Here is an 81,494-nt window from a genome sequence, read left to right on the forward strand (position 1 = left end):
TACCAGTTGAAAATAAAACGCCGCTGCCAACGTCAAGCTAACAGCAGAAAGCGCTATTTCGTCTACGTAAGGACCCAATCCTGATTGGAGAAATTGCTTCATGACGTTTATTTTCAGAAAGAAAGTGCCAGCGCGTTCGTGACATGATGGTCGAAGAAAACAAGAAACATCACAAGAAAGCAGAACCATGTTGCGTAGGCCATTTTTTTGTTTCCGAATACAGTGCAGGCCACCATGATGGCTCCGGTCAAAAATAGGAAAAACATCGGTATAAGGTAGATGAAGAAAATATCAAATCAGGTGAATAAAACAGACCAATCGCTTCGAAGCATGTCAGTCGTCAAAATGGCGACATGAAATAATAAATATCGCGATAGAACCTACCCCGACAATTACTAGAAGCGATGTTAAAAGCCACATCATGCGACACCTCTAAAAATGCGTTTCAGACAGTCTCCTTAGATCAATGCAGTATTCTTTGCTGCTAGATACCCTTTTGCATCTAACGTCTGTGGCGCGCTGCCCGCGCATGATTGCCAATTGCGTTTCCAGATGTCGCTACGCTATCCGTGATATACAAGGTGACACTCCCAAATCGGTAACAGGTCGTTTCGGCACGCTCATGCCCCTGGGTGTCTGCTACGGAAGGCATCCCTCTCTGTCGCGCCCTTGGGGCGTTGCCTGTACACGGTGATGAAGACTGAGTATCGTTAGGAACGGTCGATGCTTTTCCCGGCAATACGCGTAATGGATACGTCTGCGCGGGTCGACTTTGCGTTGCCAAGCCTTCGCAATTCGAGAGATGAACACGAGCGACGGGTTCGATATGCGTGCCAGCTTGCCGGAAAGCATGCGTACCAGCTTGTCTGGAGGGACCGCGGCTCAGCAGTCTGCGCGTTGCACAAGGCTCATCATCAGCGACCAAATCGGCATTCGGCATTCGCATTTCCTGATGCATTGACCTCCTTAACGGAACAGACCCAGTTACGGCAGCAGGTTTGTCGGGCGTGCGGACGGGCGACGCCATGGCGGCTTCACAGGAACTGGCACGCTGACGTGCCCCTCCTCCGCGGACCCGGTGCGCTTCTCGACGCTGATCCCGCTCGTCGTGCCATGGGTTCGCGCGGGCACCGTAACCGTCGTATGTATCGTACGGTCGTGGCCCACTGTTATCAACGCTGGCCAATTCGCCAGCGAGCGTACGAGTGAAGCCGTCAACGCCGGTTACGTGATATCGACGTTCCGGAAATCGGGTAGCGTTATAAACGTCGTTGGCACGACTGCCGTGAAAACCGTACAGCTTCGTCATGATCGCATCGTCCATCCTTTCCCTCGCCTTCTTGTATCGCTATATCCTTGACTCAGGAATTCGTGTAATACAAACCCGTCATTACCGTCTTAACGGCGGCAAACTTCTCATCAATCATTCGCGCTTCACGCGAACCGATGGCCGTGGGATAGACACTGTTATCCGCATCAAAACCCCTGTCATTAGAGTGGGCGGACAGCTGTAGAGAGATGGTATCGGACCCTGTAGTGCCGCCCGGCAACGGCACGGTGGCAAGATCCCGCCCTGCGATCGTGCGGAACACGAGCCTGATGAAATCCGAACTCCCATCTGGAATTGGAGAAAAACGGATGAGCGCGTCCCGTTCGCATGCCATCAAGCCCTCTTCGTGCCGGGTTACGCCGATGCACTGGTAATCATCAGGTTCGACGCGACGTTGCGGCCCATTGACTTCGCATAAATGACCGAACGCCTCGGCAGGAAAACTGGTGATCGATTCAAGCTGCAACCATTTCGCCACCGTGCCAATTTTTACATCCACACGACAGTTTCCGAGTGGAAATACAGCTGTGAAGTAACCATCGTAAGTCGCATGAGCGATTGCGTCCCTGTGCACAGTTGTTTTTGCGAATCGAAATGTGATAGGTAATACCTGACGGCGAAATGAGAATGCAGGTTCCGTGATACGCAGCCCATTCCGAAGGCAAATCATATAAAGCGCCAACTGATCCATGCCGGCGTAGCGCAACTCGAAGGCACGATTGCTACGAAACTCTCCACCACCACTGAAATAAAGAAGCCCTCTCCGTCGCAAGCCAGCCAAGCCCTTGGCGTGGTCGCACATCTCGTATGCTGCACTCCCTCCCAGATTGACCTCGCACTGCATATTGGCCGCTTCGGAAAGCTCTTTTTCGCTAGGAAAAAAGAGCATTGCCCCCAGATTTGTCAAGGCACATTCGCGCAAGCGGGACGGAGAAAGCTTCGGAAGTTGAGTAGGGCGCGCCACGCTGGCTTGATCAACAAACAGCAACGCAGCACGTTGGCACTCGGCCATCCAACGTGGCAACGGTGCCGATGAAGCCTTAAAAAATGCCTCTCCACCATCCCCGTAGTCGACGACGGACGCCCCCTCGCCAGCACAAAGATTTTCGAGATAAGAAATGCTCGGTTGCGTTAACGCACGGATCAACCCCTGATCAACCCAACTAGCATCGATTAGCCCCGACGCCTCGCCCATCAGGCGTATATTGTCGCGATAAATGAGGTACCGACCAATCACCTTGACATCAAGTTCTTTAAAAAGAATATCTCTCAAAAGCCATTGAATCGTACCGTGATATCCGATATCGACAAGGCACAGCGTATCTCCTGGGCGCACGCCGGTTTGCTTCACGATATGCCGGATCAGCCGGCCGCGATAGGCAGCACTGCGAGCCTTGATTGCCTCACGCAACGCCGGCGTAAAAAACGTCTTTATGGCTTGTGTAATGGACAGCGATGTTTCAAATGCGCAGATAAGCGCCGCCTGCTCTTCTTCGTTCAAGAGCAAACAGGCGGCGCATTGCGGCAGGCTCATGCGGAATTCGCGCGACGTTAGCATCATGAAATGCACTATTGCTTCGTCACTATCAAACGATGCCGAAAAGGCTGACTGTCGGCTAACATGCAGCGTTGGATGTAAAACAGACGGGGCGACAATATCTGCGGCTTCTCGCAGCAAATGCGCGTCACGCATCAAAAATCCAAAACAGATACGGTGATGGTATGTTTGATTTGATGCGTAGCTTCTCGAAAATTCAGGCAGTATTTCCTTTTCGCACAATGTTTTCGCAAATGCATAGAGCACTGGACCGAGCAACGATCGTCCCAGCGATTCATACCAGCCATGCTTGCCACAAGGTTCACGAAAAGACAAACTATCAAACAACGTCCATACAGCGCGTGTTTCTCCGACGCCGGTAAACATCAAACGCGTTGCGGCGTCGCGGCGATCAGCCAGTACTGTCTCCTCATCCGGATATCGCCGTAGATGAATGCATTCCACGCCCAATTTCTCCGGAATCTTTACATCGGCAACCGCGTTGTCACCAACATGTAAGATTGCATTCGGCGCCACGCCTAGTCGCTTTATCACACGATCCCATAGTCCATGTGATTTCGCGATCCTGTAATCGGATGAACAAAATATAAAGTCGATCATCGAAGCAAGGTCGGCATCAACCAACGCAAGCAACCGCCTGAGCTGCGTCTCGCTCATATACGTGTCACTTACGACCGCGACGGGCATGCCGCGCCTACGTGCTTCGTGCATGCAGGCAGCGGTGTGTGGCGAAACGAAGCAAATCGACGATTCGATGGCGCATTCGAGCTCCACGCACTGCGAAGCTTGGTCAGACCAACGCGCCGACGGAAAGAGTTCCTCGTATATTTCCGCTAGCGTGACTTCAGGCACCAGACCATGTTCGAAGCGCCGCCGCCGCGCCTGCGCTTCCGCAGCGATGCGATGTTGCGCCGACATTCTCCTTTCGAGGAAAGGTGAGCGCGTGACAAGCTCACAAAATACATCCGTCGGCCTGCTAACACCCCGCCACAACACTGTATCGAAACAGTCAAAAGAGGCTAGTGCCCTACCCTGTGCCGCCTCGCACCATGTTTCGAATAACTGCGAGGGCAAAACGCCATTACGACTGTCATTCATAAATCAAGCATTCAAAATAAACATGGAGAAAATCAGCTTTCCGTGTCGCAACGCCAATCCGCGCCGCCCATCGGTACTTAACGCTCATTCAATGGACATTTTCCAATTGGGGAGGATGTCGATCTGGCAAGCTGCCTGGGTTCGTCTAATCCATAGAAATCCAATTTCAAGCTCAATCGCCGACTGGCCTCAGGCGTGGATTTCTGTTCTGCTGCCGAATAGCCACCCAGCTTGAATAAAGTGCGAATCATCTGCGTTCGTTTTTCATCAAACGAATTAATTCGCTGTGCATAAACATCCCGTTCACGCGTACTTGGATCAAGCAATGCGCACATCAGACGTTCACTTCTGCGAGCGCTGAGGTCCAGATTGAATAAGTAAGATCCAGCCGGATCGGTGTAACCTACAACGGTGATCGACTTCAACAAAACCAAGGCAGGATCGTTCTGCGCGAGATCAACTAGCGAGTCGACATAGCTACTCAGCAGTGACTCCTGCTCCGTGCTGAGCCGATCGCTTGCAAGCGGAAATCTCGCAGCGCTACCCAAGTCGATTGTGCGTGCTACTGGATTCACCTGGAAGCCGTATTGGCGAGAGAGCAAGGAAATAGCGCGTAATGCCGCTGAAACGCTGCTGCCATATGCAACCAACCGACTAGAAGTCCCTTTATCGTTTTCGCCTGAGGGGGGCAGCGCCTCGTTTGTGACATTCGTTTTGAATGAATCGGCTTGCTCGGGATCCAGCGAACCAACGGCAACGCTACGATCAGAAGAAGTCCCACTCGAACCCGCAATCCACATCAACATGACCGAGCATCCAATCACGATAAACAGGCAAGCCAAGCCAGTCATCATGTCAGCAAGCGATATCCAAAACGGGTTCTCTTCACCATCATGGTGCATATCACGTCGAGGGCGCTGCCGAGATGACTCAATCATTTCTTCTTCCCACCGTATATGCTTGAGAATACCTTATTAGCTAAATGTCGCTAAATGCGATCGCGGGACATAAAGGCATCTTGCACGACCAACGTAATCTGACGCGTTTGCGTGGCCGTTATCTCCATTGCCCTAATCAAGCGCGCCATACCCTCGTCATGCGGGCTAAATGCCATTAACATATCAATCGATAACGAGACCTCGTGCAGACGACGATAGCAATGCGCAACGAGCAATTTCTCTATCAGAGTGGTAAATAGCGCAACCAGGATCGCAAGGGCCGATACAATGAAAGCATCCGAGACGCTATGCAGAAGTCGTGCTAATGCAGTTATCACGGTATGTGCATCCATAACGGACGGTAATGTCGTCATCCCGTGCGCGATAGTGCTTCCCGATACATGATGCGCCGCTAATCCGCTGCCAGTGGTATCGTCCAGCACTTTCAGAGTAGGCTGTACCGCAGCGGACGTTGAAGCACCAGAATCAAAAGCAACAAACGCGTTATCGCGCACTTGCGATGCAACTGCTGGGTTTCCCGCCACTGAATGAACCTCTGCCAATGCGTTTTGCTTCCCGGCAACCGTATCCGCAAACCGATGCAGACCCAGCAGCAAACCCGAAAACGTTCCAAAAATCCCGATTCCCGTCATGATGCCCGGGCAGTGGCGGAAAAAATCAAGCGCCAATGGCACGTTGACGTTATCGTGGCGATCAAAATACAAAGAAGCCGGAACAGTTGCCGTATTTGATAAGTCCCTCTTTTCTACCGTGGCGCCGCTCAAGGTCTTCTTGTAACGATCCCAGGAAAGTGCAAGGTAGCGATCCTTTGAAAAAAGTGCATCCAAATGGGCATTGCCATCTGCGGACCTGCATATCTTATTCAAGCCCCGCACCGCGGCGTTCAATCGAATAAGCAACGCAACCGCAGGCACAACAAACCGCGCCAAGAAATACAACTCCAGCGCCGCCAACACTATAAGCAAGACGATGACCGAGAGCGGCGTATCCAGTACCTTTTCAAACATCACAACAACACGGCTCCAAAACAGTCGACGAAGCGTCGAAGAAAAACAAGATAAAGAGCCAATGTCGCTCGTTACAAAATGTCGTGGCAGCGAGGCGTTACCTCATCGCGTAGCCGGCTGCATTGCTGGCAGCCGTGTTTGATGAGCGCCGCGCATAGGTATCCACTATGCATCGTAATCGCCGAGCTGCACCATCATCCGAGGCCAGTTTGAACGTAGGCGAATGCCCAATGCTGCAACGACAATCAAGTAAAACGCGAAAGATGCAAACGACCGTTACCCATCGCGACCAAAACGTGCCACCATTTCTCGCCATGCTTTTTGAGTTTCCGCGGGAGAACGATGCCCAACGCCCCCCGAAAGAATTGGCGGCGTGGATATTGAAATATCAAATCTTGATGAACGCTGCCTCTGAATGCCATCATCGTGCGCTGTCACTGGCGACGATACAGTTGTTGTAAGAGGTGCTTGGAAGCCGCTGCTTACGCTGGAGGACATCGACGAAGAGGATCGCGATGCGACAGGCGAGTTAGGCGTACCGGCGCCGATTTGCGATTCGTTCAGTGGTCGCGTTTGAAACGGCCCATCAATATCCCTATTTTCTATTGAATCAGACCTTTCCAAACCTAAAAACGTTGGCCCCGGCACCCTGCCCAATGCTCCTGGAGTCTCCTGGATACCATTCGTTGAACACGCTATACCCTCTGGCATAGATGCCGTTTGCGTATCACCATTGCGATCCGACTCCATCACGCTGTCTCGCCGATTCGGTCGATCATCCGCCGGCTCACTGCCATCCTCCGATGGTGGAGTGGATTGCGTACGATGACCGTGTAGTGTATTTCGGGGCGATTGCGTGTTCTCCATGTTTGGCAGGTAGCCTGTACCACGCGTCAAACCTTCGTCATCGTCAAATGTAGAGAAATGGCCGTCATACGTGTCGGTCGGAGGCGTATTTTGGGTATGACGGGCGCGCAGTGTATTTCTATTCGACTGCATGTCCTCCACGTCTTGCCTGTCCTGACGATTTGCTGCGCTAGGTGCTACATTGTCGCCAGCGTCGGATCTTTCAGGGAAAGATCTACCGTATTTTTGGCCCGGCGTCACATTTTGGTTCCAATGGATTGTCGGCCCAGTCATGTGCAGATTTACATGCCATTGTTCGGGGTGAACGCGGCTCCCGGCACCCACGCCATTAAGGTTTCCATCGCTACTCGACGCCTGCGGACTTGCATCACCCGCATTATCCCTGCTATTCGTAGCGTCTCCCGGCAACGACCTATCTTTGTTTTCAGTGGACGAATCAGGTTTGTTTTCCGGGCGACGAAGGTATTCTGGCATCGAATGCAAAAGGTTGCATGCGTGTCCGAGACTAAGCCCTTTTTCTTCGGGATTGGAAATATTAAGGCAAACCAGCCAGCGCGCGGCATTCCACACAGTCTGTTTCGATCCAGTATGGAGCCTTGCCTCGGCATTGTCGGTGGTTTCGCCATACACGAATTGAGCGCGAAGTTGCGTGCGTGGCACGACATGTCGATCATAGTAAGCTTGCATATGCTCCATATCGGTCGCGTCATTCGAACGATATTTAAGTGCATCCCCCAATGCACGCCACATCTTCGTGACACACTTGTAACTACGCGCCCCCGTCGACGTGTTCAAGTCGAGCCTTGCCCCCCACACTTCGTCGGCGCCACCCGGCTTTGTTTTATGTAGCTTTGCTGCTTCTTCTACAGCATCAATAAAGGCATTCGCTAAAGCATGTCGCTTCTCCATGTGCGTCGGATCAGACTTATCGTACATACCGGGCACGTTCAGAAGATGCAACGCCGACATGAACTGTCTCAGATACCGTTGCGTCCCACTATTCGGCTCCGTTGTAGAAAGCAACGTATTCAGTTGTTCCGCACCCTGCGATGCACGCTGACCGCCGAGTTCAAGGATCAATTCGCGCGCAAATGCGCGCATCGTCAACTCGACCTCTTCGGTCGACGCATTTGGCGCGGTGACTGATTTTGCAGCGCCCAGTTGATTTTTTCCGACTACGTCCAGCCCTGGAGTTGTAGCATTCGAAGAACGGGCCGCATTAGATTCTCTTTGAAAGGAAGACCCGCTTAAGGAATCGTTCGTAACCGTACTGATGTCTTCTGAGATAGACGAATTTCGGCACGGCCCTTGTACCGATCGAAGATTACCAACAGACAGATCTCTCCTTATCGGAAGATTTGGCCTGTAATTTCCTACTTGAGAACTAGATAGTGGCATACGACACCCTTTCAAATATAGTTTCGCAAAGCGGTATGAACGACGTAATTTTCATTCACACGTTGATTGCGTACCAGTACACATGGCAAGTACGTCTTGGTGCTCCAAGACGCCTCATCATGCCGGTCAGGCGACATGATGAAGACGGTACCGATCAGACCCGTATATTTCCAGCAACCTGGGCCGCAACCGATCCAATGTTGCTGATCAATTGGTTGGTGATGTTGTGCATCTCCTGAGCAATAGCCCGATTTTGACGAGCACTTTCTTCGTGTAGCGAGGCGTCGCTACGCGATACTTCCTGTTGATTCTGCTCGATCGTCTGGTGTCCGTGCTCGTTGCTCTGCTCCATTTGCCCAACGCCATCTACCATTTTTGCGCTCACATCACCGCCCATGCGCCACAAATCCGCCTTCGCGTACTCGCGGCCCCAGGTACGTTGATTCAAGGCGTGCCGTGTCGACAAATCCGTGGAACGACTTGCCGATAGCATCGCTCCCTCACTCATCGTGGCCGCATGCGCGGCAGGCGTGCGCAACATGTCTTCCTCAAGTCGCAGCGTTCGCGTCTGCGCGCCGCTTCCCACTGTGACCGTGTTGATCTCGGATGCCCGCACTGCTTCGGTCGAACGCACGGCCCTATTGATCATATTTTCACGAGCATGAGAATCTTGAGCATTTTGTGTGTTGATCTTTAGCGAAGCATGCTCTTTGTTCAAGGCACGCACTCGTGTCACCGCACCCGTTACCTGCATGCCTACGTTCAATGCAGAGGCTCCCACCGCCGACGCAAATGCATCTTCACCCGCCGCAATCTGCGATTGCGCTTGGTTATTCGCGGCGTCAGTCGCCAATGTTGTCATTTCGCTCTCGAGCTTACGGTCGGCGATCTGCGCTTTTTGCCACGCCGCGCTCATCAACAATAAAACATCGATTTGCGCATCGTCCATCATGAAGCCGGCGGCTTTATCATGGTCGTGACCGCTCGCGCTGGCAAGGGAATTGGCGAAAGCGTTGCCGACCACGTCTCGGCCAGATGCAATGGGAAGCGCAATGGCGGCGAGGTCCGTTAGCCTGATGTTCTGATTTGACGCCAGTGTCGGCATGGTGAGTTGCGGCGCTTGTTGCGTCGACGTCGCACGCGACGGAACGATCAAGGTAGACGCATTTGATGCAAACGCCGTTGAGGTTTGACCACCCACTTTCGCCGCTGGCGTAGATTCCATTTTCACCGTATCAGACATGATGACTTCAAGGTTCTTGAGAAGCTCCAAGTCGTTCGATCGAGAAAATCCGTTGATGTTCATAAAATAGTAATCCTTATTAATAGGTTGTTTCTATTTATTTGTGAAATGCCGATATCAGATTGAGCGTGCGTTGTTCAGCAGGAACGTTTCAGACGACACTTCGTTTTTCAATGTATTAGACATCGCTGAATTTAATTCACGCATTGCAGATGCACTGCTGGACAACGCATTCACTAATTCCTGAAGCATCTCGGAAATCACTTTTTTATCGGCAAGAATACGCGTCATCGATGCCTTCACCATGGATGCATCGCGCGTATCGGCAGCGGCGACGGTATCGATCACTGCTTGGGCACCAGACAACCCGGTTTCTCCAACTGTCAGACCCACCCTGGTACGGGTTGCAATCGCATTGATCTGACCCTCTTCGAGGTTATCAAGGCCGACCTGCTCTTTTAGCGCGGCAAACGCCTCTTTTGCGCGCGATGCCATCGATGTGACGCCGGTATCGTCGGCCAGCTTCACCATCACGTCCTTAACGCTGCGCATTACCGCGGATTCCATCACCTCGCCAAGTTCCTTTGCCGTCGATTCCGCGACAACTGATGCAATCTTACCGCCTACGCTGCCTACTGCAACCACCCCGGTAACCATGACAGCCGCAACCGCGATGCCTGCCACTACAGCGCCAGCGATTTCCGCTTTCTCTTTGGGTACGCCGCATGATTCGAGCGCCTCTGAGACTTGTTTGCTTAACCAAGTCATCATGGGTTTCACCGCATGATCCATGACGGGCTTCATCGCCTCGTCGATAAATGAGGTCCCGGTGACCGCCTTGAAGATCGCATCGGCAGCCATTAGTGCGAGGCCGGCCGCCGCGATCAGTAAACTAGCACCACCCGTGAATATCGCCAAACCCACACCAATCGCAGTCAATGCCCATCCACCGATCTTCGCAATTTCGCCAACCGTGTCTTGCAATCGCTGCGCTTCCGCCAATTTCGCTGCGTAGTCGTCAGATTTTTGTTGCAGTGTTGCTTGACGTTTTTCCGCCAACCCGTTCAGCATTGTGCGTTGCTCGTCGAGTGTGTCGATATTGCATTTCGACATCATTTCCTCAAGTCGCGCCAAAGCAATCGTAAGCACCGCGGTACTGCTCAACAAGCGCGTGTCATCTACACCTAACAATTGCGTGCTAGTCGGCAACGCTTGCATCGTGGTAGTGCATTCCGCTTCTAATTGCACGGCGTTTCTTGTTGCGGAAACGGCCGCTTTCAGTAATTCTGGCGAAGCTGTGTTTGCCAAGCAGGCCGATACGGCATGTTCCGCTTCTTTCACCGAATCGCTAAACGCATTCACGGTGCTCGCATGCACATCGAGTTTATGATTCAGTGATGCCTCCCACCGCGCAACGTTCTCGCCTATCTGTTTCAGTGCTTCACCTGATGGCCCGGCATCCGATACGACACCGCCTATCAACGCCAGTTGCTGTGTGACGCAAACCGCTGAGGCTTGATCCCGGCTTCGCACACTCTTCGGCATTGCGAGAGATGGCGTACGCCAAAATCCGATTGCCGCGCTGTCTTTCTGTCCCGAAGCATCTTCGACTTTGATAAACGTCGAAGATGCGCGCTCTTTACGTGCCTGATTTACGCTGGAGAATTTGTTTGCTGCGGGCTGCTCTTCCAGGTTCAATAGCCTGGCACTCGTAGTTGTGACGTTTATCAATTTCCCTCCTCAACAACGTAATTTAAGGCGACGACATATCGCCCGTGGGCTCTGCCTCTGTCAACGACGAGTCTTTCGCCATCACTTCGAGGCAAGACTTTGCGGTTTCCCGCAAAATAGGCAGCTCGGCCTGCGCCAAAACCTGTTCGAAATTGCGCCGAGCGGCGGCGCGATTACCTAAGCAAAGGTGACATTGCGCAGCATGAAAGATAGGCCTTAGATCATCCTTTGCTAAAGACCCGGCGATGGCATAATATTCGATCGCCTTCACGTACTCTCCCCGCAACTGATATACCGCCGCGAGCCCCATCGGGTACTCCGCACAGCGAAAGTCGTACATGAATAAAAATCGGAAAAACGATTCTGCCTCTTTTAATTTTCCCTGCTGGTAAAACCGATAGGCATAAGCATAAAGTCCCTCCATCGCGGCATCGGTCACGCCATGCAAATCCTTCATGGTCGCGCCTTTCTGAATGGCCGTGAACACAGCGCGATTCAGTCGCTCCAACTCGGCGACATCATCAGAGTGCGTTTCATGCTGAATGTTGCTCATATCAACTCTCCAATACCCTGTGCCATGACGTGCACTCAGGCATGTCTTCATTAGAAATATTAAAAAACATATGAATTAATCACTATCACAAATCGCTCACAATGCATTTATGTTAGTGATTATTCGCTGGGCACCGAATAGTCCTGCTCGGGCGGTTTGTCCAATTCGGGTTCGGCGTTGGAAGCGGCTGGCTCTGGCATACCCGCCTTTTCGATCTCCCGTAACCAAAACAGTACGCGGAGAATTGGTTCAAGATCGTCCACTGCAATGAATTCATATCGCCGACTGCGTGCATATATCCTGCGGGCGAGCGGGACGTCGCGTAACACCGGAACGTTGCATTGCATCGCGTATTCGATTACCGATCTAGCGCGCTCACCTTGTTCGCGCACCGAGACCATGGGAAAGGGTGCGACCTTGAAATCAACATAAACGCCGATTGCTATGTGCGTCGGATTCGCAAGGACAAAGGTCGATCCTTTTACGTTTTCTTTTAATTTCTCACTCATGCCCTCTCGCGAAAGTTTCCGTTGTTGTGATTTCACTTCCGGATTTCCCTGGCTTTCCTTAAATTCTTCTTTTATTTCATGCTTATCCATTTTCAGGCTACGAATATAGAGAAAATACTCCACCATATAATCAAGCAAAAGCACAGGTAATGCTGTCGCAAGCAACAATGCACCGAGAGATTTTCCGAGACGATTCAATTCGACACGCAACAACACCTCAGGCATGGCAGCAAGTCCCAAGATATCCCGATAATTTAGAGTAAGAAAAATGGCGATGCTGGCAGATGCCGCAGTAAGGTACAACAGCGCCTTGACTGCGTCCTTCAAAACACGTAGGTTGAACAGCTTCTTAAAGCCATTCACCGGGTTCAGTGCGTCAAAATTAATCTTTAAGGCATTGAATGCAAAAGTGAACCGACTCTGTAGCAACATCGGTATGGCCGTTGCCAACGTACAGATACCGACAAATGCAACGATACGTTCGGCAGCAATCGATATCAGCGCGTCGACATACGACCACGGATCAGGGTACGCTCTGGCGTCGGCAATCCAGGAGAACAACTTGCCAAAATTGTTCCAATGAAAAAGGTACGGCGCTGACAACCCGCCGGCGGCAAGCAGCAGAATCGTATTCAGATCAGCGGCCTTGAACGATTGCCCTTTTTTTTCTGATTCGCTGCGCTTTTTCTCAGTGGGTTTTTCGGTCTTTTCGCTCACCAAATTCCCCTGTGACGGTACCCATCGTTCGCGTTACATGATGTTTCAGTGAAGCACGCCATGTAACGACCAGAGGCTCACCCATCGAAAAATGCGTAAGGGCACTGTGGAAGCAAAGTAGAAGTACATAATCCCGTAAGCAGCAAAGCTTTTGATCGTCAACGACAGCGAAAACGCATTTAATTGCTTGCACAGACGCGACATAAACGCGAGCACGCCATCAAGCAGCATCAGTCCAACAACTACTGGCGCCGACAAGCTGACGGAAAACTGCATGACATGATTCAGCATGATAACGAGCGATGTATAGCGGAATTCAGGAATCGTCCCGAGTGGAACGTCGCGAAGACTTTCAGAAAAAAAAGTCATCAAGGTGATCAAACCGCCGTGTTGCAAGAAAACATTTGCAAACATCAGATTGAAAAAAGGCGCAAGAATCGCTGCCTCCACGCCGCTTGCAGGGTCGATTGAATCCGCGATAGTGGCACCACGTTGGTTGTCGATCAATTCGCCGACCAACGAAGCGACCCAGAACGGCGCAGCAACGATGGTTCCCATCATAATGCCGGTAATGGCTTCTGCCACACACGCCTTCGCTAGTGCAATACCATCCGGCCCCTGCACATGAAAGACAGCAACCGGGGATAGACCAATGACAATGAATAGGATGACAATCTGTCTTACGACAGGATGCGCCACGATGCGAGCACTGACAATCGGCACCAGGAGGAACGTTGGTGCAACACGCGCGTAAAGCATCGCCCACAATGCCAAATGATGGAATATATAACTTGACCACCAACGAAGCAGCCACATCACGGCACGCTTCGTGAAAATGCGAGTCTCACGGCCTCACGTGCAAACCCCATTACGATCGTGGCCATCCAGTGCTCAAGCAGTAGCAGACAGGCAAGCACGGCGATCAGCTTTACTCCGAAAGACAGGGTTTGCTCCTGTAACTGCGTCACGGTTTGGAAAAGACCGATGCCTAAACCGACAATTGTTGCGACGAGAATTGCCGGGGACGACACCAGGAGTACTAGAATCAGCGCCTTGTTGGATAGATAAATGATATTACCCATGTCTATCCCGGCAGGTGCAACGGCAGATACGGCTGCACGAGGTCTTTGGCCACGAGTGTCCAGCCGTCGAGTGCTACAAACAGAATCAGTTTGATCGGCACGGAGATCGTCACCGGGCTCATCATCATCATTCCGAGCGCCAGTAAGACGTTAGAGACAATCAGATCTACCACAATGAAAGGGATATATAGATAAAATCCAATTCTAAAAGCGTCTCGTAATTCCGTTAAAGAATATGCCGGCAACAACACGAATAGTGATGGCACAGCGGCTCTACGAATAGTGTTCGGCTCGCTTGGTTCATTGATGGCGTTGTTCGAAGAGGCGTCAACCGCCGTCGATCTTTGTTTTGCGGCCGCCGACACTTGCTGAAAAAATGTGACCAGTTCCTTGTCAGCATGTTGTGTCAGATATTGACGATAGGGCGTGAACACCGTTGTCAGGTACGGCCCGGCATCTTCGATTGATGCCACCTGATTTGTTTCCTCAAACGCTTGAAACGTTTTTGTCATCACAGGTTGCATGACAAAAGCAGCCAACATGAGCGCAATACTGTTCACAACGAGGTTGCTTGGCACCTGCTGCACACCAATCGCATTTCGCAACAACACGAGAACAATCGAAAATTTTAGAAAACAGGTGCCTGACGCGAAAACGAATGGGACCAGTGAGACGATCGCAACCAGCGTGATCAGTGAAAGCTCGGGGTTATGCATCTTCGCGTGTCGACTCCAATTGCAAAGTCAGCACTTCCGCCGCCAACTCCCCTGCCACTTCCACCAACTCGCCAGTACCAATCTGACGTCCGTTGACGTGTATCAACAGGCGCGCCCCGGACGCAACCGGCACGACATCCCCAGGTTGCAGCGCTGAAAGTTCAGCAACGGTGAGAGTAAGTGGTGCGAAAGAGAATGTCAGGCCAACAGGAAGCGTGGCTAGCCCGAACTGGCCTGATGGTTGCCGACCCTGTTCTCCGTTCATGGCAAATTCGGGTTCGGGGGACGAGTCCAGGATGCTTTTAGCAGCCGGTAGCGCTTGTTCATGATGGACATCAAGAAAAGATTCTTCGGACACGATCAATACTCCATGTGCGATAGACAGTGGAATGGCGGCGTACTCCGACATCCGTAAAACGGGTGCTGGAAACGCGATTTTGATAACATCACCACGGCACAGGGTGTCGACGAGACCGATCGACATCCTGGTTCGGCCAATCTCAATCGATATCGCCACTGGACAGGTCCGGGCCAAGGCCACGTAGTGATCTGACTGCGCCGCCGAACCTATCGCAAGCGGACAAGGTGTGCGCTCGTAGAAATAACGTATCCCTTGATGAGTTATTTCTATCATCATGCCTGCTGAAGCGAGGCCGACACCCTCGATTTGCACACGCTCCCATGGTTCCTGAGGGCCAGGTATAAAGTCTCGCCATTGCTCCCGCTGCAAGATAGAAAAAAGCAACTGGTCAGACAGTGCTTCCCATGCGTAGTGCGTTGCCTGCGGATATCGCCACGCGATGCAGTGTCCGATTTCAGCGAGCACCATTGTTGCGTAGCCTCTCTGAAATGCCGAAAATGTGACATATCGAATCACCGAGGATGGACGGCGTATTACGGCATGCACACCCTCAAAACGCGTTGCCAAAACGGCGCGCAGTATCGACACGTTCCGCACACCATCAGTGCAACGGAGGCTCAACCACTTTTGGGTATGCGCGCTACCTCCGCCTGCCTTGTCTTTCATTGCTGCCGCAACACCCGGCGCCTCGCTGGCGACAGCATGCGCCAGAGGTGGCATGGGGGACAGACCTGAGCTCATGACGTGAACACGATCTTCGCGGCCGATGTGGTAGATACACATTGCGCCGAGCTACGCATTACCTGTCTGATGATTTCTCTAGCAGTACGATCGACTGCTGTCATTTTTACCGCGAGATAACCAGAGGAAGCCAACGGCAGGCTAGCTGCGCCGTCGACAGTCAGTTCGACAATCGGCGCACCTCGCCAACTCTGAAAGGTATACACGAGGCGCCAGGCAGAAGAAGAGGCACCGCTACCGGCTCCATCCCTTCCCCCGCCTGTTTTCTTTATACGGTCGCCATCGAACGTATCACCCCGCGCTGAGTCAGCGATCATTTCGCCAGTTTTGGCATTGACAACGTCTGGTTGTCTCGCAAACCGCTGGGCTGGTGGTTCCAGTAACTCGGGCGAGGCTGAGACCTCGATTGCGTGCTGACGACGTTCCTTCCATACCGATAGCTTAGGCACAGACCGGATGACATCCCTCTCGCTGCAGACGCCTTCGTTCGATAGCTGTGCGGATGTAAATGTCCCATTGTGATCACTTGGCGAATCCGACAGATCGTACCAGCGCAGTGTCCACAACCGTGATGCAAGCGCCGCCGCCGCTGAAAACTGCTCCAATGGTGATGACCATGCCTTCGCAGTGTCACGACTGCCTAAAAAGAAGTTACATTGCCGCGCCGGCCTGGCCCGCCACGTATCCACATAAGGTATGTGATATGAAGCGTTGCCCGGCGAAACCGTATTACGAGGGTCACTGGCTCGAAGCACGGTTACCATGTCGCCCTGACTATGTACGTCGCTACCATCGTACTTTTTACGCGTAATAAGATTGCCATCACCGCTCTTTCCAGTCTGCTGAAGGTCTACATCAGAGTAAGCCACGGCCGGAGTGACTTGCCAATCTGCCGATCCGAAATGCGGGGCCTGTGAATTCGATGCCCCATCCGTTACGATAGCCACGTGGCTATCGATGATGTTCTTGTGCATGTGTGAATTCAAAAGCAGCGTATGATCTCGTTCCCGATTCATGCAAACGAAGGTTTCCTCATCATCTTCTTCCTCCTCATTCGCTACCGACATATCGGCGGCGAGCCGCCGCAAAAGGTCCTGCAAATCACCTTCGGATGCCTGCGCGCTGCTGCTGATTCCGTCGTCGGCAACATTAGGGTTGAACACATGCAACCTGCCTTTAAACTCACTAATCTTGGAGGACATGGCACTTCACCTCGACAATGTCTTCAATCTCGATTCGCTCCACGGCATTACGTTGCGATTGCGTCGCAGCGCGCCGCTCCCGATCGATACGCTCATCCTTGGCCATCGCGTTTCGCATGGCCCACTCTGCCTCGCAAAACCTTTCCTCCGCATAAGCACGCTCGTCCAACAAATTCTCCAGTGCAAGCCGCAATGCGGCCAATGCATGCAACGCCTGCGCCTGTCGTCCAAGTCCATCCGCATAATCCTCCTTCGAGTAATAACCGGTCGGCAGACAAGTCTCCATATATGACACTTCACGTCGAATCGAGGCCTCGATCTTTTCAATTGATTTTTGCAGCGTTTGACGCTTTTGCGCAGCATCACGATACTGACTCTCGGCCCGTAATCGTCCCATGTTCGCAGCACGCGACACCTTATCAAGCAGTTGCTGTCGCTTCATGCATTAGCCTTTGAGTTTCTTCGGCACTCGACCATACCCCACCGCTCTGTACGAGAAACTGACGCATTCGTTCGTACCTGTCCAGAACCTGATCGTTTTCCGCGTTCTGTCCACGACGGTACTCCCCCATGTCGATATAGACCTGTAGCTCTTGATATTTAGACAATCGCTGACGGAATACCGCTGCCATCCGTTGCTGCTCCGCGGTGGTGACCCCGTTAAATAAGCGGCTTGCGCTTTTAAGAATATCGATCGCCGGATAATGGTGAATTTCGGTAAGTTTCCGGGACAGATATATGTGTCCGTCCAGCAATGAGCGAAACTCGTCCGCAACCAGATCCGCTTCTTCCTCTGATTCAAGCAAAACGGTATAAAATGTTGTAATGCTTCCGGAATACGTACACCCGGCACGCTCAATCAGCTTAGGCAAACGGTCGAACACCGACAGCGGATAGCCCCGTTTGACTGGTAGTTCACCCGAGGCAAGCGCAATATCGCGTTCCGCTCGAGCGTATCGGGTCAGAGAATCGATATACACCACGACGCGTGCGCCTTTGTCCCGAAAGAACTCAGCTGCTGCCATTGCTACCTTGGCAGCGTTCGCACGTTCCACGGCTGATTGATCCGATGTTGCATATACCACGATGGTCCGTCCTGCCCGGCCACTGGAACGCACACCGGCAACGAACTCGCTGACTTCCCGTCCGCGTTCCCCTATCAGGGCTACGATCGTGACATCGGCATCCACTCCCCCTACCAACATTGACAGCAATGAACTCTTACCTGAACCGGCTGCCGCGAAGATACCAATCCGTTGACCTATAGCACAGGTCAATAACCCGTCGATTGCACGTATGCCAGTCCACAACGGTCTCGTCAGCGGGTCACGTTCCGCGTAAAGCGGGCCCATGGAATCCAGTGGCATGCTATGAGTATGCTGATCGTCATGAGAAACCATCGCATCACTCAATCGCTCGACAACCAACCCGCCGGCGTCCAGAACCGTGCCTAGCTTCGACACCGACATCTCCACCTGAACACGATCACCGGTCGCGCGCACCACGCATTCGCGCCGAAATCCGTCCACCGGATGCAGGACCGTCATGATCGCCGTGTCCCCGGACAAGGCGACAACCTGCGCTTTTCCAATCACGTCATCTGAGAAAAGACTCGCATGTATTGCGCATATCTCCCCTACCGCCACTCGAGGTATACGCGCACGAAGAATCTGTCCAGTGATGGAATCCACTGATGCATACCACTGAGAATAGTCTAGCAGTGCCATTTGTTAGCGACCTATGATTTGCATAAGTGCGCGTGTTTCTTCAAAAAACTGTTCCAGCGCGTACCGAAAAGCGGGCATGGCCCTGGCATTCGTGGCCAACGTCGCTTCCAGGGAGAGGTGCGATTCGTACCAAAGTAACACGGGGCGATTCGGCGTAAAAAGTGCGCTCGGCTCCCGCATGACGAACGTCAATAACTGTGTCGCCACATTTTGCAAAATTGGCTCGCTTACCGGTGGCATCGGTGCTATCAGCGTAACGATGTCGTCGGATGCATCGATCCGAATTTCTGATCCATCGCGAAAATTGATGTGTATGGGGGAATGTGGGTTCAGACCATCATCCACTTTGTCAGCACACCCGAGTTCAAAGAGTGCGTCCCGTACCAAGCTCACGATATCCAAATTCACGCCCATGCTCCTTATCTAGATATTTCCGAGTACATCGATTGCAACGTTATCCGACACCTCTCCAAAAGAAATTACTTGTAATCCCGGAAAGCGATTTTCTATCAACGCTCGTGCGTAACGACGCACATCCATGGAAGCTAGCAAAACGAAATCCCTGCGAATGGCAGTCAGTGCTGACATCGCTCCCGCGATTCTGTCGATCAGGTCATTGGCGATATCAGGGCTTAGATTCAAGAAGGTACCTGCCGCGTTGTTCTTGATACCACCACGAATCTTGTCTTCGAATTCCGGTGTCAGCACGAGTACCTTCACCCTCCCGTCGGACGCGAGGCGATGGGATATGTACCTGCTCAATGCAATCCTCACATGCTCCACAAGAACGAGACTATCCTTTTCACGCATCCCCCAATTCGCAAGCGTTTCCAAAATCAGTTTCATGTTCTTGATCGCAACGCGTTCCACTAGCAGGCGACGCAATATTTCGCACAGCTTCTGGATCGGGAGTTGGCGATAGACCTCTTTCAACAACTCTGGATAACGCGGGTCAAGTGTATCGAGCAAATTCTTTGTTTCTTGAATACCGAAAAATTCATTACTGTTCCGTAGTGCAACCGTGATGAATTGATCATGTAGCTCGTCAATTGCTTCACGGAATGTCACGCCCAGTTGCCTTAATCTGCCGACATCGATCTGTGCCCACTCGGCCAAATCGCCATCGCAATCAGCCATACGTGACACGCCGACGCCAAGACCGCGGACCATATCGGCACCGCCTATCAAACGTACACCGTCAAATGCGATGTGCAGGACCGCGGCGTCCACGTCATTTATACGAATAACGACACGATGTTTTTCCTCCGGGTCAACATGCGAAGACGTACGGCGTTCGCCTCGCATTTCTGTCCCGCCTTCATCCGCGACAGCGCTGAAACCGACAAAGATCTCCGGCAATAATAGCCCCGCATCACCTAACATTCTGCCGCGTAAGGATGCAGACAATGCGGCAACAGATATGTATTGACGACTGTACTGGGGTAGAAGAACGACAACTGGATGACCAACTGGCACGCTATCGGTTCCGGATAATGCAGAATGTGATCCAATGTCTCCGGCCGATTGGTTTATAAGTGTGGGTATGCCGTTCGCCGCCTCCTCATCAGATATTTTTTCCATCCCGGGTCCACGCCGCCGACGACGCTTCCAGCATAGAAGTCCTAGACCAGTTGATACGACCAGAAATACCGGAAGAGGAAATCCTGGTAACAACCCAATCACGGCCGATAACGCCGCCGAGATGCCTAACACCGGATCGCTCGACAGAATCTCTGAAACGATGTCATGACCCAGATTGCGATCGCTACCGGCCACTCGAGTCACAAGGAAGCCAGCGCCCATTGAAATTAACAGCGCCGGAATTTGCCCCACCAATGCATCCCCTACACTTAGGATCGTATAGGTCGACATTGATTCGGAGATTGTCAAATGTTGCTTTAAAGTACCGACCGTCACGCCGCCGATAAGGTTGACAAATATAATCAGAATTCCTGCAATGGCATCACCCTTGATAAACTTCATTGCACCATCGAACGATCCGTACAATTGACTTTCACGCTCAAGTGCGCTGCGGCGCACGCGGACCCCATTACCATCGATAATGCCCGCCCTGAAGTCGGCATCGATGCTCATTTGCTTGCCAGGCATGGCATCCAGTGAAAAACGGGCGGCTACCTCTGCTACCCGTTCAGACCCCTTGGTAATGACGATGAACTGCACCACGGTCACGATTGCAAAGATCACCAGGCCCACCACGATGTTTTGGCCGATGACGAACTCCCCAAATGTCTGAATGATTTGTCCGGCGTGCCCGGTCATCAGAATCAATCGACTGCTGCTGATTGAAAGCGCGAGCCTGAACAAAGTCGTCAGCAATACAATTGCGGGGAATGTGGACAGACTCAGCATGTTGACAACGTGCAGCGCGCTCATCAGCACAAGCACCGCGGTGATCATATTGACTGCGATCAGAAAGTCGAGCAAATCAGGGGGCAACGGCACTACCAGCATGCCAATGATCATGATGATCAAGCACAGCACCGCGAGCTCGGGCTTGCGTTGAAGTGCTAAGAGAAAGTTACGTGCATTCGCAATAAAATTCATGAGAAAAACAGACAAAAAGTGTCGTTGACTTCAATCGCCAAACACAGGCCCGGTGCTTGCGCTAACGACACTAAAAACCAGGTGTGGCAAGATTTAACACGGCTTGCAGAACGGTTTGACGGGAAATCGCGTCAGGAAAAAGTGCGAGCGGTAAAGCAGCAAGCGCGCAATAGGCACGCTGAATGAACCGCTCCCGCGCTTCGAGCGTTTCCACCTGTGTACATAGTGCAGTCAATGCCAACGGGACCTGTTTGGCATCACGCATCAGCGTGGTCACCAACCCGGATAACATGTCCGAGCCCGCCTGGTAGCGCCGATCAACCTCATCCATCCCTTCCAAGTTGAGGACCGGGGTCGTTACCACGTTCATCGGAAGTTGCATCACGAACGTCCTATCCGCCGCCACCATCATTCGCAACACATTGCACTGCGCAAACAGCCACGAAAATGCTTCCTGAGAGCAACTTGGGTCCATCGCTCTGCGGTCCGCCTTCAGCGTATCACCGACAAAACAAGTTAGCCCGGTACGCCTCGTGTAGTCGAATCGTTCAATCCAGTCATCGTAAAGATCAGGTAGTGCATCGGCAAAGTCCAGAAAATCACGGTACAACTTCCGCAAGGCACGTGCATCCAGCGCCATCCGTTCCGCGAAGCGACGAGCCGCGGACGCCGCATTGATACCGGCTTTTATGTGTTGCGCGTTTCCCTCCCGAAACACCATGTCGATCGCCGCATTGAGTAAAACCGAATCGTTGACGTCGCTCGTGACGGCCGCGCCCGACTCTCGATCAATGTTGCTAGAAGCCGAAGCTACGCGCTTCCGCGCACGCAGGGCGAGTACGAGATCGCTATCATCGGGGAAAAGAAGGCGTGCCTGGCGCAGGAGATCTCGCAGATTTCGCTCCCCGGATTTAAGTACACGCGTGAGTGTCGCCAGGCGGAACTCACGATCTTCCTCTAGGATCGATTCGGCTTCATCGGACACGCGATTGCGGCTACGCTCAACGTCCTTTCGACGAGCATTCTGCGCCAACATCATTCCGAGGTCTTCCTGCAAAGCGAAGACGCGTTCTTCCGGCGTATCGATATGCACAGCCGCATTCGCGGCACCTGCCACCGCAACCGCCGGGCTCGTTGAGATGTTGTTGCCACCGAATCCGGCTAGGCTCGGCCGCGTGTCCTGAGATGGATTACTGATGCGTTGCACTTTCTGTCCCCGACGCCTGACCGCCCCGCTTGCTGACGTTTTTTCCCGACTGCGGAGTTACATCATGCACGTTAGTGCCCGGATGCTTATTGGTGTCGTCGCTAGTCTCGTCCAAAGGTTCGCCTTGCCCGTCATCCAGGTCAGTGAGGTATTGCGTCAACATACGACTTGTCTCGGCCATTTGCGAACGCGTGCCGACCAGGTCGCCCGCTTCCAGCGTCTGCCCGCCAAGCCAACTATCATCCCGATTCAAGATGCGTGGCTGAATCAGAAAAAGGCGCACCATATGTTCCGTGCGGGTGCGATCCATCCGGAAAAGCCTTCCAAGATAAGGAATCTTCCATAGACCGGGAATGTAGTACGTGGTGGTCTCGTGCTGATCGATTGTGCTGCCGCCCAACAGCAGACTCTTGAACCGAGGAACGCGCGCGACCGTACTGATCTGCGTGTCGCTTACCACAGGAATCACCGGCGTATTTTTAGATCGGCTGCCGCTATTCTGCGAACTGCCGTCTTGCACCGTCACGATCATCTCGACCTCTCTTCCATCACGCGTGAGCCGCGGCAACACACGAACGATCGTGCCATACGAGAAATGTTCCAGTGCGGCTGTACGCTCACCTACCAACGGGTAATACTCGGTATGACTATTGTCAAAAACAGCCGGCACGTTTTCTTCGGTCAAAACGATTGGCCTGGATACGATGGTTGCCTGGCCTTTTTCCGTCAATGCATTGATGGTTGCCAAGAAAGTAATGCCGTTCAACGCAGCCATCTGGCTACCGTTCGCCGTTGCGGTAATAGGCCCGGCAGCCACGGATGACTGCCAGTTTATGCCTAGTTCATCCAGTTTCTGGCGATCAACGTCGATAATCCAGAGGGACAATTCGATCTGACGCTTCGGGACGTCTACCGCACGGATAGCGCGCTCAACCATGTCGACGTGCTCTCTCGGTCCATATAAAAGAATACTGTTCCCATCTGGGTTCGATACCATCCGAACGTCCCAAACGGTGTTGGACTGCATAGGAATCGAGCTGACGACGCCCGGCTCTGCATCGGTATTCTTAACACCACTGCCATCAACGTCTCGCGTTGTCGGCAGTGGTAATTTCAGAATATCTTGACCGGAAACGTCCGGCGCGTGCATGCCGGCCGCGACAGACGCGTCCGATGTGGTCTGACCATTGGCGTGGGACGAAAATAATCTCCGAATGACATCGGCCACACCGGGCATGTCGACTATCTCATCGCGAACCTTATAACGGCGATCAACCACGAATGAGTTGTGCAATGGCACAATGCGAAAAACCATTGCGGTATTGTTTTGAAATCCCGGAAGCTGGTCCAGATACTTCGCTGCCGCCACCACCAGGCGAACGTATATAGGCGGCCCGGAAACATAGAAGACACCAGCGCTGTCGGCCCCGATGATGGGGTACTGCTCATCGTAAAGGTTTGAGGATCTTAAAAAGGTGCGCACATCTCCTAAACGTTGATGGCCCATTTGTATCACCGAGCCGCCGATTTCGCTGTCACGATAGACATACAGAGATCGACCATCGTCGTACGTCATCAAACCCATGGTTTTAACAAGTTGCCTCAACGTTGCCATTGGGGTGTTGAGGTCGAAAGTTCCGGTAACGAAAAGGGCTTGCGTTTTGGGACTTACGACAATCGGCCGTCCAATCTTTCCTTGAATGGCGTCGAAGACATCGGACAAACTTGTATTCTGTGCTATAAAACGCGGTGCATCTGATACAACGCCTGATGACAGGATATGTGAATTAGCATCCGCATCAATCAACTGCGCATGGGCGAAACCCGGTGAAAGACAAGCGATGAAAATCGCCACCAGGTTTCTGCCATTTTTCATGCAGCCATTCGTGTGCCGCTGCACGATCCCGCATAGGCCGACCGTGCACTCAGTCAAACTTCCAAAGACTCTCACCGTTACCTCAAGCATCCAGGCCTTGCCCCAAAATGAAATTTAATTTCTTGCGAAAAATGCGACGACGATGAGAAACCATGCTGATAGGCCAACTCAGTCAACGTTTCATGTCGGGACAAAATATCGTGCAATGCATTCAACGCTCGCCACTGGCGCAAACGTTGCTTTAAACCGCAACCAAAGATGCTGCGGCAGATACGCCTGAACTGAACCGCGGACAACCCATAACGCTGCGCCAGTCTCGCTACCGATGTATGGCCGTCATATGCGCGGAGCAAGAAGAGAACAAGCTGATACGCTTCCTGGACACGTAGAAAATTTCGCAGTGGTTCAATGCGCGGATCATCGTTTATCACGCATTCACATAACCACCGGTTAAACCCGTAAACACTAGGTAAATCGGCGATCCTGAACGATAGCGTCGCAGGAATCTCACTTCCTGCCGCGCGATTCACATGACTGACGTCAAAACATTGCGCACTTTCGACAAAGGCAAGCAAGCTTGCAACGCGAGTGGTAGGCAGACTCCCACGCTCCGATTTCTCGCTCGCACCATACTCCTCTATCAGCAGGTGATTTCGATCCACCGTTATGCAGTATGTTTTCTCTTTCGTAACCATCATTCACATACCTTGTACCGTTCGAAATAGATAACCGTTTTATGTCTGCTTTATCTTTTCATTGCCTTATTGAATAAATCACATTGTACGGATGCCGTAGATATCAAGACATGGCGCGATGCCCGTTTGCTAATGGGCTTGCGCCTACTTTTCGTTCATCCTTGCCTCGAATATCGAATATCCGTGGTTAGATATTGACGATACTCAGGCAATCCTGTTTTCATTCACCCCTGGTTGAACGAAAACACGCTCTCGTTCTGATGAATTGATTTGCATGCTTCACCTATATGCATGCGTGGTGAAAGGCACGAAATGAGCTCAGTGTTGACGGATGCCGATTCGATCTACGAGTTACGCGTCCTCTTTGGACCGATGTTTGGCGTGGACTTGCTGCTTCCGAACCAGCGCTCACTATTCGTTTTTGTCGGCTCCGGTCAATATGAAGGAAGGGACAAAGATAACGCGACGGATGCGGCACAGTTAGCAATCAACGCATTGCATATTCCGCACCACAAGTCCGGGGTAAATTTTCGCATTCACTTTCCGACGTCGCACGCTCGGAATACGGAAGATCATGTACGGAACGCAGCACTATCTGGCACGAACGACGATGATGCGACCACGTCCGAAGCAGAAGCGGGAAAACTTCGGATCGAATGGATCAATGGTAGTGACCTCTTGGTGGAGAACTGCGCGTTCAATTCAGTCTGTCGATATGGCGATATTGCATTTTCTGTCCGACCGGCAGATATACCTTGGTCCGATAGCATATGCGCGTTTTTGCCGGTGGCTGAGAAAAGCGATACGGATAACGGGGTGCTTGCGGTCGCCGACTCATCGGTGACTGTCGACGCCACTTTTAAACATAGGTTTCTTGGACGACGAAGGGGCGCTGTATGCATGGCAACCGCTTTTCTGGCATTTTCGCTATGGGGGATTGCACGATATCTTTCATCTGGCGCAGATACCGCACGAGTCGCCAATGCGTTCGATAACGGTTGGGGCACGAATGATATCGTGACCAAGAACGGTACCCACTACATCATTGCGCGAACGGCTAGCGTTAAAGATTGGGATGATCAAATAGCACTCAGGTATCCGCTGGCATCAAGACCTGTCGTCTTATACGCTTCGGATCTTATTTCCAAGGCCGAAGAGGTACTGAACGAGCACAATATTGACTACTACACAATACGACTCGATAAGGTAAGCGAGCCGGAATTGGTGCTTGTGAAGCATGATGGCGAGGACAATTCCACGCTACGTAAACAAATCGACGAGGCATCGGAATTGCTTGCACCGGTATTCCCGTTTGCAAAAGGCGTGCATATCCAAGAGCAAGCACCTGCTGATGTCATAGCGATGGCAAAGTCATCACTGACGCGTATTCCCGTTACGTTTTCGGAGATTCAATCTCACGGGTATGTCACGTTCTTCATCACTGGCTATGTCACTGATTACGCGTTATCCGCCGTCGCGGATCTCGCTCGACATTTTTCGCATGACTGGGGTCATCGGAAAATCCGCTTTAGCCTGGCCTTAAAAACCATCTGGCTAAACGGTAAATCGCGCCAGACAGGCGTGGACGGCTATATCTTGGTCGATCCCGAACACTGGTATTTCAACAACTCAAGCAAGGAAAACTAAAATGCCATCATCTATTCAAGCTACTGATATGCCAGCGTCCGGCGGTGGCCTCGACCCCAACCTCGATATGTATATTGTCGATATCGCAAAAGGTTTCAATGCCGGCGTGGGAAGTCTAAGCTCTGATTTGGATGCCGCCTTGGCCACGCTGCAAAGCGATCCGTCGAGCCCAGCGGCGCTTGCCAATTATCAAGCCATCCTGTCCGAATACACCATGTTCCGTAATGCACAAAGCAGTGCTGTCAAGGCCATGAAGGATATCGACTCCGATATCGCAAGCAAGCTGCGTTAAACACGTTTCTTTACCTTTTCACGCAATGTTACGTTCGCTCTTCAGGATATCCATCAATGCAAGCCCTCTCAGCGGTTCAACCGATTTTCTCGGCCAGCGCCATTCAGGAGCATCGAAGTCTGGACGTGGCGTTGCGCTCGGCCGCTCAAAATCTCACGGATGAGATGTTGTCTGCGCGGCATCGCATCGACCAATTCATGCAATCACCCGGTGCCTACGCCAACCCCGCCGCCCTCGCGGCATTCCAGGTAGAACTGGCGAACTACTCCGTAAATAACGCGGTTATCAGTGGCGTCGTCAAACGCCTGGCGACGGGCGTGGAAACCCTGGTGAAAGGATAAGCCGTGGGAGGTCGCACCGTCTTCTTGTTCCCCTACGTTTCGGCGCGTGTTTGTTTCGGTGCCTGCGGTCGCCATACCTTACGATTTTTTTCGTTTGCAGGCGTACTCGTGCTATCCGCCTGTCATAGCGAATCGCTGTTGTCGGGGCTCTCGGAAACACAAGTCAATAATGTGGTCGCGGTCTTGCAACGTCACGGTGTTACGGCCATAAAGCGAGACCTAGGGAAAGGCGTTTATGAAGTGGATGTCGCTCGCCAGGACTTCCCCGCCGCAGTCGATCTGGCGCGAAAATTCGACTTGCCACAACCGGCCGATATTCAGATAAGTCAGGCATTTCCAGCCGACAGCCTGATTTCTACGCCCTTGGCGGAACACTCTCGTTTGATTTCTTATATAGAACAACGTCTTTCCAGTAATTTAAACGCGCTGGATCATGTGGTTCGGGCACGTGTTAACGTCAGTTATCCACTAACGGGAGATATCGATGGTCCGCAGAAAATGCATGTCGCCGTACTGATCATTTATTCGGGCGAGGTCGATGAGGATACGTTGATCAGCGAGGTCAAGCGCTACGTCAAGAATAGCTTTGAAAAGATCGACTATGACGATATCTCGGTACTTGCCGAACGCAGTGCGCCAGTATTTCACGCGCTACCTGCCAAGAACGTAGAGACTGTTTCATCGACAGGCGCGGCATGGATAGGGCTTTCGGCAACGCTCACCATGATCATCGGGATATTGGCGTTGGTAGCCGCCGTCGGGTTCGGTATTCAGTCTCGTCTGGCCACGCCACGTTGGCGTGCAAGACATGGCGATGACGACATCGTGGATGACATCGCGCCGACTGAACGTAAGCCCGGCGGCCGATTTCAAAGGCTATTCAACCGTCTGACTATCGGTCGTAATCTTTTTGATACGAAACGAAAATGACCAGTTTCGACTACCTGTTACAAATCCTGCTTGATCCCGACAGCTATTTACATCCCTCCCGTCTACCTATGGCACCTGAGGCATGGCTTTCACTGACCCGTGCGACGCGCAACGCGCTGATCGTCGCGCAATACGGACTTGGAGACGCTCCCCTTGAAACGATACCCATCGACGCGTGCACGGCGATTCTGCTACGTAGTTGGGCATGGATTCCCGAGCTGTGTTTGCTGCTCGGGCTTTTTAGTCAACGTGCGGAGTGGCGCTTGTCCACTCGCTACCGGCAGTTAAGTCAATACGCCAGACGCTTCCTCGAATTGCCTTTGCCGCAGCTTGCCGTGCCGGCTGTCGCGCGTACAAGCGCAGTAGACCCCATTGCCTGCGGCCTGGTTGCTTTACGGATTACATACCCCACGATTCCTACGGTCTTAAGCGAGCGCCTTGCATTATGTTTCCCAGCCAGTACGGATAACGATGCGACCCTGCTGCAAAGACAACTGGTTGCAAAGGGGACGCAAAGCTGGGTTTCGTTTACAACGTTTTCAACGGCAATGTGCTATGCAAAAAATCTTGCACAAGATATACGCGAAGGCACCGGAAGCAGAGGCTGACGTTTTGTATCGGCGAAAAGCGCTCTATAAGGTCAATCGTCGGGATGCCTTAGACGTAGCCGCACGAAAGGCCGCGCGACGGATTGTCGACTGTGCAACTCGTGAGGCCGCAAACCAGTACGTTGTGGCAAGAAGCGAAGGCTATCGCGACGGCCTGACGGTATTAGTGGAAGAAGTGGCTAATCAGATTGAGCATTTATCGATGTCGTACGAAACACAACTCAGTGACTTTTATGCTGCCATCACGGCCGACGTCGAACGCCTGTTCCGTGACACCGAGACAGCCCGTGCTTTGATCGAGGAATATATTGAAGTAAAGAACGTTGGTGGAGATGAGTCCATTACCGTTTACGTGCCTAGATGGTGCAGGCTATCTTGCGCAGGTGTAGATCAACTGCGAACAAGTAGTGGTCGTCGCATCAAATTAGCATCGTCGCCAAGCAACCGATTCGTGATCAGCAACGGTCGCTTCTCGATATCTTTTTATCCGCCGGAAGCATCGTCCGAAATCAGTAACAAGCTTGTGCATAACAGCAAGCCAACCAATCTTTCCAACGCCAAGCATATGCTTTCTGCATTGATGGCACGTCTTCAACCAGCCGATGATAGGCAAGCGCCATGACAACCACCCTTCCACCATTCCTCGGTATGAGTCCGGATTCCACCGTCCGGGGCGACGCGATGCAGGTCACTGAAACCGGCAACACCTCCTTCAGCGGTCGGGCTGCTGCGGCGGCCCAGACACTTTCTGACACCATCACCCCGGCGGATCTACAGCACTTCGCGGCTGCGTTGACAGCCGCTTATTCGTACCTCAAAGATGACGATGCGCCCGACGCAAGCCCTACCTTGCAATATGAATCCGACATGTTCTAACACCGAGCGTGGAGTACCGCCGCCTTTGCCTTGTCGTGGTACGCCGCGTTGTTGGATATTTCTCCGTGCTTCTGTTGCTGCGTACGCCATGTGGAAAATCATGCAATCGGCGTATGCGAGCGACTGCTTGGTCGAGGCAGCACATATCTATGACATCGATCCTGTCCTTTTGCATGTCATTGCAGCACAGGAGTCGGGCTTCCGCGCGGACGCCACGCATCGCAACCGCGACGGATCGATCGACATCGGCGTCATGCAGATAAACAGTGCATGGTTACCCGCTTTGAAAAAGTATGGCGTCGGTGAGAAGCAGCTATTTGACGGTTGTACCAATGAGCGGGTTGGTGCATGGATATTATCGCAAAACATCGCACGATACGGCGCCACATGGCGTGCCGTCGGCAGCTACAATGCACTCACCCGCTCTCGACAGAGGGACTATGCGCAACGTATATTCAATCAATATTATGCAGTGAAATCTCCGCGCCGCGCGTTGGATTCGACCACGAAACATGAGACAATCACGCCAGGACAATGGACGTCATTGGCGGTCCGGTCGTCAGATTTTCAATCTGCAATGCTGCAACACTAAGTCGGGTTATGTCATCGCGAATAACGCTATGCCAGGAAAGTCGGTATTCGCGTCAAAACCGACCTGACTGATTCAAAAGTGCTATAAATGCATCGGTGCTCAATGGTTTTGAAAAAAGATATCCTTGTCCTGTATCGCAGCCGATTGCACGAGCGAGTTCTTGATCTTCCGAAGTTTCGATTCCCTCGGCGACTGTTTGCATCCTCATCGCTTGCGCAAGCAACACGACCTTCCTCAGGTTGGCACATCTCTTTGCGTTACCAGCCATACCGGCACGCGCACCCCAAAGTGACGCACGGTCAATTTTCAGAACATTGAATGGTGCCAGTCGCCAGCGACGAAACGATGATGCTCCCGCTCCGAAATCATCGATCGCGCAGTCGAATCCGCATAGACGCCAGTGACCTACGGCGCCCGCCAGGGCGTTAGCACAGCGCTCGCCACCGTCTTCGGTAACCTCAATGACAATATGTTTATCGAGACCACGAACATGCACACTATGCGCCAGTGCCTGCGCGGCGCTTGCGGATCTCACTGCGGTAGCGGACACATTGATCGAGAACTTCAATGGTTGCACCCGAAATCGCCTATGCGACCGCATCTTCTCATGCAGTAATGCGGCCGAGTTCAACATGGTTTCGAACAACGTGAGATCCATGCGGAGCTTCGAGATAAGTGGTACGAAATAGTCCGGCGATAGCATCTCGCCGGAGGCAAGTTGCCATCGTGCCAATAGTTCGACACCCACGATTTCGCCAGACATCAGACAGTACTGCGGCTGCGCCATGGCCGCAATGGCACCTTGCCTTAGCGCCTCTTGCAATTCCCTTTTTTCAATATCCGAAGGAACACCGGCGTCGTGATCAAACAGCCGCGCTAGGCGCAACGGACGTGGCATCGGCAGTGAAGGCGCGATTGAGATTGTCTGATCGGGCAGCACCGATGGACGATCAGCGAATATCGGGGCGGGTAGCCGCAAATACCGCGCATACACATTGGCAGCACGTTCCAAGTCGCGGGTCGGCATACCAATAACAACCAGCAGCGGTACGCGTACGGCTTGGCCCAGGCTGTCGAGTACCTCGAATATGGTACCTTGATCCAGACGCCATGCCGATACGACCAGTTCAGGCTGATGTTCGTCGAGCGCCTTGCGTACATCCGACAGCCGGCTGACTTCGCTTACGTCAATGCGCATTCTGCCTTGAAAGTGCTGCCGCAACGTCGCAATGATCCGTTCACGCACAAGGGTGTCGGGGTAAGCAACTACCACATGACAGTGTGCCGGACACGGAACCGCACGGACAGAGACCACCGTCTACCTCCCTAGTCGCGCTTAAGCTCACGCATGATACTGGCCAATTCAACGTCATTTCTCGCCCCTAGCTTTCGCATGGCGGCACCTTTTTGATTACTGACCGTCTTCGGGCTCCGGTGAATCCGAGCTGCTATCTCAGAAATGGAAAATCCGTCGCAAGTCATACGCGCCACGATTGATTCCTTTTCAGACAACGCACTCAAGCCTGTAGCTTTGTCGACACCTTGAAAAATATTTGACAGTACCGCGCTTGCAATAGACCCTGGCAAGTAAATGCTTCCGCTTTGAACTTCACGGATGGCATGAGGTAGATTTGCGCAATCGCTTCGGGCTTTTCCAATAAAACCAGACGCGCCAGCGGCCAGCGATGTTGAAACGATGTGTGATCCGGTATGAGAACTCAGGATCACTACTTTTGTATTCGGCGCAACGCGCTTGATTCGCTTCAAAAGGTCAACACCGTCCGCCTGTGCATCGTCTGCAAACTCAAAGTCACACAACAATACATCTACTGGGGTGTCGGAGAGGTGTTGAAACAGATCCCCTATTGACGAGCAGCTAAACTGCACATCGATATCACTGTGTTGTGTCAACACTTGCGTGACGCCCAGCAAGATAATGGGATGATCGTCCGCCAGTCCTACCGAGATCTTCTTCATGTCATTCTCCTACCGTCACTTCGCGCTTGTCACGAACCCTTTTACCCGACAGCCACCATCCTGGGTAAATCGTCAATCGAACGTTAGAAATCATCCTTTGCGCCGCGGAGCAAGCATATGACAATTCCCACAAACGCAAACCAGACCATCGTAACTTTGAGATATAACATGACTGCGTCCCGTTGAAAAGTATTTTATTAGCCACTAGTCGCTTAATATTAGAATTATTTTTTATTAAAATAATATTTATTAAAAAATAAACCTAACATAAAGTCAATCACTAGCAGGTGACCGTTAGTGCATGTATTGTGTCGAAGGTGAATCGCTTCGCACAGAGGCGTAGATGCAATATCGAATAGGCCATATCCCAAGCCGTGTTGGGATATGGCCACAAACAATAAGGAGTAGTGAGCGCAATGCCGCAACGCATTCTGGCGCGTAGTTACCGATACCATCGACGATTGCTGTATGGCGCGGCCGTAACGCTGTCGATCGCGATCTTGGGTGTTGCTGTACTCGCTTCCATCACCGTTGTCGATCAGTATCGAGATAAACAGGTCGCACTCTTCGTCACAAAACGGGAACAAGTAAAATCAGAGGTCGACAACCTCTCGGTGCGGCTCATGCAATTTGTCGATCTGTATGAAGCTGCCTGGTCACTACATCAAAAAGATGACGTACCATTGCAAACCTATCAGCTTCGGCTGCGCGAAGGCAACGACGTCACCGGAACGAACCCCGATCTCACTGTCACTCCCTTCACGCTCGTAAGCAGTCTCTCGAATTCAAGCGACGCTGAACGATTGGCCGGCCTACTTCGTATCTTGCGGGACGTCTCGGCCGCGCCATCCATTGACGCGCGCAAGATCGGCGTTACGTTGCACGGGGGCATCTATTCGCCGGACGGCAAATTCATGGCGTTTTCTCCACCTTTGGACGAAGCGGCCCAACGCGTGGCACGCCAAGAAGGTGCCGTGCGCTTTAACGTATCCAAGACCGCATTCGCGGAAAATCTGCTATCGGGCCAATCACCCCGCGAGTTGCGCGCAAACCGGCCGTTTTGGGTAACGGACCGGCGCCTGCCAGAGGCTGGTGTCGATATCCTCAATCGAGGAGAGGCAAAGAAAACAGCGATATCTGAGATTGTCCTACCTATTTTTCATGGAGAGCAACGCGTTCTGACAATTGATGTAAGCGTCGGATTCGATGATTTTCTTCAATTCTTCCTGCATAGCGAACGGACGCCGGGGTTTTTTGTACTCGACAGCGCAAGCCAACAGAATTTGGGGTTCTCACCAAGCTCCGCAGCCGATAAGCGACGGTATCGCGCAATTCAACGGCAATCCTCGGTGATTGGACACTCAGACGGCACGCTGCGTAGCTATCGCGATGGTGGTGTGTTTTATATCAGCCAAAAAATCAATGGCCCGGGCTGGGTCGCCGTTTATGTATTCGATTGGCGTGATGTCGTAGCGAGCCTTCATCGAGAAGCCATTCTGGGGCTGTGCATTGTGCTGGCCTCATTGCTATTCCTATGGGGTTCTGTCATCTTTTTCGACAAACGGATTGCGGGTCCACTCAGCGTCAGCATTCAAAAACGAATCGAAGCGGAGCATTTCAGCAAATCAGTCATCGACACCATTCCCGTTGGCGTGGCCGTCTACGTTCCTGAAACAAACGAAGTGGTCCTGGAAAATGCGGTAGCCACACAGATGCTTGCGGATGACAACGGCAAACGCAGTATCGATTTCTATACACGCATCGCCCGCGACTGGCCCTCCTCCCACGAAGCGGGCGATCATCTGTTTAGAGAGGTTGCGTGGCCAGTGGGCGCCAATCGCACCAATCACATTGGCGTGGCCGCATCGCGTACGCCATATGGCGGTCGGGTAGCCGTGCTCTTCGGTCTGGTCGACCTGAATTTCAAGAAAGAAAACGAACGCCTGCTGATTCAAGCCAAGGAAAAAGCGGATGAGGCAAATAAGGCAAAATCGATGTTTCTCGCTTTGATGACGCATGAGATAAGAACGCCACTGCACGGCGCTTCCGGTCATCTCGAATTACTAGAGCGAGAAGTTATCGAAACCGAACATCGGGAGCGTGTCGCTCTGATCCGCCGCGCTTTTGGCTCGCTGCTACAGATTGTGGACGATCTACTTGATTTGACGAAAGTCGAATCCAATGCGTTGACGATCAACTCGGTACGCATGTGCGTCAACGATGTAGTGGAGCAAGCGGTCCAGCAATTCGCGCCCGCGATCACGCGGCGTGGCGTACGCTGTTTATGCTTCACCGACCCCAGGTTGGATGACAACGTTCATGGTGATCCGCAACGAACCGGGCAAATTTTATTAAACCTGCTCAGCAATGCAACCAAGTTTACGGAAAGCGGCGTGATCGTCGTCCGAAGCCATCTCATTATCAGCGACGCGCGGAGCCTGGTTAGACTCGAGGTCACTGATACCGGTATCGGCATCCCGTCCACGGTGCAATCCACCTTATTCAGCCCCATGTCACAAGCTGACAACACGATCAGCAGGCGATTCGGCGGAACAGGCCTTGGGTTATTTTTATGTCGAAAGTTGGCGAAACTGATGGGCGGTGACATTACGTTGACCAGCGCGCCGGGAACAGGCAGTACGTTTCGTGTAGACCTACCCTTCGGCGCAATCCGTGATCCGCGCATGAACGATGCGGACGACTACGATGGCACGGCGCCAAGACTACGCGATTTGCACATCGGCACCGATATACGCGATCCGGAGTGGCAAGCAGCCTTTGCACGACGCGTTTCGCGCTGGGGCGGCCGCTTCGTGACGCTGCCGGACGCCGATGCGCAGGAAGATGCTTCACTGGACATCCTGGTAACATCCAGCGACATCGACAGGACCGACGGTCGCAACGGGCCGGAATTACTGGCGGCACATACCCTGTCCGGCAGGGTGGCTCCGAAGCTAGGAACGATCTGCCTGGCGAGCGACCATCCCCTGGTGCCACGTCACGCGGATGGAATATGGTATTTGACGTCTTTATCAAGACAGGCCTTACGCAGTGCACTGCGACAATTATCAGGCCGCACGCCGGTGCCGGAAAGCCAGCCTATGTACCCGCCTCAACGTACCGCGGCAGATTTGGATATCTTGATCGCGGAAGACGAAGACGTGAGCCGTAGATTGCTTACCGATCAATTGCGACGACTCGGATGTCATCGTATCCGCAGCGCCGCGAATGGGCTTGCCGCGCTGGCGCTATGGCACGAACAACCAGCGGACCTAGTGATTACCGATCTATCGATGCCAGAACTCGACGGCCCCGACTTGTTGCGCGAAATTCGCCGAGTCGATCCACAAGCAACGATTATCTGTACCACGGCATCGGTGAGGGACGCCCCGTCCTTTTCCGAAACAGCATTCGACGGACAATTAGACAAGCCTGTGTCGCTCGATGATCTGGCGCGGATACTTGATCGCTTTGCGGGGAAAAGCGTTAATCCCATTAATAGCGACATCGATTCAACAACCACATCGTACACTCCGTTAGACGACATTTTGTGGCGTGCTTTTCAAAACGAGTGGACGAAAGACCGTGCCAGTTTAGATGCCGCGATCACAGCGTACGATAAGCCTTTGACGAAGCGTCTCGTGCACCGCCTGCGGGGCGCTCTGCTTGCATTGGGTGACGAGACGTTGATTGCATCACTCGAATCGGTGGCGGACGCGGTCCAAGCCCCACAGGATGGTCCATTGCAACAAGCATGGTGTTATCTTATCGTGCAGATTGAAAGTAAGCTGAAATCAGTCGCTCAGCGCACACTTTAAAATAATCTTATGGCTTTTGCAGGTTGCTCCATGAACGGATCTGGGATGGCAATCATGAAATGGACTACTATCGTTGTTGCCGCCGCGCTCATGGGAGGTTGCGGTCCTGGGACGCCGAGTAACCCCGGTGGCACGGAGACCACGGGCAACGCCGTTGGCACGGGGGCAAATACCGCACCGTCCGGCATTACATACGAACAAACGTATGCGCTTTACGGAACTGGCACGGCAATAGCGGATAACATCGCCACCACGACAGGCGGCACCGCAAGCTCTTATGGTATTTCACCCGCGCTACCGGCTGGGCTGACACTGGATAGCGCTAACGGGCGCATTGGCGGCACGCCTAACGCCACGAGTCCCACCACGACATATACCGTGGTGGCTGGCAATGCCCTTGGGAGTACGCAAACAAAGATTACGATTACCGTTGTGAATCCAGGAACCTGGACAACGGTGGCGGCGCCGGCCAGCCCTCATTTTGGTGGCACGGCTACCTTGTTGGACGACGGGACAGTACTCGTCGCGGGAGGACTGACCAGTGCTAACAGCAATACTGCACCAGTCGCTATCGCAGAGACGTATAACCCGAAAACCAATACCTGGACCACCGTGGGCGCCATGAATAGTCCTCGGTTGGCACACACTGCCACGTTATTGACCGACGGCACCGTGCTGGTGATAGGTGGGTACGCCACGCCGAGTTCGAACACCACCGCGCTTGGAAGTGCTGAAATTTATAATCCGTCCACGCGACAATGGCATGTAATTGCGACACTGAATCAAGCCCGCGCCTTCCATACTGCGACCCGATTGCCTGACGGCTCCGTACTTGCGGCCGGCGGCACGTCCGGCGCACCCATCTTCGGCATGACCAGCACGGAACGTTATGTGCCGTCCAGCGGGACATGGACTACCGCCGGTTCGATGTTGGCAGCGGAACTCGGTCATACCGCGACGCTGCTATCGAATGGGCAAGTATTAGTCGCAGGTTTAATGGGCGAGCGATACACGCCGGCCACCGACTCGTGGACGAGCACCGGGGCGATGAACGTACCGCGCTCGTTGCACAAGGCTGCATTGCAACAAAACGGCAATGTGTTGATTGCGGGTGGCCTAGACGGTAACGGTAACAACATCTCGTCAACGGAAATTTATGACGTGACCAGCGATACCTGGACAGCGACCGGTGCGTTGTCTGCCACACGCATTTATCATGGCATGGCAACTTTACTCGACGGAAGCGTCTTGGTCGCCGGCGGCGAAGTGGGCAGCACGTCTACGGCAAGCACGTCGGCGGAACGCTACACGCCAGGCACCGGAACGTGGGCCAACACCGGTTCTCTCGCGTTATCGCAAGAAAATGCGGAGATGCTGCGTTTACCCTCAGGGCAAGTTTTGTCAATCGGCAGCGACGCCGAGGTTTACGTACCATGATAACGTCCAGAATGCGCGCGGCAAGTCATCGGGCTTTGTTTACCTGTCAGCCAGCGTCAGAGGTTTGTTGGTTCCATTTGTAGTACTGGCACGACCGTTTTTTGATATTTTCCCTCGTATATACTCAGTTATAAATGTCCGAGGCGGCTAAATGCGGGAGTTGCAACGGATGACTTTTTTAAAGACAGGACCTGAAAAATCAGAGTCAAATAAGTGATGCCCGTTGGAAAACGGTCATCCGTGGCGGATATCCATCGCGCGCGCCTGGGCGCTTTCGAGATATCGCGGAAGCGGGAGAATAACCCTACGCCACTTGAGCAGGCCGAGGTGCTACGCCAGATCGCTCAGCGCCAGGGAACACACTTGCGGCACGTCAATAGGACGCAATTTCTGACATTGCTTGCCTTGCTCAGCAACGTCAGCAATGTCGCCGCGGCAAGTAGGACTCCCTGCCCCCAATACCACGCACCGGGTTCAACGGAGGCCGCTGACGCGATCGCACCTCAATGCAACTATGCCTTGTTCGCCGCCGACGGCGCGCGGAAAACACAAACACGAACCACCGAATTTAACGTGACCGGTTACGTTCGGAATGATTTCCGAGCATTCTGCATAGAGACCAATCAGTCCCCATCAGGAAAACGCCGTCATGCATGCTCGATTCGACACATCGAACGTATCAAGCGATCGACCGATGGAAACACGATCTACGCAATAGGCCAACATCGACGCGAACCGATCAACGTGTTGGCGATGCATTCGATGCGAAGCACGGCAAGTGAGGCGCAATACTTTTCCATTTACACAAAGGATCGATTGCGCTCCGACACGATCTCCACCTACACGATGACACTCGGTGTAGATGGCAGCCGGAATGGAACGATCGATTTCATGACCCTGCATGAACGGCCACTTGATGCTGACTGGCGGCGTGTACTGTCAGTCGGCCGAAACAGTCACAACAGCCTGGTGATCACGCGTCCCGGCCTTGACGGACACGATGTTCGCCTTATCGTTGCAAACCTAGAAAAATTTCATATCAATACCGCCGATTATTTTACGATTCGAGCGACCGTCTCTTGGAAGGGTAGGTGTTCCTCGTTAGCGTTGAATATCGTCAAGGACACGCAAACCTTCTATCTTGGCTGTGTCCAATTTGGTCAAACAGACGTTGCGCACTATAGAGCATCGTTCGGATTGGAGGACGTTCAAGGACAACTGGGTCGAGTGAGTTTGCATTCATTTTCGGAAAGCCATCAAAGATTCGAGCCAGGCTAATCGAGGAACCATAAGATGATTAATTTTTTGGGATCACGCGCGAGATACGCGTTTGATACAGTCATCCACGGCGGCAAATACTTACACCGGCACGTTGCGAAATCCGGCGCAGAAGCACCAGGAAATTTTAAATCGCTATTCTCGCAATGTTCTCAAGGTATTGCCACGGTCAAGATGACGCAAACACCGCGCGCCGTCTATAGAAGACCGGTAATCCCGTCACAATCAGAGTGCTTCTCGCTGCTCTGGCCGCGACTTAGCGCATATGTTGCTTCAGTGGCGTCGAATAAGGATAGACAGGATTCGGATATGTCAGCAGTATCGCCTTGCCGGGTTGCCGCTCGACCACACGATCAAGCAGCGTCTTCAGTGGATAAATCGGGAACAATGACCTCGACCTCAGGCCTTCCCTTGTCTGCAATACAATGTCATCTATCGTCGAAAGCGATTGACTTGTCCTTGCGCCCATGGGTAGTTGAAGAAATATATCGCGTTGATCGCACCGCAGAGATCGCCGCGCTGATGCAAACAGTGTGTTCACTCTGCAATGCCGCGCACGAGACAGCCACTACTTTCACAGACACGGCGCTCGCGCAAGATCTTTCAAAAGTCTTTGGCGATATGATATTTACGCCGGACGATGCGCGGAATTGGCGACGTGACGTTGCAAACGCCGCTAAAAATTCGACAAGATTTGCGGAAAGTCATCAAGATCTGATCGGGTTCACCGCGTGCACAGAGCGTCAGATTGTCGGCTCAGCGCAGATACCTGCGCCGATCGTTTCTTTTATGGAAGAACACCAATCGCCCACGTTGCTGGTAACCGATGAATTCGCAAAGAAAGGTGAAACTGACGCAGTTATCCAATTGCTTCGCGCAGTGTCGCGCGCTGCGGGCCGGCGAGATGCCCTGCTCTTTCCCCTTGCGAATAACCAGGATGCACTCACTTTAGCGCTGCTCCCTCCAGGCATGTTTCGGGAATTACAGTCATACCGTCGTGCGGCAACGGAGGTTAGTGCAAAATTGGTGCGAGGGCAAGCAGATGCGGAAATTAATCGCGCTGCGGTGGAGGCAGGCAGCGAGTTCCCGTCGAGTCTGATCGCAAGCAGTTCAGCGCCTAAGGCCGCCGCCGTTCGCGCGTTTCATCGCGATCCGAGATGGACCAAAAAAGTGACGAACGCAAATTGCGACAGCTTGATGCAATACATCCTTAGATTAGCTATCGGGGATGTAAACATTTTCCGAGCAAACCGTTAGTAGTAGCGGGTCACCCTCATTCCCGGTTACGCCACCACCACAATCTTGGTCTTTCCACAGGCGTGACCAGCCTGACTGGTAACCACCCCATCTTTTTTATCCGCGGATTTGTGTCACGACGTGCGACATAACGAAAGGCATGCCCATCGTAAGCGGCAAGCATTTCCCTTGATATTGCATCGTCTGCTACACGAATTGGCTCTTTACGATCCTCACATAATAATGATTGCATTGCCAAGCCGTGCTCTTTCAATCGAGGCGATTGCCGCCGCATCAACCCTCGGCGTGATTGTTGGACCATTCAAGTTACCAGAGGCTGTATGGGCTGTGTTCGGAGCACTCAGTCTATGTGTCTTAGGGTTGCTGCCTTGGTCCGAAGCGCTCACTGCCATTGGCAAGGGACATGATGTCTACCTGTTTCTGATCGGTATGATGGTGGCATCGGAACTTGCCCGTAAAGAGGGGCTTTTCGACTATATGGCGGCACTTGCCGCAAAGCTTGCTCGCGGTTCGCAAAAGAATCTCTTCTTCTTGATTTATTGCGTTGGGACGATTGTTACCGTTTTTCTCTCCGATGACGCAACCGCTGTCGTATTGACCCCGGCTGTTATTACCGTAGCCCGAGTCGTAAAGGCAAAACAGCCTCTGCCATATCTTTATATCTGTGCATTTGTGGCAAATGCTGCAAGCTTCGCCCTACCGATCTCCAACCCTGCGAATCTCGTTATCTTCCAGGATCGAATGCCTTCACTGTTGAGTTGGCTTGATCGATTCGCTTTGCCGACCCTGTTAAGTGTCTCGCTCACCTACCTGTCATTGCGCCTGATGCATCGTGAAGAATTGACAGAAGCCATTATGGCGGACGTCGCGCTCCCGCAACTCTCTACGGCGGGCAAAGCAACAGGCTTCGGCATTGCCGCAATGGCGATCACCATATTAAGTGCATCGGAATGTGACATGCCGCTAGGGCTTACAACATTTTGCGCGGGCTTGACGCTATTCCTGACCATCTGCATGCTTAAGAAAAAATTTCTCGCTTCTCACCTTTCCGAGATTTCGTGGAGCGTCCTGCCGCTGGTTGCCGGTTTGTTTATCTTGGTAGAAGGTCTACAGCGCACAGGCGTAGTAGATAGTCTGGCCGGCATTCTCATGTCAATGTCGAAAAACATCCCTGCTCACGCAGGCTGGCTCTCCGGTGTCGTCACGGCCCTTGCCTGTAATCTCATCAACAATCTTCCTGCCGGGTTGATCGCAGGCTCAGCACTCGCCACAGCCCACGCAACACCCTCTGCAGCAAGCGCAATCCTCGTAGGCCTTGATCTGGGTCCCAATTTCTCGCTCACGGGTTCTCTCGCCACGCTTCTTTGGCTCACGACACTGCGCCGGAGCGGAATCGAAGTGACGGCTTGGTCCTTCCTCAAGCTTGGCATGGTAGTAACGTTGCCCGCATTGGTAGCGGCATTGCTTTCCGTTGCATTGTAAGCCCTCCGAATGTACCTTGCAGACGGTCATTCAGGGAACAATCCGTTGCCGCTTAGGGCCGAACCTAATTGATCATGCTGGTATTCCATCGGCGCGTGCATCGTGGCTAAACGTGTTTAGCCCGGTTCATCGGTCGCATGCGTATATGGATGTAGCTTCCGGCTCTCGAAACATTAATGATGCGGTGCGAAAAGCAATATCGCAATCGATAACGTGACGATACCGGAGAGCGATGACACCACCAACGTCGATCCGGCCACCGGTGGGCGAAGGTCACAGCCCGCACCGAATACCAATCCAAAAAAGCCGGATGGAATAGCGGTCAGTAACACGGCCTGTGCCCCCACGGTCATCGGAATATCGAATAGCCGCACCAGCGCATAGATTAGCAAGGGTTGGACAACGTTCTTCATGCACGTTCCAAAGACAACATCGCTTGTAATGCGTATTGGCTGCGCCGAAAGCATTAACCCCGTAAGAAAGAGCCCCAGGCCTGCGGTCGCGTTAGTGAGTGGTCCAACACCGACAATCACCAGATCGGGTAGCTGAAAACCTGAAAGTGCACAAACGAGACCCAGCATGGGTCCGTAGAAGATCGGTTTTCTTACCGAGTGCCGCAATGCAATCACGAACTGGCGTGTCGCCGAGACGTTAGCAGTACTCCCACCCGCCCTTGCCTTGTGAAGCTCGAGCAACGCGAGCGTCAATGGTGAGATTGTGACTGAGCCCACCGCGATCGCGATTGCCACCGGTAATGCCGCCTGCGCACCAAACACGGGCAAGAGCAATGGCAACCCGATGGACGCAAAGTTAGGAAATGCGATCGTCAATGTTTCGACGGCCGCATCGCCGAGCGGCAGCTTGTAATACTGTCGCTGCATTGCGTACGTCACTGCATACACCAACAGCAAGCCAATCGCGAGTACCAAGGCCAGCATGCCATTTTGCAAAATAACCGATTGCGGCGTGTGCGCGATTGATACAAACAGCGCTAGCGGCAAAGCGAATTGCATCAACATGCCGTTCAGACTGCTTACGTTTTGATTATCGACAAGCTTTCGTTTTCCGGCGATATAGCCCAGGACTAATACCAAAAACACGGGAAGCAGCGCAGTCACGATAAGTGCATACATGTACTTTTAATCTCACTTCACGATACGAGTACGGCAAGCTGCTACCGCGACACTTCGTTTTATCAAAAAATTAAACGTCCGTTTGACTTGCTACAGTTAAGTCTTAGTAGGTTACGCGAATCTAATGCCTTGGCATTGATATAAGTCAACTGGGCAATACCCGTACTACGGCCACACAACCGGCCGAGGGCCTTGTCGCATATTTGGCCTTATCCGTACTGTGAATAAATCCGTCAAGGTTCATCAGCGATGCCACGTACTGGAAGGCTTCATGCGCGAAACACATACCACGCGCATCGCAGATGGGAGCGTCATAAAAAGACCTTTCTATGCTCGTAATACATGTCATTTCGAGCCGCTGTTCAACGCAAGAAAAGGGATTTTATGTGAGAATCCCCAAAAAAATAGGAATAAAATACCTATTTTGGTATAACGCCTGCCTTAGCAGGTAACTAATACTATTTTTTCTAAAGATCACCGAATCGATGTCGTAAATATGGCAGTACAAACGTTCGAGGGCGAACGTCATCACACGGAGACTCATCGTGAATAATCTAACAGTCGGAAAGAAGCTTGCTTCGGCATTCTTTGCCATTGTGCTCGTATCAATGATTGGCAGTGCCATTTCGTTGTGGAATTTCTTGGGACTACGGCACGCCGTTGATTGGAATACGCACACCTATGACGTCCTTGGCACATCCAATACTGTTTTGGAAGGTATGCTCAATATGGAAACCGGTGCCCGCGGGTATCTGTTATCGGGAGAGTCAAACTTCCTGGATCCGTACCAAAAAGGCGGCAAGGCTTTCGCGGATGCGAGCGCGGAACTCAAGCGCTTGACCTCGGATAACCCGACGCAGCAGGGACGCATTGCAACGCTGACCGACTTGAGAAATCGGATCGGAGAGATTGACGACAATCTCATCGGCTTGCGTAAAGCGGTTACCGCTGGGGAAAAGCCACAGTCAGCATTGAACGATAGCTTTAAACTCGGCCGCGATAAGGAATTTATGGATAAGTTCCGCGTCGTGATCAAGGAATTGCAGGATGAAGAGCGTTCGCTGCTCGCCGTTCGCACCGCCGAAGTTGAAAAGCTGACGACATCGACACAATGGACGTTAGCAATTTCCGGCCTTATGACGATCCTTTTGTCGATTGGTTTTGGCTACTTCATTACGCGCAACTTGCTTGGAACACTTGGCGGCGAACCGAGCGCTGCATCGACGGTTGCCGGACTAATAGCCCAGGGTCGACTGGACACTGCCATTACATTGCGCGGTGAAGATAACACCAGCCTCATGTTTTCTCTCGAAAGCATGAGACGTCAACTCAATAGCATCGTAGGTAGTATCACGGCGTCGAGTGAATCGATTTCCGTTGCATCCGGACAAATAGCGCAAGGCAACACCGATCTCGCGCAACGTACCGAAGAGCAAGCGGCCTCACTCGAGGAAACCGCTTCTAGCATGGAACAATTGACTGCGACTGTCCGCATGAACGAAGGGAACGCGCAAGAGGGCAATCGATTGGCCACGATGGCTTCCGAGGTCGCGATCCGCGCAGGGCAAGAAGTTCGTCAAGTCGTGGACACAATGAGTGATATCGCGAACAGTTCGAGCAAGGTCTCCGAAATCATTTCGGTTATCGAAGGCATTGCTTTCCAGACGAATATTCTGGCGTTGAACGCGGCTGTCGAGGCTGCCCGTGCTGGTGAACAAGGACGTGGCTTCGCCGTTGTCGCTGGAGAAGTTCGCGCACTTGCACAACGTAGCGCAAGCGCGGCCAAGGAAATCAAAGATCTGATCGAGCAATCGACCAATCGAGTAAATGTCGGCAATAAGCTTGTGAATGCAGCAGGTTCGACGATGGATGAGGTTGTACAGTCCGTTAAGAGAATGACAAGCTTGATGAGCGAGATCGCGTCTGCGTCGGCGGAGCAGACAACGGGAATCGAGCAAGTCAATCTCGCGGTCGGTCAGATGGACGAAGTCACGCAACAGAACGCGGCATTGGTCGAGGAAGCATCGGCAGCCGCGCAGGCGATGGCTGAACAAGCAACAAGCCTGTCGAAAGTCGTGGGAATATTCCGTTTGGACCCGTACGCGTCTCAGCTTCAGAAACACTGATCAGCAGGCGTTCGCGTCAACTTAACCGAGGGCTTCGAGACTATCAAGCCCTTTAAGTACCCCGGCATTGACGCACGTACTGTCACCGATCGTGGCGATTTTTCGCACATCACCGACCCTCCCCCTCGCGACCTCACTCATAACTGCGACTCGATCGGCCAAGCCAATAGCTCGCCAATCTTGTAGCGCATCGGCCGCGCTTTCCATTGCGCCAGCGAGTACCGTTTCGCGTCGCGGATATCGCTTTCCATGACGTTGGTCATCGCGCTCCCGAATACAGGAGAATAGACGTTCAGACTGGCTTCGTCGTTAAGGTTGAACGATCGCATATCGAAATTAGTCGATCCAACGGACACCATCAGCCCATCCAGGATCAGCATCTTGTTATGCATCATCGTCTTTTCGTACAAGTAAATCTCGACGCCCGCAGCCAACAACGTCCCCCATTGCTGCTTCGATGCAAGGCGAATCATCGCTGAGTCCGTATAGCGATCGGGTACAAGCAATCGAATCTTCACGCCTCGCTTTGTCGCATTCACCAAGGCTTCGTTCATCAGCCGATCCGGAATGAAATAAGCCGCCTGGAGATCGATTGTTTTTGTTGCCGCGGCGACAGCCAGCAAGTACATCAATTGCATACTCGTATTGCCACCGGAAGGTGAACTGACAAACATATGCATCTTATGATTACCGGCTGGCCACAATGCCGGATAATATTGGGTGCCGTGGAGCACCCGCCCGGTCGTCTTGATCCAGTTGTTCATGAACCCGGCTTGCAACTGCGCGACTACGGGACCCTCGATCCTGAAATGCATATCGCGCCAGTGATCGGGGTCTTGCGCATGGCCCCGCCACTGATCTGCTATCCCCACCCCGCCGGTAAGCCCGATCGCGCCGTCCACTATCAGCAGCTTACGATGCGTACGATTATTGAGGCGGGATACGGTGTACCACTTCAGCGGATGATATTTTTCAACTTCTACGCCCGCATTGACTATCTCGTCGAGTAGTGACTTGTCCATCCTGAAACTACCTGCCCAATCGAGCATGACATGCACAGCTACCCCTGCTTTCTGCCGTGCCTTCAAGGCGTCGGCAAATTCTTGACCTATTTCCCCTGTCCAGTAGATATAAGTTTCAAAAGTAATGCTGTGCTTCGCGGCACGAATCGCAGCGAGCATTGCCGGGAATATTTCGTCACCATTCTGCAGCGCCGTTATGGCATTCCCCTGCAACATGTCGGGCCCAAGCATTGCGTCCATTTCCAGCTCGAACTGCGGGTCGTCGATGGCATGACAGTGGTCGATGGTATGACGCACCGCTTTCTCAGGGACTTTGAAATTCACGGCCAACAGCACAGCCAATGCCGTCGCGATCACGGCAATGGCTATCAGTATCCAGAACATTCTTGTGCTCGTCGAGACAACGAAGTATTGCAAACAGGTCGATCCAATATAGCAAACGGAATGAGGTCACGTGAATGATGCCATGCCATTGCACATAATAGACCTGTCATTTACATGATGTGGCGCCAATGCATTTCATGCATGCGAGACGCCGAGATTGCCGATGTTCAGAGTATTCGCCGCCGACGTCGATGCTGGCGCGAGACACTCCGCTACGACAGAGCAAGGAGGACGTAGCAATAACCTGGCGTCTGATCGTCACTACGGATTGGAAAATATCGTCGACCGGCTGCCACTACATGGAACGATACGTGCTTATAAGCAGACAACCAGACTATATCCACTGGCAAAAAAGAGGAGTCTTATATGTACGAAGATCAAGCAGCAGGCACCGTGAAGAACATTGCTGGAAAGGTCCAGGAAGGCATCGGTAATGTGTTCGGTGACCCCCAGACTCAGGCAGAAGGCAAGCTGCGGCAAGTCGGTGGCGCAATCCAGCAGTCATATGGCCAAGCCGTTGATAAAGTCAGCGAAACCACCCGCATCAATCCAATCGGCTCTCTGCTGATTGCCGCGGGAGTAGGTTTTATTTTGGGAAAAGTGCTGTAAGTGAGCGCTGAATAGCGTCAGGCGGATTGAAACCGTTGGCTGGCAATCTCGACGGGATTGCCAGCCAACGGCCTATGGGACTGCCATGCGCTGCTTTTAGCGGCACGGGTGCCCGCACAGACAGGCGCTATCGTTCAGGGCAATTTGAAAATATCAACGGCCTCGCGCAGTGCCCTCGCCTGCGACTCCATCGATTGGGTGGCGGCTGAAGCTTCTTCCACCAACGCCGCATTTTGTTGCGTGACTTCGTCCATTTGCGTGACCGCCTCGGCGACCTGATCGATCCCCTTGCTTTGCTCCCGGGAGGCTGTGGCGATCTCTTCCATAATGCTGGTAACACGCGTGATGCTCTCTGCGATTTCTTGCATCTTGCCACTCGTCTCACCAACCAGACGACTTCCACTCTGCGTTTGTTCGACGGATGCATCGATCAACGTCTTGATTTCCTTGGCCGCACTGGACGAGCGCTGAGCAAGGGTTCGCACTTCACCTGCCACCACGGCGAAGCCTCGTCCCTCCTCGCCCGCTCGTGCCGCTTCCACGGCGGCGTTCAATGCCAGAATGTTTGTCTGAAAGGCAATGCCTTCGATGATGGCAATGATGTCCGCCATCTTGTTTGAGCTGCCATCAATCGCGCGCATCGTCTGTGTCACTTGGTCGACAATGCCACTGCCTTGCGCCGAGTTACCGCGCGCGGCAATGGCAAGCGCATTTGCAGCGGAGGCATTTTCCGCATTTTGTTTCACCGTCTCCGTCAGCTCCGCCATGCTTGCGGCGGTTTGCTCCAAGGCGGCAGCCTGCTCCTCCGTACGGGATGAGAGATCGACATTACCCGCGGCAATTTGCGTGGCGGCACTGGCAATTCCCTCGGCCGAGCGACGTACCGTCGCCACGGTGCCGCCCAGCGTACGCTTCATCTCTGCCAAGGCAGTCAGGAGCGTGCCCATTTCGTCGCGCGACGTTACGACAACCGGTCGACGCAGATCGCCCTGGGCCATTTCGGCAAAGTGTTGCAGGGCGGTGCCCAATGGCGTGGTAATCGCCGCGAGTAGATTACGCACCGTCAGTACGCCAGCAATTACGGCTATCAGGATGCCGGCATAAATGATTGCCCGGAACATCTGATATCGGCTGGACGCGTCACTGTATAGCTTGGCTGACTCCGTAGCCTGGTATGTCTTCAGCTTCTCGTTGCTTTGCCGATAAGGACTGTAGGCATCCCCTACGGCAGTGGCCGCGACAAGGGCGTCACCCGGATTGGCACCGGACGCCATTATGTTTTGCCAGACCTCGATCTTTGAAAAAAGCGCGTCGCGGTTGCGTGACACATCGGCAGCAAGTTGCGCCTCTTCCGCCGTGTTGGGCAGCGCCGTATATGTCGTCCAGGCGGCGGCGGTATTGGTCCGGAACTCCTGGGACTTGTTGAAAAGGGCTTCCACCGCTTTTTTGTCGCCAGGATTCGCGGCCAGAGTCATTGCCGCACGATCAAGCGTGGTCCGAATTTGCAGGACGTTCGTTTCAGCTACACCGATCGCCTGGGTAGCAGCCAATCTTGTCGAGTAGATCTCATTCAGGCTACCAACCGCCCGGCCCATGCCGAACTGACCAAGGAAGCCCAGAGCGGCGATCAGGAAAATCAAGAAAGTAGTCGCGGCAATAAGGCGAGCGCGAATGGTAAGCGTAGGCATGGCGAATCCAGTATCGAACGTGCACGTCACACGTCTCGCCAGGGTTAACGACAATCTCGCTCCTCACTTGAGGTATTCCATGGAATATCACCGATTCGTTGCCGCAATTAAACGTAATATTATTAGACGTCATGCGAATCTGGTAATTCGTGCGCTGTCACGGTGGATATTGCCGCCCGTTCGGCGCATCGCGCGATGGCGAAAGCCTGTTAGTTCGGGCAGTCGTGCGTTACGCGCATCCAAAATTAACGTTTTTCACGGAAAGAGGTAGAATAAGAACGTTTTTTTATACGTTTTAACAAATTTTCTGGGATTCCGATGGAAAACGCGATCGGTTATCGCTGGCTTGCAAACCGCTATGGTATCGCGGCCACGCAGCCCTATCCCGTTGAAAGTAACATTGGCCCGACGCGACGCACTACTCGCCACGACAAGACCGTACACGAAACCTATACGCCAGTCATGCGGCCGAGCGACACGTTATCGGCGCACCTGACCTTTGCGTTAAAGCATGAGGGGATATTCCTTGAATTGCTGGCGCGTTTGTTTCAAGCAATACCTGTTCCGGAATTCGTTGACTGGATCATGGGTGAGCGGACAGGTCAATATGCCAGGCGAGCCGGATTCCTATACGAATGGCTGACCGGCAGGCAACTCGACGGCGTCCCCGCGGTCCCGGGCGGGGGCTATGTCGATGCGATCGATCCCGAAAAATATATCGTCGGCACGCGCCCCGAAAACAACAAGCGGTGGCACGTGCGAGACAACCTTCCAGGGACTCGCACATTCTGCCCACTGGTAAGACGCACCAACCACGTGAATGCCGCGCAGGCCTATGATATCGCGGCGCAGCTTGATGCCTTGCAGGTGGAATACGGCGTGGATACGCTGCGGCGTAGCGCGGTCTGGCTCACATTGAAGGAGAGCCGCGCCAGCTTTCAGATCGAACATGAGCAAGATCGGAAGGATCGGATCAAACGATTTGCCGAAGTCATGGAATCGCGCATCGGTGTCTACGATCGGCCACTGGCGCGCGAAACACTCGCGGACCTGCAACGCGAGATCATCGGCGAGCGCACGACCATTACACGTTTTGGCTTACGTGAGTCGCCTGTGTTCGTTGGCGCCATCGAACATTTCCGCGACGTCATCCACTACATCGCGCCGCACTGGAACGATGTCGATCGAATGCTCGACGGGCTGGAGACATTCCTCACCCGCACGGAGGGCGCATCACCTATTGCCCGCGCGGCGGTTCTTGCGTTTGGCTTTGTCTATATCCATCCGTTTGCCGACGGGAATGGTCGTATCCATCGTTTCCTGATCAACGATCTTCTACGACGCGACGGCGCGGTGCCGGCCCCATTCGTGCTGCCGGTGTCGGCCGCCATCACCAGCCGTGCCCAGAACATGGCCGCCTACGATGCAGTGCTGGAGGTTTTTTCAAAACCTTTCATGCGGCATTACGGAGCCTTCAGCGCGTTTGACACGCCACGTCGTTTTCCGGACGGCGTGACATCGAGCTTCGCATTCGATGCTTATGCGGATGCACAGCATGCATGGCGTTATCCGGATCTGACCGCGCACGTCGAATACCTGGCGGAATTGATCGATCGAACCATTCGCATGGAGATGCGGAGGGAAGCGCAGCTGATGCAAGGTTGGAGCAATGCGCGAAGCGGCGTCAAGGATATCCTTGATGGCCCCAATAGCGACATCGATCGCATCATAAGATCAGTAAAAGATAATAACTGGACGCTGTCAAACAAGCTTCGAATGGAGTTCCCCATCATGGACAGGGAAAACCTGGCGGAGCCGATCATCGCCGCTGTCCGTGCGGCATTCGAGGCAATGGACCATTCGGCGGAAGATGATCGCGAGAGCTAGGATCCGTACCGCGCTCAAGGCGTCACTTGGTGCGAGAGTGTCCCAATACCCACGGAGGGCATGCCGGATAATGGGATTGCGTGTTGTTGCGGCGCAGGGGTCAGCTCTTCGGAATCAGCGAGGTCTCACGCAATGCTTCCGGCGTGGCGGTACCAAAGCCAAAGAATTCGAGATAGGCCGGGATCATTTCGTACAACATATCCGTACCCACCTGAACCAGGCAACCTTTATCACGCGCCGCACGTAACAAAGGGGTGTACTCCGTCTTCATCACCACTTCCCCGACGAACGTTTCCGGCGCGATACGGTCGACGTCGAAGGGGATGGGATCATCGTCTTTCATACCCAGCGGTGTGGCATTAACGATCAGATCATAGCCGTGCGGATCGCGTGACCCGGTCTCCACACGCAAGGCCGGATAATGCTGCATGAGCCGCTCGGCAAGCGCCGTGACGCTGCGTGGATTCGTATCGAACAGCATCATTTCCGCCACACCCGCGCCAGCAAGCGAAGCTGCAATGGCACATCCCACGCCACCGCTGCCCAACACCAGCACACGCGCCCCCTTCAGTACCTTGCCTTTGCGCAAGACACCGCGCACGAACCCGGCACCGTCAAATTGATCGCCCAGCAGCGTTCCGTCCTCACGCTTGAGGATGGCGTTGCACGCGCCTGCAATGGCTGCGGTCGGCGTTACTTCGTCCATCAACTCGCTAGTCACGATCTTGTGTGGCATCGTCACCAAAGCGCCCTTCAGGTTCGTGAGCTTGAACAGCGTCGGCAGAAACGTCCGATAGTCGTCGGATAGCACGCCCATCGGCACCACGACCGCATCGATCCCTTGTTTTTCGAACCACGGATTGTAGATCAGTGGTGCTTTGAAACCCTCGGTGGGATAGCCGAGATGCGCGATCAATGTCGTTTTTCCAGAAATCATGTCATGCTCCAGCGACGTACCAATATTTCAGTCTGCGGCTACTTCGACACGGCGTACATCACCGATGAGGAAGATGTAGGAGAGCGCGCCAACCAGGGCAGCGGCCCCCACATAGGTCAAGGCATAGAAGAATGAACCTGTCTTAGATACGATGAGGCCGATAACCAGGGGTGTGATGATGCCGGCGAGGTTAGCGCAGAAATTGAAGATACCCCCCGTCAACCCCATCAGCTTCTTCGGCGCGATGTCCGAAATCAACGTCCAGCCCAGCCCCACCATGCCCTGACCAAAGAATGCGAACGACAGAATCGCGATCACGACGGTATCGTTATTGACGAAATTGGCCGAAATAATCGTTGATGCCGCGAGGAGACCGAAAATGATGGGAGCCTTTCGGGCAATACTGGCCGAACCGGTCCGCTTCAGCAGTGCGTCCGAGACCCAACCGCCCAGCATGACGCCAACCGCCGCGGCCAGGAACGGCATCACGGCAAAGAAACCCACCTTCAACCACCCCATGTGACGCTCGGTCGCGAGGTAAGTCGGGAACCAGGTCAGGAAGAACACCAGCGTCGTATTGCCAGCGAACTGGCCGAGGCATGCCCCGGCAATTTGCCGCTGACGCAATAGCATACCCACGCGGCCCCATGAGAAACCCATTGACTGGGTGCTCTTCGATTCCAGCCCTCCGCCTTCGGCAATGAAATCCAGTTCGGCGCTATTGACCGTCTTGGAATCCGTAGGTTCACGATAGATCGCCCACCACACAAATGCGAACACGATACCCACCACGCCGACGACGATGAACAAAGCGCGCCAGCCCCACGTACCCATCAACCAAAACAGCGCGGGAGCGAAACACGCCAGCCCCAGATACTCGCCAACCGTGTAAATTCCGGTCGCCCGTGCCCGTTCCTGTTGCGGAAACCACGTAGCCACAACACGGCTATTGGTTGGAAAACAGGGCGCTTCGCTCGCACCCAACAGGAAGCGGAATAGCAACAAAGACTTCAAGCCCACAGCGAAGCCCTGCACGAGCGTGAAAAATGACCAGAACGCCAGCGACAGAAAATAGGTAATGCGGCTACCAAATCGATCCAGGAACAAACCGCCCGGAATCTGGAAAAATGCGTAGGTCCAGGAAAATGCCGAGAAGACGATGCCCATCACGACGGCATCGATACCCAAATCCTTGGTCATCGTCGGCGCGGCAATCCCCAGCACCGTGCGGTCCATATAGTTGATCATCGTGGCGATAGCCAGCAAGGCCAGGACGACGAAACGGCTTCGAGTCCGGCGTACGGATCGCGCTCCCGCCGGCCCATCGATCGATGGGTCTCCATTTCGCGGCTTCGCGTTTTCACCGGCAACGTGTCGCATGCTTCTCTCCAAATGCCGTTACCGGCGATCAATCTGCCAACTTGCCGAGACGCGTCGCCCATACACGACGGCCGGCATCAGCTTTGTTACTGAACACGGCGGGACCTGGTTTCGTTTGTCCAAGTCGCCTCACGTGAGGAGTGGCAGGTGCGGCATCACGCCACACTATCTGCATAAAGCAAAATGTACGAACTAGTACGTTAACGTGTCAACTGTCGGCGCTTCGGATACATTGCGCGGAACATTGCGTCACGTATGACGCCAGAAACCGAAAAATGTTGCTAAATCATATGTTTCCAGATCTTCTATCTTAATTTTGTCATCCTTCCATGTCACCCTCGATCACCCGGACTGCGGGTAAACCTGACTCCCAGCGCCTATGGGAAAAGCCGAATCGTTGCAAAAACGAACGGTTGATCCTGGTCAGATTTCGCCGCGAGTGTGCACGTTATCTTCCGGCGTCGTACCGCTATACCGTGGGCCGCACGGGCATACAAATCGGCGTGTTACCGGGCTTACAACGCTAATCGGCGTTGCTTGCCCATTTGAAACGTTTGCCACCGCCCTTTTCCACTGCCGCAGCCATTGCCGGCGTTGTTTGGGTGGGCGCTCACGCTTGAGAGGGCTTCGCGTCGTCGATTAGGGCCATTGTTCCGGCGGCGATGGCGCAGGCGTGTTGGGACAGCAACCGGCATGAACCCATTGATTCGCGGCATGCTTTATGCTGAAGACTGTCTACCATTCACACCATGCTGCCGGCCGGTCGTCCCGATCGGCTGCGGCCGTTTGTTGAAAAGGAGCGTTCTTCATGTCTCAATCCCCGCTGCTTACCTTGAACGATGGCGTTCACATTCCCCAAGTCGGCTTGGGTGTCTGGCAGCTCGATGACAAACAAACCGAAGCCTCATCGCTTGCTGCACTGGACGCCGGCTACCGCCACATCGATACTGCCAAGATATACGGCAACGAAGAGGCTGTCGGCCGCGCACTGAAAAATACGTCCGTGCCCAGGGACGAGATATTCATTACGACCAAGCTATGGAATGCCGACCAGGGTTACGAATCGACACTGAAGGCCTTTGATGCAAGCATGAAGCGCCTGGGCCTTGAAACACTGGATCTTTATCTGATTCATTGGGCCGCGCCGCAGTTGCAAAAATACAAGGATACTTGGCGTGCTTTCGTGCGCCTGAAGGAGGAAGGCCGCGTGCGCTCAATTGGCGTCTGTAACTTCAACCAGTCCCATTTGGATGACATCATCGAAGACAGTGGCGTCGTGCCATCGGTTAATCAAATCGAAATTCACCCGGATTTCAATCAACAGGCACTAGTGGATTTCTGCATTTCTCGGAAAATTACGACAGAGGCATGGAGCCCGCTGGGGCAAGGCGGTGAACTGCTGAAAGCGCCGCTGTTCAAGCAACTTGCGGACAAACACGGTAAGGAACCCGTGCAGGTGATTCTCCGGTGGCACATTCAGGCGGGGCACGTGGTGATTCCACGTTCGAAAAATCCGGATCGCGTAAAGTCGAATTTCGAGATCTTTGACTTCAAGCTTGACGATGCTGATATGAAGGCCATTGCCTCGATGCCACAAACGGGACGTCTAGGCCCGGACCCCGAAACATTCAACAACGCGTAACGTAGAAGAAAGCCCGGCTGCAACGGATGGGCATTGGACCGATACCATACCCAGCAAACCTGCAGTCTTATTCTCTTGACACCCTGGCGGATGGCACCAGGGTATTTTCCATTGCAACGCTCTAGCGCGATGTCTTGCGCACTTCAGCCGCACTGGCAACGTTGGATGCATTGCTGGCCGTCGCCGGGTCCGGATGCGGGGTCGCCTGTTTTTTGCCCAACATGCGACGCACAAAGGCGATTGCCGGTTTCTCGACCAGAAACCACGACCCGGCCGCCACGACAGTGGTAATGGCAAGGGAAATGAGCACGCCTAGCAAATTATCCTGTTGCGGGAAATACGATGCCACTACCTGCTGTACAAAAAAGCCATAAATGTACAGTCCATAGGAAATGTCCCAATCAGGACGCAACCGTTTAAATTGCGGCAATCCTGAAAACACCATCAAACCATAGATGAACGTGACATAGAGCAAAGCATTGGCCCACGGCTGGTCCCGCGACAGCACATAGCCAACACACAAAGCGATCGCGAAGTCACCTCGCAAAACAATCTTTTTCCGATAGTGATACGCGACAAAACCTGCAATGAAAAAAGGAACCGGATGCGCCGAGAAATCGCCCGGCTTTTCGGTGAGGTCCTTGACGATGGTACCGATCACCGGCAGATGGGTATGGACGTGAAACAATGCAAGCCAGACCAGTACGGCTAGACCTGCGCCGATCAAGACGCGCACTTTTCCGCGTGCCAGCGTCGATATGCCTAGCACCGCCACCATCACGTAGCACATGACTTCAACAGGCAAGGTCCATAGGGACGAATTCACGCCATGGAAGACATTATCCTCAAACAAGCCAGGCAGCCGCGTGCGCAGTCCTGAAAATAACGTGATGTTGCGTATCAGGAAGCCGAAAGTCATCTTGTCTTGCATATACGCTGAAACCGATTGCGTGGAGAGCAATGGGCCGGCCACCAGCGTAATCAATACAACACAGACGATCAAAGCCGGCCAGATACGCCCGATGCGCAATGCCACATAGGCACCGAGCGTGTTTTGCCGATCCCAACTCTGACTGATCAGAATGCCGCTCAAGAAGAAAAACGCATAGACGGCGAGACTGCCACTGTAGTCGTTTCCCGTCAAAGTGTGCAAAGGATCGGTGCGCCCCATCGCGGGTTGCAGAATAAACGAATGACCGAACATAACCAGCACGGCCGCAACCAATCGCACTATTCCGAAATTATTGTCGTGACCACGTAAGGTGTCCGCTAGTGTGCGTCCCTTCGCCAAAAACCGCTGCGCACCACGGGTGCTGTCCTGAATAGGACGAGTTGTCGACATCGAACGTCTCCGTCTGGATCCGAGCCTAGAGAACGGGAGCCGGCAATGCAGCCTCCCTGAAGGATGCGCGGTGAGCAAGCTGCAAGGATCTATGCAATGCAGACAAACACGCTACGCCTTTGTCATGATAACCAGCCTTGGCGAACTATACAGGAGCGTCGCATGGCGCGCATGCGGAACACATGGCATTCACCTGGAGCGCATCTGTCTCATTCCGCTTGGGTCGAGACGCGACATAACGCCTGAGGAAAATGAAATAGACGTTATATGCAGCATCAAAATAAAAAAATAAATTCGTATGCCTAACGATATATCAAAAAATGCAAACGCTTTTAAAGACGTGGAAAGTGAGGATGTAAAAGTCGTAACTAAATTTATATCTACCCTGAATGAGTAGTACCACGTCCACTCGCCAACGTTATTGTACGGACAAACCAGCCATCTTCGGTTCACCGACGGCGCAAAGCCAATCCATTGGCACGTCCAGCAGTGCGGACAGGCGACGCACTTGACGGATGGTTGGTACCGTTACCCCTGCTCGCCATAACTGCAGATGTTGCACGGCCACGCCCAGTTGTCGCGCAATGCGACTGGAAGATAATTTTTTACGCTTCAACGTCATGTCCAGCCGGGTCGAAAACGTTCGCCGGACCGCGTCCTCTTCGAGGCGCTCCTGAATAACAGTATCGATCGATTTGTGCAGCAGCATGAATCTGTTTCCTGAACCAGACGCGACAAGTCTAGTACGTGGTAGTGATGCTGGTATGACGCTTATAAGTCAGAAAAGTTTCGATGGAAATGCTGACACTGCGTCACGAAATATGAATACATATTTCATGCCACGACGCGAACATCATGCAAGCTTATACTCCATACTGCGCTAGCTTACAGGATGCACTACTCCCCTACCGGTCGTTTCTGCCGCGGAATGCCCACATTCCGCCTACCGCGGTGAAAGTGACCACCAGCAGCACCAATAACCAGAAACCATGTTTGTTTTCCGATAACGGCACGCCGCCGACATTCATCCCAAAAAAACCCGCAACGATATTGATCGGCAAGGCCAGGACCGTCACCATGGTCAATGTGAACAGGGTCCGATTGCTTTGCTCGTCCCGGCGCACCGAAATGTCTTCCTGGATCAGGCGTATCCGCTCGATCAAACCCGCCAGGTCGCCCAGGACGAGGGAGAACTCTTCCGTCGATTCGCGCAGGTCCTGAACGTCTTGATGCTGGAGCCAGCCTGGCGGTCGGGCAAGCAGCCGGAATAGCGAACCGGGTTCGGGTGCCAGCGTTCGCTGGAGCCGCACCAAAATTCGGCGCAGCCCTCCCAGGTCTTGACGAAATGCAACAGGGCGCTGCGCCAGCAACTGATCTTCTATGCCGTCAACGTCGGCGCTCGTGTCCCGGACGATCTTGGCCATCAGATCAGCCTGGTCTCGAAGCAGGTGCACCAGCAATTCGGCCGGGGTCCGGAATCGCTCGCCCATCATGACGCTGGCGCGTAAGCGGTCCACCGAACGTAGCGGCTTCACGCGCAAGGTCACCATCATCCGGCGATGCGTATACACCCAGAGCGTCGCGATCTCGGTGGGTCTCTGCTCAAAACTGAACGTTACATCGTTGACTACCGCCAGTAGCGACCCATCTTGCTGTTCAATCCGCGTGGAACGGGAACCCTCCTGCAAGGCCTCGAAGAATGCCTCCGGGAGATCAAGGTGTTCCTCGATCCAACGCCGGCTGCCCGTATGCGCCAAATGGAAATGCAGCCACAGAAAATCCTTTGGCCGCAAGCCGGCCCGCGGCGGCACATGCGATTGCGGCTCTTCGTTGGCGTAGAAGTCCGCAAGCCAGGCAAGCGCCTGCGTGGCATCCACCGGATGCGCGACAAGGCCATCTTCCTCGGCGTCGTGATGATGCAGGAACGCCGGCCCTTGCAATGCGCTACCTGGCTGTCCAGCGGGCTGCAACGTCGCGCGCATTGTTGCATGCCGATGATCGGCATCCCCTCGCGCGGCGCGAATCGACGCTGTTTCCGGTTCCGAATGCTCGCTAAAGAGAAAACCGCAAACGAGTCCGTTATCATCGGCGCCGTAACGCATCGTCGACGGATCAAATGTCATCAGGCATCAAACTGTCAGGGGGTGGGAATCCGAATGGCTCGATATCGTCGACTGCGGCGGCATGACGTAAAAACCGGACGCATCGCGTTTCGCCTCTTGCTTCGCGACAGCGGCCAGCGCTGTCAACGACCCGATATCATACAGCCCCGCGCGTGCTTCTATTACGCCTGCCGCTAATTTCACGAATCCGTGGAAGCGCTGCTGCCCAAAACGGTCTACCGCCTCGATACCACCCGCCTGCCGTTCCTCATCCGTGTAAAGCTGCAACACTTGTCGATTAAACGTGGCGATCGCCTCCAGCAACCGTCGCCGCCAATCCAGGCTTTGGAAAAATATCAGAAAATCATCGCCGCCCACATGCCCCAGGAAATCGCGCCGAAGATCGCAGGCATTCGATAGAATGGCCGCTGTCAGTCGCAGTACCTCGTCACCCTGCCAGTAGCCGTGCTGGTCATTGTAGGATTTGAAATCATTTAAATCGCAATAACAGGCGTAAAACGGAGCGCGCCCCTCGATCAGACGCCGCATATGCGCCTCGATAGGGATGTTTCCAGGCAATTGCGTCAGCGGGTTCGCATAACGTGCCGCCTCGATGCGGATATCGGTGACGGCGCGCATCAGATCCTCAGCGGTCCCGAGCCCCCGATAGGCGCCCCGTTCAACGATGACGAAACCATCGGACAGGTAGCCCACATCTTGGGCACTCAACCGTAGCGCCAGCGAATCGATATCGGCGTCCTCCTCCACGACCAGCGGCGACGTGTTCGCATGCGTCAGGCAAGGCTTGCGACCAAATAGTTCACGATGAAATGGCAATGCATAGGAGTCGACGAAATGCCGGCGATTGATCAAACCGTGTGGCGTGTCCCCCTCGACCACGGCTACCGCATGCAGGTCCGGATGCGCGCTGAACAGGGCGAAGACTTCATCGTTACGCGTGCGCGGATCGATGGCTGGCGCGGTGCGTAGTAATTGACCGACGGTCGCACGCGCAATCCCACGGGCGGCAATATCGGGGAAAACCGTGATCGCACGGTTGCGCAGTACCTGCATCGCCAGCGGCGCGATGTCACGAGGCGGTTCCGACGCCGGTCGTGACAATGCAAAACCTTGTCCCATTTCGATACCGAGATCCCGGCAAACGATCAGGTCGTCCGGTGTCTCGATGCCTTCGGCAATGACCGTCGTCCCCGCTTTTTGCGCCAACCGGCGCACGGCGCGCAAGGCCTCGAACCGTAACGGGTGTGTACCACTGCCACGCACCAGCGACGCATCGATCTTCAGGAAATCGGGCTCCAATGCCACCCATAGGCTCAGTGTGGCATGTCCCGTTCCGTAGTCATCCAGCGCGATACGCGCCCCCATTTCCCTGAGGTTGCTGCTGGCCTGGAGCAACGTATCCACGGCGCCGAGCGCATTGCGCTCCGTCAACTCGAAGACGAGCCGGTCCGCACGAATGCCGCAGCGAGCCAGAATGGCGAACACCGCTCGGCGATGGCGCGAGAGTTGCCGTAATCCATCGGCACTCAGGTTGACGAATAGCAAGGTATTGGGCGCGTCGGTGACATCGGCCGCGTTCCACCCTGCCCGCCAATAGCTATCCATGGCGCGGCGCGCGGCCGCGCGCTCCAGTGGCAAGCGACAACCTTCTTGTTCCGCCCGCTCGAACAACTGTCCCGCATCGTCCACTGGCGAGTCGAGCGCCGCTTCGTGTGCACCCACCGTCACACGCACGAATCCTTCGTGCGCAACGACTTCTCCGGTCTTCAACGACACAATCGGTTGAAAAACCGAGCGTAGCGCACCCCGGCGAATCACGCCGGCTATCGTGGCGATCATGATGCTTCTCGTCTCTACTGACAACCTTGGCGAAGGATACGACCGTAACTTCCGATCTTAGCAGTGTCACATGTCAGTCATTTGACAGTCGCGGTATCGTCATCCCAGTGTCATCCACCCGTTGGCCGCATACGGCCATGGATTCGTCGCGGTTTTGCGATGGCATCAGGATGGATGGGATGAACATCCAGCGCGATACGTCACGAAACCGTCATCGACGAAAGGCAGAATGCATCGTGTAAACGTTTCCACGACGAAATGTCCACATGCAAACCCGATAACGCGCTTTTTCGAGGCGAACCATTTTTCGACATCTCCGCCTGCTGCGCGTGATGCGACGGTGGTTACCGAAAACGGCCGTCCCGCACCTGGATAATAAGATCACGTGACGCTCACTCGCACCAACACACCGCCGCATCAATCGTCGAAAAAAGCGGGACGCACTGCTACCACGATCAAAGACGTGGCGTTGCTCGCCCGCTGTTCCATCGCCACCGTGTCACGCGCATTGAACACACCGGCCAAAGTCGATCCAGCCACATTGGCGGCAGTGCAGGCCGCCATTGATGCCACCGATTATCGCCCAAGCGCGCTGGGCCGGATGCTGCGCGCGGCGCATAGCCAGGTGATTGGCGTTATCGTGCCGACCATCGCCAACCCGGTGTTCGGTGAAACGGTGCAAGGCATAGACGAACTGGCTTCGGCCGCGGGTTATCGGGTGATGCTGATGACCACCGAATATCGCACCGATCGCGAACGTACCGCCATCGATACACTGCGAGCGCATCATGTCGACGGCTTGATCGTTACCGTCGCCGACGCACGGGCGAATGATGCACTCGACGCTTTGGACCTGGCGGACATGCCGTATGTGCTCGCCCATAACGACGCGCCCGCAAACAGCCAACGCCGTAGCGTCGCCGTGGACAACTTCACCGCGGCCCGCGAAGCAGTCGAACAAATGATCGCACGCGGTCACACGCGAATCCGGATGCTTGCCGGCACCCTTAGCGCATCGGATCGCGCCTTGCAACGGGTTGCAGGCTATGAGGCGGCCATGCGGACGGCAGGCCTCACGGTAGCGCCCGCCATCGAAATCGATTTTTTGTCGGATCATTTGTCCATGGATGTCATGCGAGCGCTTGCGCGGTCCGAGACGACGGGGTTGTTTTGCAGTAACGATCGCCTGGCAATAGTTGCGATTACCTCCTTGGAAACCCAGGGACTTTCCGTTCCGGGAGATATATCGGTGGTCGGCTTTGACGGCCTGACACTTGGCGCACTATTGATGCCTCGCCTGACCAGCGTCTGCGTGCCGAATCGCGAAATCGGGCGCCGCGCATGGGCATCGCTGCGAGAGGCCATTCGCGGTGGGCACAAGGCGAAACAGGAGACCATGCCACCGTCTATACCTGGAACAGTGCCTTTCGAGCAAAGCGCGCAGGCCCTTTCCCATCCATCGATGGCCCTCCCGGCGTCAAACGGGACGTCCGGGTCGAACGACGTTCATCAGCGGCTACCGCATGCACTCCGCTTGGGCGGGACCCTCGGTACGGTCACGGAAAGACGGACACGGTGGAACTGCCTGGAGGATACGCCAGCACGACCATCGCTATAGGCATGGCGCCTGGTCGGACATACCGCCCGGAACGTCACGGTTCAACGAAACATGTATTTTCGCCCTCCGCTTTTACCGCTACGTACCTTCAACCAAAAGAGAAACAGACGTGATGATGCTTCACACTTCGTCCAACGCACGCAATGCCGCCAGATGCAGCACGCTTGTGCTCAGCGACCAACCATCTCGCCGTCAGCCGTCGATATCCCTTCTTGCAATGCGCCTGGCGGTCCGCGCCCTTGCCTGCGCGGTGGCCACCATGTCGTTGTTCGGCGTTGCCAGTGGCACGGCGCTCGCGCAAGGTGATAAGACGGCCATCTGCTACAACTGTCCGCCAGACTGGGCGGATTGGGCAGGTCAGATCGCGGCCATCAAGGCTGCCACCGGCATCCGCGTGCCCTTCGACGACAAGAATTCCGGACAAGCCATTGCGCAAATGATGGCCGAGCACAGGAGTCCCGTGAACGATGTCGTGTATCTCGGCATCTCGTCGGCGTTCCAGGCCAAGGATAAAGGATTGCTTGCGGCGTACAAACCGCCTCACTGGGATGAGATTCCCGCGGACGAAAAAGATCCGCAAGGCATGTGGTTCGCGATTCACTCCGGCACGATCGGATTGATGATCAACAAGGACGCATTGGATGGCAAGCCGGTGCCGCAATCGTGGGCCGATCTGTTGAAACCCGAATATAAAGGCATGGTCGGCTATCTCGATCCGTCCAGTGCCTTTGTCGGTTATGCCGGGGCCGTCGCCGTCAACCAGGCGCTGGGCGGTTCGCTGAGCAATTTCCAGCCGGGTCTGGACTGGTTCAAGCGCTTGCAGGCCAATGCACCGATCGTACCGAAGCAGACCGCCTATGCGCGCGTGCTGTCCGGTGAAATCCCGATCCTGATCGATTACGACTTCGACGCCTACCGTGCCCGATACAAGGACCAGGCCAATGTCGCGTTTGTGATCCCGAAGGAAGGTACGATCTCGGTGCCGTATGTCATGGGCCTGACCGCGGGTGCGCCGCATGCCGACAATGGGAAGAAGGTTCTGGACTTTGTCCTGTCCGACGCAGGGCAGGCAAAGTGGGCCGCCGCCTATCTGCGCCCGGTGCGGCATGTGCCCATGCCCAAGGACATCGCATCACGTTTTTTGCCCGCCAGCGATTATGCGCGGGCGAAGACCGTTGATTATCGTGAACTCGCCGCGCAGCAGCAGGCATTTGGCCAGGCCTACCTGAAAATCGTCCATTGACCCGCGTGCCATGCTTCGCTTTTGCCTGAACGATCCAGGCGGCGGCGCATGGTCCTCTCTGTTTTTCTTGTACCGCACCGCGCCGGACGTATCGGAACGGTGTTGGAAAGCATCATGTCCGAGTCTACTTTCCCCCTGCCGCTGCGCGTTGCCCTGTTCGCGCCGGCCATGGCCTTCTTTGCGGCGTTCTGGTTGCTGCCGGTTGTCTTGCTGGTCCGTATCAGCGCGGACGGCCATCCGGTGACTGCTTACTGGGCCATTGTGACCAATGCGAACTACCTGCACAGCCTCTTGAATACGGTCGCCCTGTCGCTGGCGGTCACTTCGGTCAGCCTGCTGCTGGCGACGGTATCCGGATTGTTTCTCGCGCGCCGGACATTTCCGCTGAAGTCTTTTTTGATGGCGCTGTTGGGCTTTCCGCTCATTTTCCCCGGCGTCGTGGTCGGTTTTCTTGTCATCATGCTCGCCGGTCGCCAAGGCTTGATCGGCGCGCTATCGTTGCGCCTGACGGGCGACAAGTGGATCTTTGCGTATTCGATGGGCGGCCTGTTTCTCGGGTATCTGTATTTTTCGATACCGCGCGTGCTGGTGTCGGTCATTGCGGCTACAAGCAAATTGGATCCCTCGCTGGTCGAAGCCGCACGAGCATTGGGCGCTTCGTCGTGGCAGGTCGCACGCGATGTGTTGCTGCCTGCCCTGCAGCCGGTATTGGTCGCAAGCGGCGCATTATGCTTCGCCACATCCATGGGTGCATTCGGCACCGCCTTTACGCTCGGCACCAATATCGACGTATTGCCGATGACGATATACACCGCCTTCACGTTGAACGCCGACATGGCCGGCGCGGCAGCGCTGTCGATCGTCCTCGGCGTGATCACCTGGTTGACGCTGGCATTATCAAGGCAATTCGGTGCGGCAAATGTGGCGGTGTCGGCATGAGATACGCTCGAATCAATACGGCGCGCGTGGGCGTGTTCCTGCAAGCACTGGTCACCGTGGCGATAGTCTTGTTTCTTGTCTTGCCCATCATCATGTCGATGCTGGCGGGCGTGACCGCTAACTACTTTCGTGGCTTGTCGAGTGGATTGACATTGCGCTGGGTAGGCCAAGTATGGGACTTGTACGCCGGTTCGCTTTTCGCTTCCTTGTATGTCGCGCTTGCCACGTTGGCGATCACCATCATCATCGGTGTTCCTGCAGCCTATGCGCTATCGCGCAGTCATGCGCGCCTTGCACGTTGGATCGATGAGCTGTTGATCCTCCCGGTTGCGCTGCCGGGACTTGCATCCGCGCTGGCCTTACTGTCACTGTATGGTGGTTTCGGCGCGTTTCGCCAGAGCTACGCGTTCATTATCGTGGGCCATGTGATATTCACCCTGCCATTCATGACCCGTTCCGTTTCGGCGATTTGCGCCAGCGCGGACATTCGCACGCTGGAAGAAGGCGCGGCCAGTCTGGGCGCCGGTTTTGCACGGCGTTTTTTTACCGTGGTCCTCCCCAACATTCAACCCGGTATCGTCGCCGGCGCGGTGGCTGTTGTCACGTTATCGCTCGGTGAATTCAATCTGACCTGGATGTTGCATACGCCTGACACGAAAACCTTGCCTGTCGGCCTTGCCGATACGTATGCGTCGATGCGCATCGAAATCGGCAGTGCCTACACGCTGGTCTTCCTGGTTATCGCGTTGCCGCTGTTGCTTGCAATTCAATGGTTCGCGCCGGATGCCGTGGTAAAGCGCGCGAAACGCCGCGCGGCAAAGGTCGCAAAAGACGCTCTCTGATGAAGGCTCCCATGTATCCCGTTCCCCCTGACCCAACCGGGCTCACTTCGCCGTCGAAGGTAATGACGGACGATGCATCGGCCATCCAACTGGCGCGCGTGGCCATTACGCTGTCGCACTGCGCGAAAACGTTCCACGGACAACAAGTGCTTGCACCGCTGGACCTCGAGATCGCCGCCGGCGAGACGCTTGTGTTGCTAGGACCTTCGGGATGCGGCAAGACGACGACGCTGCGGATGATCGCCGGACTCGAGCGTCCCGACACCGGCGGCCGCGTCTTTTTCGACGGCGAAGACGTAACGTCTTTGCCCATTGAAAAACGACGCGTGGGCATGGTGTTTCAAAGTTATGCGCTTTTTCCCAATATGTCCGTGCGGGACAATGTCGGATATGGACTGCGTGTACAACAGTCTCGCGGCGCGAAGGACCTTGATGGGCAGTTGCTGACGAAGGAGCGCATACGTGCGCGCGTGGACCGTTTGTTGGCGTTGATGGAACTGGAAGCGCATGCTGAAAAACGCATCGACGCGCTATCCGGCGGCCAACGTCAGCGTGTGGCGTTGGCGCGCGCGCTGGCACCACAGCCACGGGTGCTGTTGCTCGATGAACCGTTGACGGCGTTGGATGCGCGCCTGCGAGACATGCTTCGCGCGGAAATGAACCAGTTGCTCCGGACGCTCGGCGTGACCACGGTGTACGTGACGCACGACCAGGGTGAAGCGATGGCGCTCGGCGACCGCATCGTGGTGATGAGCGCCGGCCGCGTGGAACAAGCGGGCACGCCTCGTGAAATCTACTATCGACCGGTCAACCGACATGTCGCTGAATTCGTCGGCACGATGAACCGGCTCAGTGGTATCGTGCGGGACGGATACCTCTATGTAGGAGACGCACCGTTACCGCTGGCGTCCACGTCGTCCGTCGTCCATGCGCCAAACGTCGCGCGCCCGAATAACCGGTCGACATCGATGCAAACAGAACATGTCAGACCGCACAGCACGATGGGCAACGGCCCCACGTCCGACGCCCGGATGGTACAAACCGCATTTTTCCGTCCGGAAGATGTGGAACTCTGTTTTGTCGATGACGCACACCTGCACGGCACCGTGCGAAGCCTGACGTTTCTGGGCGATCGAACGCGCGTTGTCATCGATGACGTAACAGGACAATTCGAGACAACCCATCACGACGGTCATCATGCAAAGGACGGCAGCGCGTTGATCACGCTCGACGTCACAGGCCGCGCCACATTGACTCATGGGGATCGCGTATCGCTGCGCTTGCGGGAAAACGCGTTGATGTTATTGGAACAGGAGACTTAGTGATGACGATGCAACAGACTGCTTCCCTTGGCGCCCCCTCGGAGACGAGTGCGGCATCGCCTGCTTCGGCAAATCATGACGTTGGCGGTGCGGTGAAACAATATCGTGAGCATGACCCTCGCTTGCCCGCGCATTCGCCTTTCTACTTCCTGCAAATGACGGACCTGCATATCCGTGCTCCTGGCGTGTTGGCATATCGGAAGGTGGATACGGCCGGCTATTTGCGCCAAGCCGTTGCACACGTATTGACACTGCAGCCCTCACCCGCGGCGATTGTCGTTACCGGTGATCTCGTCGATAAAGGCAGTGTGGACGAATACGAACATCTAAAGACGCTGCTGGCCCCGCTACCAATGCCAATTTACATGCTGGTTGGCAACCATGACGGGCGTGAAGGACTGCGTGCCGTTTTTGATGCGCCCTATCTGCACGAGGGCGGAGCCTTTGTCCAGTATACGGTGGATATCGGTGGCGCCAAGGAACACGGCGATGCGGTCGCGAGCAAGCCCATTCGGCTGATCGCACTCGATACGCTGGAACCCGGTCGCAGCGGCGGATTCTTGTGCGAGAAACGACTCGCGTGGTTGGAAGCCGCATTGGAAAGCGCGCGGGGCTTACCGGTTGTGGTTGCCATGCATCATCCGCCGTTTGCGACGGGCATCGGTCACATGGACGAGGCATTACTCGATGCACACAGCAGCGCAAGACTCGCGGAAATCATCGCGCGACATCCAAACGTCGAGCGGATCATCGCAGGGCATTTGCATCGAGAGATTCACGCGCGTTTCAGCGGCACGATTGTATCTACCGCAGGGTCTACCGCACACCAGGTCTGCCTTGATCTACAGGACAACGCACCATCCGCTTTTACGATGGAGCCCCCCACGGCCGTGATTCATCGTTGGCAGCCATCGCCCGGTCTTCCCCTCGACCCACGTACGGGGCTTAACGGAGGGCTGGTGTCTCACCTTTCCTATCTTGCGAAATATGACGGCCCTTACCCATTCCACGAGCCGGATGGTGGATTGATCGATCAGTAAATACGAGAAACGGCGTCGTGTGCGCCGTTATTGAATAGTCTGTTAGTTGCATTAAAGGAATAAAACCTGGCCAAGGATTGCATCGCTTCGCCATTTCCCGAACGGCGATATTTGCAGCAAAACGCGCGCTAAACAACCTCTTGCTGCTTATTTGCCGTGATCGCCGAGATCGTGACCAAGCCGTTTCAAGGTCTTGCCGAACGTATATCCATAGCCATAGACACCGACGTCCTGGCTGAAACCAGGACGCTTGGAAGCGGCCTTCCTTGCCGTTTTTTTTTTTCGCGCGATCCGCCTTGGTGTTCAACGACCGATGATGCGTACGTGCCGATGCCCGTGATGCAGTCGACGATACCGGGCCAGCCCGCTTCGCCGTGTGTCGATCCTGCTGTGCTGCCTTACTACTCGGTTGTGGAGACGCCATGGTCGTCCGCGCCGGACCACCGTCGGATGGAAAGACCAAACCGAGCGCCGCGAGCGTCACCGGTCCGGTCTTCATCCGCTGACCGCTCGGGCGTGGCGGCGGTAATGCGATGGCTTGCGCTTTTACCGCGTTGGAAAGCCCGGGAAATGGATCGATCCCGGTGATTCTCTGCAACAAGGCAATCGATATGACCGTGTAGCCATTCCCCTCCCGGTTGGCAGTCAAATAAGCCGCAGCGCCGCGCTTCGGATCATAAATCGCTTTCCAAAGATAGTCCGGCACGGCAACGCGGGAATGCAACCAGGTGGGGGGACCGATAAAAGCGGGACCGCTCACGACATACAGCTCGCCGCTGTTCTTTGTCATCGCGCGGGTCGTGATCTCGATACCCTGCCATAGATGCCGATTGTTGTCGGACACTTGCGGCACCATGTTTGCCAGCGAGAAGCTTTGCTCCTGCGCCACGGCGTCCGGCATATCGGCGCTGGGCGACATATGCCCTCGATCGAAACCGGATGTACGGTAATCCTCGAGTTCCGCGCGATCGTCGGCGAGCAGGGACATTTCCGCGTGAAACGCATCGTGACGTTTCACTGTTCGTGCTGCCGCCACGCTGTCAACCGTCAAATGCTCGGCTGACCACAACGGCGTGCGCGTGATGCCGGAAGCCATCACAGAATAAAAACGATAGCAAAGAACATGCGTCCGCGGCACCTGTTCCATGCGCAATACGTCGGGCGCCTGTGCCGCCATGAAAAACGAGGGGCATGCGCTGGGCGCGGCGCCCACCATGCGTTCCGTGCCAGGAAGACCGACAAGCAGCGCGAGCAACAACGCAACATGAATGGCAATACGGGATGAAATGCGCCGCGACGGGTGTGACCGGGCAAAGGGTGATGCAGTGATCAACGGGGATTCTTCCGAGGCAAAAACAGCGGCATTATGCCAGCATCGTCGCCCCTTCATGAATAAACACGCGTGCACGACGAATATTGACGCCTACCATGCCGAATGCCGCCTCAGATCAATTCGGTAAAGCCTGCCGCTTCCATGGGCTTACCCAGCAGGAAGCCCTGCAGGAGATCACAACCCAAACGGGTCAGCAAGGCCTGCTGCTCATCCGTTTCCACGCCCTCGGCAACGATATTTAATTTCAGCGTGCCGCCCAATGCCACAATCGCCGAGACGATGGCCGCATCTTCACTGCTGTTTTCCAGATTCATCACAAAACCGCGATCGATCTTCAATTCACTCGCAGGCATTCGTTTCAAATACAGCAAACTCGAATACCCGGTGCCGAAATCGTCGATCGAAATCCTGACGCCAATCTCGTTCAGTTTTTCCAGGATCGCCAGGTTAGCGTCCACGTCCTGCATGGCTGTCGACTCGGTAATTTCCAGCGTCAGCTTGGCCGGGGCGATCTCGTGCTTCGCGATGGTCTCGACGATCATTTCGGTAAAGCGCGGATGATTGAATTGCGCCGTCGAGATATTGACCGCCATCGTCAGTGCCCGGCCTGCATCGGTACGGGCGCTCCGGTGCCACTCCGCAAGTTGTCGGCACGCCTCATCCAGAACCCATTCACCAATGCCGATGATCAAGCCGCTACGCTCCGCCAGCGGGATGAATTCATCGGGCCCGATCCGGCCGCGCGTTGGATGGTTCCATCGTAGCAGGGCCTCGGCACCGATCATCGGACCATTTGGCGCACGAAATTTCGGCTGGTAATACAAGACGAACTCATCGCGTTTGCGCGCGAGTCGCATGTCATGCAACAGCATCAGATGATTGGTATTGTCCGTATGCATCGACCCTTCGAAGAAACACGCCTGATTACGCCCCGCCGATTTGGCGTGATACATGGCGATGTCGGCACTCTTCACCAAGTCCCCCGGCGAATCACCATCACCTGGATAGAGCGCGATGCCAATGCTGGCGGATACGGACAAGTGATGGCCGGCAACGACGAACGGCTCATCCAGTACATTCACCAATCGTTCCGCGATCGTCGCCGCGTCAGCGGCGCCCGGTATGGGCGAAAGCACGACGAACTCGTCACCGCCCAGACGCGCACATGTATCCTGCGCATGCACGTTCTGGCGAATGCGCTCAGACACCTGCACCAGCAATTGATCACCCAGATGATGGCCGAACGTATCATTGACGCTCTTGAACCCGTCCAGATCGACGAACATCACCGTGAACATGGTGCGAGTCGCGCTGGCGGTTTCAATGGCCTTTTCCAACCGATCCATCAGCAACATGCGATTCGGCAGGCGTGTCAGCGTATCGTGCAATGCAATGCGCGACAGTTCCTGGTTAGCCTCCGCCAGCGACGATGACAAGATGGCCGTGTTGATCTCGAGCCGCATGTCGAGAATCGATGTGATCAGTGCCACCGCCAAGACCGCAACGGTGATCACGAGAATTGGCAGCGCCAGCGCATTGGCATCTAAACCGGTACTTGCCGCGCCGCAGATAGAGCCGAGCGGAAATTCAGCCGCCGACATCCCGACGTAGTGCATGCACGCAATCGCCAATCCCATCACGACGGACGCGCCAAGGCGATAATAGCGAACATGAAGCGCCAAGTGCCGCAGACGGAATGCGATGTGCATGCCAAGCCCGGAAGCCAGCACCCCGACGACGATGGACAACACGATCCGGGAAGGCCGCCAGACGATCGCCGGGTCCATCTTCATTGCGGCCATGCCGGTGTAGTGCATGGCGGCGATACCGCCCCCATCAGCAAGGCGCCGACGAGCAGGCGATGCCAGGGAAGCGCGGGGCGGCTGGCAAGCCGCAAGGCAAGCAGGGACGCCAGGATGACGATGATCAGCGACAGCACCGTCAATGGGACATCGAACCCTATATCGATGTTCGGCAATGAAAAGGCCAGCATGCCGATAAAATGCATCGACCAGACGCCGAACCCCATCGCGATGGCCCCCCCCACTAGCCACCACACGGCAGCCTTGCCACCGGCCGTGGTAATGCGCCCGACGAGATCGAGCGCGGTGTACGACGCCAGCATGGCGACGAGCACCGAAAACAACACCAGCAGCGTGTCGTAACTACCAACGAGCATGACAAACCTCAAAAACCCGAGGACGGCCACAGCCCTCGCTCATATGAACCAAGCGATTGCGGCGACCAACAACTTCTCGGGCGCGCGCCGTGCTCGTCCGCGTAATGCGCCCAAAAACCGCCCCATCCGGATGACCTGACCTTTCGGCCCCGCCAACCTCTTCGCGCATGCGAGGAAGACACCTCTCACAATACGAATGACGCGTGCAGATCCAGACCCACGTGGTGCATCGGCAAGAAACGCCGCCTGTCGCCAGCCGAATTTTACGGGATTGCGTAAATAGTTGATGCCCTGGTAAAGCATCATCAGTCAGGATAACGGCCAGGCTTTCACTAACTTTAGTCAAGCAAACCAGATATCCCGATAACGTTTTGACTTACTTCAAAAAAATCACGTATGCATGCGCGCCATCAAAGGGTGTGCCGCTTTGTGAATCAATGATTCGAGCACCTCCACATCAAACGGTTTCGCAAGCACGGGAATCTCTGCTTGCTTCGCTCGCTCGATCTCCGATGCGTAGCCCGTGACGAGTACCACCGGCATTCTCGGCAACACGTCACGTAGCCGGATCGCGAGATCGATCCCATTCATCGTACCTGGCATGTGAATATCGGACAGCACCATGTCGAAACCATCCGCGGCGCTGTCGCGAACCGCGAGCAGCAAGGTCAGGGCGGTATCCGCGTTATCCACCCATTGAATACGATGCCCCATCACATCGAGCAGCGCCTCCGTGCCGGCCGCCACCTCCGGGTTATCCTCAACGAGCAGGATCGCGATACCGTACTCTCGCCTCGCGGAGAGGCCTTGCACCGGGATGGCATACGGCGGTGGGGGTACTCGCCCACCGTCCGGCTCGGTAGATGAACGCTCCGTTCCAGCGAGCGGTACCTCTGCCGCCGCGAGTGCCGTTGCATCCACGTCGTCCTCCCCGGGCACGCGCGCCTGCGAACGCGGCAGATAGAAACGCACGACCGTGCCGCGCCCAACCTCGCTTTCGATCGTGGCCGTGCCGCCCGCCTGTTCGCAAAAACTGGCCACTTGCGGCAAGCCCAGGCCGGTCCCCTTCCCTTGCGGTTTCGTCGTGTATAACGGTTCGAATGCCCGACGCAATACCGCCTCCGACATGCCGGCACCGGTATCGAAAATCGAGATACGAACGTAGTCACCCGCATGACCATAGGCATCACTGGTACTGAAACGCATATTCTCTACCGCGATTGTCAAAGTGCTTCCGTGCCGCGGCAATCCCGTTTCGGGCTCCAACATTGCGTCACGCGCATTGGCCGTCACATTCAGCAGCGCCAATTCGAGTTCCCCCGCATCGACATCGACCGGCCAGATGTCAGGTGCGGCCCGTAGCACCAAGCGCGATTCCGATTGTAGCGCCCCGCTCAGCAGAGGCGACGCCCGCGGCAGCCAACTTTGCAGCACCACGGTCTCGATTCGTTGCGGCTGCTTGCGCGCCACGCCAAGAAGCTGTCGTGTCAATTGCTTGCCATTGCGAATGGCTCTCTCGATGGCGGCGAGTTCCGGGCTGCTGTCGTGCAATGGTCCCTCATTGCCAGGCATCGGCGGCGCGATACCACGTCGGCGCAGGACCTGCGCATTCGACGACATCGTCATCAGGAGATTATTGAAATCATGCGCGACGCTGCCTACCAGGTTACCCAATGCTTCGGTGCGACGTGCTTGTCGGAACGCGGCTTCGACGGAACGTCTTGTCACGGCTTCGGCACGCCATGACAGCCAGGCCTTTTCCTCTGTTCGGAGCCGGGCCAAGGCGACCAGGATGACGGCCCATAGCACCAGGCACGGCACGAACACACCCGCGGCAAGCAAGGCAATATGCGCCAGCCAGGCTGACACGAGCGCCGACATCGGACAACTGGCGAACACATACACCGGATAACCGGCAACGCGCCGATAGGCAATCACGCTTTTTTCGCCATCGACGCTCAGGGTCCCATCGCCGCTATTCATGCTGTCGCTGACGGTGTTGCCACCGCCTGGATGGCTGTCGAGATCAGTCAGCCCCCGTATCAACGCCGATAACGCATGAAAGGGAATTGCCGAATGTCCCACGCCGGACGGGCTCTGCGCCGAAGTCGCACCGGACGGGTTGTTGCCATCGGAACCCGCCGGGTAGCGCACCAGCAACGTCCCGTCCTCACGGACCAGTCCGAGCGTCATCGACTGGTCGTTGCCGATCAATTCCTTGTAGAAGTCGCTGAAATACGCGGTCTTCAACGACACGGCGACCACCCCGATCAATTTGCCATCCGCGTCACGCCGGGCGGTGCTGGTCGAGAAGATCGATCGACCGGTCATCGCCCCCTTCACTGTCGTCGACACCCATAACGTGGCGGCTTTTTCAATTGCCGGGTAATTCAAACGATCACGGAAATCGCCGCGCGCCGCAGGATAGCCAGCGCTGTTGAGCAACATCCGACCTTCGGCGTTCAACACCGCGATAGACGAGACTTGTGGATAGCCGCCACCGAGCTTGGCGATGCGTGCTTGAAAGCCGCGGCCCTCGCGAAGTAACGTGGACTCAGGCACATTACCCAACAAATCCACAATCCGGTCATCCAGCGCTTGATTCAGGTCGAACACCTTGATGGCGTGTTCTTCGGCGATACGGGCCATGCGGCTGGTGGCCGCGCGCGCTTCTTGTCGGCGGTCATTGAAGTTGATGACCGCCGCTACGCCGAGATAGACGATTGGCAACACTATCGCGGCAATCAACAAGATCAGGAAAGCCACGCGAATGCCCCGAAAATTACGCTCGGGCTCGCTTGCCGGCTCGGTTTCCGCAGCCAGCGCCGCGCGCGTGGTATCAGCTTGGTCGCGCGAGCTGATCGCGGAATCGGTGTGGGCGTTCAAATGACGTCAATCGGGACGTAAGGGTGACAGTGGTCGGCCGCGCGTGATCGCGCTGTTGTCATTTATTCTGCCAGAGCCGCGTTTCGCAAACCACACGACGCTAGCCTGGCGTACAACGCAAAGGCGCGTGGCACATTCTACGGCATCAGACCGGATCTCCACGCAACAAAGCCAGCAGCGTGTCCAGGTCCACCGGTTTTTGGAAATAGAAATCAAAACCGGCGCAACGGGCGTCTTCGATGTGCTGGGTATCGAAGAAACCCGTGATGGCGATGATAGGCGTGGACGTGAATGCCTGCATCCGGCGAAAAGCACGCGCAGTGGAGTAACCATCCAATGCCGGCATGCCGATATCGAGCAATATGGCGTCCGGCACCGTCAACTTGGCCAGCGCCAAAGCGCTCATGCCATCACTGGACACCGCGACATCATAGCCCTCCGCACTCAGACATTCATGCATCGCGTAACGGACATCGAGATTATCGTCGACGACCATCAAGCGCGTAAATTTTTCGCTATTACCGTGTAATCGCGGGTGATCGTGTAGCGCGAGCCAGCGTTGTCTCATGGACTGATGCGCGCGCTCGGGCGTCGACTGCGGCAATTGCGCAGGGCCATCTGGCCCCTTCGATGGTGGCAACGAAGGGTGCGGCTCCGGCACGGGTGGCGTGGCAACACGACGCATGATGCCGTCGGCGCCGGAGGCAGAGGAGCAATGCAAACGTGTGTTCGAATGCGGCATTGTCATGAACGCGGTACGTCGTATCACCGCTTCGTGGCCGCGTGGGCCACACAGGTAGAGAAGGTTTTGTCGACAGCCTTTCCGATATGACAAGAAGGCAATCAACAAAATATCTCAACAGCAAGCACGAAATATGCCTGATGATTGCGCAATCGGCCCACGCAACTTACGCGGCAGCAGGTGTTATCGGGCGCCCTGCTTTCAGCACTGCCGACAAAACAAAGGTGACGACGATATTGGCCAGTAGCGCCAACAAACCGATGTAGACGGGCATCGACGTACCACCGATCACCACTGTATAGAGCGGTTTGATGCCTTGCTCCAAGGCCAATGTCGTACCGAGGGTCATGCCCACCGCCCAGCCGAGGAACAGCGCGGGCAGTTTCAGACGGGACGTGAACAGCGTGAAAACCACCGCCGGGAATATCTGCAGAATCCACACGCCGCCAAGCAGTTGCAGGTCGATCGCGAATTTCGCGGGAACAAAGAGAATGAACACCAGGGCACCGAATTTGACGAAGAGCGAGAACAGCTTCGCGCTTTGCGATTCGGCCTGTGGTGACATGTTCGGGTTGACAAGCGGTCGCCACAGATTTCGCGTAAAGAGGTTGGCCGCACCGATCGACATGATTGCGGCAGGCACCAAGGCGCTGATTGCAATCGCGGCCGCCGCGAAACCGACAAACCAGGCAGGGAACAGTTTGCCAAATAATGCCGGCACGACCTGGCTTGCCGATGTCACCTTGACGCCGGCGGCAATTGCCATATAGCCGAGCAGTGCGATCAAACCAAGTAATAACGTGTAGGCCGGCAGAAAGATCGCGTTTTTCTTGATGGTGTTCTGCGAACTGGAACTCAAGATGCCGGTCATGGTATGCGGATACATGAAGGCAGCCAATGCCGAGCCGAACGCAACACTGGCGTAAGCAGTGAATTGCGATGGCTTCAGCGTCAAGCCGGTTGCCCCGCCCTTCGCGGAAAACGCGTCACCCGCCGCGGAGAACACGGCACCATAACCACCCAATTTGCTTGGAATCACCCAGACCGCCGCAATCACGACGATATAAATCATGATGTCCTTGACGAAAGCAATCATAGCCGGTGCCCGCAACCCACTGGCGTACGTGTAGACGGCCAGGATAACGAATGCCACGATCAACGGCAATTCGCCATGCACGCCAAGCCCTTCGATGACGACTTGCATGCCAACCAGTTGTAACGCGATGTACGGCATCGTGGCAAGGATGCCGGTAATGGCGACTGCCGCGGCGAACCATTTGCCACCGTAATGGCCCTGAATGAAGTCTGCGGCCGTGATGTGGTTATACCGATGGCACACCTTCCACAGTTTTGGCATCACCAGAAAAACGAATGGATAGACGATGATGGTGTACGGCAATGCGAAGAAACCGTAGGCGCCAACCGAATACACCAGCGCGGGCACCGCGATCACCGTGTAAGCCGTGTAGAAATCCCCTCCCACCAGAAACCATGTGATGATGGCACCGAATTGACGCCCCCCCCAGCCCCCACTCATGCAGTTGCGTAAGATCACCCGCCTTCCAGCGCGAGGCAAGAAAGCCGATCACGGTGACTAGCACAAAAAACGCGACGAAAACGCCGACCGAAACGGGATTAAGCTCGACGTTCATCAGCGCACCACCTTGTAGACGACGTAGATCAACAAAGAGGTCAATGGGACCCAAAGGAATTGATACCAGTAGAAAAACGGGAACCCGGCGAATGAGGGCATGGTGCCGTTATAAAAAGGGACCCATAGCAGCGCGATATACGGGATTAACAACAACCATTTAAAACCACTGTTTTTTTCAGGCGTCGTATCGACATAGCCTTCAGGGCCGGCACTTGATTGCACACCCCCGCCCTTATCGACCGAATTACCAGATTCACCGGTGGAATTCATTTTTCTCTTTGTCCCGTTTAATTATTCGAATTGCGCTCAGCGTCGGGCGTTCCGTCGCGCACGCATCGAGTGTCTTAAAAAAACCCCTGCCTGCTCGCCCCTGAGCAGTCTCAACACCAGACAATACGGTCCCATGTGAAACGATCATTGATCGTGAAAGGTAAATACATACATGAGAAAGATTTTAGGCACCCGACAATAACGCCGCGAAACGAATGACGTCAAGTGGTGCCATTGCACTCCACCTGGCAGCATCGCGGAAAAACAGCGGAATGGCAGGCAAATTTTCCAGCGGTTTGATCGCGAGACATCCGTCAATCCCGGGACACAAAAAATAAATGCCACGCCATAAAATCGGTAAGGGTAATCCCCAGCTTTTCTCAGTCATGGATAAATCGATAAACAACACCGATTCGTTCACATCACCGCCTTGCCAGCCGACAGGCCACCATCTCCGCCGCCCAGGTACTGAGCCATCCCGCAAGGTGCCCGAAGGTAATTGGCTATAATCTCAAAATAGCCCGTCGTCAAAAGGCGTGTAACGCACTGTTTCCCGGGGCTTCTCCAGCCGCGCGATACCGCGTTGCCGACTTACCGGCGGATTTGCCGCGGATTTACCAGGAACCGTCCCGATGTCGCAGATGTTGCCGTACCGACCACGCACGTCGTCAATCATGTTGTGGATCGTGGCTGTCGGCTTCTTCATGCAGACACTTGATACCACCATCGTCAACACGGCGTTGCCGTCGATGGCGCGCTCACTGGGTGAAAGCCCCCTTCGCATGCAATCGGTGGTCATCGCATATTCGTTGACCATGGCCATGCTGATCCCCGCCACCGGCTGGATCGCGGACAAGCTCGGTACGACGCGTGTATTCATAAGCGCCATCGGGCTTTTCATGCTGGGCTCCATCGGTTGCGCCGCATCCAGCTCATTGGACATGCTTGTAATGGCACGTGTCGTCCAGGGCCTCGGCGGGGCGATGCTGATGCCGGTCGGACGACTGGCGTTATTGCGCACGGTACCGGCCGACCAATTCCTTCGTGCAATGAGTTTCGTGGCCGTCCCGGGCTTGATTGGTCCGCTGATCGGCCCGACGCTGGGGGGCTGGTTGGTATCGGTCGCGTCCTGGCACTGGATCTTCCTGATCAACGTGCCGGTCGGCATTGCCGGCATTGCCGCCACCTACTATTTCATGATCGATTCACGCGCGGCGGTCAAACGCTTCGACTTGAAAGGTTATCTGTTGCTGGCGGTCGGCATGGTCACCTTGTCGTTGTCCCTCGATGGACTGACGGACCTCGGCCTGCAGCATGCAACGGTGCTTGTCTTGTTGGTCATCAGTTTCGCAACCTGGACTGCCTACGGCCTGCATGCCACGCGCGCGCCCTTTCCTCTGTTTCCGTTGTACCTGTTCAAGATCCACTCATATAGCGTCGGACTGCTGGGCAATCTGTTCTGCCGAATCGGCACGGGTGCCATGCCGTATCTGATTCCGTTACTGCTTCAGGTCAGTCTCGGCTATGAACCCTTTCACGCCGGCTTGATGATGTTGCCAGTGGCGGCGGCCGGCATGGGCGCGAAACGGCTCGCCTCGCCTCTCATCGTGCGTTTCGGCTACCGAGGCGTGCTGATTGGCAATACCGTCGCCGTGGGATTGATGATGGCGAGCTTCGGCTTTGTTACCCCCACCTGGCCTATTGCTATCCTCCTCTGCCAACTCGCCGTGTTCGGCGCAGTCAATTCATTGCAATTCACCGCGATGAATACGCTGACGCTGAAGGACCTGGCCCGCGGCGGGGCAAGTAGCGGTAATGGCTTGTTCTCGATGGTGCAGATGCTGGCAATGAGCCTTGGCGTCACTGTCGGCGGCGCCTTGCTCGATACCTTTCAGTCATGGGTGCATGGCGTCCCGGATGCGCGTGGCTCGCTGCCCGCGTTTCACTGGACATTTGCGTGCGTCGGCATCATTACGGCCGCATCGTCATGGATTTTCGCGCAGTTGGCCCCGCAAGTCAGGCATGCCCCGACCGACCACGCCGCGCATGATGAGGGTTGAGCCGTGCCGCCGCGCACAGACAGGAAGTCGTGACGCCGCTTCACCCCGCGGCTGACCACTGCCATCGTCGCCCGCGTACGCGCAAGCGCAGACAGAACGCGGGCGGTAACGTCGAACCATGGCCGACCAACCGTCGTTGCTAGCCTGCAGCCGATGTCGGGTAAAAAAAAGCCCGGGCCATCGGCCTGGGCTTGAATCCACCAAGGAGGAGGTGGAGGAGACGGGTTCAGTATAAACCGCCATAGACAAACGTCAATATTGATTAGTCATTCGGAAGGAACCTCATGTCGAAGAAGACCGCGCAAGATCAGACAACTATCGGTAAACAAACAAAAAATCGACCCTACCCGAAGACCACACAGGCCTGCGTAAAAACGTCGCACCCCATGCAGGAGGACCCATTGCACCTGGTCACGCCGCGACGACGGGCCCGGAGACCGTGCACAAGCAACATGCCAGTAAAACGGCGCGCATTCTTGCAATCGACATCGGTGGCACGGGATTGAAGGCCGCGATGCTCGACTTTCAAGGCAAGATGACGAGCGAACGGGTTCGCGTGGATACGCCCTATCCTTGCTCACCGGAACGGATGATCGACACACTTGTCGCGCTATGCGAGCCGCTCGGCGACTTCGACTTCCTCTCGATCGGTTTCCCTGGCGTGGTCCGCGATGGACGGGTGATCACCGCCCCGCACTTCGACGATATCGATCCGGACGACCCTTTCGCGGCAGGCATCATGCAGGATACAGACAAGGACGAAAACAAGGGGAAAGACGACCGTGCACTGAAAACAGCGGGCAAGAAAGACGGCAATGCCACGGCATGGCGCGGCTTTTCCATCGGCCCCGCCGTCGCAGAGGCGCTGGCCCGCCAGCGCGGGGCGCCGACGCGTCCGGTGCAGCTCATCAACGATGCCGAGATGCAAGGTTTGGCCGCGATACGGGGACGGGGCCTGGAGCTGGTCCTGACGCTCGGCACCGGTGCCGGCTCGGCGCTATTTCGCGACGGTCAGTTAATGCCGCATCTCGAATTGGCGCATCATCCCATCCGCGGACGCAAATCGTACAACGCGTACGTTGGCGACCGCGCGCGTCGAAAACTGGGGAAGAAGAAATGGAACCAGCACGTGCGGCGTACCATCGCGATCCTCGATTCCTTGCTGCATTTCGATCATCTCTATATTGGTGGCGGCAATGCACAACACATCGATTTCCCTTTGCCCGGGACGATTACACTGGTGTCCAACGATGCAGGCATCGAGGGGGGCGCGATGCTATGGCGTAATGTCGAAATCTAACGCTGCGTGCATGCTCGAACGAACGTATAGGCATGGAAGCATCGTGTAATGCTTGCCAGTGTTTACCCTGACACAATGAAATGCCTATGCCGCTTGACGGTCGCCAATAACAACCAAGGAACCCCTCGATGACACGTCCTTCGCGCCCTACTCGCCCCATCCGCGCCGTCCTGTCCGATATTGACGGGACGCTGGTGCGTTCGGATAAGTCATTGAGTCCGGCCGTGATCGAGGCCGTCGCGGCCCTGCGGCGCGCCGGTATTGCGTTTTCGCTCGCCAGTGCCCGCCCGCCCCGCGGTCTCGCCGGATTTGTCGACGTCTTGCACCTTGGACAGCCGGCGCCGTTGCCAGGCACCGACAGCGCCCGGACATCGCACTTACCCACACCCCAGGACACGGATCACACGTCACGATCCGGGCCGGGGGACACCGCACCACGCCATGCGCCACTGGCCGCTTTCAATGGCGGCAATATCATCACCCCGGATCTGCGCGTTCTGGACGCGCTGCCGTTGCCGCCAGACGTTGTCCGGGACGTGGTTGCAGACCTGCAGTCCCGTGGGCTGTCACCGTGGCTGTTCACCGAAGGAGAATGGCGCATCGTCGACCCGACGGGCGACCATGTCGACACCGAAACCCGCACACTTGGTTACGGCCCGACTCTCGTCGATACGTTCACCGAGCGCGATTTCGCATCGGTCGACAAAATCCTCGCGGCATCGCGCGATCACGCTGGACTGGCGCGCATCGAGCAAGAGATTGGCATGGCGTTCCAGGGCCAGATCAGTACCGTGCGCTCGCAGCAGTACTATCTCGACATCACCCACCCGGATGCGCACAAGGGCACCGCCGCGCGCGTGATTGCCCGGCACCTGGGAATCGCACTCGACGAAATGGCGGTGCTCGGCGACATGTCGAACGACTTGCCGATGTTCGACGTCGCCGGGTTTGCCATTGCGATGGGACAGGCAGAGCCTGACATCCAACAACGCGCCAATGTCGTGACAGCCAGCAATGATGACGATGGCGTTGCCAAAGCGATTTACGAATGGATTTTACCGTCCCATCATCCTTCTGAATGACCACTCAACCAGGCAAAAATTACCCTTGCCATCTGTGCGGGATGGCCTACACTCAAGTTCCTGACACTTCGTAATAGTGTCGTGACCCACGCCGCGGTGCGTGGACGCCACGATCGGGAAAATACAGTCGAGCAGGTCCGAATTGTGCTTGTGCCCTGATTTATTGCTTTCCGTGAGTCGTCGTTGGCCAGCGTGGTACTCGGTACTGGCGGCAGGGTGACGACTCCTTTAGAGAATCGTTATCCGCCTGGAGCCACCATGTCAGCCTCACATCGTTTCGCCCTGACTTTCCTGCTACCGCAGCAGGACGACGACTTTATTCCTGGTGAAAGCCCCACTTTCGATGCACAGCTGGAATGCCATATCTCCCGGATGGACGGTCTGTCGCTGCGTGAATTGCGCGCGGATCCAATCGATTGGGATGATGCGGATATCATCGACCCATTGCTCGATTTCCCGGAATACCGCGAAGCATCGGATATCATCGACATGACGGACACCGACGGCTCACCGGCCCGCAGCCGCCGTTATTCGTAAGCGACTGTTCCACGCAAAAACCCGGCGCGCCGCGTGAGAGGCAGGTTGATAGCGCCCTTTGTTGCCGCGAATCCTTGCGCGCACGTTTCGCCACGCCAGCATCGTATCCGCCCCAGGCTTGCGCCACCCATCCTGCACTTCCCGTAAAAATAACGCACCAACGGACAATCCTGCCATTCGTCACGCGGCGGCATGCGCGTACGCGCCCGGCCTGGGTATAATCGCAGCCGTGCCGGCGGCCGACGCCGATGTATTGATGACTTTGGAGTAGCCGGTTGGCTAGCGCGGAACCTCATCCCCCAATCGCCCCCCTCAACGACGATGCCGTGGCCAAAGCGCGCCGCAGCTCGTTCTATATGGCGATGCGCGTGCTCCCACGCGCACAACGCGACGCCATGTACGAGATCTACCGTTTCTGCCGAGCGGTAGACGACCTTGCGGATGACGAGGGGCCCTGGGACGCCCGTCGCGCAGGGCTGGATCTCTGGCGTGCGCGCATCGACGCATTGTTTCCAGGCACCTCGCCCAACGCCCCTGCCGGCACGCCCGACGCCTCGGCGCTCGTGCCATCAGGCCTGCGCACGGCGACCCAGCAATTCTCGCTGCAAAAAGACGACTTCATCGCCGTCATCGACGGCATGCAGATGGATCTGGACGC

The 81,494-nt window shown here is 54.9% G+C and carries 65 protein-coding genes and 2 pseudogenes; 28 read left to right on the forward strand and 39 right to left on the reverse strand.

What is annotated here, in order from left to right:
- Positions 1-113 precede the first annotated feature (113 nt).
- The 21 genes from WM40_RS32555 to WM40_RS19390 all read right to left on the reverse strand — a co-directional run bounded on the left by WM40_RS32555 (position 114) and on the right by WM40_RS19390 (position 25,142).
- Positions 114-266: a DUF5993 family protein gene (locus WM40_RS32555; RefSeq protein WP_096335541.1), complete on the reverse strand. Its 153-nt coding sequence runs from the start codon at positions 264-266 to the stop codon at positions 114-116.
- 1,095 nt (positions 267-1,361) lie between these two features.
- Positions 1,362-3,986, reverse strand: a complete 2,625-nt coding sequence (locus tag WM40_RS19295) for an HAD family hydrolase (protein WP_320534565.1) — start codon at positions 3,984-3,986, stop codon at positions 1,362-1,364.
- Positions 3,987-4,063: 77 nt separating this feature from the next.
- Positions 4,064-4,924 (reverse strand): OmpA family protein, encoded by an 861-nt coding sequence (locus tag WM40_RS19300; RefSeq protein ID WP_082102991.1) that lies wholly within the window; start codon positions 4,922-4,924, stop codon positions 4,064-4,066.
- 50 nt (positions 4,925-4,974) lie between these two features.
- Positions 4,975-5,952, reverse strand: a complete 978-nt coding sequence (locus WM40_RS19305) for a hypothetical protein (protein WP_024902842.1) — start codon at positions 5,950-5,952, stop codon at positions 4,975-4,977.
- 276 nt (positions 5,953-6,228) lie between these two features.
- The gene (locus tag WM40_RS19310) at positions 6,229-7,920 is read right to left on the reverse strand and encodes a hypothetical protein (RefSeq protein WP_046153692.1); all 1,692 of its coding nucleotides are present in this window, start codon (positions 7,918-7,920) and stop codon (positions 6,229-6,231) included.
- A 451-nt stretch (positions 7,921-8,371) separates the two neighbouring features.
- On the reverse strand, positions 8,372-9,442 hold the full coding sequence (locus WM40_RS19315; RefSeq protein ID WP_157685851.1) for an IpaC/SipC family type III secretion system effector: 1,071 nt from the start codon (positions 9,440-9,442) through the stop codon (positions 8,372-8,374).
- A 135-nt stretch (positions 9,443-9,577) separates the two neighbouring features.
- Positions 9,578-11,005 (reverse strand): type III secretion system translocon subunit SctE, encoded by a 1,428-nt coding sequence (gene sctE / locus WM40_RS19320; protein WP_236693601.1) that lies wholly within the window; start codon positions 11,003-11,005, stop codon positions 9,578-9,580.
- 208 nt (positions 11,006-11,213) lie between these two features.
- On the reverse strand, positions 11,214-11,744 hold the full coding sequence (locus tag WM40_RS19325; RefSeq protein WP_046153695.1) for a SycD/LcrH family type III secretion system chaperone: 531 nt from the start codon (positions 11,742-11,744) through the stop codon (positions 11,214-11,216).
- 119 nt (positions 11,745-11,863) lie between these two features.
- On the reverse strand, positions 11,864-12,970 hold the full coding sequence (locus tag WM40_RS19330) for an EscU/YscU/HrcU family type III secretion system export apparatus switch protein (RefSeq protein WP_046153696.1): 1,107 nt from the start codon (positions 12,968-12,970) through the stop codon (positions 11,864-11,866).
- Between the two features lie 45 nt (positions 12,971-13,015).
- Positions 13,016-13,786: a type III secretion system export apparatus subunit SctT gene (sctT, locus tag WM40_RS19335; protein ID WP_046153697.1), complete on the reverse strand. Its 771-nt coding sequence runs from the start codon at positions 13,784-13,786 to the stop codon at positions 13,016-13,018.
- Positions 13,786-14,052 carry a type III secretion system export apparatus subunit SctS gene (gene sctS / locus WM40_RS19340; RefSeq protein ID WP_024902849.1) on the reverse strand — a complete coding sequence of 89 codons (267 nt, stop codon included), beginning with the start codon at positions 14,050-14,052 and terminating at the stop codon, positions 13,786-13,788. The genes sctT and sctS overlap by 1 nt, the downstream gene beginning before the upstream one ends.
- 2 nt (positions 14,053-14,054) lie before the next feature.
- On the reverse strand, positions 14,055-14,768 hold the full coding sequence (locus tag WM40_RS19345) for an EscR/YscR/HrcR family type III secretion system export apparatus protein (RefSeq protein WP_024902850.1): 714 nt from the start codon (positions 14,766-14,768) through the stop codon (positions 14,055-14,057).
- Complete coding sequence (locus WM40_RS31585; RefSeq protein ID WP_157685853.1) at positions 14,761-15,126, reverse strand: FliM/FliN family flagellar motor switch protein; 366 nt, start codon at positions 15,124-15,126, stop codon at positions 14,761-14,763. The genes WM40_RS19345 and WM40_RS31585 overlap by 8 nt, the downstream gene beginning before the upstream one ends.
- A gap of 740 nt (positions 15,127-15,866) precedes the next feature.
- Positions 15,867-17,072: a hypothetical protein gene (locus tag WM40_RS19355; protein ID WP_046153699.1), complete on the reverse strand. Its 1,206-nt coding sequence runs from the start codon at positions 17,070-17,072 to the stop codon at positions 15,867-15,869.
- Positions 17,056-17,514 carry a hypothetical protein gene (locus tag WM40_RS19360; protein WP_024902852.1) on the reverse strand — a complete coding sequence of 153 codons (459 nt, stop codon included), beginning with the start codon at positions 17,512-17,514 and terminating at the stop codon, positions 17,056-17,058. Before WM40_RS19360 ends, WM40_RS19355 begins: the two co-directional genes overlap by 17 nt.
- Positions 17,492-18,799 (reverse strand): FliI/YscN family ATPase, encoded by a 1,308-nt coding sequence (locus WM40_RS19365; RefSeq protein WP_046153700.1) that lies wholly within the window; start codon positions 18,797-18,799, stop codon positions 17,492-17,494. Before WM40_RS19365 ends, WM40_RS19360 begins: the two co-directional genes overlap by 23 nt.
- Positions 18,800-18,802: 3 nt before the next feature.
- On the reverse strand, positions 18,803-19,207 hold the full coding sequence (locus tag WM40_RS19370) for a type III secretion system chaperone family protein (RefSeq protein ID WP_157685854.1): 405 nt from the start codon (positions 19,205-19,207) through the stop codon (positions 18,803-18,805).
- A 15-nt stretch (positions 19,208-19,222) separates the two neighbouring features.
- The gene (locus WM40_RS19375) at positions 19,223-21,364 is read right to left on the reverse strand and encodes an EscV/YscV/HrcV family type III secretion system export apparatus protein (RefSeq protein WP_046153702.1); all 2,142 of its coding nucleotides are present in this window, start codon (positions 21,362-21,364) and stop codon (positions 19,223-19,225) included.
- 70 nt (positions 21,365-21,434) lie between these two features.
- Positions 21,435-22,571 carry an HrpJ domain-containing protein gene (locus WM40_RS19380; RefSeq protein ID WP_024902856.1) on the reverse strand — a complete coding sequence of 379 codons (1,137 nt, stop codon included), beginning with the start codon at positions 22,569-22,571 and terminating at the stop codon, positions 21,435-21,437.
- A complete protein-coding gene (gene sctC, locus WM40_RS19385) occupies positions 22,555-24,537 on the reverse strand; it encodes a type III secretion system outer membrane ring subunit SctC (RefSeq protein WP_082102997.1) in 1,983 nt (660 codons plus the stop codon). Before sctC ends, WM40_RS19380 begins: the two co-directional genes overlap by 17 nt.
- Positions 24,525-25,142, reverse strand: a complete 618-nt coding sequence (locus WM40_RS19390) for a helix-turn-helix domain-containing protein (RefSeq protein WP_157685855.1) — start codon at positions 25,140-25,142, stop codon at positions 24,525-24,527. The genes sctC and WM40_RS19390 overlap by 13 nt, the downstream gene beginning before the upstream one ends.
- Positions 25,143-25,466: 324 nt before the next feature.
- Here WM40_RS19390 and WM40_RS19395 point away from each other — a divergent pair, with 324 nt between their 5' ends.
- Genes WM40_RS19395 through WM40_RS19425 form a run of 8 tightly spaced genes read left to right on the forward strand, consistent with a single transcriptional unit; the run spans position 25,467 to position 30,428 of the window.
- Positions 25,467-26,789 carry a PrgH/EprH family type III secretion apparatus protein gene (locus tag WM40_RS19395; protein WP_157685856.1) on the forward strand — a complete coding sequence of 441 codons (1,323 nt, stop codon included), beginning with the start codon at positions 25,467-25,469 and terminating at the stop codon, positions 26,787-26,789.
- Between the two features lies 1 nt (position 26,790).
- The gene (gene sctF / locus WM40_RS19400; protein ID WP_024902860.1) at positions 26,791-27,081 is read left to right on the forward strand and encodes a type III secretion system needle filament subunit SctF; all 291 of its coding nucleotides are present in this window, start codon (positions 26,791-26,793) and stop codon (positions 27,079-27,081) included.
- Between the two features lie 56 nt (positions 27,082-27,137).
- A complete protein-coding gene (locus tag WM40_RS19405; RefSeq protein ID WP_046153704.1) occupies positions 27,138-27,422 on the forward strand; it encodes a hypothetical protein in 285 nt (94 codons plus the stop codon).
- Between the two features lie 3 nt (positions 27,423-27,425).
- Positions 27,426-28,352: a type III secretion system inner membrane ring lipoprotein SctJ gene (sctJ, locus tag WM40_RS19410; protein ID WP_082102999.1), complete on the forward strand. Its 927-nt coding sequence runs from the start codon at positions 27,426-27,428 to the stop codon at positions 28,350-28,352.
- Positions 28,349-28,960 carry a hypothetical protein gene (locus tag WM40_RS28910; RefSeq protein ID WP_081764858.1) on the forward strand — a complete coding sequence of 204 codons (612 nt, stop codon included), beginning with the start codon at positions 28,349-28,351 and terminating at the stop codon, positions 28,958-28,960. Before sctJ ends, WM40_RS28910 begins: the two co-directional genes overlap by 4 nt.
- On the forward strand, positions 28,908-29,582 hold the full coding sequence (locus tag WM40_RS19415) for a hypothetical protein (protein ID WP_046153705.1): 675 nt from the start codon (positions 28,908-28,910) through the stop codon (positions 29,580-29,582). Before WM40_RS28910 ends, WM40_RS19415 begins: the two co-directional genes overlap by 53 nt.
- On the forward strand, positions 29,579-29,836 hold the full coding sequence (locus WM40_RS19420; protein ID WP_046153706.1) for a hypothetical protein: 258 nt from the start codon (positions 29,579-29,581) through the stop codon (positions 29,834-29,836). Before WM40_RS19415 ends, WM40_RS19420 begins: the two co-directional genes overlap by 4 nt.
- Positions 29,781-30,428: a lytic transglycosylase domain-containing protein gene (locus WM40_RS19425; RefSeq protein WP_236693603.1), complete on the forward strand. Its 648-nt coding sequence runs from the start codon at positions 29,781-29,783 to the stop codon at positions 30,426-30,428. Before WM40_RS19420 ends, WM40_RS19425 begins: the two co-directional genes overlap by 56 nt.
- A 52-nt stretch (positions 30,429-30,480) precedes the next feature.
- Here the strand turns inward: WM40_RS19425 and WM40_RS19430 are convergent, their stop codons facing one another.
- Entirely contained in the window at positions 30,481-31,743 is a 1,263-nt protein-coding gene (locus WM40_RS19430; RefSeq protein WP_157685857.1) for an EAL domain-containing protein, read from the reverse strand.
- Between the two features lie 11 nt (positions 31,744-31,754).
- Positions 31,755-32,405 carry a response regulator gene (locus WM40_RS19435; protein WP_024902867.1) on the reverse strand — a complete coding sequence of 217 codons (651 nt, stop codon included), beginning with the start codon at positions 32,403-32,405 and terminating at the stop codon, positions 31,755-31,757.
- A gap of 416 nt (positions 32,406-32,821) precedes the next feature.
- Between WM40_RS19435 and WM40_RS19440 the strand changes: the two genes are divergently transcribed.
- The 5 genes from WM40_RS19440 (at position 32,822) to WM40_RS19460 (ending at position 41,677) form a co-directional block, all read left to right on the forward strand.
- Complete coding sequence (locus tag WM40_RS19440; RefSeq protein ID WP_024902868.1) at positions 32,822-36,223, forward strand: ATP-binding protein; 3,402 nt, start codon at positions 32,822-32,824, stop codon at positions 36,221-36,223.
- Between the two features lie 54 nt (positions 36,224-36,277).
- Complete coding sequence (locus WM40_RS19445; RefSeq protein WP_162199096.1) at positions 36,278-37,660, forward strand: kelch repeat-containing protein; 1,383 nt, start codon at positions 36,278-36,280, stop codon at positions 37,658-37,660.
- A 396-nt stretch (positions 37,661-38,056) separates the two neighbouring features.
- Positions 38,057-38,938 carry a hypothetical protein gene (locus tag WM40_RS19450; RefSeq protein WP_157685858.1) on the forward strand — a complete coding sequence of 294 codons (882 nt, stop codon included), beginning with the start codon at positions 38,057-38,059 and terminating at the stop codon, positions 38,936-38,938.
- A 15-nt stretch (positions 38,939-38,953) separates the two neighbouring features.
- Complete coding sequence (locus tag WM40_RS19455) at positions 38,954-40,195, forward strand: hypothetical protein (protein WP_157685859.1); 1,242 nt, start codon at positions 38,954-38,956, stop codon at positions 40,193-40,195.
- A gap of 222 nt (positions 40,196-40,417) precedes the next feature.
- A complete protein-coding gene (locus WM40_RS19460) occupies positions 40,418-41,677 on the forward strand; it encodes an arsenic transporter (protein WP_096349203.1) in 1,260 nt (419 codons plus the stop codon).
- A gap of 173 nt (positions 41,678-41,850) precedes the next feature.
- Here the strand turns inward: WM40_RS19460 and WM40_RS19465 are convergent, their stop codons facing one another.
- Positions 41,851-42,810, reverse strand: coding sequence for an AEC family transporter (locus tag WM40_RS19465; RefSeq protein ID WP_024902873.1), 960 nt, complete (start codon positions 42,808-42,810; stop codon positions 41,851-41,853).
- A 545-nt stretch (positions 42,811-43,355) separates the two neighbouring features.
- Here WM40_RS19465 and WM40_RS19470 point away from each other — a divergent pair.
- Positions 43,356-44,936, forward strand: coding sequence for a methyl-accepting chemotaxis protein (locus tag WM40_RS19470; RefSeq protein ID WP_024902874.1), 1,581 nt, complete (start codon positions 43,356-43,358; stop codon positions 44,934-44,936).
- A 137-nt stretch (positions 44,937-45,073) separates the two neighbouring features.
- On the opposite strand, the gene WM40_RS19475 is transcribed toward WM40_RS19470, so the two are convergent.
- Entirely contained in the window at positions 45,074-46,342 is a 1,269-nt protein-coding gene (locus WM40_RS19475) for a phospholipase D-like domain-containing protein (RefSeq protein ID WP_046153709.1), read from the reverse strand.
- Between the two features lie 366 nt (positions 46,343-46,708).
- Here WM40_RS19475 and WM40_RS19480 point away from each other — a divergent pair, with 366 nt between their 5' ends.
- Positions 46,709-46,951 carry a CsbD family protein gene (locus tag WM40_RS19480; RefSeq protein WP_024902876.1) on the forward strand — a complete coding sequence of 81 codons (243 nt, stop codon included), beginning with the start codon at positions 46,709-46,711 and terminating at the stop codon, positions 46,949-46,951.
- A gap of 134 nt (positions 46,952-47,085) precedes the next feature.
- Here the strand turns inward: WM40_RS19480 and WM40_RS32330 are convergent, their stop codons facing one another.
- Positions 47,086-48,639, reverse strand: coding sequence for a methyl-accepting chemotaxis protein (locus tag WM40_RS32330; protein ID WP_052738421.1), 1,554 nt, complete (start codon positions 48,637-48,639; stop codon positions 47,086-47,088).
- 318 nt (positions 48,640-48,957) lie between these two features.
- On the opposite strand from WM40_RS32330, the gene WM40_RS19490 reads away from it, so the two are divergent.
- A complete protein-coding gene (locus tag WM40_RS19490; protein WP_024902878.1) occupies positions 48,958-50,526 on the forward strand; it encodes a Fic family protein in 1,569 nt (522 codons plus the stop codon).
- Between the two features lie 100 nt (positions 50,527-50,626).
- On the opposite strand, the gene WM40_RS19495 is transcribed toward WM40_RS19490, so the two are convergent.
- The gene (locus WM40_RS19495; RefSeq protein WP_024902879.1) at positions 50,627-51,463 is read right to left on the reverse strand and encodes a shikimate dehydrogenase family protein; all 837 of its coding nucleotides are present in this window, start codon (positions 51,461-51,463) and stop codon (positions 50,627-50,629) included.
- Between the two features lie 27 nt (positions 51,464-51,490).
- The gene (locus tag WM40_RS19500; protein ID WP_024902880.1) at positions 51,491-52,843 is read right to left on the reverse strand and encodes an MFS transporter; all 1,353 of its coding nucleotides are present in this window, start codon (positions 52,841-52,843) and stop codon (positions 51,491-51,493) included.
- An 808-nt stretch (positions 52,844-53,651) separates the two neighbouring features.
- On the opposite strand from WM40_RS19500, the gene WM40_RS19505 reads away from it, so the two are divergent.
- The gene (locus WM40_RS19505) at positions 53,652-54,485 is read left to right on the forward strand and encodes an aldo/keto reductase (RefSeq protein WP_046153710.1); all 834 of its coding nucleotides are present in this window, start codon (positions 53,652-53,654) and stop codon (positions 54,483-54,485) included.
- A 121-nt stretch (positions 54,486-54,606) separates the two neighbouring features.
- Here the strand turns inward: WM40_RS19505 and WM40_RS19510 are convergent, their stop codons facing one another.
- From WM40_RS19510 to WM40_RS19525, 4 genes are all read right to left on the reverse strand, one after another.
- Positions 54,607-55,827, reverse strand: a complete 1,221-nt coding sequence (locus WM40_RS19510) for an acyltransferase family protein (protein WP_082103005.1) — start codon at positions 55,825-55,827, stop codon at positions 54,607-54,609.
- Between the two features lie 418 nt (positions 55,828-56,245).
- The gene (locus tag WM40_RS19515) at positions 56,246-56,536 is read right to left on the reverse strand and encodes a helix-turn-helix domain-containing protein (protein ID WP_024902883.1); all 291 of its coding nucleotides are present in this window, start codon (positions 56,534-56,536) and stop codon (positions 56,246-56,248) included.
- Between the two features lie 196 nt (positions 56,537-56,732).
- Positions 56,733-57,950: a transporter gene (locus tag WM40_RS19520; protein ID WP_024902884.1), complete on the reverse strand. Its 1,218-nt coding sequence runs from the start codon at positions 57,948-57,950 to the stop codon at positions 56,733-56,735.
- A 6-nt stretch (positions 57,951-57,956) separates the two neighbouring features.
- Positions 57,957-59,789, reverse strand: a complete 1,833-nt coding sequence (locus WM40_RS19525; RefSeq protein ID WP_046153711.1) for a GGDEF domain-containing protein — start codon at positions 59,787-59,789, stop codon at positions 57,957-57,959.
- A 385-nt stretch (positions 59,790-60,174) separates the two neighbouring features.
- On the opposite strand from WM40_RS19525, the gene WM40_RS19535 reads away from it, so the two are divergent.
- The 6 genes from WM40_RS19535 (at position 60,175) to WM40_RS19560 (ending at position 66,793) form a co-directional block, all read left to right on the forward strand.
- Positions 60,175-61,407 carry a LacI family DNA-binding transcriptional regulator gene (locus WM40_RS19535; RefSeq protein WP_082103007.1) on the forward strand — a complete coding sequence of 411 codons (1,233 nt, stop codon included), beginning with the start codon at positions 60,175-60,177 and terminating at the stop codon, positions 61,405-61,407.
- A gap of 217 nt (positions 61,408-61,624) precedes the next feature.
- Positions 61,625-62,650, forward strand: coding sequence for an ABC transporter substrate-binding protein (locus WM40_RS19540; protein ID WP_024902887.1), 1,026 nt, complete (start codon positions 61,625-61,627; stop codon positions 62,648-62,650).
- A gap of 114 nt (positions 62,651-62,764) precedes the next feature.
- Positions 62,765-63,589 carry an ABC transporter permease gene (locus tag WM40_RS19545; RefSeq protein WP_024902888.1) on the forward strand — a complete coding sequence of 275 codons (825 nt, stop codon included), beginning with the start codon at positions 62,765-62,767 and terminating at the stop codon, positions 63,587-63,589.
- A complete protein-coding gene (locus WM40_RS19550) occupies positions 63,586-64,431 on the forward strand; it encodes an ABC transporter permease (RefSeq protein ID WP_052738423.1) in 846 nt (281 codons plus the stop codon). Before WM40_RS19545 ends, WM40_RS19550 begins: the two co-directional genes overlap by 4 nt.
- Before the next feature lie 83 nt (positions 64,432-64,514).
- Positions 64,515-65,753 carry an ABC transporter ATP-binding protein gene (locus WM40_RS32560; RefSeq protein ID WP_046153725.1) on the forward strand — a complete coding sequence of 413 codons (1,239 nt, stop codon included), beginning with the start codon at positions 64,515-64,517 and terminating at the stop codon, positions 65,751-65,753.
- Positions 65,754-65,908: 155 nt separating this feature from the next.
- On the forward strand, positions 65,909-66,793 hold the full coding sequence (locus WM40_RS19560) for a phosphodiesterase (protein WP_036009039.1): 885 nt from the start codon (positions 65,909-65,911) through the stop codon (positions 66,791-66,793).
- Here the strand turns inward: WM40_RS19560 and WM40_RS28090 are convergent.
- From WM40_RS28090 to WM40_RS19600, 7 genes and pseudogenes are all read right to left on the reverse strand, one after another.
- Positions 66,699-68,183 (reverse strand): DNA/RNA non-specific endonuclease, encoded by a 1,485-nt coding sequence (locus WM40_RS28090; RefSeq protein ID WP_052738424.1) that lies wholly within the window; start codon positions 68,181-68,183, stop codon positions 66,699-66,701. The genes WM40_RS19560 and WM40_RS28090 overlap by 95 nt on opposite strands.
- Before the next feature lie 53 nt (positions 68,184-68,236).
- Positions 68,237-70,305: pseudogene (locus tag WM40_RS19570) on the reverse strand (putative bifunctional diguanylate cyclase/phosphodiesterase).
- Between the two features lie 390 nt (positions 70,306-70,695).
- Positions 70,696-73,191, reverse strand: a complete 2,496-nt coding sequence (locus WM40_RS19580) for an ATP-binding protein (RefSeq protein ID WP_052738425.1) — start codon at positions 73,189-73,191, stop codon at positions 70,696-70,698.
- 145 nt (positions 73,192-73,336) lie between these two features.
- Positions 73,337-73,939 carry a response regulator gene (locus WM40_RS19585; protein WP_157685861.1) on the reverse strand — a complete coding sequence of 201 codons (603 nt, stop codon included), beginning with the start codon at positions 73,937-73,939 and terminating at the stop codon, positions 73,337-73,339.
- 160 nt (positions 73,940-74,099) lie between these two features.
- Positions 74,100-75,585: pseudogene (gene mctP, locus WM40_RS19590) on the reverse strand (monocarboxylate uptake permease MctP).
- Positions 75,585-75,740: a DUF3311 domain-containing protein gene (locus WM40_RS31610; RefSeq protein WP_236693607.1), complete on the reverse strand. Its 156-nt coding sequence runs from the start codon at positions 75,738-75,740 to the stop codon at positions 75,585-75,587. Before WM40_RS31610 ends, mctP begins: the two are co-directional and overlap by 1 nt.
- A gap of 301 nt (positions 75,741-76,041) precedes the next feature.
- Positions 76,042-76,278, reverse strand: a complete 237-nt coding sequence (locus WM40_RS19600) for a hypothetical protein (RefSeq protein ID WP_024902899.1) — start codon at positions 76,276-76,278, stop codon at positions 76,042-76,044.
- Positions 76,279-76,489: 211 nt separating this feature from the next.
- On the opposite strand from WM40_RS19600, the gene mdtD reads away from it, so the two are divergent.
- From mdtD to WM40_RS19630, 5 genes are all read left to right on the forward strand, one after another.
- A complete protein-coding gene (gene mdtD, locus WM40_RS19605) occupies positions 76,490-77,917 on the forward strand; it encodes a multidrug transporter subunit MdtD (protein WP_046153713.1) in 1,428 nt (475 codons plus the stop codon).
- A 439-nt stretch (positions 77,918-78,356) separates the two neighbouring features.
- Positions 78,357-79,217, forward strand: a complete 861-nt coding sequence (locus tag WM40_RS31615; protein WP_036009069.1) for an ROK family protein — start codon at positions 78,357-78,359, stop codon at positions 79,215-79,217.
- Positions 79,218-79,345: 128 nt separating this feature from the next.
- Positions 79,346-80,299, forward strand: a complete 954-nt coding sequence (locus WM40_RS30260; RefSeq protein WP_024902902.1) for a Cof-type HAD-IIB family hydrolase — start codon at positions 79,346-79,348, stop codon at positions 80,297-80,299.
- Positions 80,300-80,557: 258 nt separating this feature from the next.
- On the forward strand, positions 80,558-80,836 hold the full coding sequence (locus tag WM40_RS19620; protein WP_024902903.1) for a hypothetical protein: 279 nt from the start codon (positions 80,558-80,560) through the stop codon (positions 80,834-80,836).
- Between the two features lie 275 nt (positions 80,837-81,111).
- Positions 81,112-81,494: squalene/phytoene synthase family protein (locus WM40_RS19630; protein ID WP_236693604.1), on the forward strand; the 383-nt coding region annotated here is incomplete at its 3' end.

This window comes from Robbsia andropogonis (assembly GCF_000970345.1).
Taxonomy (GTDB): domain Bacteria; phylum Pseudomonadota; class Gammaproteobacteria; order Burkholderiales; family Burkholderiaceae; genus Robbsia; species Robbsia andropogonis.

Bases quoted from the DNA above. Each gene is read 5' to 3' on its own strand.
- WM40_RS19505 (WP_046153710.1), top strand. From the start codon at position 53,652: ATGTCTCAATCCCCGCTGCTTACCTTGAACGATGGCGTTCACATTCCC.
- WM40_RS19375 (WP_046153702.1), bottom strand. From the start codon at position 21,364: ATGAATTTTATTGCGAATGCACGTAACTTTCTCTTAGCACTTCAACGC.
- WM40_RS19510 (WP_082103005.1), bottom strand. From the start codon at position 55,827: ATGTCGACAACTCGTCCTATTCAGGACAGCACCCGTGGTGCGCAGCGG.
- WM40_RS19525 (WP_046153711.1), bottom strand. From the start codon at position 59,789: ATGATCGCCACGATAGCCGGCGTGATTCGCCGGGGTGCGCTACGCTCG.
- WM40_RS19540 (WP_024902887.1), top strand. From the start codon at position 61,625: ATGCGCCTGGCGGTCCGCGCCCTTGCCTGCGCGGTGGCCACCATGTCG.
- WM40_RS19455 (WP_157685859.1), top strand. From the start codon at position 38,954: ATGATTAATTTTTTGGGATCACGCGCGAGATACGCGTTTGATACAGTC.
- WM40_RS19405 (WP_046153704.1), top strand. From the start codon at position 27,138: ATGCAAGCCCTCTCAGCGGTTCAACCGATTTTCTCGGCCAGCGCCATT.
- WM40_RS19315 (WP_157685851.1), bottom strand. From the start codon at position 9,442: ATGGAATCTACGCCAGCGGCGAAAGTGGGTGGTCAAACCTCAACGGCG.
- WM40_RS19585 (WP_157685861.1), bottom strand. From the start codon at position 73,939: ATGACAATGCCGCATTCGAACACACGTTTGCATTGCTCCTCTGCCTCC.
- WM40_RS19345 (WP_024902850.1), bottom strand. From the start codon at position 14,768: ATGCATAACCCCGAGCTTTCACTGATCACGCTGGTTGCGATCGTCTCA.
- sctF (WP_024902860.1), top strand. From the start codon at position 26,791: ATGCCATCATCTATTCAAGCTACTGATATGCCAGCGTCCGGCGGTGGC.
- WM40_RS19365 (WP_046153700.1), bottom strand. From the start codon at position 18,799: ATGGCACTGCTAGACTATTCTCAGTGGTATGCATCAGTGGATTCCATC.
- WM40_RS19435 (WP_024902867.1), bottom strand. From the start codon at position 32,405: ATGAAGAAGATCTCGGTAGGACTGGCGGACGATCATCCCATTATCTTG.
- WM40_RS28090 (WP_052738424.1), bottom strand. From the start codon at position 68,183: ATGAAGGGGCGACGATGCTGGCATAATGCCGCTGTTTTTGCCTCGGAA.
- WM40_RS19305 (WP_024902842.1), bottom strand. From the start codon at position 5,952: ATGTTTGAAAAGGTACTGGATACGCCGCTCTCGGTCATCGTCTTGCTT.
- WM40_RS19325 (WP_046153695.1), bottom strand. From the start codon at position 11,744: ATGAGCAACATTCAGCATGAAACGCACTCTGATGATGTCGCCGAGTTG.
- WM40_RS19515 (WP_024902883.1), bottom strand. From the start codon at position 56,536: ATGCTGCTGCACAAATCGATCGATACTGTTATTCAGGAGCGCCTCGAA.
- mdtD (WP_046153713.1), top strand. From the start codon at position 76,490: ATGTCGCAGATGTTGCCGTACCGACCACGCACGTCGTCAATCATGTTG.
- WM40_RS19425 (WP_236693603.1), top strand. From the start codon at position 29,781: ATGACGATGCGCCCGACGCAAGCCCTACCTTGCAATATGAATCCGACA.
- WM40_RS19440 (WP_024902868.1), top strand. From the start codon at position 32,822: ATGCCGCAACGCATTCTGGCGCGTAGTTACCGATACCATCGACGATTG.
- sctS (WP_024902849.1), bottom strand. From the start codon at position 14,052: ATGGGTAATATCATTTATCTATCCAACAAGGCGCTGATTCTAGTACTC.
- WM40_RS19360 (WP_024902852.1), bottom strand. From the start codon at position 17,514: ATGAAGCGACAGCAACTGCTTGATAAGGTGTCGCGTGCTGCGAACATG.
- WM40_RS19620 (WP_024902903.1), top strand. From the start codon at position 80,558: ATGTCAGCCTCACATCGTTTCGCCCTGACTTTCCTGCTACCGCAGCAG.
- WM40_RS19490 (WP_024902878.1), top strand. From the start codon at position 48,958: ATGGAAAACGCGATCGGTTATCGCTGGCTTGCAAACCGCTATGGTATC.
- WM40_RS19300 (WP_082102991.1), bottom strand. From the start codon at position 4,924: ATGATTGAGTCATCTCGGCAGCGCCCTCGACGTGATATGCACCATGAT.
- WM40_RS32555 (WP_096335541.1), bottom strand. From the start codon at position 266: ATGTTTTTCCTATTTTTGACCGGAGCCATCATGGTGGCCTGCACTGTA.
- WM40_RS19295 (WP_320534565.1), bottom strand. From the start codon at position 3,986: ATGAATGACAGTCGTAATGGCGTTTTGCCCTCGCAGTTATTCGAAACA.
- WM40_RS32330 (WP_052738421.1), bottom strand. From the start codon at position 48,639: ATGCCTACGCTTACCATTCGCGCTCGCCTTATTGCCGCGACTACTTTC.
- WM40_RS19390 (WP_157685855.1), bottom strand. From the start codon at position 25,142: ATGGTTACGAAAGAGAAAACATACTGCATAACGGTGGATCGAAATCAC.
- WM40_RS19500 (WP_024902880.1), bottom strand. From the start codon at position 52,843: ATGCGACACGTTGCCGGTGAAAACGCGAAGCCGCGAAATGGAGACCCA.
- WM40_RS19445 (WP_162199096.1), top strand. From the start codon at position 36,278: ATGAAATGGACTACTATCGTTGTTGCCGCCGCGCTCATGGGAGGTTGC.
- WM40_RS19560 (WP_036009039.1), top strand. From the start codon at position 65,909: ATGACGGACCTGCATATCCGTGCTCCTGGCGTGTTGGCATATCGGAAG.
- WM40_RS19415 (WP_046153705.1), top strand. From the start codon at position 28,908: ATGCAAAAAATCTTGCACAAGATATACGCGAAGGCACCGGAAGCAGAG.
- WM40_RS28910 (WP_081764858.1), top strand. From the start codon at position 28,349: ATGACCAGTTTCGACTACCTGTTACAAATCCTGCTTGATCCCGACAGC.
- WM40_RS19420 (WP_046153706.1), top strand. From the start codon at position 29,579: ATGACAACCACCCTTCCACCATTCCTCGGTATGAGTCCGGATTCCACC.
- WM40_RS19355 (WP_046153699.1), bottom strand. From the start codon at position 17,072: ATGTCCTCCAAGATTAGTGAGTTTAAAGGCAGGTTGCATGTGTTCAAC.
- WM40_RS19520 (WP_024902884.1), bottom strand. From the start codon at position 57,950: ATGACATTTGATCCGTCGACGATGCGTTACGGCGCCGATGATAACGGA.
- sctT (WP_046153697.1), bottom strand. From the start codon at position 13,786: ATGTGGCTGCTTCGTTGGTGGTCAAGTTATATATTCCATCATTTGGCA.
- WM40_RS19465 (WP_024902873.1), bottom strand. From the start codon at position 42,810: ATGTATGCACTTATCGTGACTGCGCTGCTTCCCGTGTTTTTGGTATTA.
- WM40_RS19545 (WP_024902888.1), top strand. From the start codon at position 62,765: ATGTCCGAGTCTACTTTCCCCCTGCCGCTGCGCGTTGCCCTGTTCGCG.
- sctC (WP_082102997.1), bottom strand. From the start codon at position 24,537: ATGCTTGAGGTAACGGTGAGAGTCTTTGGAAGTTTGACTGAGTGCACG.
- WM40_RS30260 (WP_024902902.1), top strand. From the start codon at position 79,346: ATGACACGTCCTTCGCGCCCTACTCGCCCCATCCGCGCCGTCCTGTCC.
- WM40_RS19495 (WP_024902879.1), bottom strand. From the start codon at position 51,463: ATGATTTCTGGAAAAACGACATTGATCGCGCATCTCGGCTATCCCACC.
- WM40_RS19550 (WP_052738423.1), top strand. From the start codon at position 63,586: ATGAGATACGCTCGAATCAATACGGCGCGCGTGGGCGTGTTCCTGCAA.
- WM40_RS19460 (WP_096349203.1), top strand. From the start codon at position 40,418: ATGATTGCATTGCCAAGCCGTGCTCTTTCAATCGAGGCGATTGCCGCC.
- WM40_RS19475 (WP_046153709.1), bottom strand. From the start codon at position 46,342: ATGTTCTGGATACTGATAGCCATTGCCGTGATCGCGACGGCATTGGCT.
- WM40_RS19480 (WP_024902876.1), top strand. From the start codon at position 46,709: ATGTACGAAGATCAAGCAGCAGGCACCGTGAAGAACATTGCTGGAAAG.
- sctE (WP_236693601.1), bottom strand. From the start codon at position 11,005: ATGCCGAAGAGTGTGCGAAGCCGGGATCAAGCCTCAGCGGTTTGCGTC.
- WM40_RS19310 (WP_046153692.1), bottom strand. From the start codon at position 7,920: ATGCGCGCATTTGCGCGCGAATTGATCCTTGAACTCGGCGGTCAGCGT.